General features: G+C 57.8%; 125 protein-coding genes, 1 tRNA gene, 1 pseudogene, 1 riboswitch and 1 other annotated feature. Of the genes and pseudogenes, 25 read left to right on the plus strand and 102 right to left on the minus strand.

What is annotated here, in order from left to right:
• The first annotated feature begins 165 nt into the window (after positions 1-165).
• Entirely contained in the window at positions 166-666 is a 501-nt protein-coding gene (locus D1159_RS06240) for an amidase domain-containing protein (RefSeq protein WP_161844820.1), read from the plus strand.
• A gap of 33 nt (positions 667-699) precedes the next feature.
• On the opposite strand, the gene D1159_RS06245 is transcribed toward D1159_RS06240, so the two are convergent.
• The 3 genes from D1159_RS06245 to D1159_RS06255 all read right to left on the minus strand — a co-directional run bounded on the left by D1159_RS06245 (position 700) and on the right by D1159_RS06255 (position 3949).
• Positions 700-1671 carry a tyrosine recombinase XerC gene (locus D1159_RS06245; RefSeq protein ID WP_161844821.1) on the minus strand — a complete coding sequence of 324 codons (972 nt, stop codon included), beginning with the start codon at positions 1669-1671 and terminating at the stop codon, positions 700-702.
• Positions 1672-1810: 139 nt separating this feature from the next.
• The gene (gene radA / locus D1159_RS06250) at positions 1811-3190 is read right to left on the minus strand and encodes a DNA repair protein RadA (protein WP_161844822.1); all 1380 of its coding nucleotides are present in this window, start codon (positions 3188-3190) and stop codon (positions 1811-1813) included.
• 24 nt (positions 3191-3214) lie between these two features.
• On the minus strand, positions 3215-3949 hold the full coding sequence (locus D1159_RS06255; RefSeq protein WP_161844823.1) for an N-acetylmuramoyl-L-alanine amidase: 735 nt from the start codon (positions 3947-3949) through the stop codon (positions 3215-3217).
• Between the two features lie 161 nt (positions 3950-4110).
• On the opposite strand from D1159_RS06255, the gene D1159_RS06260 reads away from it, so the two are divergent.
• Entirely contained in the window at positions 4111-4566 is a 456-nt protein-coding gene (locus D1159_RS06260; protein WP_161844824.1) for a YhcH/YjgK/YiaL family protein, read from the plus strand.
• A gap of 201 nt (positions 4567-4767) precedes the next feature.
• Here the strand turns inward: D1159_RS06260 and D1159_RS06265 are convergent, their stop codons facing one another.
• From D1159_RS06265 to D1159_RS06430, 34 genes are all read right to left on the minus strand, one after another.
• On the minus strand, positions 4768-5901 hold the full coding sequence (locus D1159_RS06265; RefSeq protein WP_161844825.1) for an aminotransferase class V-fold PLP-dependent enzyme: 1134 nt from the start codon (positions 5899-5901) through the stop codon (positions 4768-4770).
• Positions 5898-6152 (minus strand): DUF3343 domain-containing protein, encoded by a 255-nt coding sequence (locus D1159_RS06270; RefSeq protein WP_161844826.1) that lies wholly within the window; start codon positions 6150-6152, stop codon positions 5898-5900. The genes D1159_RS06265 and D1159_RS06270 overlap by 4 nt, the downstream gene beginning before the upstream one ends.
• A gap of 49 nt (positions 6153-6201) precedes the next feature.
• The gene (gene ispF, locus D1159_RS06275; protein WP_161844827.1) at positions 6202-6672 is read right to left on the minus strand and encodes a 2-C-methyl-D-erythritol 2,4-cyclodiphosphate synthase; all 471 of its coding nucleotides are present in this window, start codon (positions 6670-6672) and stop codon (positions 6202-6204) included.
• A complete protein-coding gene (gene ispD, locus D1159_RS06280) occupies positions 6669-7403 on the minus strand; it encodes a 2-C-methyl-D-erythritol 4-phosphate cytidylyltransferase (protein ID WP_161844828.1) in 735 nt (244 codons plus the stop codon). The genes ispF and ispD overlap by 4 nt, the downstream gene beginning before the upstream one ends.
• An 85-nt stretch (positions 7404-7488) precedes the next feature.
• Positions 7489-7965, minus strand: a complete 477-nt coding sequence (locus D1159_RS06285) for a CarD family transcriptional regulator (RefSeq protein WP_161844829.1) — start codon at positions 7963-7965, stop codon at positions 7489-7491.
• A 174-nt stretch (positions 7966-8139) separates the two neighbouring features.
• Complete coding sequence (locus D1159_RS06290) at positions 8140-10092, minus strand: bifunctional 4-hydroxy-3-methylbut-2-enyl diphosphate reductase/30S ribosomal protein S1 (protein WP_161844830.1); 1953 nt, start codon at positions 10090-10092, stop codon at positions 8140-8142.
• A complete protein-coding gene (locus D1159_RS06295) occupies positions 10089-10688 on the minus strand; it encodes a lysophospholipid acyltransferase family protein (protein WP_161844831.1) in 600 nt (199 codons plus the stop codon). Before D1159_RS06295 ends, D1159_RS06290 begins: the two co-directional genes overlap by 4 nt.
• Positions 10685-11362, minus strand: coding sequence for a (d)CMP kinase (cmk, locus tag D1159_RS06300; RefSeq protein ID WP_161844832.1), 678 nt, complete (start codon positions 11360-11362; stop codon positions 10685-10687). Before cmk ends, D1159_RS06295 begins: the two co-directional genes overlap by 4 nt.
• A 19-nt stretch (positions 11363-11381) precedes the next feature.
• Positions 11382-12623, minus strand: coding sequence for an NAD(P)/FAD-dependent oxidoreductase (locus D1159_RS06305; protein ID WP_161844833.1), 1242 nt, complete (start codon positions 12621-12623; stop codon positions 11382-11384).
• 22 nt (positions 12624-12645) lie between these two features.
• Positions 12646-13518, minus strand: coding sequence for a MurR/RpiR family transcriptional regulator (locus D1159_RS06310; protein ID WP_161844834.1), 873 nt, complete (start codon positions 13516-13518; stop codon positions 12646-12648).
• A 126-nt stretch (positions 13519-13644) separates the two neighbouring features.
• A complete protein-coding gene (locus D1159_RS06315; protein WP_161844835.1) occupies positions 13645-14346 on the minus strand; it encodes a pseudouridine synthase in 702 nt (233 codons plus the stop codon).
• Between the two features lie 84 nt (positions 14347-14430).
• On the minus strand, positions 14431-15576 hold the full coding sequence (locus D1159_RS06320) for a D-alanyl-D-alanine carboxypeptidase family protein (protein WP_161844836.1): 1146 nt from the start codon (positions 15574-15576) through the stop codon (positions 14431-14433).
• A gap of 69 nt (positions 15577-15645) precedes the next feature.
• Positions 15646-16062 (minus strand): GerW family sporulation protein, encoded by a 417-nt coding sequence (gene ytfJ, locus D1159_RS06325; protein WP_161844837.1) that lies wholly within the window; start codon positions 16060-16062, stop codon positions 15646-15648.
• A complete protein-coding gene (locus D1159_RS06330; RefSeq protein ID WP_161844838.1) occupies positions 16052-16726 on the minus strand; it encodes a DUF2953 domain-containing protein in 675 nt (224 codons plus the stop codon). The genes ytfJ and D1159_RS06330 overlap by 11 nt, the downstream gene beginning before the upstream one ends.
• On the minus strand, positions 16723-17328 hold the full coding sequence (gene scpB, locus D1159_RS06335; protein ID WP_161844839.1) for an SMC-Scp complex subunit ScpB: 606 nt from the start codon (positions 17326-17328) through the stop codon (positions 16723-16725). The genes D1159_RS06330 and scpB overlap by 4 nt, the downstream gene beginning before the upstream one ends.
• 56 nt (positions 17329-17384) lie before the next feature.
• Positions 17385-18146, minus strand: a complete 762-nt coding sequence (locus tag D1159_RS06340) for a segregation/condensation protein A (protein ID WP_161844840.1) — start codon at positions 18144-18146, stop codon at positions 17385-17387.
• A gap of 6 nt (positions 18147-18152) precedes the next feature.
• Positions 18153-18851: a site-2 protease family protein gene (locus tag D1159_RS06345; RefSeq protein ID WP_347563645.1), complete on the minus strand. Its 699-nt coding sequence runs from the start codon at positions 18849-18851 to the stop codon at positions 18153-18155.
• Positions 18852-18991: 140 nt separating this feature from the next.
• A complete protein-coding gene (locus tag D1159_RS06350; protein ID WP_161844841.1) occupies positions 18992-19744 on the minus strand; it encodes a fumarylacetoacetate hydrolase family protein in 753 nt (250 codons plus the stop codon).
• Positions 19741-20340, minus strand: a complete 600-nt coding sequence (gene yihA / locus D1159_RS06355; protein ID WP_161844842.1) for a ribosome biogenesis GTP-binding protein YihA/YsxC — start codon at positions 20338-20340, stop codon at positions 19741-19743. Before yihA ends, D1159_RS06350 begins: the two co-directional genes overlap by 4 nt.
• 42 nt (positions 20341-20382) lie before the next feature.
• The gene (gene lon, locus D1159_RS06360) at positions 20383-22797 is read right to left on the minus strand and encodes an endopeptidase La (protein WP_202620960.1); all 2415 of its coding nucleotides are present in this window, start codon (positions 22795-22797) and stop codon (positions 20383-20385) included.
• A gap of 292 nt (positions 22798-23089) precedes the next feature.
• Positions 23090-24409: an ATP-dependent Clp protease ATP-binding subunit ClpX gene (clpX, locus tag D1159_RS06365; protein WP_161844843.1), complete on the minus strand. Its 1320-nt coding sequence runs from the start codon at positions 24407-24409 to the stop codon at positions 23090-23092.
• A gap of 85 nt (positions 24410-24494) precedes the next feature.
• Entirely contained in the window at positions 24495-25100 is a 606-nt protein-coding gene (gene clpP, locus D1159_RS06370; protein ID WP_279280008.1) for an ATP-dependent Clp endopeptidase proteolytic subunit ClpP, read from the minus strand.
• 147 nt (positions 25101-25247) lie between these two features.
• Complete coding sequence (gene tig / locus D1159_RS06375; protein WP_161844845.1) at positions 25248-26648, minus strand: trigger factor; 1401 nt, start codon at positions 26646-26648, stop codon at positions 25248-25250.
• Between the two features lie 132 nt (positions 26649-26780).
• Entirely contained in the window at positions 26781-27467 is a 687-nt protein-coding gene (locus tag D1159_RS06380; protein ID WP_161844846.1) for a metallophosphoesterase, read from the minus strand.
• Between the two features lie 12 nt (positions 27468-27479).
• Entirely contained in the window at positions 27480-28967 is a 1488-nt protein-coding gene (gene thrC / locus D1159_RS06385) for a threonine synthase (RefSeq protein ID WP_161844847.1), read from the minus strand.
• Positions 28955-29893 carry a membrane dipeptidase gene (locus D1159_RS06390; RefSeq protein WP_161844848.1) on the minus strand — a complete coding sequence of 313 codons (939 nt, stop codon included), beginning with the start codon at positions 29891-29893 and terminating at the stop codon, positions 28955-28957. Before D1159_RS06390 ends, thrC begins: the two co-directional genes overlap by 13 nt.
• A 23-nt stretch (positions 29894-29916) precedes the next feature.
• Complete coding sequence (locus D1159_RS06395; protein ID WP_161844849.1) at positions 29917-30285, minus strand: YraN family protein; 369 nt, start codon at positions 30283-30285, stop codon at positions 29917-29919.
• Entirely contained in the window at positions 30282-30905 is a 624-nt protein-coding gene (locus tag D1159_RS06400) for a ribonuclease HII (RefSeq protein ID WP_161844850.1), read from the minus strand. The genes D1159_RS06395 and D1159_RS06400 overlap by 4 nt, the downstream gene beginning before the upstream one ends.
• On the minus strand, positions 30902-31774 hold the full coding sequence (gene ylqF / locus D1159_RS06405; RefSeq protein WP_161844851.1) for a ribosome biogenesis GTPase YlqF: 873 nt from the start codon (positions 31772-31774) through the stop codon (positions 30902-30904). Before ylqF ends, D1159_RS06400 begins: the two co-directional genes overlap by 4 nt.
• 146 nt (positions 31775-31920) lie before the next feature.
• Positions 31921-32262 (minus strand): 50S ribosomal protein L19, encoded by a 342-nt coding sequence (rplS, locus tag D1159_RS06410; RefSeq protein ID WP_161844852.1) that lies wholly within the window; start codon positions 32260-32262, stop codon positions 31921-31923.
• A 77-nt stretch (positions 32263-32339) separates the two neighbouring features.
• Positions 32340-32942, minus strand: a complete 603-nt coding sequence (locus D1159_RS06415; RefSeq protein WP_202620961.1) for a site-2 protease family protein — start codon at positions 32940-32942, stop codon at positions 32340-32342.
• A 16-nt stretch (positions 32943-32958) separates the two neighbouring features.
• Positions 32959-33966, minus strand: a complete 1008-nt coding sequence (locus tag D1159_RS06420; protein WP_161844853.1) for a M23 family metallopeptidase — start codon at positions 33964-33966, stop codon at positions 32959-32961.
• Between the two features lie 154 nt (positions 33967-34120).
• A complete protein-coding gene (locus D1159_RS06425; RefSeq protein ID WP_161844854.1) occupies positions 34121-35563 on the minus strand; it encodes a recombinase family protein in 1443 nt (480 codons plus the stop codon).
• Positions 35560-35901, minus strand: a complete 342-nt coding sequence (locus tag D1159_RS06430) for a helix-turn-helix domain-containing protein (RefSeq protein WP_243152146.1) — start codon at positions 35899-35901, stop codon at positions 35560-35562. The genes D1159_RS06425 and D1159_RS06430 overlap by 4 nt, the downstream gene beginning before the upstream one ends.
• Before the next feature lie 151 nt (positions 35902-36052).
• Here D1159_RS06430 and D1159_RS19145 point away from each other — a divergent pair, with 151 nt between their 5' ends.
• On the plus strand, positions 36053-36220 hold the full coding sequence (locus D1159_RS19145) for a hypothetical protein (RefSeq protein ID WP_202620962.1): 168 nt from the start codon (positions 36053-36055) through the stop codon (positions 36218-36220).
• Between the two features lie 44 nt (positions 36221-36264).
• Here D1159_RS19145 and D1159_RS06435 read toward each other — a convergent pair whose 3' ends face one another.
• The gene (locus D1159_RS06435) at positions 36265-38802 is read right to left on the minus strand and encodes a DUF4268 domain-containing protein (RefSeq protein WP_161844856.1); all 2538 of its coding nucleotides are present in this window, start codon (positions 38800-38802) and stop codon (positions 36265-36267) included.
• Between the two features lie 190 nt (positions 38803-38992).
• A tRNA-Pro gene (locus tag D1159_RS06440) sits at positions 38993-39069 on the minus strand.
• A 155-nt stretch (positions 39070-39224) separates the two neighbouring features.
• Here D1159_RS06440 and D1159_RS06445 point away from each other — a divergent pair.
• From D1159_RS06445 to D1159_RS06455, 3 genes are read left to right on the plus strand one after another with little or no spacing between them, the layout of a single operon-like run.
• The gene (locus tag D1159_RS06445) at positions 39225-39599 is read left to right on the plus strand and encodes a spore cortex-lytic protein (protein WP_243152158.1); all 375 of its coding nucleotides are present in this window, start codon (positions 39225-39227) and stop codon (positions 39597-39599) included.
• A gap of 15 nt (positions 39600-39614) precedes the next feature.
• A complete protein-coding gene (locus D1159_RS06450) occupies positions 39615-40742 on the plus strand; it encodes a peptidoglycan-binding protein (RefSeq protein WP_161844858.1) in 1128 nt (375 codons plus the stop codon).
• 45 nt (positions 40743-40787) lie between these two features.
• Positions 40788-41042, plus strand: coding sequence for a hypothetical protein (locus D1159_RS06455; RefSeq protein WP_161844859.1), 255 nt, complete (start codon positions 40788-40790; stop codon positions 41040-41042).
• 57 nt (positions 41043-41099) lie between these two features.
• Here the strand turns inward: D1159_RS06455 and hisE are convergent, their stop codons facing one another.
• From hisE to pyrH, 20 genes are all read right to left on the minus strand, one after another.
• Positions 41100-41429, minus strand: coding sequence for a phosphoribosyl-ATP diphosphatase (gene hisE, locus D1159_RS06460; protein ID WP_161844860.1), 330 nt, complete (start codon positions 41427-41429; stop codon positions 41100-41102).
• Positions 41426-41758 (minus strand): phosphoribosyl-AMP cyclohydrolase, encoded by a 333-nt coding sequence (gene hisI / locus D1159_RS06465; RefSeq protein ID WP_161844934.1) that lies wholly within the window; start codon positions 41756-41758, stop codon positions 41426-41428. The genes hisE and hisI overlap by 4 nt, the downstream gene beginning before the upstream one ends.
• 261 nt (positions 41759-42019) lie before the next feature.
• Complete coding sequence (locus D1159_RS19150) at positions 42020-42208, minus strand: hypothetical protein (protein WP_202620975.1); 189 nt, start codon at positions 42206-42208, stop codon at positions 42020-42022.
• Positions 42209-42970 carry an imidazole glycerol phosphate synthase subunit HisF gene (gene hisF / locus D1159_RS06475; protein WP_161844862.1) on the minus strand — a complete coding sequence of 254 codons (762 nt, stop codon included), beginning with the start codon at positions 42968-42970 and terminating at the stop codon, positions 42209-42211. It abuts the gene before it with no gap.
• Positions 42964-43686, minus strand: a complete 723-nt coding sequence (gene hisA / locus D1159_RS06480) for a 1-(5-phosphoribosyl)-5-[(5-phosphoribosylamino)methylideneamino]imidazole-4-carboxamide isomerase (RefSeq protein ID WP_161844863.1) — start codon at positions 43684-43686, stop codon at positions 42964-42966. Before hisA ends, hisF begins: the two co-directional genes overlap by 7 nt.
• Positions 43683-44291: an imidazole glycerol phosphate synthase subunit HisH gene (gene hisH, locus D1159_RS06485; RefSeq protein ID WP_161844864.1), complete on the minus strand. Its 609-nt coding sequence runs from the start codon at positions 44289-44291 to the stop codon at positions 43683-43685. Before hisH ends, hisA begins: the two co-directional genes overlap by 4 nt.
• Positions 44288-44869: an imidazoleglycerol-phosphate dehydratase HisB gene (gene hisB, locus D1159_RS06490; protein WP_347563646.1), complete on the minus strand. Its 582-nt coding sequence runs from the start codon at positions 44867-44869 to the stop codon at positions 44288-44290. The genes hisH and hisB overlap by 4 nt, the downstream gene beginning before the upstream one ends.
• 13 nt (positions 44870-44882) lie before the next feature.
• Positions 44883-46157, minus strand: coding sequence for a histidinol dehydrogenase (hisD, locus tag D1159_RS06495; protein WP_161844866.1), 1275 nt, complete (start codon positions 46155-46157; stop codon positions 44883-44885).
• Complete coding sequence (hisG, locus tag D1159_RS06500) at positions 46154-46804, minus strand: ATP phosphoribosyltransferase (RefSeq protein WP_161844867.1); 651 nt, start codon at positions 46802-46804, stop codon at positions 46154-46156. The genes hisD and hisG overlap by 4 nt, the downstream gene beginning before the upstream one ends.
• The gene (gene hisZ / locus D1159_RS06505; RefSeq protein ID WP_161844868.1) at positions 46801-47970 is read right to left on the minus strand and encodes an ATP phosphoribosyltransferase regulatory subunit; all 1170 of its coding nucleotides are present in this window, start codon (positions 47968-47970) and stop codon (positions 46801-46803) included. The genes hisG and hisZ overlap by 4 nt, the downstream gene beginning before the upstream one ends.
• Positions 47971-48156: 186 nt before the next feature.
• Positions 48157-48669: a ferritin gene (locus D1159_RS06510; RefSeq protein ID WP_161844869.1), complete on the minus strand. Its 513-nt coding sequence runs from the start codon at positions 48667-48669 to the stop codon at positions 48157-48159.
• Between the two features lie 135 nt (positions 48670-48804).
• Positions 48805-52950, minus strand: a complete 4146-nt coding sequence (locus D1159_RS06515; RefSeq protein ID WP_243152147.1) for a PolC-type DNA polymerase III — start codon at positions 52948-52950, stop codon at positions 48805-48807.
• On the minus strand, positions 52947-53369 hold the full coding sequence (locus D1159_RS06520; protein ID WP_161844870.1) for a hypothetical protein: 423 nt from the start codon (positions 53367-53369) through the stop codon (positions 52947-52949). Before D1159_RS06520 ends, D1159_RS06515 begins: the two co-directional genes overlap by 4 nt.
• A gap of 113 nt (positions 53370-53482) precedes the next feature.
• Entirely contained in the window at positions 53483-54520 is a 1038-nt protein-coding gene (ispG, locus tag D1159_RS06525) for a flavodoxin-dependent (E)-4-hydroxy-3-methylbut-2-enyl-diphosphate synthase (protein ID WP_161844871.1), read from the minus strand.
• A gap of 17 nt (positions 54521-54537) precedes the next feature.
• Positions 54538-55599, minus strand: coding sequence for a M50 family metallopeptidase (locus D1159_RS06530; protein WP_161844872.1), 1062 nt, complete (start codon positions 55597-55599; stop codon positions 54538-54540).
• Positions 55600-55684: 85 nt separating this feature from the next.
• Positions 55685-56836, minus strand: a complete 1152-nt coding sequence (locus D1159_RS06535; protein ID WP_202620963.1) for a 1-deoxy-D-xylulose-5-phosphate reductoisomerase — start codon at positions 56834-56836, stop codon at positions 55685-55687.
• A gap of 19 nt (positions 56837-56855) precedes the next feature.
• Complete coding sequence (locus D1159_RS06540) at positions 56856-57680, minus strand: phosphatidate cytidylyltransferase (protein ID WP_161844874.1); 825 nt, start codon at positions 57678-57680, stop codon at positions 56856-56858.
• Positions 57681-58430, minus strand: a complete 750-nt coding sequence (locus D1159_RS06545; protein WP_161844875.1) for an isoprenyl transferase — start codon at positions 58428-58430, stop codon at positions 57681-57683. It abuts the gene before it with no gap.
• An 82-nt stretch (positions 58431-58512) separates the two neighbouring features.
• On the minus strand, positions 58513-59067 hold the full coding sequence (frr, locus tag D1159_RS06550) for a ribosome recycling factor (RefSeq protein WP_161844876.1): 555 nt from the start codon (positions 59065-59067) through the stop codon (positions 58513-58515).
• 1 nt (position 59068) lies between these two features.
• Positions 59069-59791, minus strand: coding sequence for a UMP kinase (gene pyrH, locus D1159_RS06555; RefSeq protein WP_161844877.1), 723 nt, complete (start codon positions 59789-59791; stop codon positions 59069-59071).
• Positions 59792-60185: 394 nt separating this feature from the next.
• Here pyrH and D1159_RS06560 point away from each other — a divergent pair, with 394 nt between their 5' ends.
• Positions 60186-61535, plus strand: coding sequence for a uracil-xanthine permease family protein (locus tag D1159_RS06560; protein WP_161844878.1), 1350 nt, complete (start codon positions 60186-60188; stop codon positions 61533-61535).
• Positions 61536-61632: 97 nt separating this feature from the next.
• Here the strand turns inward: D1159_RS06560 and tsf are convergent, their stop codons facing one another.
• The 5 genes from tsf to D1159_RS06585 form a co-directional block, all read right to left on the minus strand.
• A complete protein-coding gene (tsf, locus tag D1159_RS06565) occupies positions 61633-62550 on the minus strand; it encodes a translation elongation factor Ts (RefSeq protein ID WP_161844879.1) in 918 nt (305 codons plus the stop codon).
• 75 nt (positions 62551-62625) lie between these two features.
• Positions 62626-63348, minus strand: coding sequence for a 30S ribosomal protein S2 (gene rpsB / locus D1159_RS06570; protein WP_161844880.1), 723 nt, complete (start codon positions 63346-63348; stop codon positions 62626-62628).
• Positions 63349-63565: 217 nt separating this feature from the next.
• Entirely contained in the window at positions 63566-63820 is a 255-nt protein-coding gene (locus D1159_RS06575) for a spore coat protein (RefSeq protein WP_161844881.1), read from the minus strand.
• Positions 63821-63837: 17 nt separating this feature from the next.
• On the minus strand, positions 63838-64023 hold the full coding sequence (locus tag D1159_RS06580) for a spore coat protein (protein ID WP_161844882.1): 186 nt from the start codon (positions 64021-64023) through the stop codon (positions 63838-63840).
• 70 nt (positions 64024-64093) lie between these two features.
• Positions 64094-64678, minus strand: coding sequence for a hypothetical protein (locus tag D1159_RS06585; RefSeq protein ID WP_161844883.1), 585 nt, complete (start codon positions 64676-64678; stop codon positions 64094-64096).
• Between the two features lie 501 nt (positions 64679-65179).
• On the opposite strand from D1159_RS06585, the gene abc-f reads away from it, so the two are divergent.
• A complete protein-coding gene (gene abc-f / locus D1159_RS06590; protein WP_161844884.1) occupies positions 65180-66670 on the plus strand; it encodes a ribosomal protection-like ABC-F family protein in 1491 nt (496 codons plus the stop codon).
• Positions 66671-66738: 68 nt separating this feature from the next.
• On the opposite strand, the gene D1159_RS06595 is transcribed toward abc-f, so the two are convergent.
• Positions 66739-67260 carry a ferritin family protein gene (locus D1159_RS06595; protein WP_161844885.1) on the minus strand — a complete coding sequence of 174 codons (522 nt, stop codon included), beginning with the start codon at positions 67258-67260 and terminating at the stop codon, positions 66739-66741.
• A gap of 251 nt (positions 67261-67511) precedes the next feature.
• Between D1159_RS06595 and D1159_RS06600 the strand changes: the two genes are divergently transcribed.
• A complete protein-coding gene (locus tag D1159_RS06600; protein ID WP_161844886.1) occupies positions 67512-68273 on the plus strand; it encodes a hemolysin III family protein in 762 nt (253 codons plus the stop codon).
• A gap of 85 nt (positions 68274-68358) precedes the next feature.
• On the opposite strand, the gene D1159_RS06605 is transcribed toward D1159_RS06600, so the two are convergent.
• The 11 genes from D1159_RS06605 to D1159_RS06655 form a co-directional block, all read right to left on the minus strand.
• Positions 68359-68826, minus strand: coding sequence for a hypothetical protein (locus D1159_RS06605; RefSeq protein ID WP_161844887.1), 468 nt, complete (start codon positions 68824-68826; stop codon positions 68359-68361).
• Entirely contained in the window at positions 68795-69673 is an 879-nt protein-coding gene (xerD, locus tag D1159_RS06610) for a site-specific tyrosine recombinase XerD (RefSeq protein WP_161844888.1), read from the minus strand. Before xerD ends, D1159_RS06605 begins: the two co-directional genes overlap by 32 nt.
• A gap of 25 nt (positions 69674-69698) precedes the next feature.
• Positions 69699-70322: a stage II sporulation protein M gene (locus tag D1159_RS06615; protein WP_243152148.1), complete on the minus strand. Its 624-nt coding sequence runs from the start codon at positions 70320-70322 to the stop codon at positions 69699-69701.
• Between the two features lie 321 nt (positions 70323-70643).
• On the minus strand, positions 70644-72005 hold the full coding sequence (scfB, locus tag D1159_RS06620) for a thioether cross-link-forming SCIFF peptide maturase (RefSeq protein WP_161844889.1): 1362 nt from the start codon (positions 72003-72005) through the stop codon (positions 70644-70646).
• Between the two features lie 106 nt (positions 72006-72111).
• Positions 72112-72255: a six-cysteine ranthipeptide SCIFF gene (gene scfA, locus D1159_RS06625; RefSeq protein ID WP_161844890.1), complete on the minus strand. Its 144-nt coding sequence runs from the start codon at positions 72253-72255 to the stop codon at positions 72112-72114.
• A 64-nt stretch (positions 72256-72319) separates the two neighbouring features.
• Entirely contained in the window at positions 72320-72736 is a 417-nt protein-coding gene (locus tag D1159_RS06630) for a TIGR04086 family membrane protein (RefSeq protein ID WP_161844891.1), read from the minus strand.
• A gap of 129 nt (positions 72737-72865) precedes the next feature.
• A complete protein-coding gene (gene yajC / locus D1159_RS06635) occupies positions 72866-73189 on the minus strand; it encodes a preprotein translocase subunit YajC (RefSeq protein WP_243152149.1) in 324 nt (107 codons plus the stop codon).
• Between the two features lie 101 nt (positions 73190-73290).
• Positions 73291-74421 carry a tRNA guanosine(34) transglycosylase Tgt gene (tgt, locus tag D1159_RS06640; RefSeq protein WP_161844892.1) on the minus strand — a complete coding sequence of 377 codons (1131 nt, stop codon included), beginning with the start codon at positions 74419-74421 and terminating at the stop codon, positions 73291-73293.
• Between the two features lie 16 nt (positions 74422-74437).
• Positions 74438-74875, minus strand: a complete 438-nt coding sequence (locus D1159_RS06645; RefSeq protein WP_161844893.1) for a hypothetical protein — start codon at positions 74873-74875, stop codon at positions 74438-74440.
• Positions 74876-75922 (minus strand): tRNA preQ1(34) S-adenosylmethionine ribosyltransferase-isomerase QueA, encoded by a 1047-nt coding sequence (gene queA, locus D1159_RS06650; protein ID WP_161844894.1) that lies wholly within the window; start codon positions 75920-75922, stop codon positions 74876-74878.
• On the minus strand, positions 75919-77568 hold the full coding sequence (locus tag D1159_RS06655) for a SpoIID/LytB domain-containing protein (protein WP_161844895.1): 1650 nt from the start codon (positions 77566-77568) through the stop codon (positions 75919-75921). The genes queA and D1159_RS06655 overlap by 4 nt, the downstream gene beginning before the upstream one ends.
• A 115-nt stretch (positions 77569-77683) precedes the next feature.
• A riboswitch (Lysine riboswitch) is annotated at positions 77684-77866 on the plus strand.
• A 261-nt stretch (positions 77867-78127) separates the two neighbouring features.
• Here D1159_RS06655 and asd point away from each other — a divergent pair.
• Genes asd through dapB form a run of 3 tightly spaced genes read left to right on the plus strand, consistent with a single transcriptional unit; the run spans position 78128 to position 80900 of the window.
• The gene (gene asd, locus D1159_RS06660; protein ID WP_161844896.1) at positions 78128-79216 is read left to right on the plus strand and encodes an aspartate-semialdehyde dehydrogenase; all 1089 of its coding nucleotides are present in this window, start codon (positions 78128-78130) and stop codon (positions 79214-79216) included.
• A 3-nt stretch (positions 79217-79219) separates the two neighbouring features.
• Positions 79220-80113, plus strand: a complete 894-nt coding sequence (gene dapA / locus D1159_RS06665) for a 4-hydroxy-tetrahydrodipicolinate synthase (protein ID WP_161844897.1) — start codon at positions 79220-79222, stop codon at positions 80111-80113.
• A 22-nt stretch (positions 80114-80135) separates the two neighbouring features.
• Positions 80136-80900: a 4-hydroxy-tetrahydrodipicolinate reductase gene (dapB, locus tag D1159_RS06670; RefSeq protein ID WP_161844898.1), complete on the plus strand. Its 765-nt coding sequence runs from the start codon at positions 80136-80138 to the stop codon at positions 80898-80900.
• 60 nt (positions 80901-80960) lie between these two features.
• On the opposite strand, the gene D1159_RS06675 is transcribed toward dapB, so the two are convergent.
• From D1159_RS06675 to nusB, 14 genes are all read right to left on the minus strand, one after another.
• A complete protein-coding gene (locus D1159_RS06675) occupies positions 80961-82151 on the minus strand; it encodes an AI-2E family transporter (RefSeq protein WP_161844899.1) in 1191 nt (396 codons plus the stop codon).
• A gap of 102 nt (positions 82152-82253) precedes the next feature.
• Positions 82254-83477, minus strand: coding sequence for a tyrosine--tRNA ligase (gene tyrS / locus D1159_RS06680; protein WP_161844900.1), 1224 nt, complete (start codon positions 83475-83477; stop codon positions 82254-82256).
• A gap of 50 nt (positions 83478-83527) precedes the next feature.
• Positions 83528-84391, minus strand: a complete 864-nt coding sequence (locus D1159_RS06685) for an EamA family transporter (RefSeq protein WP_161844901.1) — start codon at positions 84389-84391, stop codon at positions 83528-83530.
• 54 nt (positions 84392-84445) lie between these two features.
• Positions 84446-84686 (minus strand) — a binding site (T-box leader).
• A 66-nt stretch (positions 84687-84752) separates the two neighbouring features.
• Positions 84753-86447 carry a DNA repair protein RecN gene (recN, locus tag D1159_RS06690; RefSeq protein ID WP_161844902.1) on the minus strand — a complete coding sequence of 565 codons (1695 nt, stop codon included), beginning with the start codon at positions 86445-86447 and terminating at the stop codon, positions 84753-84755.
• A gap of 24 nt (positions 86448-86471) precedes the next feature.
• The gene (locus D1159_RS06695) at positions 86472-86924 is read right to left on the minus strand and encodes an arginine repressor (protein ID WP_161844903.1); all 453 of its coding nucleotides are present in this window, start codon (positions 86922-86924) and stop codon (positions 86472-86474) included.
• Positions 86925-86955: 31 nt separating this feature from the next.
• On the minus strand, positions 86956-87819 hold the full coding sequence (locus D1159_RS06700; protein ID WP_161844904.1) for an NAD(+)/NADH kinase: 864 nt from the start codon (positions 87817-87819) through the stop codon (positions 86956-86958).
• Positions 87816-88625 carry a TlyA family RNA methyltransferase gene (locus tag D1159_RS06705; RefSeq protein ID WP_161844905.1) on the minus strand — a complete coding sequence of 270 codons (810 nt, stop codon included), beginning with the start codon at positions 88623-88625 and terminating at the stop codon, positions 87816-87818. The genes D1159_RS06700 and D1159_RS06705 overlap by 4 nt, the downstream gene beginning before the upstream one ends.
• Positions 88618-90486 (minus strand): 1-deoxy-D-xylulose-5-phosphate synthase, encoded by a 1869-nt coding sequence (dxs, locus tag D1159_RS06710; protein WP_243152150.1) that lies wholly within the window; start codon positions 90484-90486, stop codon positions 88618-88620. Before dxs ends, D1159_RS06705 begins: the two co-directional genes overlap by 8 nt.
• 42 nt (positions 90487-90528) lie before the next feature.
• The gene (locus tag D1159_RS06715; protein WP_161844906.1) at positions 90529-90990 is read right to left on the minus strand and encodes a divergent PAP2 family protein; all 462 of its coding nucleotides are present in this window, start codon (positions 90988-90990) and stop codon (positions 90529-90531) included.
• Between the two features lie 16 nt (positions 90991-91006).
• A complete protein-coding gene (locus tag D1159_RS06720; protein ID WP_161844907.1) occupies positions 91007-91885 on the minus strand; it encodes a polyprenyl synthetase family protein in 879 nt (292 codons plus the stop codon).
• Positions 91882-92121 (minus strand): exodeoxyribonuclease VII small subunit, encoded by a 240-nt coding sequence (locus D1159_RS06725; protein ID WP_161844908.1) that lies wholly within the window; start codon positions 92119-92121, stop codon positions 91882-91884. Before D1159_RS06725 ends, D1159_RS06720 begins: the two co-directional genes overlap by 4 nt.
• A complete protein-coding gene (gene xseA, locus D1159_RS06730) occupies positions 92121-93350 on the minus strand; it encodes an exodeoxyribonuclease VII large subunit (protein WP_161844909.1) in 1230 nt (409 codons plus the stop codon). Before xseA ends, D1159_RS06725 begins: the two co-directional genes overlap by 1 nt.
• A complete protein-coding gene (locus D1159_RS06735) occupies positions 93347-94297 on the minus strand; it encodes a DNA-binding protein (RefSeq protein WP_161844910.1) in 951 nt (316 codons plus the stop codon). The genes xseA and D1159_RS06735 overlap by 4 nt, the downstream gene beginning before the upstream one ends.
• Positions 94294-94791: a transcription antitermination factor NusB gene (nusB, locus tag D1159_RS06740; RefSeq protein ID WP_161844911.1), complete on the minus strand. Its 498-nt coding sequence runs from the start codon at positions 94789-94791 to the stop codon at positions 94294-94296. The genes D1159_RS06735 and nusB overlap by 4 nt, the downstream gene beginning before the upstream one ends.
• 288 nt (positions 94792-95079) lie before the next feature.
• Between nusB and D1159_RS06745 the strand changes: the two genes are divergently transcribed.
• On the plus strand, positions 95080-95838 hold the full coding sequence (locus tag D1159_RS06745; RefSeq protein WP_161844912.1) for a class I SAM-dependent methyltransferase: 759 nt from the start codon (positions 95080-95082) through the stop codon (positions 95836-95838).
• A 127-nt stretch (positions 95839-95965) separates the two neighbouring features.
• Here the strand turns inward: D1159_RS06745 and D1159_RS06750 are convergent.
• From D1159_RS06750 to D1159_RS06795, 10 genes and pseudogenes are all read right to left on the minus strand, one after another.
• Positions 95966-96594 (minus strand): annotated as a pseudogene (locus D1159_RS06750) (CatB-related O-acetyltransferase).
• A 147-nt stretch (positions 96595-96741) separates the two neighbouring features.
• Positions 96742-97119 carry an Asp23/Gls24 family envelope stress response protein gene (locus D1159_RS06755; protein ID WP_161844913.1) on the minus strand — a complete coding sequence of 126 codons (378 nt, stop codon included), beginning with the start codon at positions 97117-97119 and terminating at the stop codon, positions 96742-96744.
• A gap of 117 nt (positions 97120-97236) precedes the next feature.
• Positions 97237-97881, minus strand: a complete 645-nt coding sequence (locus tag D1159_RS06760) for a SpoIIIAH-like family protein (RefSeq protein WP_243152151.1) — start codon at positions 97879-97881, stop codon at positions 97237-97239.
• Positions 97882-97885: 4 nt separating this feature from the next.
• Positions 97886-98407 carry a stage III sporulation protein AG gene (locus D1159_RS06765; RefSeq protein WP_161844914.1) on the minus strand — a complete coding sequence of 174 codons (522 nt, stop codon included), beginning with the start codon at positions 98405-98407 and terminating at the stop codon, positions 97886-97888.
• A complete protein-coding gene (locus D1159_RS06770) occupies positions 98404-98895 on the minus strand; it encodes a stage III sporulation protein AF (protein ID WP_161844915.1) in 492 nt (163 codons plus the stop codon). Before D1159_RS06770 ends, D1159_RS06765 begins: the two co-directional genes overlap by 4 nt.
• A gap of 5 nt (positions 98896-98900) precedes the next feature.
• Complete coding sequence (locus D1159_RS06775) at positions 98901-99989, minus strand: stage III sporulation protein AE (protein WP_243152152.1); 1089 nt, start codon at positions 99987-99989, stop codon at positions 98901-98903.
• Positions 99990-100006: 17 nt separating this feature from the next.
• Complete coding sequence (locus D1159_RS06780) at positions 100007-100393, minus strand: SpoIIIAC/SpoIIIAD family protein (RefSeq protein ID WP_161844916.1); 387 nt, start codon at positions 100391-100393, stop codon at positions 100007-100009.
• Positions 100394-100399: 6 nt separating this feature from the next.
• Positions 100400-100594: a stage III sporulation protein AC gene (gene spoIIIAC / locus D1159_RS06785; protein WP_161844941.1), complete on the minus strand. Its 195-nt coding sequence runs from the start codon at positions 100592-100594 to the stop codon at positions 100400-100402.
• A 75-nt stretch (positions 100595-100669) separates the two neighbouring features.
• Complete coding sequence (locus tag D1159_RS06790) at positions 100670-101182, minus strand: stage III sporulation protein AB (protein WP_161844917.1); 513 nt, start codon at positions 101180-101182, stop codon at positions 100670-100672.
• Positions 101183-101202: 20 nt separating this feature from the next.
• Positions 101203-102129 carry a stage III sporulation protein AB gene (locus D1159_RS06795; RefSeq protein ID WP_243152153.1) on the minus strand — a complete coding sequence of 309 codons (927 nt, stop codon included), beginning with the start codon at positions 102127-102129 and terminating at the stop codon, positions 101203-101205.
• A 309-nt stretch (positions 102130-102438) separates the two neighbouring features.
• Here D1159_RS06795 and D1159_RS06800 point away from each other — a divergent pair, with 309 nt between their 5' ends.
• The 8 genes from D1159_RS06800 (at position 102439) to D1159_RS06835 (ending at position 108695) form a co-directional block, all read left to right on the plus strand.
• Positions 102439-103719, plus strand: coding sequence for an insulinase family protein (locus D1159_RS06800; RefSeq protein WP_161844918.1), 1281 nt, complete (start codon positions 102439-102441; stop codon positions 103717-103719).
• A 5-nt stretch (positions 103720-103724) separates the two neighbouring features.
• Positions 103725-105002, plus strand: a complete 1278-nt coding sequence (locus tag D1159_RS06805) for a pitrilysin family protein (protein ID WP_161844919.1) — start codon at positions 103725-103727, stop codon at positions 105000-105002.
• Positions 104999-105904 carry a prolipoprotein diacylglyceryl transferase gene (gene lgt, locus D1159_RS06810; RefSeq protein WP_161844920.1) on the plus strand — a complete coding sequence of 302 codons (906 nt, stop codon included), beginning with the start codon at positions 104999-105001 and terminating at the stop codon, positions 105902-105904. Before D1159_RS06805 ends, lgt begins: the two co-directional genes overlap by 4 nt.
• Positions 105894-106217, plus strand: coding sequence for a hypothetical protein (locus tag D1159_RS06815; protein ID WP_161844921.1), 324 nt, complete (start codon positions 105894-105896; stop codon positions 106215-106217). Before lgt ends, D1159_RS06815 begins: the two co-directional genes overlap by 11 nt.
• 183 nt (positions 106218-106400) lie before the next feature.
• Positions 106401-106772: a YlxM family DNA-binding protein gene (gene ylxM, locus D1159_RS06820; protein WP_161844922.1), complete on the plus strand. Its 372-nt coding sequence runs from the start codon at positions 106401-106403 to the stop codon at positions 106770-106772.
• Between the two features lie 3 nt (positions 106773-106775).
• Positions 106776-108128, plus strand: coding sequence for a signal recognition particle protein (gene ffh / locus D1159_RS06825; protein ID WP_161844923.1), 1353 nt, complete (start codon positions 106776-106778; stop codon positions 108126-108128).
• A 79-nt stretch (positions 108129-108207) separates the two neighbouring features.
• Positions 108208-108447, plus strand: a complete 240-nt coding sequence (gene rpsP / locus D1159_RS06830; protein ID WP_161844924.1) for a 30S ribosomal protein S16 — start codon at positions 108208-108210, stop codon at positions 108445-108447.
• Between the two features lie 17 nt (positions 108448-108464).
• A complete protein-coding gene (locus D1159_RS06835) occupies positions 108465-108695 on the plus strand; it encodes a KH domain-containing protein (RefSeq protein WP_161844925.1) in 231 nt (76 codons plus the stop codon).
• A 497-nt stretch (positions 108696-109192) separates the two neighbouring features.
• Here the strand turns inward: D1159_RS06835 and D1159_RS06840 are convergent, their stop codons facing one another.
• A complete protein-coding gene (locus D1159_RS06840) occupies positions 109193-109891 on the minus strand; it encodes a stalk domain-containing protein (protein WP_161844926.1) in 699 nt (232 codons plus the stop codon).
• Between the two features lie 111 nt (positions 109892-110002).
• Here D1159_RS06840 and rimM point away from each other — a divergent pair, with 111 nt between their 5' ends.
• The 3 genes from rimM (at position 110003) to D1159_RS06855 (ending at position 112411) form a co-directional block, all read left to right on the plus strand.
• Complete coding sequence (gene rimM / locus D1159_RS06845) at positions 110003-110500, plus strand: ribosome maturation factor RimM (protein WP_161844927.1); 498 nt, start codon at positions 110003-110005, stop codon at positions 110498-110500.
• Position 110501: 1 nt separating this feature from the next.
• The gene (gene trmD / locus D1159_RS06850; RefSeq protein ID WP_161844928.1) at positions 110502-111254 is read left to right on the plus strand and encodes a tRNA (guanosine(37)-N1)-methyltransferase TrmD; all 753 of its coding nucleotides are present in this window, start codon (positions 110502-110504) and stop codon (positions 111252-111254) included.
• A 320-nt stretch (positions 111255-111574) separates the two neighbouring features.
• Positions 111575-112411 carry a DegV family protein gene (locus D1159_RS06855; RefSeq protein ID WP_161844929.1) on the plus strand — a complete coding sequence of 279 codons (837 nt, stop codon included), beginning with the start codon at positions 111575-111577 and terminating at the stop codon, positions 112409-112411.
• A 170-nt stretch (positions 112412-112581) separates the two neighbouring features.
• Here D1159_RS06855 and D1159_RS06860 read toward each other — a convergent pair whose 3' ends face one another.
• On the minus strand, positions 112582-112965 hold the full coding sequence (locus D1159_RS06860; RefSeq protein WP_161844930.1) for a transcriptional repressor: 384 nt from the start codon (positions 112963-112965) through the stop codon (positions 112582-112584).
• A 167-nt stretch (positions 112966-113132) separates the two neighbouring features.
• Here D1159_RS06860 and D1159_RS06865 point away from each other — a divergent pair, with 167 nt between their 5' ends.
• Complete coding sequence (locus D1159_RS06865) at positions 113133-113447, plus strand: hypothetical protein (RefSeq protein WP_161844931.1); 315 nt, start codon at positions 113133-113135, stop codon at positions 113445-113447.
• The last annotated feature ends 91 nt before the right edge of the window (positions 113448-113538 follow it).

Here is a 113538-nt window from a genome sequence, read left to right on the forward strand (position 1 = left end):
TGCTGCCCTTATGTATCTTTATGCTTTGCGGCCTGCCAGAACTTTTTCCTGGCAGGCCGCTTTTCGACAAGCTGAAAGGAGAGGGGAGACCCTCTCCTTTTTGCCGCTGTGTAACCGGTGCCCTCCCGCCGCATAGACTGGTATATGAGTAGGAGGGAAGGGAATATGACTGTCGTTCCATATAACCGCAGGGCGGCGGTGGCCTACGCCCACCGGTGGGCCTATAGCCGAAATCCGCAGTACTACAATTATGACGGCCTTGGCGGGGACTGTACTAACTATGTGTCTCAGTGTCTATATGCGGGATCAAAAGTGATGAATGATACCCCCACCTTTGGCTGGTATTACTATACGCCGAATCAGAAAGCCCCGGCCTGGACAGGAGTGGAGTATTTCCGAAATTTTCTTCTTCGCAAGGAGGAGAGCGTAGGGCCCTTTGGAGAGGAGACAAAGCTTGCAGCCCTGCGGCCGGGCGACTTTGTCCAGCTTAAACTAGATAAAAACCGGTTCAGCCACACGCCGGTGGTAGTCGCTGTAGGGCGGCGGCCCACGTTGTGGAACACTTTAGTGGCCGCACACTCCGCCGATGCGGACTATCGGGTTCTGGCCAGCTACCCCTTTGAAGAAATTCGCTTTCTGCACATCTTAGGTGTGCGGAAGGAATAGCGGCGGGGAGCAGGGAAGGGGGCGGCATGTTTCTCAGGATCCCTTTTTCTTCCTTATCTTTCCCAGCGGGTTGGCCTGCGCGGCCACCCGTAGGTTTTCGTTGTCTACATGGGTATAAATTTGGGTGGTATTCAGATTGTCGTGGCCCAGCACCTCCTGAAGAGTACGGACATCCACGCCGTTTTGAAGCATCAGCGTGGCGGCTGTGTGGCGGAGCTTGTGGCTGGAGTAAAGTGTGCTGTCCAAACCGGCCTTTTTCAGCCGTTGCTTGACCATGTAGTGGACGGCATCTTTGGTCATGCGCGTATGCCGCCGGGTGATAAAGAGTGCGTTAGGATCTGCGGCGCCAGAGTGACTTCGCTCCTCTAGCCAGTCGTCCAGGGCCTGGCGGCAGGCGTCGTTCAGGAAGAGGACACGCTCTTTATTACCCTTGCCCAGCACTCGCAGCTGATTTTCGTGTATGTCTGAGAGATTGAGGGAAACCAGCTCAGAAATTCGCATACCACAGTTAAGGAAGAGGGTTAGAATACAATAATCCCGGGTGCGGTTAGGCTCGTCAACGCTCTCCAGAAGATGAATACTCTGGTCTAAATCCAAGTAACGGGGCAGCGCCTTTTTCATTCGCGGGGAGTCCAGATCCTGAATGGGATTTTCTGTAAGCAGCTTGGCTTTTGTTGTAAGATATTTGTAGAAGGAGCGGATGGTGGCGACTTTCCGGGCACGAGATCGGGCGTTCAGACTGCGGTCCCGATCCAGGTAGTCCATAAAGGCGTATACATCTGTCAGCGTCACAGATCCGGCCAGCTGGAGATCCACATCGCTGATGGGAATCTCGTCAAATTCCACCGTCCGGGGAACGCAGCCTTTTTCCAGCTTGATGAACCGGAAAAAGGTCCGCAGGTCCAGAAAATATTCGCCTACAGTTTTGATGGAGTGTCCCTGTATGGTACGGTGGTAGGTTAAAAAATCGCGAATTAAAGCAGAAGCTTCCGTCCGATAATCCAATGTTGTTGTCGGGGCTGTCTGAAAGGCCCAAAAATAGCCTGGCGGGCTATTTTACGAAAAAACTGGTTTTTGCCTCCACTCAACTCAACAAAATTTTCATTTTGTTGAGTTGATACAGCGCCCCGATTCACCTCCCTCTCTATAGGATCGCTGCCAGCGCTTCCCGGATATTTTTGACCCGGATGAGCTGCAAACCGTCGGGCTGTGTCAGCTTTCCGCTGCTTCGGGCTGGGATGAGACATTTGCTGAAACCCATCCGCCGTACCTCGCTGAGCCGCTGGCCCAGGGCATTCACCGCCCGCAGTTCGCCGGTGAGCCCAACTTCGCCTACAGCAGCCAGATCGTTTGGGATGGGCCGATCCCGAAAGCTGGACGCCAAAGCCATAATCATAGCCAGATCGGCGGCGGGCTCGTCCAGGTTCAAGCCGCCGATTACGTTGATGTAGGCGTCACAGGTGCCCACCATCAGGCCGCCCCGCTTTTCCAGCACCGCCAACAGCAGCATAGCCCGGTTGAAATCAAAGCCGTTGGAGTTCCTCCGGGGCATATTGAAGCTGGTGGGCGTCAGCAGGGCCTGGACTTCCGCTAGAACGGGCCGCACCCCCTCCATCACGCAGGTGACACAGGTGCCAGGAGTGTCCTGGGGCCGTCCGGCCAGCAGCATTTCGGAGGGATTGGGTACCTCCGCCAGCCCATCGTCCGCCATCTCAAAAACGCCAATCTCATTGGTGGCGCCAAACCGGTTTTTTGCTGCCCGCAATATGCGGAAGGACAGCTGCTGCTCCCCTTCGAAATAGAGCACGCAGTCCACCATATGCTCCAGCACCTTTGGCCCGGCGATAGACCCCTCTTTATTTACATGGCCAATAACAAAAACAGTAATCCCCTGCCCCTTGGCCAGCTGCATCAGAGCCATAGTGCAATCCTTGACCTGCCCCACGCTGCCTGGCGCGGTGGCCAAGTCGCTGTTGTACAGCGTCTGAATGGAGTCCACAATGAGAATGTCCGGCTTCAGCTCATTGACCGACTCCACAATGTCCTCCAGGCTGGTCTCGGAGAGCAGATACAGGCCTTGGCTGCGGATGTGCAGCCGTTCCGCCCGCAGTTTAATCTGCCGCTCTGATTCCTCTCCCGATACATATAAAACAGTAGAAAACCGGCACAGATTGTCACAGATCTGAAGCATTAGGGTGGATTTTCCAATGCCGGGGGCGCCGCCTACCAGAACCAGAGATCCCTTTACCGCTCCCCCGCCCAGAACCCGGTCCAACTCGTTCATTCCGGTGGCGAAGCGGAGCTCGTGGGTGGTCTCTACCTCGTCCATCAGCCGGGGCCGGCGGCAGCCCAGCCCCCGGGAGGGACTCACCACCGCCCCGCTGCCTGATAGGCTCCGCTTTTTAGGGGATTCTGCCGGGCGCTCTACAATGGTATTCCATGCATGACAGGCGGGGCACTGCCCTGCCCATTTTGGCAGCTCATTGCCGCAGTCTGTACAGTAAAACAGTGTTTTTGACTTCATTTACAGCTCCTATGGTCTCTTTTGTTATAGGATGGACGTACTGCCCATGGACGCTTCCGGCGCGGTGAGGATCGCACCGGCCAGCACAGCGGCCAGCTGGGTCTGATATGCCTCTGTGCGCAGCTTGGCCTCCTCTTCCTGGTTGGTCAAAAAACCGCACTCCACCAAAATGGCGGGACAGGAGATGTGGTTCATCAGATAGACATTCTCTCCAATGGGCTTGGCCGTGCGCTGGTTGCCGGGCTCCAGGCAGTCCCGCAGTAATTCCTGGGTGTGCTGTGCTAGGGGCTGGCTCAGGGCGCCGTTGGCATAGAACACTTGGGCGCCGTGATACTTTCCATTGGGGTAGGAATTCTGATGAATGCTGATCAGCACGGCGTGCTCTGTTCCCTCCACAGCCGCCGCCCGGTTGTGGAGATCGGAGACCTTTTTCTCCCGCAGGGTCTGGGCGGACGGATCGTGGAGGGAGATATCCGCCTCCCGCAGCAGCACAGGGCAGGCGCCGCAGAAGCCCAAAAGCTGATCCAGCCGCCGGGCGATGGCCAGGTTAATCTCACTCTCCGGCGCACCGGTGAGGGAGACCGCTCCCCCATCTTCCCCGCCATGTCCAGCGTCAATGATCCAGGTGGCCATACCCCCCCGGACAGGCGCAAACACCGTCTGCACCTGTCCGGGCCAGGCCCAAAACCGGCACAGCAGGACGGTCAGAACCGCCAATCCTCCGCAGGTGAATTTTCCCACTGCCTTTTTCCAGGTCATTCCTCATCCCTCCCTCTCCGCATCCTATGACGGCGGCGAGGGCGCTATGCGGTCTTTTGAAATTATAGCATAGGGAGAAGACCAAAACAACAATTTTTCCCTTGCCTTACAGCTGGATTCAGGGTAGGATAGAGACAGTACTCACAAGGAGGTCGATCACCATGGTATTTGATCGCATTGAAAATGCCCCGCTGTACTACGGTCTGGGGCCGCGCTTTCAAAAGGCGCTGGAGTGGATGGCACAGGCAGATCCGACCCAGATGAAACCGGGAGAAAAGGTGGTGATTGATGGCAATAATGTCTTTGCCACCCTCTTCAAGGTGGACACGCTTCCCCGAGCGGAGAGCCAGCTGGAGGGACACAGGAATTACGCGGACATCCAGTATGTACTCAACGGTCAGGAGTGTGTCGGTTACGCCCTGGAGGGCACTGTCCCCGTGACGGTACCCTTTGACCCGGAAAAGGACATTGGCTTTTGGAACGGGGATTGGGACACCATCACCGTACGGGCGGGGAACTTTTACATTGTTTGGCCCCAGGATCTCCACGCTCCCAGGGTGGCCAGCGGCACACCGGAACCGGTCACCCGGCTGGTGGTAAAGGTCAAATTAAATTAGTGCCTGTCTGAAAGATGAGTTCACCAAAGATTTTCTTCCGGTGGACTCATCTTTTTGTCTTATACTGATTCAAATAAAGAGAGCTATTCGAAATCCCGCGCGCTTTGCGTGCTGACAGTGCATATATATGCGCGTTATTCTATCTTATACTTATAAAAAACCTGATAAAAAGCGTGAAAAGCTTTTTATCAGGTTTTAATCTCAGCTGGCATGGCTACGTGCAAGCTGAGATACAGCTTTTATCAGCTGCATGGCATCAGTCCGGCGGTTAAAGGCGGAAAAGCTGGCGCGGATTGTGCCGGAATCAAAGGTGCCAGCGGTGCGGTGAGCCAGAGGCGCACAGTGCAGACCGGAGCGCACCGCAATCCCCTGGCTGGCCAGGGCCTCCCCTGCCGTCTCGCAGTCCATGTCCGCGATTTGGAAGGAGAGCACTCCGGCCTGGCACTTCCCTGCCGGCTCCCAGAAGGCGGTCACGCCGGGACAGGCGGCCAGTTTCCCTGCGGCGGTGCGGAGCAGCTCCCACTCGTGGCGCCGGATCCGTTCCAGCCCGGTCCTTTGAACAAAGCGCAGGCCCTCTAAAAGCCCGGCAACACCAGGCATGTTGTGGGTACCGGCCTCCAGACGATCCGGCAGAAAATCCGGCATCTCCGTTTTGGCGGAGATACTTCCAGTACCGCCTTCCAGCACAGTACTCACCTCTTCCCTGCCGCACAGCAGCAGCCCAGTCCCCTGAGGGCCGTAGAGGCCCTTGTGGCCAGGCATGGCGATAAAGTCCGCCTCCAGCTCCTGCATAGAGACAGGGAGAATTCCCGCAGATTGAGAGGCGTCCAGCACAAACGGCACCTCTCTCTGGCGGCAGAGCCCGGCGATCTCTCTCACAGGAAGAACATAGCCAAAGACATTGGACACATGGGTACAGATGACCGCCTTTGTGTCTGGTGTAATCGCCCGATCAAACTGGGCCAGCATCGCCTGCGGCTGAAACAAAGGCGCCTGAGCTACCAAAATATTGGCGCCCAGAGTCACCAGCGGACGGGTCACTGCATTGTGCTCATAGCCGGATATGACCACCCGGTCACCGGAGTGAACCAGCGTTTTTATTGCGATATTCAGTCCATGAGTGGCGTTTGAAGTGAAGATCACCTGTTCTGGGTTTTCCACCTTAAAGAGCTCTGCTGCCAGGGAGCGGCACGCAAACGCAGTGTTGGCCGCTCTGGCGGCGGCTGGGTGGCCGCCGCGGCCGGGACTGGCCAAGGTCCGAATGGCGTTGGCCGACGCTTGGGCCACAGCAGGCGGCTTTTGCAGCGTGGTGGCCGCGCTGTCCAGATAGATCATAGCTGCACCTCTTTATAGCTGCCATCACTGGACATGATAAACACCCGTTTGGGGCTCAGCTGGACCCGGGCCAAAACCATGAGGGCGTTGGTCAGGTTTCGTTCGGAGACCTTGACCGAGTATCCGCAGCCCTCTTGCGCGATCTCTTTTGGGGAACGGAGGATATGGGCGGCAATCCCCATACGCTCCAGCGCGGATGCCGTCCGTTGGGCGTAGGTCAGGGAACGGCAGACGATAAGATAATAGACCATGATTGAAACGCTCCTCTCGCATTAGAATATGCGGAAAGGAACGCCGGGGTTACTCCTCTAACAGAGCCACCGCATGAGCGGCTATACCCTCGCCGGAACCGGTAAAGCCAAGGCCCTCCTCCGTAGTGGCCTTTATGTTGACACGATCCAGGGTAACCCCCATTCGTTCCGCCAGATTTTCCCTCATATGGGGGATGTACGGGGCCAGCTTTGGTCTCTGGGCTAAAATAGTGGCGTCAACATTTCCCACATAATACCCCTTCTGATCCAGCATCTTCATTACCTTGTCCAGAAGCACGAGGCTGTCCGCGCCCTCATAGGCTGGGTCTGTATCGGGAAAGGCATGGCCGATGTCCCACAGTCCTGCCCCACCCAACAGCGCGTCCATCACCGCATGGGTGAGCACATCCGCGTCGGAATGGCCCAGCAGCCCCTGTTCATAGGGGATGTGTACGCCTCCTAAGATTAGTTTACGGCCTTGTGTCAGCCGGTGAACATCATATCCGTGGCCAATTCTCATGTACGGTCCCTCCAGTACAACAGCGCTTCCGCGACAGCCAGATCCTCCGGCGTGGTGATTTTCAGGTTGATCGGCGCTCCGGCGGTAAGAGTTACCTTCATGCCCAAGCGCTCCACCGCGGCACAATCGTCAGTCAATGTGACACCATCCTCCAGCGCCTTTACCAGGGCGCCCCGGATCAGCGACGCCTCAAACACCTGGGGGGTCTGCACCGCGAAAAGCTGAGCGCGATCCGGGGTAGCGGTGACAATCCCATTCTCCGCCTGTTTAATGGTGTCCTTAACCGGGACCGCAGGCGCCGCCGCGCCGCACCGCTCTCCCGCATAGATGACTTCGTCCAGTACCGCCTGGCTCACCAGCGGCCGGGCTCCGTCATGGATGGCAATCAAGGCTGCCTCTTCACTGGCGGCGCGGATACCGGCCAGTACGGACTCTGTCCGGCTGGCGCCGCCCACCACAATGCGGGCCACCTTGGAAAGACAGGCCTCCCGGCACAGCTGGCCGATCGGGACAATGAGATCTGCCCGGGTGACCACTACGATCTCATGAATTCTGGGACAGGCGTCCAATGCGCTCAGCGTGTGGAGCAGAATCGGGACGTCCCTCAAAGGATAGGTAATTTTATCTACGCCCTCCATTCGGGCGGCACAGCCAGCCGCAGGGACAACTGCAGTGCAAAAGGGATCCTGTGTCTTCTTGCGGCGGAAGAGCCGCTGGAACCAGTCAGCCATAGAAACCTCCGTATGTCTCTTTTATATGTACATGACAGAAAGGAGCCCGAAGGCTCCCTCTCTCAGCGTGTCTGCTTGAATTCTATTATGTGAGCACACGATTGATGCGGGCCTCCACTGCCTCGTAATCAGAGTCCTGGGAAAGTACGATCTCAGAAATCAGAATCTGCTTGGCGGAGTGGAGCATTTTTCGCTCCCCAGTAGACAGGCCACGCTGTCCGTCCCGGAGGACCAAGCCCTTGACAACCCGGGCGACTTCCAGCAGATCACCGCTTTTCAGCCGCAGCATGTTCTCCCGATAACGGCGGTTCCAGTTGGCGTCCATCTCCACCTCAATACCGGGGATGGCCTCAATAATACGGTCTGCCTCTTCCCCATGGATTACCGGCCGCACTCCGATTTCCTCGCAGTTGTGCGTTGGAATCATCACCAACATTCCGCCGACAGGTAATTTTAGGATATAATATTCCCTCAGTACGCCGTTGACTTTTTTTTGAACGATGCCGTCTACTACACCAGCTCCGTGCATTGGATGGACGATCTTATCCCCGACATGAAACAAGTTTCCCACCTCCTGATGGCCCTTAATCGCATTTCCACTTCTTATTACATTAAGTATTATAGCTGAATTTTCTAGAATTTGCAAGCAAAACTTCAAGTTACGAAGAGAAAATAAGAAAAACAGCTCACTTCTTTACAAAGTGAGCTGTTTGACAGCGGCGGTAAACGCAGGTTCTTACTCGGCGAAGCTGTCCTCATAGTCCTCATCGCTGCCGGACTCCTCCAGCAGAGCGCGGATGGACAGAGAGATTTTCTTATGCTCAAAGTCGATGTCGGTGATCTTCACATCCACCATCTGACCCTCAGACAGGACATCGCCGGGCTTCTCAATGCGGTGATCAGCGATCTGGGAGATATGAATCAGGCCGTCCACACCAGGGACAATCTCGGCAAAGGCACCGAAGGTCATCAGTTTAACCACCTTCACGTTAGCGACGGAACCCACGTCATAGGTAGAGGTAAATTTGGACCAGGGATCTTCGGAGCGATCCTTCATACCCAGGGAGATCTTCTTCTTGTCCTTGTCGGCGGCGATAACATACACCTCCACGGTGTCGCCTACCTTTACCACCTCGGAGGGGTGCTTGATGCGGCTCCAGGACAGCTCGGAGATGTGGACCATGCCGTCCACGCCGCCGATGTCCACGAAAGCGCCGTAGGAGGTCAGGGACTTGACAACGCCGGTATAGCGCTTTCCATCCTCAATCTCCTCCCAGACCTTGGCGGCTTTCTCGGCACGCTCCTCTGCGGCGACAGCGCGGATGGAACCCACCACACGGCGGCGGGCACGGTTGACCTCGGTAATGCGCAGGCGGACATGCTGCTTAACCAACTCGGTCATGGCGGCATCCCGGGGCAGGCCAGTCTGGGAGGCAGGCACGAATACACGCACACCCTTGATGCTGACCACAACGCCGCCCTTGTTCTCCTCGGTGACCACACCCTCTACAATGGTGTGATCCTCCTTGGCCTGCTCGATATCGTCCCAGCTCTTGACGGTATCCAGGCGCTTCTTGGACAGGGTAACAACGCCCTCCTGGTCGTTGACGCGCATGACGTAGGTCTCGATCTCGTCGCCGACCTTCACCAAGTCCTCAACCTTTACAGTGGGATCATCTGTCAGTTCAGACACCGGTATGTAACCGGCGTGCTTTGTACCCAGGTCGACGTAGATCTCAGTCGGTGTGATGCCAGTGACGACGCCGGTAACCTTCTCCCCTGTATTTAAAGTCTTGATCGATTTCTCCAGCATTTCAGCAAAGGATTCCTCGATCTCCATATTTTCTGTGCTCATTTTGTCATAGACCTCCTTTATAATCCACCCAGGTGTAGACGCACCTGCGGTGATTCCTATAGAAGCCTTCCCGTACAGGTTGGAAGGTTCCAGTTCCTCGCCCCGCTCAATCCACACAACGGTGGGGCAGAGGGCTGCGCAAAGCTCTGCAAGGCGCCTAGTATTGGAGCTGCTGCGGCCTCCAATGACAATCATTGCGTCATTTTGGGCCGCCAATTCTTGCGCCTCACTTTGCCGCTTACACGTAGCATTACATATTGTATCAAAAATTTTTAAATTTGTACACTGTTTTTTTGCTTTTTCTACGCACAAATTCCACTTGTCCTGGGTAGATGTGGTTTGCGACACCATTGTAATGGGTAATTGTGCCATATCTGGGCAGCTGTCCAACCAGTCCTCCAGGGCCTCCGGCCCTTCCAGGACAACAGGATGACGGCACCAACCCGCGATGGCGGCCACCTCTGGGTGGTCCGATGCGCCGATGATAACGGGCTGCCGTCCCTCCTCTTCCGCCTGGGCTACAATCCGGTGGATGCGGGAGACATTGGGACAAGTAGCGTCTATCAGCTCCGCGCCGCTGGCCCGCAGGGCATCATAGACCGCCCTGCTCTCCCCATGGGAGCGGATGATGACCCGCGCACCTCTGGGTGCCTGTTCCGGACAGCGGATCGTGTTTACCCCCATGTCCTCCAGGCGGGCAATCACGCTGCTGTTATGGATGATCTGCCCCAGCATGACGCAGGGTACCCCAGAGACCGCAGCCTCCTCCGCCAGACGCACCGCCCGCTCTACCCCATAGCAAAAGCCGGCTGATTTGGCAAGGGTCACTTTCATACAGCCTGCTCCCCAAGATGGCGAATCCGCCCCATAACATCCGCAGTGATGGCCTCATACTCCTCCTGCGAGCCCTTTCTGGTGGCCACTGTGGGGATAAACGGCGTTCCAATTACCACGGTAGTTCTGCGAAACCAGGGCTTGCGCTCCGGCACATAGCAGGGCAGAATGGGTACTCCGGTCCGCACGGCCAGCATAGCAGCACCGGATTTTGGCTGACTGACTTCACCAAACCGCTCCCGTACCCTGGTGCCCTCAGGAAAGAGGAGCACCTTTTCCCCGCTACGCAGGTATTTCATAGCCAGCTTCACCGCGCCGATATCACTCTTCCCCCGCTCTACGGCGAAAACACCAGCTTTGCCCAGAAGCCAGCCGATGAAGGGAACCCGCAGCAACTCCGCCTTAGCCATTGGCCGCAGCTGGTTTTTCAGACGGAAAGCAAAGGCAAGAAACAGGGGATCCGTCAGCGCGGTGTGGTTGCAGCAAATCATTGCCGCACCGTCGGGAATATGTTCCCGTCCGATCACTTTTTGCGGGTGAACCAAATTAAAGAAGGGCCAGGCCACACAGTAGACAAAGGCATACCAGTATTTCACAGACCCACCCCCGTCTTGACCACATCCAACAGGCGTTGAACACTCTCCTCCAATGTATTTTCCGTGGTGTCCACCGCAACCGCGTCTGCCGCTTGACGAAGAGGGGCTGCAGACCGCTCGGTGTCCCGCTTGTCTCTGGCCTGGATGTCCGCCAGAACGGTGTCAAACTCCACTTGCTCTCCCCGCTCCAGCAGCTCCCGATGCCGGCGCTGGGCCCGGGCCTGGGCGCTTGCGGTGAGGAATATTTTTACGTCGGCGTCAGGGAGGACCACAGTACCGATGTCCCTGCCATCCATAATCACATTGTGGCGGCAGGCCAGATCTCGCTGCATATCCATCAAAAAGGCCCGCACATCCGCAATGGCTGACACAGCGGAGGCAGCCTGGGATACTTGGGGCCGTCGGATCTCTTGGGTGACATCCTCTCCGTCCAGGTACATATGCTGAAGACCATCTTCCCCATAGCGCAAATCGATATCAATTTGCTTCAGCAGCCCAACGACGGCGTCCTTTTCTTCAGGAGAAATACCGCGCCGTAGGGCGGCCAGCCCTAATGTCCGGTAAATTGCCCCTGTATCTACGTACAGATACCCCATATGTGCGGCCAGCCGCCGGGCCAGGGTACTCTTCCCGGCTCCAGAAGGTCCGTCAATGGCAATACTTTTAAATCCCACGTCAAATTGCTCCTTCCCCTTATTCCAGAACGGATTGGGCCGCGCCCTCCCCAGCGGCCCGTCCGGTTGACCAGGCGATCTGGAGGTTAAAACCGCCAGTGTAGGCGTCTAAGTCTAACAGCTCCCCCGCCAGATAGAGCCCTGGACAGCATTTCGACATCATCGTATGGGGATCCACCTCTGATACCTTTACGCCGCCGGCGGTGATAATGGCCTCCTCTATGGGCCGGGGGCCGGCAATATCCACCCGGAATCCCTTCAGCAGCTCCAGCAGACGGCGGCGCTGTCCCTTTGTAATGGAATTGCCCGGCGTGTCTTTTGGAATATCTGACAGCTCCGCCGCAACAGGGACCATAAGCCTAGGGAGCAGGCGCTCTAATATATTATGAAACGCCTGATTAGGATAGGCAGCAAACTCCCGCAGCAGCCGCTGCTCCAGCGTCTCCTCGTCCAGAGCGGGTTTCAAGTCAATCAAAATATAGTAATGGTCCCACTCAAAGTTCCGCATATGGGCGCTGGCGCTTAAAATCAGCGGGCCGGACAGGCCAAAGTGGGTAAATAGAAGCTCCCCCTGCTGGGCGTAGATCTCCTTTTTCTTCTGGTTGCGCACCTTGACCGCCACATTCCGCAGGGATAGTCCCTGCATCCGGCGACACAGGGTCCCCTCCTCCACCAAAGGGACTAAGGAGGGGCTCGGAGGCAGAATAGTATGCCCTTTCCCGGCGGCCAAGGTGTATCCGTCTCCTGTAGATCCGGTAAGAGGGTAGGACGCCCCGCCGGTGGCCAAAATAACGGCACGGCTTTGGTAGACACCCCGTTCTCCGCGGATTCCCACCATGTGCCCGTCCTCTGTCAGCAGCTCCACCGCCCGATCCTGTACAATAGGCACCTGACGCCTGCGCAGTGCCAGATAGAGTGCGTCAATCACATCGGCGGCGCGGTCGGACTGGGGAAAGACACGTCCCCCCCGCTCTGTCTTTAACGGGACGCCAAGCCCCTCAAAAAATTCTTTTACCCACTCCGGCGGAAAACGCGTTACCGCACTGGTGAGAAATTTCGGGTTGCGGGGAATGTTTTGCAGCACCTCCGCCGGAGTGCAGTCGTTAGTCACGTTACACCGGCCCTTTCCGGTGATATACAGCTTCCGGCCCATCTTCTGGTTCCGTTCCACCAGAAGGACGGAGCAACCCCGCTCCGTAGCGGTGAGAGCGGCCATCATTCCCGCCGCGCCGCCGCCCACTACAATGATATCCGTTGCCAACTATCTCTCTTCTTTCCCGGCGTCATTCATGTTCCGATGCCGCCTTTTCATACACCTCGTACTCATCCCAGATCTGCTCCAGGGCGCCGAAGGTGGCGGATAAATCGTTGTTCTTCCGGCGGCCCAGGGCCACAATCAAGGCGTTCACCAGGCTGAGCGGGGCCACCAGGGAGTCCACAAAGGAGGCCATATCGCTTTTTGCCATCAGAGTATGGGTGGCAATCAGCGCCAGGGGCGATGTTTCGCAGTCTGTAATCGCCACCACCTGGGCCCCCCGGTCCCGGGCGAACTGCATCGCCTTCACTGTACGGCGGGAGTATCTGGGAAAGCTGATTCCGATGATTACATCCTCTGGACCGATACGAAGCATCTGCTCAAAAACTTCGCTGACGGAGGTGCTGTGGATGAGCACCACATTTTCAAAAATCAGGTTAAAATAGAAGCCCAGAAAGCTGGCAATGGCAGTAGCGGAGCGCACCCCTAAAATATAGATCCGCCGGGCCAGTACAATGGCGTTTACCGCTTGGTTAAAAGCCTTCCGGTCTACCTCATCCAGCGTTAAGCGGATTTTATCCATATCCGACTGCATGACCATAGACAAAATATCCTGATTGCCGATGCGGTCATTAGAGACCTCGATGCGCTGGATAGAGGTGAGCTTATTCCGGATCATTTCTTGCAGGGCCTTCTGCATGGCGGGATATCCGTCATATCCCAGCTCAGCAGCAAACCGGACGACTGTTGATTCGCTCACATTGACGGTCCGGCCCAGACGGCTGGCTGTCATAAAAGCCGCTTTGTCATAGGATTCCAAAATAAAATGGGCGATTAACCGCTGACCCTTGGAAAAAGTGCCCATATTAGCCTGTATTACAGAGAGAATATCTTTGGACATAAGGGAATTCCTCCTGAAATCCAGCGTAATAATTACTCCCTATCATACCGGGAATCGAGCCGAATTGCAAGTAGTATCTGCAAGGTTGGGCGGAATTCCTGCAAAAATAGAAAATTTGCACCAGCGCTACCGGAGCAGGGCCACTTCCTGCTCCGTCAGCCGCCGCCAATGGCCAGGACGCAGGTCTCCCAGGCAGAGTTCCCCCTCCCGCACCCGCTGGAGGCGGGTCACCGTAAGCCCGGCCAGAGCACACATACGGCGAACCTGCCGGTTGCGTCCCTCGTGGATGGTAATGGAGAGCCTGCCTCCCTCCCCCTGCCAGTCCAGCCGGACCACATGGGCTGGATGGAGCGCCCGGCCATCCAGAGAGAGGGGGCCTTTCAAGATGGGAATCCCCTGCTGTACATTTCCCCGCACCCAGACATGGTACTCCTTTTCCACCTCGTGGCTGGGGTGAATCAGGCGCTGGGTCAGTTCCCCGTCGTCGGTAAGCAGGAGGAGCCCCTCTGAGTCTATGTCCAGGCGGCCCACCGGCCACACCCGGACGCCGCACCTCTCCACCAGCTTTGACACAGTGGGGCGGCCCCGCTCATCCGAGAGCGTAGAGACATAGCCCCGGGGCTTGTTCAGCATTAAATAAGTCTTCTGCTCCGGGGCAGACAAGGGCCGGCCGTCCACGCAGATGATATCCCGCGTTGGATCCGCCCGCTCCCCGAGCTGGGCCGGAATGCCGTTTACCGTCACCCGCCCAGCCGTAATGTATCCCTCCGCAGTCCGGCGGGAGGCCACTCCTGCGGCGGAGAGCAATTTTTGCAGCCGCTCTTCCAAAGTGTTCTCTCCTTCGTCTGGCAGCAAATATGTATCGGGCCGGAATTGCGGCCCACCGGCAGAAAAACTGTCTTGTGCAGTGTACTACGGAATCAAAAACTGCTCTATAGACCAGGAGAGCGCCGGTGTCTCTCCCCGGTGAAGCAGGCCCAGCACCTTCTCCAACAGGCTGACCGATTTTAGGCGGTTATCCGCCGCAGAGCCGCCGTAGAGCAGATAGGTCTGTCCAATCTCCCGTCCATCCACAGAGAATACCAGCTCCCCTGCCACATCTCCCTGCTGTACTGGGGCCTGGACACAGTCAGGCAGGGTAACTTTTACCTTCACCCGCTCCTCCTGGGTCAAGGGATAAAAGACGTCAGTGTGGATCTCCACCGGGACAAAGCGGATCAGGCTGTTTTGAACGGGAAGCGAGCCGTATACCTTTCCCGCCCGGGCCAGCTGCCGGCTTGGGTAGGTATCAAACCCATAGTCAAAGAGGGCGGCGTGATCCCGCCAGTCGTCCGGGTCGGACAGGGTGACTGCAATCAGGCGCTGACCGTCCCGCTGGGCACAGGAGACCAAAGTGCGGCCTGCTGCGTCGGTATAGCCGGTCTTCATGCCGATACAGCCCTCATAGCGCCAGAGCAGCTTGTTGTGGTTGACCAGGCTTCGCCCGGCAACTGCGATATTTTTTGTGGCGATAATGCCCCGTAAATCCTCCCGCTGGAGCACTGCCTGGGCCAGCTTCGCCATGTCTCGGGCGGTGGAGTAATTTCCCTCGTCCTGGAGTCCGCTGGGATTGGAGAAATGGGTGTGCTCCATCCCCAGTGCCTCCGCCCACTGGTTCATCCACTCCACAAAGGTGTCCACGTCGCCGGCGCAGCCGCCGGCAATAGCCAGGGCAGCGTCATTTCCGGAAGAGAGCAGCAGGCCGTAGAGCAATTCCTCCAAAGTGAGCTTCTCCCCCGGCTTCAGATACATGGAGGAGCCCTCAATTCCCGTCCACTCCCGCTGGATGGTAAATACCCTGTCCAAGCTGGTGGATTCCGCCGCCACCAGGGCGGTCATAAGCTTGGTGGTGCTGGCAATGGGCCGCTCCTCGCCGGCATTGTAGGTATACAGAACCCGGCCGGAATCTGCATCAATCAAAATCGCGGTCTTGGCCGACACTGAGGGACCCGCCGCCTGGGCCGGGACCAACCAGAGAAAGCAGAGCAGGATCGCACACGTCCGAAAGGCAGGCTTCATGCTGCGTCACCTCAAAAGCAAAGATGATAGCAGTATGCCCTTCCCTTGGGAACACTATACGAAGGAGGGTTAGAAAGCAATTCCCTCTTCCTTGGCCTTGTCTTCCTTCTGCTTTTCAATAAAGCCGGTGACCTTGTCCACCACCTCGGGGACCATCTCTACCACCCGATCTACAGTTGTGGCGGCGGGGGGATCTACGTAGAGCATTTTTACGTTGTCCCCTTTGACAATGAGGAAGGACACCGGGGTGATCTTCAGACTGGCTCCCCCGCCGCCGCCAAAGGAGTTGTTGCTGTCCCCCCTTTGAACCTTGGCGGCAAAGTCACTGCCGCCGGAGGCAAACCCAACGCTTACCTTGGACACAGGGATAATGGTAACGCCGTCCGCTTGGATGGGTGTGCCCACCACAGTGTCGCTGTCCACCATTTCCTTGAGCTTCTCCATGGTGCTGGTCATCAAATTGCCAATGGTATTTTTATGTTCCATGTTCTACCGCCTCTTTCTGGTCAGATGATTTTTGAGCATGTATGGTACGGGACAGCTTTCGGGTGGCGTGCAGGGCGCACAGCAACTCCTTCAGCAGCCAGAAGGCGAGGCAGAGCAGCTGCCCCAGCGTCATAGACAGGGCCAGCTCCGCCTCCGCGGTCAGGGGGGGACCATCAAAGTCTACCTGGGTATGGATGCGGCAGTCGCCCCACCGAAAGCTCTGGACCAGCTTGGGCCAGAGGGCGCCCAGTGCGCCGTTGGCGCAGCCGTAGTGCTCCACAGCGTCCGCCGGATCGGGGCCGCCAAAGCGGAGGTTTAGAACAAGCCGGTCGATGCGAATCTTCCGGCGGAGGCGGCCGGCAGCCCGCCCCACCAGCGGGAGATAGATTTTAGCCAGCTGGATCAGCTTTTTTGGGGGAAAGCGAGAGAAAAAGCCCTCCTTTTCCTTGGACTCTCCGCTGTCTTCCCTCCCTTTTTTCTTCTCTTCGATCGGTTCGATCGGTTTTTCTTTCTTCTTTTTCTTGGGCAGAATGGAGAGACGGAAAAAACCAATGCGGATCCAGGCGGAAAGGATCCGCTCCCGATAGCTTATGCCGCCGCCCAGGCGCACTCTGGACAGCAGAAAGAGAATCGTCATCACCGCCGCCAGAATAAACCAATTCACGGCTCCACCGCCTCTCTCTCCTGCTCTTGCTGGGCCCGCAGCTGGGCCAGACGGTGTTCCAGCTCCAGCCCCGCCTCTTGCTCACCGGATGGGACGCCAGGCAGCTGGGGGAGATCCCCCAAATCGTTCAAACCAAAGGTGCGCAGAAAGCTTTGGGTGGTCCGGTACTGGATGGGCCGGCCAGGTACAGCCAGACGGCCGCTCTCCTCAATCAGGCCCCGATCCGCCAGCAAACCCACAGTATAGGCGCTGTCCACCCCACGGATTTGGTCAATATAGGCCCGGGTGATGGGTTGAAAGTAGGCCACCAGAGCCAGTACCTCCAACGCGCTCTGAGACAGTTTGGCAGGGCGGCGGGCTCCAAGGGCTGTCCGAATTGCGGAGGCGTGCTCCGGCGCGGAGCACAACTGGTAGGCACAGCCCATCTGGACCAGACGCATCCCCCGGCGCTCATAGCGGTAACTGTCTGACAGCCGGATACAGGCGGCCTCCACATGCTCCCGGTCCAAATCCAAGGCCAGACAGAGCCGGGACAGGTCCACCGGCTCGCCGGCGGCGAAAAGAATTCCCTCAATGGCGGCTTCCATTTCGTTCAGCTCCATAGATCCCTACCCTCTCCTGCCCCAATTCCTCCGAAGCCGTCAGCCCTGACGGCGCATCATCTGTAAAAGGGCGTAACTGTACATCCCTCCTGAGTGCCGCTGAGCAGCAGCTTATGGGCTTTGCACAGCTCTAAAACAGCTAAAAAGGTGGCCACTACTTCCGAGCGGCTTTGATTGCTCTGAAAGAGTACATAAAACTGAGTGGCCCCCATCCGCAGCAAAAGCTGGAGAATCTCCGCCGCCTTCTCCGTCACGGGGTAGGGCTCCCTGCCCACAATTTTTTGAAACACCGCCATAGAAGGCGGCAGTTTCCGGCTGTTCGCGGCCAGCACCCGCATCAGCGCCCGGTACAGCTCACTGGACTGATGGGCATAGCAAATTTCTGCGGCCTGATCCGGCAGCTCCGGCGGCTTGACCAGATAATCTTGTCCTATGGAATATCCCTGCTCCAGATCTGGCAGAACGGCCTTAATCTGGGTGTAGCTCTCATGGCGCTGGTGGGCTTCCAGCAGGGCCATGAGCTCCTCCATCTCGGACAGGGCCTGTTCATCCCGAATAGATAGCAACATCTGGGTTTTGATAAAGACAAGCTGGGCGGCCATGGTGACAAACTCACTGGCAACCTCCAGATCCATCTCTTTTCGGGCCTCCATCCAAGCCAGGTACTGCTCCAAAATCAGTGAAATCTGAATGTCCCGGATCTCCATCTTATTTTTGCCCAATAGATGTAAAATCAAATCCAGGGGACCGGTAAAATCTTCTCTGGCCTCTGCTTTGGCTTTCACAACCTTTTCCAGGTGATAAATAGGTCCATCCATATCAGACTACCCCAGAAACACCGCGGCCAGATCAAAGCCGATGCCGGCAGCCTGATAAAAAGCCTCAAAGACGGCTGTGCTGGCAGTGGAGAGGGGCTGGTTCAAAAGGTCGGTGGCCAATACCGCCACCAGAAGCAGCATTCCGAACCGCTCATACCGCATAAGTTTGTAGTAGGCCTGATCCGGCAGAAAGGCTCCCAGTACCTTGGACCCGTCCAGAGGCGGAAAGGGAATCAGGTTGAACAGGCCTAGGCTGATGCTCAGTACCCCTGTTACCAGGAAAAAATCCATCATCCAGAAGAAAAATGGGTTTCCTGCATAGGAAAAGACAAGAATGGCGAAGAAAATATGGTAGAGAAACAGGGACAGAAAGGCCAGCAGAAAGTTGGACACCGGCCCCGCCAGGGCGGTGACGGCCATACCGCTCTTGGGGTACTTGAAGTACCGCATGTCCACTGGCACGGGCTTGGCCCAGCCAAAGCCGGCCACCAGCATCATCAGCGCACCGATGGGGTCCAGGTGCCGCAGGGGATTCAAAGACAGGCGGTGCTGCCGTTTGGCAGTGGGATCTCCCAGGGCAAAGGCAGCCAAACCGTGGCAGGTCTCGTGTACGGTGAGACAGAACAATACCGCCAGCGCCTGGGTCAGCAGCCAGCTCAGACCGTCCCAGTCTAGATGTTGAAAAAAGTCCGCAAACGCTCCCACAGCCAGCTCCCCTTCCATCAAGGCGCAGCGAAAATTTCATATTATTCATAGATTATAGCAAATTCTTCCGGAAAAAACAAGACAATGGGACAATGAAAACCGGAGCCGCCAGATGTTCCCTGCGACTCCGGTTTCTCCGCTTAAACGATATAATTGCGCAGGATGCCAATGCCCTCGATTTCCACCTCTACGGTATCCCCTGGCGCCATGGGGCCGATGCCGGAAGGAGTGCCGGTGGTGACCAGATCGCCGGGCTCCAGGGTTATGGATTGGGTGATAAAGGCCAGAAGCTGTGGGATCTTGTGCATGAAGCGTGAGGTGCGGGAGGACTGCACTACAGTGCCGTTGAGCCGGGTCTGAATGGCCAGATCTCCCCCATCCACCTCATCAGTGACGATGGGACCCACCGGCGCAAAGCCGTCCATCCCCTTTCCGCGGCTCCACTGTCCGTCGGATTTCTGGACATCCCGGGCGGTGACATCATTGAGGCAGGTATACCCCAAAATGTAGTCCATAAATTTCTCCGGCTGGATCTCCTTGGCCCGGCGTTTGATGACAAAAGCCAACTCCCCCTCGTAGTCCAGACGCTGGACAAAGTTTGGGGCGTGGATCTGCCCTTCTGGATGATTGATGGTATTGGGTCCCTTGAGGAAGAGAATGGGTCGATCTGGTACCCCCTCTCCCATCTCAACCGCATGGTCATAGTAGTTCTTCCCCACACAGAGAATCTTGCTGGGCTCACAGGGGGCCAGCAAGGTACATCCCTCAAAGGGGGCAGTTTTGCCATCGTAACAGATGCGCTCATAGGGGGCGCCTGCCAATGTATGAACGATATCCCCCTGGACCACGCCCCACACAGGCTCCCCTTCCCGCTGAATTCTAACATATTTCACTGTATTCCCTCCTGATGAGCCAGGATGCTGTCAAGCAGTGCCTGCCGTCCGTCTCCCTTTTCCGCGGAAAAGGGGATGATACTGCTCTCCTCCTCCAGTACAAGGGTATCGCGGATGCGGGCCAAATTAGGCTCTGTTTCGCTTTTTTTCAGCTTATCCAGCTTGTTGGCCACCACAAGAAAGGGGCGGCCGCTGTGTTTAAACCAATCAGCCATCGTACAGTCGTCGGCAGTGGGCTTGTGCCGGGCGTCCACAATCAGAATACCCAGGGTCATCAGAGAGGAATCGGCGAACCAGCTCTCAATCAGACGGCCCCAGCGGGCCTTCTCCGCATGGGAGACCTTAGCATAGCCGTATCCGGGCAGATCCACCAGATAGAGCTTTTTGTCGATGAGAAAGTAATTGATATGGGTGGTCTTCCCTGGCGCGGAGCCCACCCGGGCAAAATTTTTCCGGTTGAGCAGTTTATTGATTACAGAGGACTTTCCCACGTTGGATCGGCCGGCAAAAACCACCTGGGGCAGGTGGTCTCTGGGGAAATCGGCCGCTTTGGCGGCAGAGCGGATGAACTCCGCATTATTCAGGTTCAGCGGCATAGAGATGTCGCCCCTTTCCGTATGTGGTTCGTCTCTGAGCCGCTACTGCTGCAATGGGACTGCGGCGGCGGAGACGGCGGGATTGGCCGGAACAGTCTGCCCCTCCCCGGCCTGTGTCAGCTCCAGCCCCATCGCATGGGCCAGAACGGTGTCCACCTGCTCCACGGTAATAAAGTGGAGGGCGCCGCGGACCGTCTGGTCAATCTCTGCCAGATCCTTTTCGTTGCTGGCCGGCAGAATTACAGTTCGGATGCCGTTTCTCAGGGCGGCCATAGTCTTCTCCTTCAGACCGCCGATGGGCAGCACCCGGCCCCGCAGGGTCACTTCTCCGGTCATAGCTAGTTCCCGCCGGACCGGGGTGTTGGTCAAAGCAGAGACCATGGCGGTGGTAATGGCAATGCCGGCAGAGGGGCCGTCTTTGGGTACCGCTCCCTCGGGAAAATGGACATGGATATCCTTTTTCTGATAAAAATCTCCCTCAATCCCCAGTCGATCCGCCCGACTGCGGATGTATGAAAAGGCGGCGTGAGCGGACTCCTTCATCACATCGCCCAGATTTCCAGTTAGCTCCAGCTTGCCAGTGCCGGGGACGACGTTGACTTCAACCTCCAGCAGCTCGCCGCCTACGCTGGTCCAAGCCAAACCGTTCACCACACCCACCTGCTCGGTCAGGGGCAGACGCTCTGGATGGTAGCGGCGCACCCCCAGAAAGTCTTTCAAGTTATCTCCTGTAATGGTTATTGACTTTACATTATCTGAGACAACTCGCATTGCCGCCTTCCGGCAGACGGCTGCCAGCCTGCGCTCCAGCACACGAACACCGGATTCCTTAGTATAGCCGGTTATTGTCTCCCGAATAGCGCCGTCAGTCAGCTTCAGCTGACTCTTTTTCAGGCCGTGGCGCTTCAGCTCCTTGGGAAGCAGATGCCGCTTGGCGATTTGCAGCTTCTCCTCATCGGTATAGCTGGACAGATCGATCATCTCCATCCGATCCAGCAGAGGCCGGGGGATGGTATCGGTGGTGTTCGCGGTGGTAATGAACAAAACATCGGACAGATCGTAGGGCAGTTCCAGAAAATGATCCCGGAAGGTGCTGTTCTGCTCTCCGTCCAGTACTTCCAGCAGTGCCGAAGCGGGGTCGCCCCGGTGGTCGGTGCCCAGCTTATCGATCTCATCCAGCAGTAGCAGCGGATTGGAGGAGCCCGCCTGCCGCACTCCGGCAATGATGCGGCCAGGCATGGAGCCAATATAGGTCTTCCGGTGCCCCCGGATATCGGCCTCGTCATGGACGCCACCCAAGGAGATCCGGGCCAGTTTCCGGTTCAGAGCCTTGGCCACGGACATGGCGATGGAGGTCTTTCCCACGCCGGGCGGGCCCACAAGGCACAGCACCTGACCCCGCAGCTCCGGCGCCAGCTGCTTGACAGCCAAAAACTCCAGAATGCGCTCTTTTACCTTGTCCAGGCCGAAATGGTCGCTGTCCAATACCTTTTTGGCAGTGGCCACATCCACCCGTTCCTTGGTTTTTTTATTCCAGGGCAGCTCCAGACACACATCCAGATAGTTTCGAATCACGGTGGCTTCCGCAGAGCCAAAGGACTGCTTCTCCAGCCGGGAGACCTCCTTGAGCAGCTTTTTGGTTACCTCCTCCGGCAGCTTGGCCTTTTCGATGGACTGCCGGTACTCGGCGATCTCACTTTGAGCGCTCTCTTCCCCCTCACCCAGCTCCTGCTGGAGGACTTTCAGCTGCTCCCGGAGATAGTAATCCCGCTGGTTACGATTCAGGCCGTCCCGGACCCGGTTTTGCAGGTCCAGCTCCAGCTCCAAAACCTCAATTTCCCGCCGGAGCTGCTGGTATAGCCGCTCCAGGCGGCGGACAGGGCGCAGCTCCTCCAAAATCGCCTGCTTATCCCCTGCCCGCATGACGATATTTTGAGCGATATAGTCGGCGATATAGCCTGGATCCTCGCTGGAGAGCAGGTTGAGCAGAATGTCCGGCGTCATCTTGGGCGCCAGCTCAATATAGCGCTCAAAGAGCTCATAAGTCTGTCGGATCAGCGCCTCTGTCTTGGCGGAGCGGCGGACGGACTCCTCTGGGGAGATCTCCTCCACCTCCGCCGCCAGATAGGGCGTCAGCTGGGTGAGCTGGCGCAGGCGGCCCCGGGAGACTCCTTCCACCATAACCCGCACATTGTCCCCTGGCAGACGGAGGATCTGCCGTACATTACAGATCGTGCCGATTTGGCACAGATCTTTCGCTTTCGGAGCCTCCACAGACAGATCCTTTTGAGCCACCAAAAAGATGGGCTGGCCGCTGGTCATGGAGTAATCCAGGGCCTGAATGGAGATCTCCCGGCTTACATCAAAGTGGAGCAGCATATTGGGGAAGATGCTCATTCCCCGCAGCGCCAAAGCCGGAAGTGTAGTTGTCATATGTTCTTGTTCATGCTCTGTCATTGTGATTCACTTCCCCTCCAAAAGGGTGAGAACCTGTATTCATAACTGGGAAATGGCTGTTCTTTGAGTGTTTTGCAGGTTTTCAAACAGATTTTAGGGGAATGCCATAGTCCCAAGTGGAAAAACTGTTAAGAATCCCGCACACATATTCCAGGATTTTTGCCGCGGTGAGGCGGCAAAAAATTTGGCAGGACGGCATACAACGGTTGTGAATCCAGGTTCTAAGATTTGAATATGGAACGGGGCGAGGTTTCTGTCCTCGCCCCGAATGTTATCTAGTGCAGAGGCACTGTTAGGATACATTTCCCCGAGCGGGAATGCCGCCCTGTTCAGACCGGAGAGCCGCGCCGCCCAGGCGGGGCCGCTCCCGGCGTTCCAGGTCGTGGTCGATAGTGGGTGCAATATGCTCCCGGACACTTTCGCCGGTAATGGTTACTTTGGCAATAGTGGGATCCGAGGGAACATCATACATGACCTGGGTCATAACTTCCTCCAAGACCGCCCGCAGGCCGCGGGCACCGATGCCCCGCTCAATGGCCTTGTCTGCGGCGGCCTCCAGAGCTTCTGGCTGGAACGCCAAGTCTACCATATCATACTCCAGCAGCTTCTGATACTGTTTTACCAGAGCGTTTTTTGGCTTGGTCAAAATTTGAACCAGCTGGTCTTTGTCCAGCGCCTGAAGGGCAGTAATAACAGGAAGACGGCCCACCAATTCTGGAATAATGCCGAATTTCAGCAGGTCGTGCGGCTGTATCTCCCGGAACAGAGCGGAGTTGTCCCGTTCTTTTTTGCTGGCGATCTCCGCGCCAAAACCGATACTCTTTTTATCCAGGCGCTTTTCAATGATTTTTTCAATGCCGTCAAAGGCGCCGCCGCAGATAAAAAGAATATTCTTTGTATTGATTTGGATAAACTCCTGATGGGGGTGCTTACGACCGCCCTGGGGCGGCACATTGGCGACGGTACCCTCTAAAATCTTCAGCAGGGCCTGCTGTACCCCCTCGCCGGAGACATCCCGGGTGATAGACGTATTTTCGCTCTTACGGGCGATTTTGTCAATTTCATCCACGTAGATGATGCCCCGCTCCGCCAGATCGATGTCAAAATCAGCGGCCTGAACCAGACGCAGAAGGATATTCTCTACATCATCGCCCACGTAGCCCGCTTCCGTCAACGTTGTGGCGTCCGCAATCGCGAAGGGCACCTTCAAAATGCGGGCCAAGGTCTGGGCAAAGAGGGTCTTGCCGCTTCCTGTAGGACCAATGAGCAGAATGTTGCTCTTTTGGAGCTCTACATCCTCCCCGCCGCCGAAATAGATGCGCTTATAGTGATTGTACACCGCCACCGAGAGGGATACCTTGGCAGACTCCTGACCGATAATATATTGGTCCAGCACATCACGGATCTCGCGGGGGGTAGGGATAACGTCAGGGATATCCATGTCAGCCTGGGGTTCGTCGGGATCATACGCGTCATCTAAAATGCTCATGCACAGATGGACACACTCATTACAGATGTATGCCCCCGGCCCGGCGATAATACGGTTGACCTGCTCCTGATGCTTCCCGCAAAAGGAGCAGCGGACAGACTTGTGTTCATCATTTTTTGGCATAATAATACCTCGGTCACAGGCGGATTCCGCCAGATTGAGATGCGGAGAGAGGAGCGGGCCCTTGCCCCCGCTCCCCCGCATCGAGTTATCGTTTATAGAAGATGTGGTCAATCAGGCCATATTCTTTGGCCTCTTCTGCGGACATGAAGTTGTCACGCTCACAGTCGGCAGTGACAACCTCCAAAGGCTTGCCGGTATTTTCGGACAAGATCTTGTTCATCCGCTTTTTGATAATCTCCAACCGCTTCAGGTGAATGGCCATATCCGTGATCTGCCCCTGCGTACCGGCGGAGGGCTGGTGAATCATAATCTCCGCATTGGGCAGAGCGATGCGCTTCCCTTTGGCGCCGGAAGAGAGCAGAAACGCCCCCATACTGGCCGCCATACCCACGCAGATGGTAGACACATCACATTTGATATACTGCATGGTATCATAGATGGCCATACCATCTGTCACGGAACCGCCAGGGCTGTTAATGTAAAACTGGATGTCTTTATCCGGGTCTGTGCCCTCCAGATAGAGCATCTGCGCCACCACTAGGCTGGCGGTTGTGGCATTTACCTCTTCTCCCAGGAAAATAATACGGTCGTTCAGCAGGCGGGAGAAAATGTCATAGGAACGCTCTCCGCGGTTGGTCTGCTCTACTACATAGGGGACTAAACTCATAGTCTTGGTACTCCTTCTGTCCATCTTATCGAAGAACCATACAGGTTCAATCTGTGCCAGCCAATCCCGCTGCGGGCGGGAATTGGTCAATTCCCGCCTGGCACCGGCCAGTCTGCCCACACACCAGAGTATACCCGGCGGCAGGTAGATTATACCAATTCAGAGCAAATCTTAATCCTCTCCGCTCGTCTCTGCCGGGGCTTCTTCCTTCTTGGCAGCAGTCTTGCGGGTGCGCTTTGGCTTCTCCGCGGCGCCCTCTCCCTCACTCTTCTTCTTTGTGGTCTTTTTCTTCGGAGCTTTGCCGGCCTTGGCGCTGTCAAAGACCAAATTGGCGGCTTTCTGGCGGGCCAGATCCTTCTTCAGATCCTCTATGATAATCGCCTTGCGCAGCTGCTCATCCGTCATGCCGTATTGCTCGGCCAGACGTTTGATCTCAGCTTCCGCGTCCTCGTCAGAGATCTGGATGTTCTCAGCGGCCACAATCGCGCCCAAGGCCAAATCACTCTGAACCTGCTCCAAGGCGGCTTCTTTGGCCTGCTCCCGCACCTGATCCATGGTCATCCCCGTCATGGCCAGATACTGCTCGAAGGGAATGCCCTGAGAAGTGATGCGCTGGGCATAGTTATTTGCGACCTTATCGGCCTCATACTCAACCATGGCGTCGGGGATTTCTACTTCCATATTGTCCACAACCTGCTGGATCAGGGCGCGCTCAAAGGCGCGCTGCGCATCTCCCTCCCGGCGGGTCTTCAGCTTCTCCCCCAGATCCTTCTTCAGATCTTCCAGGGTGTCAAACTCAGACACATCCTTGGCAAACTCATCGTCCACCACAGGCAGCTGCTTCTCCTTGACCTCGTGGACCTTGACCTTGAACACGGCGGCGGCGCCGGCCAGCTCTTCAGCGTGGTAGTCCTCGGGGAAGGTGACATTCAGTTCCCGCTCATCGCCGGCCTTAACCCCTACCAGCTGATCCTCGAACCCGGGGATAAAGGAACCAGAACCCAGCTCCAGGGTGAAATTCTCCGCCTTTCCGCCGTCAAAGGCGACGTCGTCCTTGAAGCCCTCAAAGTCAATAACCACAGAGTCACCCATCTTGGCCTCTCGCTCCACGGTGACCATGCGGGTGGCCCGGTCGATAAAGGGCTTCAGCTCATTGTTGATGTCCTCATCAGTGACAGCGGCGTCGGCCTTCTCCGCGGTGAGGCCCTTGTACTCCCCCAGCTTCACCTCGGGGCGGACGGTGACGGTGGCCTTGAAGGTGAGGCCGTTCTTGCCGACCTCCTGAATCTCTACGTTGGGCCAGGACACAACGTCCAGATTCTCCTGCTCTACCGCCTTGGTATAGGCGTCGGGATAGACCTCGTTGACGGCGTCTTCATAGAACACGCCGGAGCCGTACATGCCCTCGATGATCTTCCGGGGGGCCTTGCCCTTGCGGAAGCCGGGGACGCTGATTCTGTTGCGCTGCTTTTTATAGACCTTCTCTACGGCAGCCTCAAACTCCTCGCCGCTCACCTCGATGACCAGCTCGACTGTGCTCTTCTCCTGCTTTTCGACGCTCTTGACATTCATGTTGTTTACTTCCTCCTAGCATTCCGCCGGCACCAGACAATAGACGGCGGCGGCTTCATTTACAATATCTGTTTGATTATATCAGGAATTCAGACAGATTTCCATACTTTCGGTAAAAATATTTCCAAGCACCTATTCCGCAATTTGGACGGGGCGGAATTGAAGGTAATCCGCCGCCACGAGATGGTACGCAATGCCGCTCCAGTCCCCCTCTATGGCCAGCCGGTGACTGGCGCCGTGGAGATGGCCGTAATAGCATTTTTTTACGCCGTACTGTCCAAGCAGAGTGATGATCTCCGGGCAGACATATCCCTGATAACGGGGTGGATAGTGGAGAAAGCACAGCTTTTCCCCCTCACCTGCCGCTTTCAGCGACGCCTCCAGCCGGATGAGTTCCCGGTTGAAGACCTTCTCGTTGTGGCCGGCCGCGTCTTCCTCATAAAACCACCCTCTGGTGCCGCACAGGGCATAATTCCCATAAAAGTAGCAGTTGTTGTGGAGAATGTGCAGGCTGTCAAACCCCTTCTCCGCCCAGAATCGCTCCATCTTGGCGGCGGTGTTCCACCAGTAGTCGTGGTTGCCCTTTACAATGAGCTTCCGGCCGGGAAAGGAATCTAAAAAGGCGAAGTCTGCCTCGGCCTGCTCCAGACTCATCCCCCAGGAGATGTCGCCGCACAGGACCAACGTGTCCTCCGGCTGGAGTACGGACAGGCCCTGTCTCAGCTTATCCACGTAACCCTCCCATTTGCCGCCGAATATATCCATAGGCTTGTCCACCGTCAGAGACAGGTGCGTATCCCCTATTGCGTAAAGCGCCACCGGATCACCGCCTTAGGACAGGAAGCCCAGCACCACGTTTACCATTCCCTCCCGGGAGGTGGTCTGGTCAAACCGAACCGCGCGGTCCTTCAGCGCCGCCAGCGAGGCGGGAGCCTGGACGCCGGTATACTGGGTCAGCTGGTCAATCACAGCGGTGCCTTGGGCAATTTTTTTCTCTCCCAAGGCGTCCAGCACATCGGCGCAGAACTTGAACGGGCTGGCGGTGGATACCACAATAGCCGGGATATTGTCCCCGGTCTCTGCCCGGTACTGCTCCAGAACATGGAAAGCCACTGCACTGTGAGGATCGGCCAGATAGCGGCTGTCGCTCCACAGCTTGGCGATCGTGGCCTTGGCCTGTGCGTCATCACAGTACCCGGCGGCAAAGTGCTTTTGGAACTTGGACTTGATGTCCTGGCTCACCTCATACCAGCCCTCTCTCACCAACAAGTCCATGTAGCTTTGGACCTGCTCTCCGTTGTGGCCGGAGAATTCAAAGAGCATCCGCTCCAGGTTGGAAGAGATGAGGATGTCCATAGAGGGCGAGATAGTGTTGTAAAAGGCCCGGTTCTTATCGTATACGCCGGTATTGATAAAGTCAGTGAGTACGTTATTCTTGTTGGAGGCGCAGATCAGCCTGCCCAGAGGCACCCCCATCTCCTTGGCGTAGTAGGCGGCCAGAATATCGCCAAAATTACCGGTGGGGACGCAGACGTTGACAGCCTGCCCCTTGGCAATCCGTCCCTCCCGAAGCAGATCGCAGTAGGCGGAGACATAGTAGACAATCTGCGGCAGCACCCGGCCCCAGTTGATGGAGTTGGCGGAGGAGAAGAAATAGCCCTGTGCCGCCAGAGTATCCCGAAGAATTTCGTCGGAAAACAGCCGCTTTACCCCAGTCTGAGCGTCATCAAAATTACCCTGCACCGCGCAGACACCCACATTGTCCCCCGCCTGAGTCAGCATTTGCAATTCCTGAATCTCAGACACGCCGTCCTTGGGATAGAAGACAAGAATTCGGGTCTGCTCCACATCTCGGAACCCCTCCAACGCCGCCTTTCCTGTATCACCAGAGGTAGCCACCAGGATGCAGGCGGTCTTTTGCTCCGCATTCTTTTGCAGCGACGCGGTCAGCAGGTGGGGCAGCATCTGAAGGGCCATGTCCTTGAACGCGCAGGTGGGGCCGTGCCACAGCTCCAGACTGTAGGTATTGGAATCCACCTTGCGGACAGGGGCCACCTCCTTCACGTCAAACTTCTGGTTTCCGTAGGCGGCCTGGGCAAAGGCGGCTACCTCAGAGGTGGAGAAGCCGTCCAGATATGGCTTCATCACATAGACCGCCCGCTGCTGGTAGGACATATCCAGCATGGTGTCCAGGGCGTTGGGGGAGAGCTTGAACAGGAGCTCCGGCGTAAACAGGCCCCCATCATAGGCCAGGCCCTGGGCAATTGCCTCAGAGACAGGGCGCTTGTGCTTGCTGTTGCGTGTGCTTACATAGTACATACTTCGTTCACAACCCTCATCATATTGTCAAAAAAGATGGCATGGACCAGCTCTTCGCTGTAGTTGCGCTGGAGCAGCCGGTTATAGATTTTCTCAATGTCCTGGATTCCGTCAATCCCGTCAGGCATCTCATCATAGCAGCCGTCCAGATCACCGCCCATGCAGACATGCTTCTCTCCGTCCAGCGCCAAAAAATGCTCCATATGGGCAACAACAGTGTCAACGGTGGTGGGTTCCCCCAGGAAGGTACGGTACATATTGATCCCCGCCGCCCCATTATGGCGTACGATCTCCCGGAACATATCATCAGTCAGGTTGCGTGGGTGATCGCACAGGGCCCTGGAGCAGGAGTGGCTGGCCATAAAGGGTCCTGTAATCAGCTCTGCCACATCCCAGAAGCCGGGATCAGACATGTGGGAGACATCCACCAGCATGTGCAGCGCCTCCATTTTTTTCACAAAGGCTCTGCCCTCGGCAGTAAGTCCCTTGTCCGCCTCATCCTCCGTGGTTCCGCACAGAATGTTGGCGGCGTTCCATACAGGGTTGATGGCCCGCACCCCCATTTCCCACGCCTCCTGAAGCCCATCCAGGGAGCAGTCAATGAGATCGGCACCTTCAATGGACAGGAAAGCGGCCCGCTTCCCTGCGGCAAAGGCGGCGGCAGCCTGGGCACCGGTGCGGCATTGGATAATACGGTCCTGATTTTCCGCCATCTCCCGCTGGAAAATGGCGTATTCCGCCCGGAAGACATCCCGGCGGGTGACCCCGGGCTTGAGTACCTCATCGGCAAAGAGGGCAAAGAACTGCCCCCATGCTCCAATATACTCCCCCCGTTTCAGGTCCTGATTTCCAAAGTTCTCCCGGATACCATAGCCATAGCGGTAACACCGGGTCATGGTATCACAGTGCCCGTCAAACAGGTCCATATCATCAGCCTCCTTGTTATCGCTTAAAACGCGTTTTCTATGTAGGTCAGCTCTGGAGCCTGGGTCTTTATTCTCTGGGGTGCCCACAGCTCAGCCACATCAAACTGGGGCTGCTTTTCCGTGGGGTGCTCCGCCAGATAGAGTTGGGCGGTCATCCGCAGGCGCTGCTGCTTGCGGAGATCCACCGACTCCCGGCCGGAGAGGACGCTCTGTTCGCTGCGGGTTTTTACCTCCACAAACCGCAGGGAGCTGTCGTTCTCCGCAATCAGGTCGATTTCTCCGTAGCGGGTGCGGTACCCTGATGCGGTAATGTGAAACCCCCGGCTCTCCAGATAGCGAGCTACAAATTCCTCGCCCCAGCGGCCCAGACCGCCATCCTTCCCGCCCCTCACCGTGCTTTGAGGAAGGTCCTGCGGTGGACAGGACTGGGGCCGTACTCCTCCAGCAGCGCAAAGTGTTGCTTGGTACCATAGCCCTTGTGGGTGTGAAATTCATACTGCGGATACAGCCGGGACAGCTCCTCCATATGCCGGTCCCGGCTCACCTTGGCCAGAATGGAGGCGGCGGCAATACTGGCGCTCAGACTGTCCCCTTTAATAATGGTCTGGTGAGGGGTAGTGATGGCGGCGGTTCTGCCATGATCCCGGTTTCCGTCAATTAAGGCAAAGTCCGCTGGCAGGGCAAGCTGGTCAATAGCCTTTTGCATGGCCTTCATACGGGCGCTTAGAATGTCGGTACGGTCAATCTCTTGTGCGTCTACCCAGGCCACCGCCCAAGCGGCTGCACACTCTTTAATCTGGTCAAACAGCACATTCCTCCGCTTTGGGCTCAGCTTTTTGGAGTCATTCAGACCCTCCGGCGCCCGCCCAAAGGGGAAGATCACCGCAGCAGCGTAAACCGGGCCGGCCAAGGGACCCGCCCCCGCCTCGTCACAGCCGCACACGGCACAATATCCCTCCTCTGTGGCTTGACGCTCATATTGCCACAGATCTGGGGTCTGCCAATCCATCATGTCTCCTCCTCTGTGGGGCAGATGTCTTCTGGAGCCTCCAGTGTAAAGCGCCCCAGCTTGCCGCCCCGGTATTCATCCAGCAGAATCCTGGCCATACGCTCTGTGTCCGGTTCACCGCCGGAGATGAGGAAGCCCCGCTTCTTCGCGGCCCGCTCCAGCAGCTCCCAGCCCTGGGCGCAGGGATCAGGAGCCAGCTTATACCGCTCCAGTGCCTGTGGATACCGCCGGTTCAGCAGCTCCATAAAGTGACAGGCCAGCGTCTCCACATCCATAACCTCGTCCTTCACCGCGCCCGTAAAGGCCAGGTTCAGCCCGATAGACTGATCCTCAAACTTGGGCCAGAGAATCCCTGGCGTGTCCAGCAGGTCCAGGGAGGCGTCCACCGCCACCCACTGCTTGCCCCGGGTGACGCCGGGCCGGTCTCCTGCCTTGGCGGACTTCCGCCGGGCCACCTGGTTGATAAATGTGGACTTGCCTACATTAGGCACTCCGACAATCATAGCGCGGATGGGACGGCCCACCTGCCCCTTCTCCTTCCACTGCTCCAGCTTTTCCCCAAGGGCGGCTTTGGCGGCGGCGGAGAACTGACCACCCCCCTTTCCGTCTTTGGCGTTGGCCTCTATCACGGTATAGCCCCGGCTCTGAAACCAGCCGGTCCACACTTTCGTCTGGGCGGGATCTGCCTGATCCGCCCGATTCAGAATGATAATGCGGGGTTTGCCCCCTACCAGGTCCTCTACATCCGGATTGCGGCTGGAGACGGGAATGCGGGCGTCTACCACCTCAGCCACCAGATCTACATATTTCAGATTTTCCGCAATCATCCGCCGGGTTTTGGTCATATGGCCAGGGTACCACTGAATATACATCCCGCACCTCCGCTGGATTTGAATACAGGTACACTTTTAATCATAACATTATACACAATCCAGCTTCAGAAAAAAAGCCCTTTCTTCCTAATTTGGTATATAAAGCAAAAAAGAGAGGCGCCCGCCTCTCTTTTTTGTGGATGCAATTAGATGCGCTCCTTGACCTTGGCGCGCTTACCCACCCGGTCGCGCAGGTAGTACAGCTTGGCCCGGCGCACTTTACCGTGGCGGATCACTTCCACCTTCTCAACTGCGGGCGCATGGAGGGGGAACACCTTCTCCACACCTACACCGTAAGAGATGCGGCGGACAGTCATCGTCTCCTCCAGGCCGCCGTGCTTCTTGGCAATCACGGTGCCCTCAAAGACCTGGATACGCTCCCGGCTGCCCTCTTTGACGCGGATGTGGACGCGGACTGTGTCGCCAATCTTGACGACAGGGGGCTCCGCCTTTAAGTGCTTTTCAGTAAAAGCCTTCATGAGATCCATGGATACTTCCTCCTAATTAATAGGCGTTCATGCCGGCATTCTTCCGCCGCAGAGGACCACCCGTTCTTCAGACTTGGTTAGTGTACCACACCCTCTGTCCGATTGCAAGGAAATTTTACGGAAAAACTGCGCTTTTCTCCGGTAATTGCGTGTACAAACAGCCAGGATCCGGTCAAAAGCAGCGTTGGATTTCTAGTTTTTCCCATCAACCAAAGCCCAGAAAATGTTACTCCCAGGGACAGCCCGGTGGACAGAGCCCGGTCCAGGCCCTCCCACCTCCTTCCTGCCAGCAGAACAGCCAGGGCCCGGCCGCCGTCCAGGCCGGAGACAGGAAGAAGATTAAACAGTGCCAGCCCAAGATTCAGTCCAGCGAAGAGATAGGCCTTCTCTCCTGCCTGAACCGCTCCAAACGCCAGCAGCAGGTTAACCCCCGGGCCCGCCAGGGCGACAGCCATCCGCGCCCACCGTCCCTGAGGGCCGCCATGGGCCAGGCGCATCTCCGCTCCTACGCAGGTCAGCCGCAGCAGCGTCACCCGGCCGCCGCACAGCCGGAGCGCACAGTAGTGTCCCAACTCGTGAAGGACACAGGCCGCCCCTACCCAGAGGAGCAGTCCGTCGGTATCCATATAATAGAGGAAGGCGGCCAGGAGAAGAAATCCACCGCTGATCTCCACCTCCATGGGCAGGCGCCGGTGGCTAGATGGTCTCAATATAATAGATGGGGTTGAGCCGCACCCCGTCCCGCTTGAGCTCAAAGTGGAGATGGGGGCCGGTGGCATTGCCGGTCTCCCCCGCCTGGGCCACGATATCGCCGGCGGCAACGCTCTGCCCCTGCTGGACCAGCAGCTTGTCGCAGTGGGCGTAAAAGCTGGTGACGCCGTTGGAATGTCTGATTTGCAGATACAGGCCGTAGACTGGGCTGTCGCCGATATAATCTACAGTTCCGCCGGCAAAGGCGGCCACCGGTGTACCTAAGTTTACCGCCAGATCCACGCCGTTATGAAACTTTTCGCCGCCGTCCACCGGGTGCTCCCGCCAGCCGAAGGCGGAAGAAACCCAGCCCATCACCGGAGACACTGTCTCACCCACATCCAAGCGGTACTGATCCATAGTGGTGTTTTCCGGGAGGTCTGGCCCGGTATAGTCCACCGGGATCACCTCTGGTTCCGCCGCCGGGACAGCGCAGGTGGCTGCAAAGGGGTTGAGAACTGTCTGACGGTCCGGCTCCGGCGCCTGAAGCTGCCCCTCCGTCCAAAGATAAGCGCCCGCATCCAGAGTACGTCCTTGTCCCAAGGATGTCATCTCGTGTTGGAACCGTGCGCCAGGTGTTGTGGCCGGGGCGGGCTGGGAGACTGGGGCTGCGCCGAATACGCTGGTCCACAGCCCGCCCAGGGTCTCAATAACCGGCTCTCCCTCTGAGAGGGAGCGGCCCAGACTGGAAAAGGCGGCGGTGAAATCCATATCGGTGTGGAGCAGCCGGGCAAGGTCATCCCGAAAGACAATCAGTTGGTCTGGAAATACCTGCTTCCCAATAAAGACCGTTAGGAAAATTCCAAAACACACCAGCAGCTGGACAAGCCGCCTCCGTTCCCGGACGCCTAGAGATACCCCACGGACATTACGTTGCCGCTGAGTTCCGCTCCGGGGGTGGTCCACCCTTCCCTGCCGTCTTCTGACCCATTCCTGATATGTCATGCCCTCCATTCCGGCGACCCCCTTCTGTCAAAGCATCTGTTTCTAAACTCTATGATAGAAGGTCAAGCCATATGACAACGACGTGGTAATGTCTTCCGGAAAAACAATAAAAAACACAGCCCATTTCTTGTCATGGACTGCGTTTTTGGTCCCCCGACCGATTTCAAATCCGAACTTTTATGTCCTCAAAAGTAACCCGTTCTGTGCCTTCTTTGTAGTTGAAAGTAATCAAAATATAATCATCAAAGATCGTAACCGAGTTCACAAAGCTGTCGATCAGTCTCCGCCGTTCTTCAAGTTTTGTTACGTCTAAGGTGCGGAACCGGAAAATCCAATAGGTCACATCCTCACGGGAGAGCAGTGGGTGCTTCATTTCCTCCTGAATGATTTGCAATTCAATTTTCTGCCTGGATTCCTCCAACTCGTCTAACCGCTGTTTGGTGGAGGCGTTGATGATACCGGCCTGGATTGCGTTCAGCATATTCGTGATGCCGCGATCCGCATCCTCCAACTGTTTACGCAGGGCCGGGAGTACTCTGCTTTCTCGTCCCTGCAAATCCATTACTGTATCTGTGATATACTCTACAAAATTGTCATCCATGATCCTCGCCATCACAGAATTGACCACAGCATTTTCCAGTGGGAGCTTTTTGACACTTTTATGCTTGGCGTTGCAGACTTTATATTTCTTCGTATTCACACAGCGGTAATAATGATATTTCCGATTGGTGGAGCTTGTGCCGCTCTCTCCCACCATCATAGCCCCGCAAATGCCGCAGAATAATTTCGTCGTCAGCAGATAGTCGTCCTCCGCTTTATGCCGGGCGGGGGCCTTTTTGTTTTTGGCCAGCTTGCTCTGCACACGGTCAAATAATTCTTGAGGAACGATGGCGGGGATGCCGTCAGGAATAACGATCTCCCGATATTTGTACTCGCCCAGGAACTTCCGATTATGCAGGATTGCCGCCACAAAGTTGAGGTCGATTGTCTTGCCCCGCACAGTAGTCACGCCGGTATCATTGAGATAGTCCCGTATACCTTTCATGGTTTCGCCATTGTCATAGCGTGTGAAAATTTCCAGTACGACAGGAGCAGTACGCGGGTCGATTTGATAGTGCCGGTCGTTGTCAATGGTGTAGCCGAATGTCGGTGTGCCGCCATTGTATTTGCATTTCAAAGCGTTCTCTGTGTGGCCTCGGATCACCTTCTCCGACAACTCGGCAGAGTAGTATTCTGCCATGCCTTCCAGCAGTGATTCCAGGATGATACCCTCCGGTCCTTCCGAAATGTTCTCCGTGGCGGACAGAACCCTGACGCCAAACTTTTTGAGCTGCGCTTTGTAGTGTGCGCTGTCATATCGGTTTCGGGCAAAGCGGTCCAGCTTCCAGACGAGGACTACATCAAAGAGTCCCTTGGCGCTGTCTCTTATCATCCGCTGAAAGTCCGGGCGGTTGTCCGTTTTAGCGAATAAGGCCCGGTCAATGTAACTGCGGACAATGGTAATGTCGTTCTTTTGGCAGTAGGCCGTACACTCTCGGAGCTGACCCTCAATGCTTTCCTCCCGCTGATTGTCGCTGGAGTAACGGGCGTAAATCACTGCTTTCATTTTTCTTTCTCCGCCTCCTCCAGTATTTTCGTCAGTACCTCTTTCAGCCGTTCACTTATAGGGGAGGCTGGGTCAAAGCACATATCCACAAACAGTTTCAAATCAGAATTGCCCTGCTCGATACGGGGACGATGTTCATAGAGTTTGCCCTGCGGTTTGTCACAGCGACCGAAAATATAGTCCAAAGACACATCGAAGTAATCTGCGTAAGCGATGAAATTCTCTGCATTGGGGCAGGACAAGTCGCGCTCATAGCGGTCAATGGCGGACTGGCTGACGCCCAGCACTTTTTCTACTCTGCAAGGCTTGACAAGGCCGCAAAAATCCGATACAATCATTTTGTAAATTTCATACATCTACTAACGTGCAGGCGAGGTCGAGAACATCTTGACACCGCCTGCACATTCCGTTTCCGAGAGGGGGATGCCTATCAGATTGTAGTGATGCTGGACATTGCACTCAAATCACATAACGGATGGAGGACAATGCTTGGTAAAAAAGAAACCCAATGACCACGGCACCGGCATCCCACTCCACGAGGTGGAGGCTCTGGCGAGGGTCCTGCTCCCGGAGATACAGAAATTCTTTGAGAGCGAGGAAGGGCAGCGGGAGTTCCGCAAGTGGAAAGAGGAACAGCAGGTCAAAGCAGCACAGTAAAAATATTGGTGAACCGGGATTGCTTCCGGTCCACCAACATTTGATTATTTCAGATAGTCCTGGACAGCTTTCAATAGCTTTGACATCTGTGCGGAATGGAACCGTACCATCTGAGGCCAATCTTCCTCCGAACCAATGCCGACATCTGCCAATTCATCCGAAATCTGTGAGGCGCGGGTCTCATCCGAACGATTCCACGTCAAAGCGCCACCATATGCGGCCTCAATTTCCGCTCTATGGGAGAGAAGCTGGTCAAAGATAGCTTTGTTCTTCTGCTTATCGCCTACGTCAATGTATATCTTCACGAAGGCGGAATTAAAATTCGCTACACAAAGTGCTTGTATTCCTGACACAGAAGTGATTCCGGCCACATTGTTGCTGGTAGTATCGCCGCTGTATGTAAAGGTGCCAGTGGCCTCCCGGATGGCCGGCATAGCATACTGCCAGTACTTCTTGCGGAGGGCATGACGTCTTTCCGCAACATTGTCTGCCTGTTCTGTCTCATCCAAACAGAACATCAACTGCTCCGGTTCCTCACCAAAAAGGGGAAGGAGCTTTTTCAGCATATTGATTTTCGATTGCGTGTCCGTCCCGGTCAAAACATAAATCCCCTCTTCGATCCTCCGGGAGGAGTGAAACTGATCCGGCTGATTGGAAAAATGAGAGGACATATCCTCATTAGGATCACTGCTGTGGGCCAGACGGGTCAACACAGACTTATCCTTTTCATGGAGCTGCATCAAAACCTGCTGATACATCTCAGCCCAGCTGCCTACAGGCTGTTCGATGCCATGGAAGATATAGCGTGAAATCATTTTTCCCGTCAGAGGTGTGTCCTCTTCCAGCGTCACGCGGTCCATTTGGCGCACCGGTGGGCAATAGGCGGTTTCCGGCCTGGGCCAGAGCGTCACGGCCTCATCCTGCAAAATAGCGTCCCGCTGCTCCAGCTCCGCCTCCGTCCATTTTATCTGATTTTTGATCCAGCGGTTGATGTGGAGACCGCCCTCCTCAAATCCGCCAGTCATTGTCTTCTTCTCCGGGAAACGAGCGTTTTGGTACTCGGAGTTGTATCCAGTCAGGGTCAGATTTGCCAGCCGGTGTAACCACAGCTCGTAAACGCGCTCATAATCCTCCCCCAGGTTTTCCGCCCAGCCCCGAGTCAATGTTTGCGGCATGATATGCTCGATGGACAGGTCACCGCTGTCCAGCTTGTTCCAAACGCCAATGGAACCATCCTTCAGACTGCCGTTTTCCAGCCGCTCGAAGAGATACTTTTTATTTTCACCCCGCATCAGATAGACACTTTTCTGGGACAGTGCCATACGAAATTCTTCATCTGCCGGGAACCGTCCCGACTCCCGCTTGCCATTTAGCGTGTAGGTGAACTTTTCGCAATAGTTGTCCGCTGTTCCATCCAAGTTAATAATGTCGCGGTGCAAAAACAGGAAGATTTTGTTCAGCGCGTTGGTAGGAAGGTCGCAGATTGTCCTCCGGAACAGGTAAGCTTCTGTCTGTCGGAATATTTTAAGGATGTCTGCCTGGCTCAGCGTCCCGGCATCCCCCAGCCGCAATATCTCCAGGAAGAACGGTCGGGTAACGGTGGTTTTCAGGCGGTTCAGACGATAAATACACCAGTCCAGCTCTGTGGAGTTGGGGGAAACAACATCCGGCTGGATCAGCTTGCGATACCGTTTGGCATAGGCGAGCATCTCCTTCAGAACATCCTCTGTGGCTTGTCCATTCCGCTCCGCCTCCTGCCGGAAAGTCTTAAAGCCGGGATAGACATTTTTCAAGTTGGGTATCATCTGCTGCTTGATGCTAAGATAGTCTCGGACGAAAGAACTGACATCGTAGCCCGTATTCTTCTCGATTTCGTTCCAATACTTCGTGTAATAGACTTCCTGTTCATGGAGCGAAAGTCCCATCAGAATATAATTGCGAATCTTATCCCCTTCGCTCAGTGCAAGACCGGTGGAGTTCAGACTCTCAAAAATAAGCTGCGGATCATCCTCGTGGTTCAGAGTAATATTGATGATCTGCAATTTGCTGATGGCGCTGTAAAGTGCGTCGATGGAAATTTCCTGCCGCTGGATGCGGTCGCGGAAATAGCGGTAGTTAATGGTGAGGTTAGACTCCACGATTTGTTCGGCGTCAGCGTCAAACAAACTGACAAACGCCTTTTGATCGTCTTTAATTGGCTTGAGTTTGATTTTCTGGCTGTCATTCTCAAATTCATCGATCAGATATTTCTTGAGCAACAGAGAGGACAGATTTTTTTGCTCAGCCTGTACCACACCTTTCTCCAGCAAACGGTGCATCGCAAGCATCAGCAGGGAAACCGTGGTGAGACGCTGTTGGCCGTCGATAATCAGATAATCCATCATTTGCCCGCCTGGGTCGCTGACCGAAACAACGCTTCCGAAAAAGTGGCTGTTCAAGCCTTTCCGCGCAACCGAAACCAAATCGTTGTACAGCTGACGGCACTGTTCAATCTTCCAGTCATAGTTGCGCTGGTAAACAGGAATGATGAGATGGGCGCTGCCGCCCATATACTGAATCAGCCATTGCTCATATCCCTTCATGGAGTGGCCCCCTTTTCTTTATGTGCAAAGTTATTTTACAGGTTTTTCATACACAAGTCAACCGAGGAATAAGCACAGACGCAGGAATATCTACAACTCCTGCGTCTGGTTGTTAAAGAATATTCTCGACAGAAATGATAAATCCGAACCCGTCCCCAACTTGGAGGATAGCGTTCGGATTATCATGAGATGGTCCGAGTGACTGGACTTGAACCAGCGGCCTCTTGAACCCCATTCAAGCGCGATACCAAACTTCGCCACACCCGGATAAAATTATTTCACGGAAACGACTTATTTAATATACCACAGCCTTTCCTATTTTGCAAGAGCGAGACGTAATTTTGTTTTTATTTTTCCATATCCTCACTTTTTTCCGCCGGTGGTCATAGGATAAAAAGAAGGAGGGATATATCTTGGGTTCCATGGGAAGCATTGTCACATATGTATATACATCTTACGCCCGTCTGCCCATCCAGGGGGCGACGGTGGCCTTTACGCAGAACTGTGCAGACGGAAGGCAGACCCTGTTGGCGGTGCGCGTAACGGACGACAGCGGAAAAACCGCGCCAGTCCGGCTGGCCACGCCGGCTCTCTCGCAGAGCACCTCTCCCGGCACACAGACGCCCTATGCCCTATGTAATATCTGGACAGAGGCATCTGGCTACGAGTGCAGTATTATTGGGGATGTTCGTGTCTTTCCAGGCATTGTAAGTACTCAGGACATTGAGCTGGTTCCAGTTCCGCTGGCTGCGGCTGAGGAGGAGCCCTGCGATGATGACGCCCCTCAGCCGCAGTAAAGAGAGGAGTATATTATGCCAGCTACCGTTCTCCCCTACATCCCCCAATATATTACGGTTCATATGGGAACGCCTCAGTCGGACGCGGAAAATGTAACAGTTTCCTTCCCTGACTATGTTAAAAATGTAGCCTCCAGCGAGATTTACCCTACCTGGGAACCAGCCGCCATACGGGCCAACATTCTGGCTATTATCTCGTTTGCTTTGAACCGGGTTTATACAGAGTTTTATCCCAGCCAGGGATATCCGTTCAATATTACGTCGGAGACTGCCAATGACCAAAAGTTCATCAAAGACCGCAGCACCTTTGAAAATGTTGATCGAATGGTAGACGAGATGTTCAACTCCTACTTACGGCGCACCGGTTTTGTAGAGCCCCTGTCCGCCAAGTTCTGCAACGGGACCACCAGCAAGTGTGACGGCCTGTCCCAGTGGGGCAGCCAGGAACTGGCTCTTCAGGGTTATGACACAATGGATATTCTGAATTACTATTACGGAGACAATATTGAAGTAGTTACGAACGCGCCTGTCATGGGCATCCGCTACTCCTATCCCGGCCAGCCCCTGCGGGTGGGCGATTCGGGAGAGAGCGTGGTGCAGCTCCAGGTTATGCTCAACCAGGTGGCCCGGGACTACCCTGCCCTCCCCCGCATTCAACCCGCAAACGGAGTGTTTGATGCCGCTACAGAGCGAGCCGTTTTGGCCTTTCAGCGGATCTTCAATCTAACGCCTGACGGTATTGTGGGCAACGCCACCTGGTATAAGCTGGTCTACCTCTACGTGGGCATCCGGGACCTGGCCGAGCTGGTCAGCGAGGGACAGACATTCTATGGCATCGTCCTTCAGGAGCCCGCCGACGGACAGCTGTCCTTTGGAGATCAGGGGGAGGATATCCGCATCCTGCAATACATGCTGTCTGTTATCGCGGAATTTTACCCAGAGGTGACAACTGCGGCGGCAGATGGTATCTATGGAGAGGACACCCGCCAATCCGTACTGGCGTTTCAGCAGTATGCCGGCCTTCCCGCCACCGGAACAGTAAACGCTACGACCTGGCTGGCGCTCTACCGCGCCTATGAGGGCATTCGCTCCACCGTAAACATCCAGCTTCCAGAGGTAGAGCTCCCTCCGGCCCCCCAATAACCGCTCTGTTTCCTGCTATCCCTGCTATCTATGGAGGTTAACTTTATGACAGAGACTTACCCCACGGCACCCGGTGTTCACAGCGAGCTGTGCCGCCAGACCCAGTATGTCTTTCAGAACCTGTCCCAGTATTTTTCCGAGATTGAGGCAGCCCCTGTAACAGGACTGCATACTGGTCCTTCGGTCCGGAACGTGTACTGGTTTCAGCGCAAGCTGGGCTGTGCGCAGACCGGAATTGTGGACCGCGATTTATACCAAGCTCTGACCGCCTTGCAGCGGATGTGCCAATTAAATCTATAATATGCAGGTCCAGCCTGATGAAACAACCGCTTTATCAGGCTGGACCGATTGCTCTCCTCAGCTCTCCCGATCTACAGTGTGGAACTGCTTCAGATTTCCAATCTTCTGGCTGCGCCGGTCCAGCTCTTCCAGAACGGCGGATAGGGGGATCTCCTGCTGAACCATCATGACCATCAGATGGTAGATGAGATCGGAGATCTCTCCCACCGTCTCTGCGGCCTCCCCATTTTTCGCGGCGATGATGGTTTCAGAGCACTCCTCCCCCACCTTTTTTAAAATCTTGTCCAGTCCCTTTTCAAAGAGATAGCAGGTGTAAGAGCCCTCCTGCGGGCTGTTTTTACGGGTCTGTATGACCTGGTAGAGCTGGTTTAAAGTATCCTGGTTCATTTCACTGACTCCTCCATCGGCAGTTCGTTAAAAAAGCAGCTTCTTGCACCGGTGTGGCAGATGGGGCCGTCTGGCTTGCAGAAATAGAGCAGCGTGTCGGTGTCACAGTCCGTCACCATCCGCCGGACGTGGAGATAGTGGCCGGAACTCTCCCCCTTATTCCACAGCTTTTGGCGGCTGCGGCTCCAAAACCAGGCGGTTTTGGTCTTTCGGGTCAGCTCCACCGCCTCCCGGTTGGTAAAGCCCAGCATCAAAACCTCCAGCGTATCCGCCTCCTGGATGATCACCGGGATGAGATTGGACTTTTGGAACAGTTTATCTAACTCCAGCACAAAAGTGCCTCCTATTCTCTCATTTCATTTGGAGCAGAGCTCCACCCCTTAGCCGGACGGCCGTCCTGATAAAAGGCCCGGCGTTCCGGCTGACGGAGGGTGATTTCCTCGTCTGGATAACACACAAGATCCCGTTGCGGCCGGGTACCCACATCCAAAAGGACCAGCGGCTCCGGACCTGGGTTGAATACGCTGTGGCAGTTGGCGGGCCCCGGTTGCTTGGAGAAAAACGCGCCTGCCGAAATGGTCCGCTCCCCCTCAGGTGTGCGAAGCACTCCAGTCCCCGACAGCACCAGAAAGAACTCTTCCTGCCTGGTGCGGAACAGTATCCACATTGACATAGAAACCCTGGGAACCCGCCGCATCTCCCAGTAAGCGGGTGGTCAGCCCCAGCCTATCTTGCCAGATGTGCCCCTCTAACAAGGAATTCCAGTAAAGCAGCTCCATTCAGCCCCTCCTGACGGGGATTTGCTGTTCCCTCAAATAGTCTTTCACCTGGGGGACCGTCAGCTCTCCGAAGTGGAAAAGGGACGCAGCCAGGGCGGCGTCACAGCTGGTCTCCCGAAAGACCTCCGCAAAGTGGGACAGGGTCCCGCCGCCGCCGGAGGCAATCACCGGGATATGAACCGCCTGGGCCACCGCTTTGGTCATCTCTATATCAAAGCCCGCCTTTGTGCCGTCAGTATTCATAGAGGTGAGCAAAATTTCACCCGCTCCCAGAGCCTCACCCCGGCGAACCCACTCGATCAGGTCCAGACCGGTGGGCTTGCGGCCGCCGGCCACCACTACCTCCCAACTGCCGCCTTCCCTGGCCCGGGCGTCCACTGCCAGCACCACGCACTGGGAGCCAAAGCGCTCTGCCGCCTGGGAGAGAAGCATTGGGTTGGCCACCGCCGCCGAGTTAACCGAGATTTTGTCCGCCCCAGCCCGGAGAAGCTGCTGAAAATCGTCTGCCGTTCGGATGCCGCCCCCTACGGTCAGGGGAACAAACACCTGGCTGGCGGCGCGTTCCACAATGTCCGCCACTGTCTGGCGGGCCTCTACCGTGGCGGTGATGTCCAAAAAGACAATCTCATCCGCCCCCTGGTCGGAGTAATACTTCGCCAGCTCCACGGGATCCCCGGCGTCCCGAATGTTGACGAAATTGACCCCCTTGACCACCCTGCCGTCTCTCACATCCAGGCAGGGAATAATTCGCTTGGCTAACACTGGGAGCCCCCCTCCCGTACTGCGGCGGCCAGATCAATGGTACCGGCGTAATAGGCTTTTCCGATGATCGCCCCATAGAGTCCCATCTGGTGCAGCTTCTGGACATCCGCCAAAACAGATACGCCCCCGGAGGCTACAATCTGGCCGGAGTAGACGGATTGCAGAGCGGACAGACGGGAAAAAGCCGGACCGGAGAGGGTGCCGTCTGTCTCAATATCTGTAAAGATAATTGTCTTTACACCTACTGACTCCATTCTTTTTGCAAACATCAGATAGTCTAACCCAGAGTTCTCCACCCAGCCGGCGGTACGTACCTTTCCGTCCTGTGTGTCAATCCCAACCGCGATGCGGTCCCTGTATCGATCTACAGCGGCCTGGACGAAGTTCGGATCGCTGACCGCCGCCGAGCCAATTACCGCCCGAAACACCCCCAGAGCAAAGACCGCTTCCAGGTCAGCCATAGAGCGAATTCCGCCCCCCAACTCCACCTTGAGGCCGGACTGCTCTGCAACCGCCCGAACAATCGCACTGTTTTTCCGCTGGCCGTCCTTTGCCCCGTCTAGATCCACCATATGGAGAAAACGGGCCCCCGCCTCGTAGAAGGCTCTGGCTGTAGTCAAGGGATCTTCTGCCACCTGATGGACAGTTGCAAAATCTCCTTTGTAAAGCCGAACAACTTTACTATCTTTCAAGTCAATGGCCGGTAAGATAATCATCGGTTCAGCCCCCCGAAATTTCTTAGAATCTGTAATCCTGCCTCGCCGCTCTTCTCCGGGTGAAACTGACAGCCAAAGACGTTCCCATTTTGCACTGCGGCAACCACACTGGTGCCGTAGTCTGTTGCGGCGATTACCTGTTCTGGCCGGCTGGCCAAGGCGCAGAAGGAGTGGACGAAGTAGACATAGTCCCCCTCTTCCAGGCCGGCAAAGAGCGGTGATGGATTGGGAAAACGCAGACGGTTCCAGCCGATATGGGGCAGCTTCAATTCCGTCTGAATTCTCTGAACAGAGCCATTGACAAGCCCTAATCCTTTACACTCTCGAACTTCATTTCCCCAATCGAAGAGGAGCTGCATCCCCAGGCAGATACCCAAAATGGGCTTACGCTCCGCCTGCCTGATGACCAACTGGTCCAGGCCGCTGCCCCGCAGACGCTCTGCTGCGTCGGGGAACGCCCCAACTCCCGGGAGCAGAATGGCGTCCGCCCGCTCCAGTTCATCCCGGTCCTTTGTGATCTTCGAGTTCAGTCCCAAATAGTCCATAGCGTTGGTCACGCTTTTAAGATTGCCCACGCCGTAGTCCACAATGGCGATTTTGCTCACGCCAACACCCCCTTGGTAGAGGTAACGCCGCTTCCCTCCTGGTGTACGGCCTCCTTCATGGCCGTGCCCAGCGACTTGAAAAGTGCCTCCGTAATGTGGTGGGCATTTTTCCCATATTCGCACTTCTGATGCAGTGTCAGTCCTGCATTGACTGCCAGCGCCCGCATAAACTCCTCAGTGAGGCAGGCGTCATAGCCGCCGATGACCCCCTGAGGCATCTCCGCATCAAAGACCAGAAAAGCCCGACCGGAGAAATCCAGCACCGTACGGCATAGCGCCTCGTCCATGGGGATAAAGCTGGTGCCGTACCGGCGGATCCCCCGCTTGTCTCCCAGGGCCTCCCGCAGAGCCTGGCCCAGGACAATACCGGTGTCTTCCACAGTATGGTGGCCGTCCACCTCCAGGTCCCCCTTCACTGCCAGCTCCAGGCCGAAGCCGGCGTAGAAGGCGAAGGCGGTGAGCATATGATCAAAAAATCCAATTCCAGTTTGAACTGACACAGGGCCGCCCTCCAGACAGAGTCTGAGGGTGAGCTGAGTCTCTTTTGTGCTGCGGGTCTGGGACGAAATCCGTTCCACGGCTGCTCCCTCCTTACTCGAACCGGACCGCGATGGAATTTGCATGGGCGGTCAGCTTTTCGCTCTCAGCCAACGTAATAATGTGATCCTTGATGGGGGCCAGCGTGTCCCAGCTGTATTCTACAACGCTCATGGTCTTCAGGAAGCTGTCTACGCTGAGGGGGGAGAAAAAACGGGCCGTACCGCTGGTGGGCAGCACATGGTCAGGTCCGGCCAGGTAGTCCCCCAAGGGCTCCGGGGACCACGCCCCCAAAAAGACCGCCCCGGCATTGCGGATAGCGGGCAGCAGCTGCCTGGGATTCTCCGTCATAATCTCCAGGTGTTCCGGGGCCACCTCATTGGCCAGCTCTGCGGCCTCCTCCAAGCTGCGGCACACAATGGCGCACCCGAAGTCCCGCAGGGAGCACTCCATGATCTCACTGCGGCTGAGATAACCGGTCTGCCGGACAATCTCCCGATCCACCGCCTCCGCCAGGGCGGCGCTGGTGGTGAGCAGCACCGCAGAGGCCAATTTGTCGTGCTCCGCCTGGCTGAGCAGGTCGGCGGCAATGAATTTGGGATCGGCGGATTCGTCGGCGATGACCAGCACCTCAGAGGGACCGGCCACCATGTCGATGTCCACCGCTCCATAGACCTGCCGCTTGGCGGCGGCCACATAGGCGTTCCCCGGCCCCACCAGCTTGTCCACCTTTGGAATGAACCCCGCGCCGTAGGCCAGGGCGGCCACCGCCTGAGCGCCGCCCACGCCAATACACCGGTTCACGCCGGCGATCTTCGCGGCGGCCAGCACTGCGTCATTCAGGTTTTCTGTGGGGGGCGTGACCATAATGATCTCCTCTACGCCAGCCACTTTGGCCGGGATAACGTTCATCAGCACACTGCTGGGATAGGCCGCCGTGCCCCCAGGGACATAGACCCCCACCCGGCTCAGACCCTGGACCACCCGTCCCACTACACCGCCGTCGGGAGAAGTCCACTCCTTGCTCCGGGTCAGGAGCATTTCGTTATAGTCTCGGATGTTGGCGGCCGCGTGCTCCATGGCCGCAATTAAAGGCTTTGGACTGGCGGCGTAGGCGGCATCCAGCCGGTCCAGGCTGATCTCCCGGGGATCCTGATGATCAAACTGCAGGGTGTAGCGCTCTACCGCAGGAAAGCCCTCCTGCCGCACCGCTTCTACAATGGCGCTCACTGTTGTCTCAATCTGTCTGGTTTTCTCGGCGGTCCGTGCGCGCATAGCGGCAATGACGCCGCGCTCCGCCCTCCCGTCCGCTGGGACAATCTGTATCATGCCTGGTTCCTCCGCTTCTCCAGCTCGGCCTCGCACCGGCCGATAAAATCCTCAATCTGGGTCTTGTGCAGCTTCATGCTGGCAGTATTCACAATCAGCCGGGCACTGACCTGGGCCACTTCCTCAATAGGGACAAGGCCGTTCTCACGCAAAGTGGCTCCCGTCTCCACAATGTCTACAATGCCGTCAGCTAAGCCCAGGATAGGGGCCAGCTCCACCGAACCCTCGATCTTGATAATGTCCACGTCCATACCCTTCCGCTCAAAAAAAACTCGGGTCACATTGGGATACTTGGAGGCAATCCGGCGGGTCTTGTAGGTGTCATAGAAGTCGCTTCCTTCCCGGACAGCCAGGGCGAACCGGCACCGGCCGAACCCCAGATCCAGCACCTCATAGAAAGAGCGGCCCTGCTCTAAAATAGTATCTTTTCCCACAATACCCAGATCGCACACCCCATGCTCCACATAGGTAATCACATCCGGGGCCTTAGCCAGCACCGCCTCCAGGGGATAGTTGGGCAGGGTGTGAACCAGACGGCGGCCCGGTTTCTGAATGGGGGAACAGTCCAGTCCCATGGCCTCAAAGAGGGCAACACTCTTGTCTTGGAGACGCCCTTTTGTCAGGGCGATACGCAAATTCTGACTCACAGCTCCACCGTCCTCTCTCTGCCGGGCTCCAGCACCAGCACCCGTTTTGCTCCCTTGGCCCGGGCCAGGGCCAACGTGTCCTCCAGCGCGGCGCAGTGGGACAGCTCACAGGTGCCGGGAGAGCGTCCGTCTACCGCCGCAAGGGCCCGATCCAGCTCACTGTCCTCAAAATGAACCACCATAGTCACCCCAGGCAGTTCCGCGCTGGGGCGGCACCGGGCCACTGCATCTACATCCACCGCAAACCCCGTGGCAGGCGCGGGCCGGCCGAAGGAGGCCACCAGACTGTCATACCGCCCGCCGGACAGGACGGCGTCCCCTGCTCCCTCCACATAGCCCCGGAAAACCACCCCAGTATAATAGTCAATTTGGTGGACCAAGCCCAGGTCGAAGCGGAGGTAGGGACCGTAACCCGCCCCGTTCAGCGTTTCATATAGGGCCTTTAAATAGGACAGGGCCTCGTTTTCTCCCGCCAAGGCCTGGGCCTCCTCCAGCACCTCTGCCCCGCCGAACAGGCGGGAGAGCCGCTTGAGGGCGGCGCAGGCGGGCTGGTCCCGGCAGGGCTCCAGGAAATCCCCCAGGGCTGCGAAATTTTTCCCCTCAATCAGGGTGCGCATCTCCTCTATCTGGGACTGAGCCATATCCATCCTGGCGGCCAGAGAGCGGAAAAATCCTGCGTGGCCCAACTCAATGTGAAACCGGGCTAAGCCGCAGCTGCGCAGGGCGTCCACTGCCATGGCAATCATCTCCAGGTCGGCCCGCTTCCCTGCCCCGCCGATGAGCTCTACTCCGCACTGGGCGATCTCGCTGCTGCCTCCCCGGTGCTCTCCATCAGAGCGGAACACCGTCTCGGTATAGTACAGGCGCTGAGGTAAGGGCAGGCCCTTTAACTTGGTGGCCGCCACCCGGGCGATGGGGGCGGTGCAGTCCGGCCGCATCACCATAATCTTTCCGCTGCGGTCAATAATTTTCAACATGGCCTCCTGGGGCACGGGGTTCCCGGACTGGAGGAACAGGTCGTAAAACTCCACCTCAGGGGTGCTGACCTCCGCATAACCCCGGCGCAGGAACAGATCCGTCAGCGCCGCCTGGGCACTCCGCCGGTCATGGCACTCGGCAAAGAGCCGGTCACGCGTGCCCTCCGGTGTGTTGATGCTGTACTTCATGTGGAATAAGTCTCCTTTGCTTTATCACTTTACCACGCTAATATACTACATTACCAGGGTATTGTCAAGGACAACAGACACCGGAGAAGAAGACGCGCTTTTTCAACTTTGCTTACGATACAGAGAATCCTCTGTCCAGCCGGTAAAAAAGCGCCGGGAGAACGGCTCCCGGCGCTTTTGCGCTCCTTACAGAGTCAGGGAGGGGGCGGAATAGGCCCGGCCAGCCATCTCGCTGTTGAGCATGTACAAACTCTTTGCATCGTCGCCGAAGAGTTCCATCTTCTTGATCATATCCTCGGCGTTCTTCTCCTCCTCACCCTGCTCTTTGACAAACCAGTCCAGGAACTGCATGGTACGGAAGTCCTTCACGCTGTGGGCAGCCTCATAGATGTTGTGGATCAGGCTAGTGACCAGACGCTCATGCTCCAGACCATACTTGAGGACTTGTAGCTTGTCATTCAGGTCCTTGTTGGGCTTGTCAATAGCGCCCAAGGTGACCTTTTCGCCGTTGTTCTGCATGTACTGCAAGAACAGCATAGCGTGATCCCGCTCCTCCTGAGCCTGGATCTTGTACCAGTTGGCGAAGCCATCCAGGCCAATTTCATCATAGTACACAGAGAAATCCAGGTACAGGTAGGCCGAGTAGAACTCCTTGTTGATTTGGTCGTTGAGCAGTTCCGCGACTTTTTTGTCCAGCATGGGAAAAGACCTCTTTTCTTTCTAAAATCATATACAATAGTACCATGGCATTTTAAGTTTGACAACCTAAATTGATACAAAATTCCACCAACTCCGACAAAATTTTCAGGTGTTTTTTGTACAGTCAAACAATCTCTAAAACATAGAAAACAGATCTATCTGACTGGTATCCGGCAGACCATCCAGAGCGCCGGCGGCACGGAGCTGTTCAATATGGGTTTTGGACACCTTGGGACAGGCGGTGGAGAACTCCTCTATGGAGATAAACCGCTTGCCCTTGCGCTGCTCCACAATAGACCAAGCCGCGGTCTCCCCCAGTCCTGGGATGGAGGTAAAGGGGGGAATCAGGGCCTTGTGTGCCTCGTCCACCTGGAACAGCGTGGCGTGGGACTGGTAGAGATCCACATGCTGGAAGGTAAAGCCCCGCAGGTAGAATTCATATACCACCTCCAGCGTTGTCAGCATGTCCTGCTCCACTGCCGCCGTCTTCTCTTTCGTCTCAATTTCCTTCATCTTGCCTCGGGCGGTCTCCATCCCCCAGCACATGCACGTGGCGTCAAAGGCCTTGGCCCGGATAGAAAAATAGGCGGCGTAGAAGGCCAGCGGCCGGTGGACTTTGAACCAGGCAATCCGAAACGCCATCATTACATAGGCCACAGCGTGGGCCTTGGGGAACAGGTACTTGATTTTTTTGCATGAGTCAATGTACCAATCCGGTACGCCGGCGGCGGCCATCTCCTCTTCCGCCCCCTCCGGGAGTCCTCTTCCCTTTCGTACCGCCTCCATAATTTTAAAGGATCGCTTTTCCGGCATACCGCAGGAGATAAGGAAGATCATAATATCGTCCCGGCAGCCGATGGCCTGGTTGACGGGAATCCCCTTTTTCACAATCAAATCCTTGGCGTTGCCCAGCCATACATCCGTGCCGTGGGAAAAGCCGGACAGGCGCACCAGCACGTCAAACTCCGTTGGCTGGGTATCCACCAGCATCCCCCGGACGAAGGAGGTGCCGAACTCAGGAATAGCCACCGCGCCGGTAGGACCTAAAACTGGGTCGTCCATAAATCCCAGCACCTCGCTGGAGGTAAAAATAGACATCGTGTCCTTATCATCCAGGGGGATGGTTTTGGCGTCCACACCGGTGAGATCCTCCAGCATCCGGATCATGGATGGGTCATCATGCCCCAGCATATCCAGCTTGAGGATGTTGGACTCCATGGAATGATATTCAAAATGGGTGGTAATGATGTCAGTGCCGGTATCGTCGGCGGGGTGCTGTACCGGACAAAAGTCAAAGATCTCCCGGTCCTGGGGGATGACTACCATGCCGCCTGGGTGCTGTCCAGTCGTGCGTTTGACGCCGGTACATCCCAGAGCCAGCCGGTTCTCCTCCGCCCGTGAGACGTGGATCGCCCGCTCATCCAGATACTTTTTCACATAGCCGAAGGCGGTCTTCTCCGCCACTGTCCCAATGGTCCCCGCCCGGAATACGTGATTCTCCCCAAATAGCTCGAAGGTATGCCGGTGTGCCTTGGCCTGGTACTCTCCGGAGAAATTCAGGTCGATATCCGGCACCTTGTCCCCCCCGAACCCCAGGAAGGTCTCAAAGGGGATATTAAATCCGTCCTTGACATAGGATGCACCGCAGACTGGACAGATCCCGTCCGGCATATCCGCCCCGCAGCCAAAGCCGTTCTTCACCCCGCTTTCAAAGTCTGAGTGCTTACAGTTGGGGCAGCGATAGTGGGGGGGCAGAGAGTTTACCTCTGTAATACCGGACAAAAAAGCCGCCATAGAGGAACCCACCGAGCCACGGGAGCCTACCAGATAGCCGTGCTCCAGGGAGTCCTGCACCAGCTTCTGGGCCGACATGTAGATCACGTCGTAGTGACGGCCCAGAATGGCGTCCAACTCCACCTGAATACGGTCTGTGACCAGCTGGGGCGGCTCCTCCCCATAGAGCTCCTTGGCTTTGCCCCACACCAGCCGCTTCAGCTCTCCCTCTGAGTCGTCCAAGTCAGGGGCGAAAAGGCCGTTGGGCAGAGGGACTACTTTTTCGCACCAGTCCGCCACCAGATTGGTGTTGCGTACCACCACGTTGTAGGCGTCCTCCTCTCCCAGGTAGGAGAACTCCTCCAGCATCTCCGTGGTGGTTTTAAAATAGATGGGCAGCGGGGCGTCGGCGTCATCAAAGCCTTTGGTAGCCAACAGAATGTGCCGGTAGATCTCATCCTCCGGGTCCAGGAAGTGTACATCTCCTGTGGCGCACACCGGCTTGTCCAGTGCCTTGCCCAGCTCCACAATGGTCCGGTTGAAGTCCTGGATCTCCTCTATGCTTTGAACAATACCCTTCCGAATCATAAAGGCGTTGTTGCACACCGGCTGAATTTCCAGGAAGTCATACCAGGCAGCAATGCGCTTGAGCTCATCCCAGTCCTTCCCTTTGCTCACTGCTTCGTAGAGCTCCCCCGCCTCACAGGCGGAGCCCAGAATCAGCCCCTCCCGATACTGATTGATGAGGCTTTTCGGCATGATGGGATAGCGCTTGAAGTGCTCCAGATGACCCTTTGAGATCAGCTGGTACAGATTGCGCAGTCCCAGCTGGTTCTTAGCCAGAACGATCAGATGTTTGGGCTGCCGCTTGGCCTTCCCCGCTCCCCGCAGCTTGACCATGGCGGGGTTGATGGCCTGAAGACTGCGTACCCCCATGTCCTCCAGCATTTTGAAAAACGGAATGAGCATATAGGCCACGGTGGCTGCGTCGTCACTGGCGCGGTGGTGGTTGAAAGCAGGCAGATTCAGGTGCTCCGCCACAATGTCCAGCTTGTGTTTACCCAGCTGGGGCAGCAGATTCTGGGCCAGGATCAGGCTGTCCAGAGAAGTGTAATCAAAAGGAATCCCCGCCCGGCGGCAGCCCTCCGCCATAAAGCCCATGTCGAATTCCGCATTGTGGGCGGCCAGGGGCCGACCGGCGGCAAAGTCTAGAAAGGACTGGATGGCCTCCGCCTGAGAGGGCGCCCCCTTGAGCATCTCGTCCGTAATACTGGTAAGCTCTACAATATTGCGGTCTAGGGGCCGGCCTGGATCGGCGAAGGTGTTGAAGGTCTCTGCTACCGCGCCGTCTCGCAGCACCACCGCGCCAATCTCCGTGATAGCGTCTTTCCGCCGGCTCAGTCCAGTGGTCTCAATATCGAAGCAGACAATTTCTCCGGTAAAATCCTGTTCTGCGCTGCCGTGGACCACCACCCGGTCATCCACGTCATTGATGTAGTATGCCTCTACTCCATAGAGAATTTTGATATTTTTCGCCGAGTGCCAGGCATCGGGAAATGCCTGAGCCACCCCGTGGTCAGTGATAGCGATGGCCCGGTGTCCCCAGGACTCCGCCCGCTTCACCACATTCTTATCCGGCCCCAGTTTGGGGCCTACCTGAGTGAGGGCGTCCATGGCTGACATAGTGGTGTGGAGATGGAGCTCCACCCGCTTTTCCGGCGCGCCGTCCGTCTTAACGGTCTTTTCCCCCTCCATAATGGCCACGGGCTCCAGTACCATGTCATTGGTGAAGCGGTCGATATTCAGCCGGCCCTGGACCAGCAGGCGCTGGCCCTTCTTCACCTTCTCCACAATGGGCTTTCCCTCCTCGCCGGGGAAAAATTTGTTGATGCGCACCGATCCGCCGTAATCCGTCAAGTCAAAGGACACCACCCAAGCGCCCCGCTTTTTCAGCTCCCGGTGGTCGATGGCGAATACGTCTCCCTCCACAACGACAGCGCCCATGTCCAAATCCAGATTTTTCATAGGCACCGGTACGCCCCGCACCTCGTGTTTGCCGTAGATGAGATTCTTTTTGCCGCCCTCCTGCCGCCGGGGCTTTTCCTTTGCCGGGGGCACTTTGATTTTTTTCAGCGCCTCCTGCCGGATGGCCTCTGTGCGGCGGAAGGCCTCCGCCGCCTGGGCATCAATGGTATCTGTTTGGACGGACGGCACAGGCGGGCTTGGAACAGCAGCCGGGGCCGGTTCGGATTGAGCTGGCGTCTGCCGCAGCTCCACCCGGGTGAGATCGTACGCCTGCCGGATCCGTTCCTCCGCCATACGCAGCGTTTCCGCCGGCAGTCGGTCTGGGTGCTCCAGCTCCGCCTCCAGTGTTCTGGCGCCGCAGGTGATGACGGCGCCCACCACCCAGGCTTTCTCCATGAGTGGAGCAATCTCATCTTCCTTCAGCTCGGAAAACAGCGTCTGGAATGAAATTTTTTTCTCGTCCTCCATAGGCTCCTCTCTCATTTCTCTCCCTGCGGCGCTTCCGCGGGGGTTATCGCTACCTGAACCACATACTTGGCAGGCCTGTGCTTTTCATACCGTTTGGCCACGCCGCAAAAATACTGGAATCCCATCTCCTTAGGCATACTCTTCTTCCCTACCGGCTCATAACCCAAGGGTTCCAGCGCCGCGCGCACCATCCGGCCAATGGATTTGCGCACCAAATTGTCGCTTAAATCCAGTGTACCCGGGTGTCCTGCACAGTACTGCTCAATCTCCCCGGCGCATACCGCCAAAGCAGGCAGCTTCAGCTCGGAGGCAATGGCCATCCACCCCACCACGTCGGACCGGTGAATGATATTTTGATAGATGTACTGTGCCGTTTGATTTCCCGCCAGGGGCGCCAGGGTGTTGGAGGTGTTGATGAACTCCTGATAAGTCATGCTGCTGTTCTCCTTCCTTTTCAAACCACTAAAATCAGCTCTTAGGATAGAGTTAGCATGTCACAGTTCCGGCGTTTTGTAAAGACTCTTTTTAAAAATCTAAAACCAGTTCTTTAAAGGGTCTCAATCAGGGCAAACAGCTCGTCTACCAGTTGGTACTGGGGGACCTTTTTGACAATCTCCCCCCGGCGGAAGAGCAGCCCCTCCCCCCGGCCGCCGGCGATGCCAACATCGGCGGCGCTGGCCTCACCGGGACCGTTCACCACGCAGCCCATTACTGCTACAGTAATGGGCTTGTCTACCGTCTTCAGGCGTGCCTCCACTTGGTTGGCCAGGGAGATGAGGTCAATCTGGGTGCGGCCGCAGGTGGGGCAGGAGATAAGCTCCGCCCCTTCCCGGCGCAGGCCGGCCACCTTTAAAATGTCTCGGGCGGCATAGATCTCCTCCACCGGATCCGCAGACAGGGATACCCGGATGGTATCTCCAATCCCCAGGGCCAGGAGCCCGCCAATCCCCACCGCCGATTTCAGCACCCCCATTCGCGGGGTCCCCGCCTCGGTGAGTCCTACATGGAGGGGATAGCGGCTCTGCTCCGCCATCAGCCGGTAGGCCGCCATGGTCAATGGCACGCTGGAGCACTTGAGGGACACGCAGATGTCGTCAAAGTCATACCTGTTCAGCAGGCGGATGTGGCAGAAGGCGGAGTCCACAAGGGCCTGAGCCGTCACACCGCCATATCGCTCCAGCAGATGCTTTTCCAGAGACCCGCCGTTGACCCCCACCCGGATGGGGATATTCCGGGCGGCGCAGGCCTGGGCCACCGCCTTCACCCGGTCCTCTCCCCCGATGTTGCCGGGATTGATGCGCACCGCGTCCGCCCCGGCGGCTGCCGCCTCCAGAGCCAGCTTGTAGTCAAAGTGGATATCCACTACCAGCGGAATGGAAATCTGCTCCCGAATCCGCCCAATGGCCTTGGCGGCGGCCCTATCGGGAACTGCGCACCGGATGATCTCACAGCCCGCCGCCTCCAGCTTGTGGATCTGGGCCACGGTGGCCGCCACGTCGTGCGTGGGGGTGTTAGTCATAGACTGAATGGTAACTGGCGCACCCCCGCCCACGGGAATTTTTCCCACTTGGATCTGTTTTGTCATCGTCCACTCCTCTTTTGTCAATGGATCAGCTTAAAAATATCGCTCACCGCCACAACGGCCATCAGGGCCAGCAGACAGAAAAAGCCTGCCATATTCACCGCATTTTCGTACTTGGGATCCAGCTTTTTCTTGGTAAAAAAGGTAACCAGCAGGTTAATCGCCAGAAAGAAAATGCGCCCCCCGTCCAAAGCGGGAATGGGCAGCAGGTTCATCACCGCCAGATTAATGGCGATAAAGGCCACAAACTGCATCACGCCCTGCAGAGCCAGTGCCGGCGTCTCCGCGCTGGCGCCCACCTGGCCGATGGTATTGACGATGCCGATGGGGCCGGACAGATCCTTCAGCCCCACCGCGCCCCGGACCAGCATCCCCAGGCTCTCCCACACCAGCTTGGCGAAAATAACCGACTGCCGCCAGGCCAAAATCAGGCAGTCAATGGGGCCGATGGCCTCGGTCTCTCCAAAGGAGAGGCCGTACATCTGGCGCTGTTCCCCTTCGTAATTGAAAGTGCGGCGGACCAGTGGCTGGCCGGCCAGCGTTACCGTCTCTCCCTCCCGACGGACCACCAGATCCACACGGCCATCGGCAGACGCCTGATCCAGAAGGGCATCAATCTCCCCCCGGTAGCGCACCCGGTGCCCCTCAATGGAGACGATCCGGTCCCCCGGCTGGAGCCCCACCTCCTGGACGGGAAAGCCGTCCAAAAATCCAGTGACCACCGGCGAGGCCACCTGGCCTACCGTCATAAACAGCCCCATTAAAATCAGCAGTCCGGTCAGAAAGTTCATAAACGAGCCGGCGGCCAAAATAATCACCTTCCGCCAGGCGGACTTGCGCTCAAAGGAGCGGGGATCGGCGGAGTCCCCCTCCTCCCCCTCCATAGCGCAGAAGCCGCCGATGGGGAACGCCCGCAGAGCATACAGGGTCTCCCCCTTCTGCCGGGAAACCAGCAGCGGCCCCATACCGATGGCAAATTCATTCACCTTGACCCCCAGCAGCTTGGCGGTAATAAAGTGTCCGAATTCATGGACAGCGATAAGAACGCCGAACATCAAAATGGCGATAATAATATAGACCATAAAACCTCCTGAAACGCAGGTATGGGGCGGCGCGGAAAAGCGCCGCCCCATAAAGTGATGGGATAAGATGGAACTGGCGCACCGATCAAGCCAGGACGAGACCATTCACACAGGCGCGGGCCGCTTCGTCCGCCGCGAAGATATCCTCCAGCGTGGGACTGTGCTGGACGGGGATCCGCGCCATGGCTTTCTCCACCAGACGCGGGATCTCCAAAAAGCCAATCTCGCCCTGAAGGAACCGCTCTACCGCAGCCTCGTTGGCCCCATTGAGTACAGCGGTGGCCGTCCCGCCCCGCTTGGCGGCCTGTATTGCCAGGGGCAGACAGGGGAAACGCCCGTCATCCGGCAGAGCAAAGGTCAGCGTACCAATCTGGGCAAGATCCAAGGGCGGGGCCACCGCGGGGCCGCGCCCCGGCCAAGTAAAAGCGTACTCAATGGGCACCCGCATATCAGGCGCCCCCAGTTGGGCCAGTACAGCATGATCCGAGTATTCCACAAGAGAGTGTATGATACTCTCCCGATGGATCAGAACCGCGATTTTTTCCGGCGGCATGTGGTAGAGCCGCATGGCTTCAATAAACTCCAGCCCCTTGTTCATCATGGTAGCGGAGTCTATGGTAATTTTGGCCCCCATGGACCAGTTGGGGTGCTTCAGCGCATCCGCCAATGTGACATGCTCCAGCTCCGCCTGACTTTTCCCCCAGAAGGGACCGCCGGAAGCGGTGAGGATCAGCCGCTTGACCTCCCCCCGGTCCTGGCAGCCCTGGAGACACTGAAAGATGGCGGAGTGCTCGGAATCTACGGGGACAATTTCCGCCCCACAGCGCTGGGCCTCCGCCATGACCAGCTCTCCGGCACACACCAGCGTCTCCTTGTTGGCCAGTCCAATACGCTTTCCCGTCTGAATGGCTGCTAAGGTGGGGCGCAGTCCGGCGATGCCCACCACAGCGGTGACCACGGTGTCTGCCTCCGGCAGGACGGCGGCCTCCAAAAGTCCCTCCTGCCCGCCGGCCACCCGGATACTGGTATCCGCCAGCCGGATCCGCAGATCAGCGGCGGCCTTCTCCTCCGTCAGCACCGCCAGAGCCGGGGAGAACCGGCGGCACTGGGCCTCCAGCTCCGTCACGTCTCGCCGGGCGGTGAGGGCTGCCGCTCGAATGCCGCAGGCGGCAATCACATCCAGAGACTGCCGTCCGATGGATCCGGTGGACCCCAAAATGGAAATTGCCTGTTGCATGAACAACCGCCCTTCTTTCTTAACCTGTTATGGCCGGCAGCCAGCGGATGAGCAGCTCCATGAGGGGCGCACAGAAGATCACGCTGTCGAAGCGGTCCAGCACACCGCCATGGCCGGGGAGAATATTGCCGTAGTCCTTGATGCCATACTCCCGCTTGATGTAGGAGAAAGCCAGATCGCCGAACTGGGAGATCACACTCCCCATCATTCCATAGAGGGTTAACATGGCGTAGTTTTCCACCTGAGCGCCGAACTGATAGACTACAACACCGTAGAGCAACAGCGTAAACGAGCTGCCTACAAAGCCGCCAAAGGCTCCCTCCACCGTCTTTTTGGGGGAGAGCTCCGGCGCCAGCTTGCGCTTTCCAAAGCGCATCCCCGCGAAGAGTGCGAAGGCGTCGCTGGCGAAAGCGGCGGCAAAGGGCAGCACAATCAGATACCGCCACCCCTCCATCAGACGGATACGCACAAAAGAGGAGAGAAAAAACGGGATCATAACCGACAGGAAAAAGGCGCCGCCCATCTTCTCCATGGTCACCGCCTTATGGCTGTGAATGGCCTCGGCAAACAGGAAGCTGACATAGGCCAGCAGTCCCGCCAGCGCCAAGGTCTGATCCTGGCCGAAGTAGACCCAGAAGGGGATCAGTCCCGCCAGTACGATGGAGATGCCGGAAATGCGGAGGTTTTTGACAAAGCCGGTAGACCACAGGGCCTCATGAACCGCCAGCGCGGACAATCCCGCGATGGCGGCGGGGATTACAATGGGGTAGACCGGTGAAACGCCGAAGAGGATGACAAAGATCAGGGGAATGAAAATTACAGCAACTAAGACACGCTTTCCCATTCAGACACCTCCAAACCGGCGGGAGCGGGACTGAAAATCAGCCAGCGCCCGGTTCAGCTCCCTCTTTGAAAAATCGGGCCAGAGCACATCGGTAAAATAAAACTCGGCGTAGGCCGACTGCCAGGGCAGGAAGTTGGACAGGCGGAGCTCCCCGCTGGGCCGGATCACCAGATCCGGGTCTGGGATGCCGGCGGAATAGAGATGGGCGCAGACATCCTCCTCAGTAAGAGAAGCGGCGTTGCGCTGTCCGGCGGCGCACTCTGCCGCCAGGGCCCGGACGGCCTGGACAATCTCATCCCGCCCGCCGTAGTTCAGGCAAATGTTAACCTGACAGCCCTCGTAGTGGGTGGAGATCTCCTCTGTCTTCCGGCACAGGGCGCACAGCTCCTTGCTCAGCGGAGATAGATCCCCCAAAAACTTCATTTTCACCCGGTCCCGCTCCATCTTTCCAATGGCCTCCAGCAGGTACTTTTTCAGCAGATCCATAATGGCGGATACCTCTTCCGCCGGCCGCTTCCAGTTTTCTGTGGAGAAGGCGTATACCGTCAGGTACTCCAGCCCGATATCTTTGCAGTAGGTGGCGATGGTACGAAAGGTCTCTGCCCCGGCGGCGTGTCCCGCCGTGCGGGGCAGTCCCCGCCGCTTGGCCCAGCGGCCGTTTCCATCCATAATGATTGCCACATGCCGGGGCAGACGGCTGAAGTCCACTTCCCCGTCCCGCTTCGTTCCTCTGGATTTAAACAGTGACATAGCATCCAATTCCTATATCCAATCAGAATTTGGTGCGGAGCGTGGAACGCCCCGCACCAGCATAGTCAAGGGGGGAAGACCGTCAGACCGCCATCAGCTCCGCTTCCTTCTTGGCGCTCAGCTCGTCGATCTGCTTGCAGCGTTTTTCTGTGAGATCCTGCATCTCTTTCTCGTATTCCTTCAGGTCGTCCTCGGTAATCTCGCTCTTCTTCTTCATGCTCTTATAGGTCTCCACCGCGTCCCGGCGGATGTTGCGGATGGCCACCTTTCCCGCCTCGGCGTATTTTTTCACCTGCTTGGACAACTCTCTGCGGCGCTCCTCGGTCAGCTGGGGGAAGGCCAGGCGGATGAGACGGCCGTCATTCTGTGGGTTGATGCCCAGATCAGAGGTCTGAATGGCCTTTTCAATGGCCTTCAGAATGCTGGCGTCCCAGGGCTGAATGGTGAGAGTACGGGGGTCCGGAGAGGAAATGGCCGCCACCTGATTGATGGGCGTGGGGGTGCCGTAGTAATCCACCGTGATTTTGTCCAACACAGCGGCGTTTGCCCGGCCCGCCCGGACGCTGGCAAAGTCGCCGGACACCACGTCGATGGTCTTCTGCATCTTTTCATCATAAGGCTTATGGATCTCGTTCATCTCATTTTTCCTCCTTCACAATGGTTCCGATTTTCTCTCCCTGGAGAACCCGGATAATGTTATGGGGATCTTTCAGCGCAAACAGGATCACAGGGATCTTATTGTCCATGGACAGGCTGGTGGCGGTGGAGTCCATCACCTGGAGGTGCTGAGCCAGTATATCGTCGTAGGTAATGGTATCGTATTTCACTGCGTTGGGGTCCTTGCGGGGATCGGCGCTGTATACGCCGTCAATGTTTTTGGCCAACAGAATCACATCGGCGTCAATCTCCGCAGCCCGGAGCACCGCCGCCGTATCCGTGGAGAAGAAGGGGTTGCCGGTGCCGCAGCCGAAGATCACCACTCTCCCCTTCTCCAGATGACGAATGGCCTTGGAACGGATATATGGCTCGGCAAAGGCGCGCATCTCAACGGCGGTCTCTACCCGAACTTCCGCCCCAAGCTGCTCCAGCACGTCCGCCAGGGCAAGGGCATTCAGCGTGGTGGCCAGCATTCCCATGTGGTCGGCGCGGGAGCGGTCCATCCGGCCGCCGCCGTCCTTGACGCCCCGCCAGAAATTGCCCCCGCCTACAACGATTCCCACCTGGACGCCCATCTCAATGCACTCTTTAATCACTTGGCACACCTGCCTGATGACGCCGAAATCCAAGCCGCGGGTGGCCTCGCCCGCCAGTGCCTCACCGCTGATTTTTAAAAGTATGCGCTTATACTGCGGCTTACTCATATCGTCAACCCCCTTCACGTGGTATGTCTCAATGTTTTCCAGTGTATACCAGGCACACTGGTCCAGTCTTTTGTTATTTTAACTTATTTTTTCCGTTTTGCATAGGCCCCCAACTGAAATTTTTACAATTTATTCTCAATGGGAATTATTCAAAACCATCGTGCTGTTCTGCCGTTTTTATTGGCGCCGCTCCATTTCTCCGGTCAAAATCTCCAACCAGGTGGTTTTTAATTTGTATATAAGGACTATTTTTCGTCATTTTCCTCCTTTGTCTTGTATTTTACTGACCAATCAGTATAATATTCTTAGTGGTCATATGATGTATTTGTGATATATCACCCCAACACATCGAACCGTCTCCGCCAGCGGCGGAAGGAAAGGAGATCTTTATTCTATGGCTATGGTTTATCGTATTAATGACAAGCCGCCGATTCAAAAAGCAATTCCTTTGGCGTTACAGCATGTCCTTGTCGCCTTTACCGGCACCTTGGCCGGCAGTCTGCTTCTGGCCAGCGGCGCTAAGCTGGACGCCCAAGATACTGCCCTGCTCATCCAATGCAGTATGTTCATCAGCTGTATCGCCAGCCTGATTCAGTCCTTGGGCCTGTGGAAGCTGCCCATTGGCTCCAAACTGCCTATTGTTACCTCTGGCAGCTACACCCTTATCTCCCCCATGGTCGCCATGGCGTGCAATCCTGACATCGGACTTTCCGGAACCTTTGGCGCCGCACTAGCCGGAAGTGTGGTCCTGTTTATTTTCGGCCCTCTGGCCATCACTTACCTGCACAAATACTTTACCCCCGTGGTCACTGGCAGCGTAGTGCTGGCGGTAGGTATGTGCCTGATGGGCAGCGGCTTTGGAAACGCGGTAAACTACAACCCCAGCGGCCCAGACGTGTTCAAGTTTTTCGCCATCGCCTGCTTCACCTTTATTCTGGCCACCGTTCTGGACAACTTCGCCAAGGGATTCCTTCAATCACTGTCCATTCTCATCTCCATTATTGTGGGCTTCCTTCTGTGTATTGTTCTGGGCATGGTAGACTTTTCCGCGGTGAACGAGGCCCACGTACTCGCCTTCCCCACCCCGGTAAAATTCGGGCTCAGCTTTCAGGCCGGCCCTATTCTCACCATCTGCGCTGTCCACATCGCCACAGTGATGGAGAATGTAGGCGACACCCCAGGAATTGTTAATAATGCCGAGGGGCGTCTGCCCACCAAGGCGGAACTGGTTCGCACCCTGCGGGGCGACGGCTTGGGCAGTATCGTGGCCTCCCTGTTCAACGGCCTGCCTGTGGTCTCTGCCAGTCCGAATGCCGGCGTCATCGCCATGACCGGCGTGGCCAGCCGCTATGTCACCGCGCTGGGTGCGCTGATCCTCGGTCTGCTGTCCTTCTTCCCAAAGTTTTCTCAAGTACTGGCCGCAATTCCCAACCCCGTTTTGGGCGGTATTCTGCTGGTCACCTTTGGCAGCATCGCCTCGACTGGCATCCGCGTTATCAGTATGGGCAGCCTGACGAAGCGTAACATCACTATTCTGGCAGTCTCTTTGGTAGTGGGCATCGGCGGCGGTTATGCGGGGGACTACCTCTCCTTCCTCCCCACTACGATTCTTACCCTGTTCACCGGCATCTCCGGCACGGCGCTCACCGCCCTGCTGCTCAATATTGTCCTTCCCAAAACCGAGGAAGACAGAAAGTACATTGAGGAATTTTCCAAGACGCTTACCTCCGCTGCTCAAAAGTAAATCTACAAAAAGTGTACCGGCTTTTCACAGTGCCGGCACACTTTTTCTTGGCATAACAAAACCCCCGGGTTAAGACTCGGGGGTTTGTACTGCTATTTTACTTGCCCAGCTGCTTGGCAATCTCCTCAGCGAAGTTCTCCTGCTTCTTCTCAATGCCCTCGCCCTTTTCAAAGCGGATGGCATCCTTCAGAACCACAGCACCGCCCAGAGCCTTGGCAGTGTTAGCCATATACTGCTCCACAGAGACACTGCCATCTTTGACAAACTCCTGCTGGAGCAGACAGTTCTCCTTATAGAACTTGCCCAGCTTGCCGGCCACAATACCCTCCTTCACTTTGTCGGGCTTGGCAGCCATTTTGGGGTCGTTCTCCATCTGGGCCAGGAGAATCTTCTTCTCCTCGTCCAGGGTGGCCTGGCTCACCTGGCTCTTATCCAGGAAACGAGGGTTCAGCGCGGCGATCTGCATGGCCACGTCTTTGCCCATCTCATTGACCTGGTCGGCGCTCAGCTCCGTCTCCAGGTTGACCAGCACGCCGATCTTGCCGCCGGCGTGGATATAAGGCACGGAAATACCCTGGTCAAAGAAAGCAAACCGGCGAACCTTGATATTCTCGCCGATAACCAGCACCATCTCCTGCTGCTGCTCGGTGACAGTCCGGTCAGCGCCCTCGTACTTGCACGCCATCAAGGCGTCCAAATCGGCGGGCTTGTTCTTGGCCACGGTGGCGGCCACACCCTTAACAAAATCGGTAAATTTCTCATTTTTGGCCACAAAGTCGGTCTCGGCGTTGACCTCGACCACCACGCCCATGCCGTCAATCACGGCGGCATAAGCCATACCCTCGGCGGCAATGCGGCCGGCTTTCTTCTGAGAGGCGGCCAGACCCTTCTCCCGGAGGATCTCCACAGCTTTATCCATATTGCCCTCGGCCTCGGTGAGGGCCTTCTTGCAGTCCATCATGCCGACGCCGGTCATCTCGCGCAGCTTCTGTACGTCTTTTGCGGTGATTGCCATATCACTCAACCTCCATAAATCATCGGTATAAAAGAAGCGCCCGCCCGCGCGGGCGGGCGCTTCGAAACAGTTTACTTACTCGGCGGCGGGAGCAGCCTCCTCAGCGGGGGCGTCCTGGCCCTGCCGGCCCTCCTGAATGGCGTTGGCCATCACGCCGGAGATCAGCTTGATGGCACGGATGGCGTCATCGTTACCAGGGATGACGTAGTCAATCTCATCGGGGTCGCAGTTGGTATCCACAATAGCCACAATGGGGATATGCAGCTTGCGGGCCTCGTTAATGGCATTGCGCTCCTTGCGGGGGTCAACCACAAACAGGGCGCCGGGGAGCTTCTTCATCTCAGTGACGCCGCCCAGGTACTTCTCCAGCTTGGCAATTTCACCCAGATGCTTCATAACTTCCTTCTTGGGCAGCATATCGAAGGTGCCGTCCTCCTGCATCTTCTTCAGCTGGTTCAGACGATCCACGCGGCCCCGCATGGTCTTGAAGTTGGTGAGCATACCGCCCAGCCAGCGGGCGTTGACATAGTACATGCCGCAGCGGGTTGCCTCTTCCTTGATGGCCTCCTGGGCCTGCTTCTTGGTGCCCACAAAGAGCAATGTCTGGCTATTCTCGCCCAGCTCACGGACGAAATTATAGGCCTCCTCCAGCTTCTTCACGGTCTTCTGAAGGTCGATGATATAGATGCCGTTGCGCTCGGTGTAGATGTAGGTGGCCATTTTGGGGTTCCACCGGCGGGTCTGGTGGCCGAAGTGTACGCCGGCCTCCAAAAGCTGCTTCATAGATACGACTGCCATGTGATCATTTCCTCCTTTTTGTTCTTACCGCCACCGGCCTCATCTCCCCCGCCTACCTCTCAGGGCACCAGGCGGAGTATCCTCCGGTGTGTGTAATTGTGCTTTGGTATTATACAACACTCTTTTCTTTTATGCAAGTATTATTTTCCTCTTTCTTTTTAAACTGGTTTCGGCCCAATCCCCCGCCTGTAGGTGGACAGGGGATCGGGCCGTGCAGTCAGCGGGGACGCTGGTTGCTGAATTTTTGATAGGCGGTATTGATTTTGCTCTCGGGGGCCTGCTCCACCTGGTACCAGCCCTTGGACTGGGCCAGCTGGAAGAGGTCGGCCTGGGCCTGATGGCCCTGGTTGAGCATGCTGAGAAAATCCGCCCGCAGAGCGCCGTTCACACACTCCGACGCGAAAGTGTCATAGTTGGCGGTCATCTTCTTCTCCGCCAGAATAAAGTCCGTAATCTGTTCCTGATTGTCCATGATAGTCGCTCCTTTCCTCAGCTCAGGTGTTTAAGCAGGCAGTCGTAGTTGTCCCTGTGGCGCTGGACACACTGCTGATAGGCACTGCGCAGGTCGCCCTCCTGGCAGTTCTCCAGTGCGGTCTGGTATTTGCAGTACAGGACCTTTTCAAAGTTGAGCTGGTCGGACAGGGCAGTCAGTTCCTTTGTGGTCAAGTGGGCCATAGCCGGATTTCTCCTTTCGTCAAATCAATTGGGAGTACCGCTGGCCCTATTGTACCCGGCTCCATCCAATTTATTCCCACTTGAGATATACCGGCCAGCCGTTCCGGTCCAGGGAGAAGCGAAGATAGCTGTGCCCGTGCATGGGGCGCACCTCGGCCAGACAAAACAGGGCGGGGATGGGGAACTCCTCTCCCACGCAGAAGGGCAGCGCCACCTGCATCCCGCCCTGCCCCCAGCGGATGAGAGCCCCCTGATCCCGGCGGGCCGGGACTTGCAGGACAGGGTCTGTTACATATTTTTGCCATGCAGGACACGCCTCCCATTGCGGGGGGGACGACGTCTGATCTGGATCTGGGTCTGCTTCTTCCCTCCGCGAACCGCCTGCTGGGAACGCCAGCATCGCCTCTCCTCCGACCGGCGGCCACACCCCCTTCCGTCCCAGTTCGTCAATGGAAAAGCGCCGGTTGAGAATCAGCCGCCCATCCTCCGGCAGAAAGGTACCCAACAACAGGCGCGCCCCGCTTCGCCCTGTAAGCCATCCTTTATATAATCCCTTCCCCCTGTCCGGCAGTTCACCCCGCACTGCAGCCCAGGGCCCTTCCTCCCGGACGGTCAGGCTCCCAAGGCCCTCCGCCAGTGAAAACCGTGCCTCCATCCCGCTTCCCCTCCCTGTGCTGGTTCCAAAACAAAAAAGTAACAGGTTGTGTCCTTCGGCAAAGTACGCAGATTTATAAGGATAAGAACCTGTTATTGCAACACCCGCCCCTGATTCCAATCAATCTGTTTTTGTAAAATTGCCGTGGTCCTCCGTCAGCCGCTCTTTTCTAAAAGGGAATTTGAGGAACTTCTCTTGACAACCCAGCCGGTGTTTTGTATACTGAATCTACATTTTATTGAATGGGAGTTGGGAAGATGCGCAAATAACTTCTTGCTTTGGACACTTGTCACATGAAGGACGTTGTCTCCGCTTTGGGATGATTCCTGGGGCGGGTGGAGTTCTGTGTGGTCCATCAGCGGGAAGCTGCGCATTTTTCCTTTTTCTGTGGTGCGGAAAAAGGGGGCCTCGCATAAGCTGCGGGACGCCCTTTTGCTGTGTCTGCGCCCCTTCCCGCGCCATAACAGCAATCACATCATACTTGACGCGACGAGGTGAATTATGTCTCTCATTCAAATCAGCGATCTGACCTTCTGCTATGACGGGAGCCACATCCCTGTGTTCTCCCATCTGGATCTCCGGCTGGACACCAGCTGGAGGCTGGGCCTGGTCGGCCGGAACGGACGGGGCAAGACCACATTGCTCCGGCTCCTGGCCGGCGGATTGACACCGGAGTCCGGCGCGGTCTCCTGTCCTGTGGCAACCTCCTCCTTCCCCTTCCCGCTCCCTGCGGGAGACTGGATGACTCTGGATGCCCTGGAACAGGCCGCGCCTGATTTAGAGGAATGGCGGCTCATCCGAGAGCTCAACCTGCTGGGAGTGGACCTTGACGTGCTGTACCGTCCCCTGCCCACCCTGTCCGGCGGAGAGCGGGTGAAAGTTCAGCTTGCCGCCCTCTTTCAGCAGCCAGACGCCTTTCTGCTTATCGACGAGCCCACAGACCACCTGGATCTGGCGGGCCGGGAGGCGGTAAGCGCCTATCTGGGCCAAAAGTCCGGCTTTCTTCTGGTCTCTCACGACCGCGCCTTTTTGGACCGTTCCACCGACCACACCTTAGCCCTTAACCGGGAGGATATCCAGCTGATCCAGGGTAATTTCTCCGTCTGGTGGATGGAAAAGAGCCGCCTGGACCGGCAGCATCAGGCCCAGCAGGAGACTTTAAAAAAGGATATCCGCCGTCTGGAGGAGGCCGCCCGCCGTACCGCAGACTGGTCCCGCCACACAGAGGCGGGAAAATATAACACCCGTAATTCCGGCCTGCGGCCGGACCGGGGCTTTGTGGGCCACAAGGCCGCCAAGCTTATGAAGCGGTCCAAATCCGTGGAGCGCCGTCAGCAGCAGGCCATTGCGGAAAAAGAGGGGCTGCTCAAAAACATCGAAACCACTCAATCCCTCTTCCTGCGTCCCCTTGCCCACCCTAAAAAGCGGCTGGTAGAGATAGACGGCTTTTCTCTCGATTACCCCCGCCATCCGCCCTGTCCTGTGGTCTCCTTTACCCTGTTCCAGGGGGATCGCATCGCCCTTACCGGGCCCAATGGGTGCGGGAAATCCAGCTTGCTCAACTGTCTGGCCGGGGCGGAGCTCCCCCACCGGGGCACCGCCGTCCTGGCCTCTGGAACGATTTTGTCCTATGTGCCCCAGGATACCGCCTGGATGAGCGGGTCTTTTGCCCAATTCGCCCAGGAGGGCGAGGTGGATCTCACCCGCTTTCTCACCCTGCTGCGGAAGCTGGACTTTGGCAGGGCGGTCTTTGAGCAGGACCTCTCCCAGCTCAGCCAGGGTCAGAAAAAGAAGGTGCTCCTGGCCCGCAGCATCTGTCAGCAGGCCCACCTCTACCTCTGGGACGAGGCGCTGAACTATGTGGATGTGTTCTCCCGCATCCAGATTGAGGAACTGCTTCGGGAGACCAGCGCCTCTCTCCTCCTCGTGGAGCACGACCCCACCTTCTTGGAGGCTGTAGGCGCAGTTCCCGTTGTATTTTCTCACACCTAAGAAAATAAAAAATCGGAGTGCCGGCGCCAGGCGTACCCACAGTGAAAGGGTCCCGCCCGGCGCCGGTTTTAGTCCTGGGCATACTGCTGGCAGAGCTGGGAGAAGAGCTCCAGATGGATCTTTTCGTCCTCAATAATCCGGCGCAGATTGGCCTGGATCCCGGGATCCTGAATCCAGCGGGCCTGGCTCTCGTATTTCTGGATGGCCATGCGTTCCGACCGCATGGCCTCGTGCAATAATGGCCGCAGCTTTCGGGCATACTGGATATAATCCGGGCTCCACCATATCTGCCGCCCACGCTGAACCGCCCACAGCCGGGGATCCGCCCCTAACTGAAGGGCCAGCTCGCCAAAAATCTTCAGATGGTGCATCTCTACAATGCTGACCTCCCGAAATACGGCGGCCACTGTCTCAATCCGCCCGGTGATCAGGTGGTTGTAGAAGTACAAAGACACTGCGGACATCTCCGAGCTGACGCCCCCAATGTTGCTGAGCATCGCCTGGGCATAGCGCGGATTGCGCCCCTCCACCCGCACCTCCGGATAGGGCTCCAGTGAACGGCAGGAATCCCCTGTCTGAACACGCTCCATTTCATACTCCCCTCTCTCCCGCTGAAACATTGAGGCCACATTGTTCGCGGTCCTCGGCTCTACTACTGTATGCCAGGGGCAGACCAGTTATCCTTCCTTCTTCTATTGAATTTTGGTGAGTGAATCTTCTTAATCTAATTTTAAGAATTATATTATATACTTCTATTGACTGTGTTACAGGGTCTGTGCTATACTGTCAATAGAAAAATCATCCATCCTATATTTATATGTAAGGAAATCAGGTGACTGTTATGAGTCAGGAACATATTTTGAACGGAGCGTCTCACCTGCACTGCCGTCGTGCCCACAGGCCACAGCCAGTCCACGCCAGGCTCTCTGGTGAAAAAGGCCGGAATCCCTACGACGGCCTGCGTCCTTGGTCCGCTATTACCCATGGAATCGGGGCTGTTCTGGGGATCGCCGGTACTGCCGCGCTCCTGATGCGGTCTCTTACGCTCGGATTAGACCGCTGGCATGTGATCTCCTTTTTAATCTACGGGCTGTCCATGATCGGCCTCTATACCGCCAGCACCCTGTATCACTGTATTAACACCAGCGCGAGGGGTCGGATTGCCCTCCGGAAATACGATCACTGCTCCATTTATTTCCTGATCGCTGGATCCTATACCCCTATCTGCTTGGTTCCGCTGCGCGCCTACAGCGCCTGGGGCTGGTCCCTTTTTGCCGTTATCTGGTCGCTGGTGATCCTGGGGCTTATCGTCGCCCTGTTATGGATCAACGCTCCCCGGTGGCTCACCGCCGGATTATACCTGTTTATGGGCTGGCTGGCTATTGTGGCTCTTTACCCCCTGATCCAGGTCCTCCCCACCGCCGGTTTCTTCTGGCTGCTGCTGGGCGGCATCCTGTACACTGTGGGCGGTGTGCTCTATGCGGTCAAATGGCCTGGACGGAATAATCCTCGATTCGGCTGCCATGAGATTTTTCACGTCTTCATCCTTCTGGGCAGTGTCTGCCACTTTATCTTGATGTATCAGGTGGTAGCTTTCCTGTAACCCCGTGTTAAAAACAAAAATTTCCCTATCCCGCAATTATCAAAACGGGATAGGGAATTTTTTATGGTCTGATAATGGCGCTCTGTCATTTCCTGTTCCTGGGGCGCTTTTTTTGCCATCCATCAGTAGGCAGCTTTGGAATATTCAAGGCCAGCATGGGCAATATTTTGTCGTTTACTGCCCAGCGAAACTCCTTCGAAATATACTGTCCAAATCGGAGCCAGAGGGCGGGATCGTCTGACAGCCGCTCAATAATGGTCACTTCCACAATATTCTTTGCATCCGTATCTCCCTGAAACCACATCTTCTCAATCAACATACAGTACCACTGGATTGCCCCAATATCTTCCTCCTCTTCCAAAAGGGCAAGCAGCGGTGTATTGATCTCCTCCGCAAAAAACACATGGCCGGCCAGTCTGCGGTACGCCTGAACGTGGTTCAGTAAGGTGCGGCGCTTTTCCGGAAACCGCTCCCCCAGCCGAAGGGCAAATTGTTCCGGGGTCATTGGGCCGCTGTCCTCGTCATGCCCTGGGGTGGGCTTTATGATAGACATCCTTCAGCTTCTGGCTGACAATCTGGGCGTAGATCTGCGTGGAGGAGATATCTGCGTGGCCCAACATCTCCTGAATGGAGCGCAGATCCGCCCCATTCTCCAGCAGGTGCGCGGCAAAGGAGTGGCGCAGGGTGTGGGGCGTGATTTCCTTTTGAATCCCCGCACGCTCCTGATAGTGCTTGATGATCTTCCAAAACCCCTGACGGCTCATCCGTTCCCCGCTCATGTTGACGAAAACCGCCCGCTCATCCGCATGCTCCAGCATGTGAGGGCGCACATGCTCCAGGTAGTCCGACATGGCGCGGATCGCCGCCAGGTACAGGGGGATGATACGCTCTTTGTCCCGCCCGGCGCAGCGGATAAAGCCGGCGCTGAGGTTGATATGCTCCAGATTCAGGCCAATCAGTTCGCTGACCCGAATGCCGGTGGCATAGAGCAGCTCCAGCATGGCTCGATCCCGGCAGCCCTTTGGCTCCGCGGGGTCTGGCTGCTCTAAAAAGAGCTCAACCTCTTTGCTGGTCAAAATCTGAGGAAGTTTTCGCTCTACCCGGACACAGGTCAGCCCGCAGGCAGGATTTTCATCCACCGCCCCCTGCCGCATCAGAAAGGTGTAAAAGGATTTCAGAGAGGCCAGACAGCGGGTAGACGTGGCAGCTGACTTCCCCTGGAGGGAGAGGGCATGGAGGTACTGTTCAACCTGGGCCCGGCACACCTGATCGGCCCAAAACCCTTCCCGCTCCAGCCAGCGCAGAAACTGACGTACATCCCGCAGATAGGAGCTGGCCGTGTTGGCCGCCACCTTCCGCTCCTTGGTCAGATATTGCTCATATGCCTGGTAATACTCCATAGTCCGACTTCCTTTTTCTCTGGAATCACGCGGATAGCTGGATCGTCTGCGCCGCCTGCCGCACCAGGGCGGGAATCAGCGCATATTCCAAAAAAATACACACACACAGCACTGCGGCGCACAGCCCGCAGCGGAAAAAATAGCCCCTGTCGTAAGGGCGGATCCACCGGCCATCCCCCAGTACTCTTGAGGCCAGACAGCGGGAGGCGGTCAATCCTTGGACACCGAGCACAAACAAAACCGGCGTAGCCAATATGCCAGACACACCAAACAGCAGCGCCGCAAGAATCTCTCCCCGCTCCCCAAAGCTCCGCACAAAGGACGCAATGGAGAAAGAGAGTAAAAACCCCCGCACCGCAAACGCCAGCGGGATGCCCAGCAGACCCAGCGTGGTAAATCCAAGACTGAACACCAACAGCGGCCAGCGCACACTATCCCACACCACACCCGCCAGAGGCGGCGCCTGCTCTCCTGCCAAAGATAAAAACTGCCGTAAGTAATCCGCCAAGCTGTCGCCGCCGCTGTCCATCCCCGCAGCCAAGACACATCCCAGCAATCCGCCCCCAAAGAAAGCGGCGGACAATACCGCCAGCGCGGTGGCGGCGCTGCGATCCATCCCCTTGAGGACCCGTTTGATGGGTTTGCGCATTCCGTCTCACCTCAGTCCATTTTATGTCGCCGGACAGGCGTTTAGAATGGACAGGCAAAACAAATTGTAGTTATTCTTATAATATAATCCATACAGCGGTGAATCGCAAGAGCGAACCATGAAAACCAGGAATATTTGTGCATTACGCCAACTTATTATGTAAACAATATTATGTAAATTAAGTGATTGCGACGCCTGGCGGCCAGTTTTTTATTGCTGAAATTAAAAAGATATAGCGGTATACAAACTGTACACCGCTATATCTAGTGTATTGAGTAGGCGCGTTCTTTGATAGCTATTTGTATAACAACAGCGTGTATTCTACTCTGCCATGCCGGCGGCGATGGCCCGCAGGGCGATAGCACACTCCAGGCGCTTGCGCTCCAGCTCACAGCCCACCCGGTGGGGCTGGCGGATATCGTCATTAACCAGCAGATTGGAGGCGCTGCACCCACCGCTGCAATAGAACCGGGCCCAGCAGGTCCGGCATTCCTCTCGGGTATAGATATTCAGTGCGGCAAACTTGCCGGACAGCTCCATATCAAAGGAACCGTCGTCCAGGCTGCCCAGCTTGTACGCATCGTTGCCCACAAACTGGTGGCAGGGGTAGATATCCCCTTCCGGCGTGATGGCCACGTATTCACAGCCGGCCCCACATCCCCGCAGCCGTTTGATCACACAGGGCCCCTGGGCCAGATCCACATTGAAGTGGAAGAAATTGATCTCCAGGTGGTTTCGCAGATACTGAGCCAGGCGCTCATACTCCGCCTCCAGCGCCGGCAGGTCCTCCTCCTGAAGGGCATAGGGGTCCTCCCGCTTCCCCACCACTGGCTCCACGGAGATATTTTTTCCCACCTCCGCCAGCGCCTTCACATCCTCGGCAAAATCGGGGTGGAACCGGGTAAAGGTGCCTCGAAGGTAGTAGTCTTTGGTGCCCCGGCCCTCGATGAGCTTTTTGAATTTGGGCACGATAACGTCGTAGCTCCCCTTCCCGTTTACTGTAGGGCGCAGATCGTCGTTGACTTCCTTCCGGCCGTCCAGAGAGAGAACCGCGTTGGACATCTCCCGGTTGATGTATTCGATGTTCTCATCGTTGAGCAAGATGCCATTAGTGGTAATGGTGAAGCGGAAAGACTTCCCCTTCTCTTTTTCAATGGAGCGGGCGTAGGCCACCGTCTCCTTCACTGTCTCCATAGCCATCAGAGGCTCGCCCCCAAAGAAATCTACCTCAATGTTGCGGCGATGGCCGGACTTTTCCACCACAAAGTCAATGGCCTTCCTTGCCATCTCCACATCCATAGTCATCCGGCGGCCGGTTCCGAAGTCGCCGGTGGAGGCAAAGCAGTACTTGCAGCGTAGGTTGCAGTCGTGGGAGACGTGGAGGCACAGCGCCTTCACCAGCGCAGACTGCTGCATAGAGGCCGCCTTCTCCCGGTCGATGTAGTCGTCCTCTGTAAAGAGCAGGCCCTCATCTGCCAGCCCCCGCAGCTCCTGCCAAGCCTCTTCCAGCGCCCCAGCATTATACTCCCGCAGCTTGTCCCCGATTTCTTTGGGACAGTGTTCCCCCATCGGCGGAACAATATGTTCCAGTAGTCTGCGCGTCATCTTGTCAATCACATGAACGGCGCCGCTGTTTACATCTACGGCGATATGGACCCCCAGGGCCTCAAAGGTATGTACCATGGTTCTCTCATCCTCCAAAAACAGTGTGCTCTTTCCGCTTGCGGGCGGTCAAAGGAAAAAGGGTGGGAAGCCCCACCCTTTCAGTCCATTCCATTGGTTTGCCTCTTTACTTGCAGTTCTCGCACTTCTGATTCGCCACGGTGCAAGAGGTCTTACAGGCGGACTGGCAAGAGGTCTGGCACTCGCCGCAGCCGCCGTGAGCGGCGCTGTTCTTCAACGTCGCGCCGTTGAGCGTCTTGACATGCTTCATTCTTCTGTTCCCTCCCATGTAAGAATAGTGGTAAGAGTATACCACAGCGCCGGAAAAATTTCAATTACTTTCGACGCTTTTTCTTTGGCTTTGCCATCCGGCACAGCAGCCCCGCCGCCGCGCCGCCGCACAGGCATCCCAGAAGCAGTACAAATCCGTTCTCCTGGGGTACCGCCTGAAAGGCCACAACCCCAATGGTGAGCAGCAGCAGGAAGAACACGCCTCCTGTGGCCAATCCCACCGCCAAGGCCCGCACTTGACACTGGCGAACCGCGAATATACCGCCGCAAAAGGCGCCGATGACGCAGGCCGCCACCGTCACCTGTCCCATCCGCTCCTCCGCGATTCGGCCACTGGACACCAGCAGCGACGCGCCGAACAGCAGTACCAGGCTGACTGCAAAGGCCACCATGCCCCCCAGCAGAATTCCGGTGAGATAGCGTACCACCTTTGCGCCCTGCTCCTCTTCCTTTTTCGGCATAAGAAATGCCCTCCCTTCACAAGTTCCTGTTGGAATCTTATGTGGGGAGGGTGTTGGTCATGCCCCGGACGGGGAAAACCCGTCCGGGGCATGACTGTACCAGTCATTGGAATCGCCGGATTTGGGTCCCTATTTCGTGGTCTCACCCGCCTGCTTGCCCTTGCTGGACACGGCCCACTTGGTAAACTCCACCCGCACCCGGTCCGCGCCGGTCTCCAGGACGATGGTCTCCTCCTTGACGGCGCAGATGGTGCCCACAATGCCGCCGATGGTGGTAATCACGTCCCCCACCGCCAACTCGCTGCGCATCTTGTCCATGGCCTTCTTCTTTTTGTTCTCCGGCCGGATCATCAGGAAATAGAATATTGCAATCAGGATGATAAAAGGCACCAACATGCTTATCAGGTCCATGCTCCCGGCTTCCGCGGTCAGCACCAGATTGCCCATACCCATCAAAATAATCTCCTCCAAACCATAAAGTCGTAAGAAGTATTATAAATCACCCCAGCGGGTTTGACAAGCCTTTTTGGCAATTTTTATGCAAGGTGTGCCTACTACAGCCTCCGGTCCAGCGTTTCGCTGTATTCCGCTCGGAACTGGGCGAAGCGTCCCTCCTCCAGAGCGGCGCGGATGCGCGCCATCAAAGTGTTGTAGAAATACAGGTTGTGCAGCACCGCCAAGCGCATGGCCAGCATCTCCCCCGCGGCGAACAGGTGGCGCAGGTACCCCCGGGAGGCCAGCCGGCAGGCGGGACAGCCGCAGGCGGAGTCAATGGGTCCCCCGTCCGTCTTGTACTTCTCGTTTTTGATGTTGATGGACCCCTGCCAGGTGTAGAGCTTCCCGTGGCGGGCGTTGCGGGCGGGCATGACGCAGTCGAAGAAGTCCACCCCCCGGGCCACCGCCTCGATGATGTTGGAGGGGGTGCCCACCCCCATCAGGTAGCGGGGCTTCTCCTTGGGCATATGGGGCTCTACCGCGTCGATGATATCGTACATCACCTGGGTGGGCTCCCCCACCGCCAGACCGCCGATAGCGTACCCGTCGCAGTCAATCTTGGCGGTCTCCCTCATGTGCCAGATCCGCAGATCCTCGTAGGTGGCCCCCTGGTTGATGCCAAAGAGGAGCTGATGGGGATTTATGGTGTCCGGCAGGGCGTTGAGCCGGTCGTGCTCCGCCTTGCACCGCTCCAGCCAGCGCAGGGTGCGCTCGCAGGACTGCTTGGCGTAGTCATACTCCGCCGGATTTTCCACGCACTCGTCAAAGGCCATGGCAATGTCGCTGCCCAGGTTGGACTGGATGCGCATGGACTCCTCCGGCCCCATAAAAATGCGCCGGCCATCGATATGAGAGGCGAAGGTAACCCCATCCTCTTTGATCTTCCGCAGGCCGGACAGGGAAAAGACCTGAAAGCCACCGGAATCGGTCAAAATGGGGCCGTCCCAGCCCATAAACTCGTGCAGCCCCCCCATGGCCCGCACCACATCGTCGCCAGGCCGCAGATGGAGGTGATAGGTGTTGCTCAGCTCCACCTGACAGCCGATCTCCTTCAGGTCCAGGGCGGATACCGCCCCCTTGATGGCTCCCTGAGTGCCCACATTCATAAATACCGGCGTCTGCACTGTGCCGTGGGAGCACTGAAACACACCTCGCCTGGCTTTCCCTTCGATTTTGATTACTTCAAACACGCAAAAACTCCTTCTGTCACTGGTTGGTCTGTTTTCTCCCAAACGGGACAAACAGAAAGGGCACAAAACTGGCCGCTGTTATAGAAATAAGAGGCGAATTTATCAAATTAGCCAGCGCAGCAGCCACAATCGACGTCCAATTCCGAAATCTGGCCAACGTGACGCTGAGTGATACCGGAAAACCCGGCACATACAGCTGCGCCAGGGCCACTGCCAGGTAAATGGAGGAGATGATCCCGGCGGAGACGGCAATTTCCGCCCTGGTCATGGAACGGAAGCACAGCAGCCCCCCTATCAGCAGAATGATCAGAAACACCGCCCCATCGAAAATGGCGCTGCGAACGGGATCAGCATAGAAAAAACCGCCCATATAAACCATGATCATAAAGCTGACCCAGCTTGCGATCACGCAGAAGACCGGCACCCGCCACAGGGTATTCCATCGGATGTTCATTCAGACGGTTCCCTCCTCAAAATCGGCGATCATCATGGCGTCTCCAAAGGAGAAAAACCGGTAGTTCTCACGCACCGCCTCCTCATAGGCGGACAGAACGTGCTCCCGCCCCGCCAGGGCGGACACCAGCATGATCAATGTGGACTGAGGGAGGTGGAAATTGGTGATCAGCCCGTCCAGCACCTTGAAGCGGTAGCCGGGATAGATAAAGATATTGGTCCAGCCGGAGGTCTCCCTCATGGTGCCGTCCTCCGCCGCCCAGCTCTCAATGGTGCGGCAGGAGGTGGTGCCCACGCAGATGACCCTCCCCCCCTCCGCCTTGGTGCGGTTGATGGTGTCTGCGGTCTCCGCCGGGATGGAGCAGAACTCCGAGTGCATCTCGTGGTCGGTGATCTCCTCCTCCTTCACCGGGCGGAAGGTGCCCAAGCCCACGTGGAGGGTGACATAGCACACCCGCACCCCCATGGCCTGGATCTCCGCCAGCAGGTCTTTGGTAAAGTGGAGCCCGGCGGTGGGGGCCGCGGCGGATCCCACCTCTCTGGAGTACACCGTCTGATACCGCTCAGGATCGCGCAGCTCCGCCTTGATATAGGGGGGCAGGGGCATCTTGCCCAGCCGCTCCAGCAGCTCTAAAAAGATCCCCTCATAGCGGAAGCGGACCAGCCGGTTGCCGTTGTCCAGCACCTGCTCCACCTGGGCGGTAAGCAGGCCGTCCCCAAAGGAGAGCGCTGTCCCCGTGCGGATTCTGCGCCCCGGCCGCACCAGGCACTCCCATACCTTCTCCCCCCGATCCGCCAGAAGGAGGACCTCCGCCGCCCCGCCCCCAGGCGTCCGACGACCCAGCAGCCGGGCAGGCAGCACCCGAGAGTCGTTGAGTACCAGGCAGTCCCCCGGCTTTAGCAGCTTGGGCAGATCATAGAAATGCAGGTGCTTCCTGCATCCGGTGTTCTTATCCAGCACCAGCATCCGTGAGGTATCCCGCTGCTCCAATGGGGTCTGGGCAATCAGCTCCTCCGGCAGTTCAAAATCAAAGTCGGCTGTCTTCATCGTCTCTCTATCTCCACTCCTGTAAAGTAAAATTTCAGGATCTGATCATAAGTATAACCGGCCTCCGCCATGGCCATTGCGCCGTACTGGCTCATACCCACATTGTGCCCCCAGCCGCTGCCGCTGACCACATAAGATCCACTTCCGCCAGTAACCGGCGCGGTGGACGGGCTAAGCTGGCTGACGCCGCCGCTGGTGATGACATAGGGAGCGCTGACGCCGCTGAGGGGGTCCACATTCCCATCCCCGTCGATGGCGTACAGGCCGCTGACGCTGTCCATTCTGTCCCCGCCGTTGACATACACGCCGCTGGACACACCGCCTTCGTTGATGGTGAATCGGTTGGAGCGCGTCCCCAGGAGCAGGCGCACATTCTCTTTATAATAGGTCCAGCTCTTCCCTGCCGAATCTGTAAAAGTAACTGCCTTTACATTTCCTGTGGGCGTAGTCTCGCTGATGCGGAAATCCACAATCTCCCCGCACATGACTCCCTTGGCACGCAGCTTGGACGCCAGCTCCTGGGCGGTAAAGGTGACGTTCCAATTATAGTTGGGCACCCTGGACGCCACCACCGCCTCGTAGGGATCGATCTTGCCGATAAGGTAAGGAATGGCGCTGGTCCAGACGTTCTCCGCACTCTCTGAGGCGCCGCCGTTGTGGGAGGAGTATACCGCCTCGACAAGGGCGCCGTTGTAAGTGATATACATTCCCTCACACTCCGCCGCCGCCGCGATGCTATTGCTGGTCAATCTTTCGGTTCCGTGGTAGGCCTGGCAGTGAACCTCGCTGCACACATCAAAATGGCTGGATTTATGCCTGTTATAATTACGGGCCGCATAGGTCCGGGCACAGCAGGCCTGGGCCTTCAGGGCCTCTTTGGGCCAATCGGCTGACATTTCCCAGGTAACAACACAGCGGATATAGTCCTCCATCTCTACGACGTTTACCACCGTAAGATCCCCGCCGCTGATGCGCTCATACCGAAAGCCGCCATAGTATTTGCGGTTCTTGAACCAGGTAACGGGGTCACTGTGCCCTGTCACGTCCGGCATAACCCCCAGATACCCGCTGCTGCCATCAAACTGAAACAGAACATGGGTGCTTCCGGTTTCCACCACGCTGATGCCCCCGGTGCTGGTCCCCACAATCTTGCTTCCTCCCAGCCCCAGACTGGACTGCGCGGCCTGGGCCTCTCCCTGGGTGGCGTAAGCCCCTACCCGCGCCTCAAACTGTCCGTCAATCCACGCCGGGAAGCCTCCGGAATAGGCTGCCGCTGCCCTCTGTGCAGAGGCCATATCCCCAAAGATCCCCAGCTGGATATGATAGCACCCCACAACACCGCTCCCCCCTGGGGAGGCGCTGTAGCTCCCGTTGGAGAGATAGAGGTTTTGGGTTTTGAGCATAGTGATTGCGGTGGACTGGGTCCGCATCAACTCGGTGAACTGGTGGTTGCTGTCAAAATACCCCAGGCGATATCCGCTCCCCTCGCTGTTAAGCAGATTGGCCGCTGGGAGGGCGGAACTGCCGTAGGCCAGTCCCACTTTTACCGCCGGCTCCCCCGGACTGGCGGCGGCCGTATCGCCCATAGGCAGGACAAGCGCCCCCGCCAAACATAGCGCTGTCAGTTTAATCCATCGTCTTTTCATATCTGACTCCTTTGTGCTGCATTCCATGTCGCAATTAGCATCGTCGTCAGTGTCACAATTTACTTTGGAAAAGCGTATTGACACCGTTGGCTTCGTGTGATACTATTTCAATCAATTACAGGATAGAGGTTGCGGTTTTCAAAAGTAGCACGGTGAGGGCTCCGCGGGCCCCAAGATCCGTTTGCAAAAGGGAACGCCGCCGAAGTGGACCCTCCCCCGGAGGTCGGTCCCCTGGGCGCATGGGCGAACAGCCCTGCGACTGTCACCGGCTGCGGGCTGGTGGGGCGCTGTCTGTGTTTGGAATATGGTGGACAGGGGCGTATACCTGCGTCTTTGACATTATAGTACAAAATCAGCCGGTGTGTAAACCCGCTGATTTCTTTTTTTCCTCTCTTTGGACAAACTCTTTTCCTGTAAAAGCGGCATAGAATCCGTATAGCAGAAGTCTAACCCAGGGCCGCTGTGCGGCTGTCTGCGGCGAAACACACCGCACACATGTGAAAAAAATTAAATTTGATTCTTTTCATATGGGTTGACTATAACACAGGAGGTCATTGAAATGGAAAAGTATCGGGTAGGCGTGATTGGCGGCACAGGCATGGTGGGCCAGCGGTTTGTCACATTGATGGAGAACCATCCCTGGTTCCAGCTCACCGCCATCGCGGCCAGCCCCCGCTCTGCGGGAAAGACGTATGAAGAGGCCATCGGCTCCCGCTGGGCCATGGGCACCCCCATGCCGGAGGAGGCTAAGAAGCTGGTGGTCCTCAACGCGGAGACCGACGTGGAGCAGATCGCCTCCATGGTAGACTTTGTCTTTTCCGCTGTGGATATGAAAAAAGAGGAGATCCAGGCCCTGGAGGAGGCGTACGCCAAGCATGAGTGCCCCGTGGTCTCCAATAACTCCGCCCACCGCTGGACGGACGACGTACCCATGGTAGTACCGGAGATCAATCCGGAGCACATCCAGGTCATCCCCGCTCAGCGCAAGCGCCTGGGTACCAGCCGGGGCTTTATTGCCGTCAAGTCCAACTGCTCCCTCCAGAGCTATGTCCCCGCCCTGCACCCCCTGCGGGAGAAATTTGGCCTGAGCAAGGCCTTGGTGTGTACTTATCAGGCCATCTCCGGCGCCGGCAAGACCTTTGACACCTGGCCGGAGATGGTGGACAACGTCATCCCCTACATCGGCGGCGAGGAGGAGAAGAGCGAGCGGGAGCCCCTCAAGCTGTGGGGCAAGGTGGAGAACGGCGTTATCGTCAACGCCTCCTCTCCCGCTATCACCGCCCAGTGCTTCCGGGTAGCCGCCTCCGACGGCCACATGGCTGCCGTCTTTGCCAGCTTTGACAACCGCCCCAGCGAGGAGGCGATCAAAGAGTGCTGGTCCTCCTTCCGCGGCCGCGCTCAAGAGTTGGAGCTTCCCTCCGCTCCCAAGCAGTTCCTCCACTACTTTGACGATCCCGCCCGGCCCCAGACCAAGCCAGACCGGATGACGGAGAACGGCATGGCGGTGTGCCTGGGCCGGCTCCGTCCCGATACCCAGTACGATTATAAGTTTGTCTGCCTGTCCCACAACACCCTCCGCGGCGCGGCGGGCGGCGCGGTCCTTCTGGCCGAGCTGCTGTGCGCTGAGGGCTATATTACAAGGAGGTAGTCCATGTCTAGACAGCCTATTTTTACCGGCGCCTGCACTGCCATTGTCACCCCCTTCAGCGACAGCGGCGCCATCAACTACGATGCTTTCGGCCGGCTGATTGACGAGCAGATTCAGCGGGGCATTGATGCCATCTGTGTCTGCGGCACCACCGGCGAGAGCGCTACCATGTCCATTCGGGAGCACGTGGCCGCTGTAGAGTTCTGCGTCAAGCGCGTGAACCACCGGGTCAAGGTCATCGCCGGCGCTGGCAGCAACGACACCTCTGCCGCAGTGTACCTCTCCCAGCACGCCCAGGATTCCGGCGCCGACGCCCTGCTCCACGTAACGCCCTATTACAACAAGGCCACCCAGGCCGGCCTCATCAAGCACTATGAGTACATCGCCGACCGTGTGGAGCTGCCCATTATCCTGTACAATGTCCCCAGCCGCACCGGCGTCTCCTTTACCGCTGAGACCTATAAAGTTCTGTCCCAGAACCCCAAAATCAACGGCGTGAAAGAGGCCAGCGGAAATTTCTCCCTTCTGGCTCATACCCGCTATCTGTGCAGTGACGATTTCTACGTCTGGTCCGGCAACGACGACCAAGTGGTTCCCATGATGGCCCTGGGCGCCAAGGGGGTTATCTCGGTGGCCTCCAACTTGGTACCGGAGGTCATGGTAAAGATGAGCCACCTGTGCCTGGAAAATAATTTTGAAGCCGCTTCCAAGATCCAGATTGACTATATGGACCTCATTGACGCCCTCTTCATTGAGGTCAACCCCATTCCCATCAAAGCAGCCATGAATCTGGCCGGTTACCAGGCAGGTGGCCTTCGTCTGCCTCTGTGCGATATCTCTGACAGCCATCTGGATACCCTCAAGGCCGCTATGGCACGGATGAAGCTGCTCCCCTGACCGGCAGAGGAGGACGTTGAATATGGTTAAGATTCTGATTTCCGGCTGCAACGGCCATATGGGCCGGGTGGTGGCCGACATCTGCGCCGCAGAGGCGGACATTGAGGTGGTTGGCGGGTTTGACCTTCTGGGGCAGAGCGGCCAGGACTTCCCCGTCTGGTCCGCCCCTAACGCCTGCACCGTTGCGGCAGATGCCGTGATTGATTTCTCCTCCCCCGCCGCCTTGGATGGCCTTCTGGAGTTTGGAAAGAGCCGTCCCATCCCTCTGGTCTTGGCCACCACCGGCTATACCCAGGAGCAGCTGGACCAGATAGACGCTGCCGCCCAAAGCATCCCTATTTTCCGCTCCGCCAACATGTCTCTGGGCATCAATGTCCTGTTGGATCTGGTGCGCCGGGCTGCCGCTGTCCTGGGGGAGCGATTTGACATTGAAATTGTGGAGCGCCACCACAACCGCAAGGTAGACGCTCCCAGCGGCACCGCCCTGATGATTGCCGGCGCCGCAGCCTCCGCCCTTCCCTATCAGGCGGAATACGTTTATGACCGGCACACCGTCCGCCAGCGGCGGGGCTCTCGGGAGATCGGCATCTCTGCCGTCCGAGGCGGCAATATTGTGGGCGACCACGAGATTATCTTCGCCGGACGGGATGAGGTCATCGAGCTGCGTCACTCCGCCATGGGCCGGGAGGTTTTTGCTTCCGGCGCGGTGCGGGCCGCCCGCTTTCTTACCACTGTCTCCAAGCCGGGACTCTACTCCATGTCCGACCTGGTAGCTGAGATCAAATAGCGCTAATCAGCCCCCAGCCCTGCGCAAATGTGCAGGGCTGGGGGCTGTTCTACTCCTCTTTTATCCCCCTGGATACTGCTCTGTCTCCGTTTTATGCTCTGCGGCTCCCTCTATGCCACGGCTGGTCAGCCGGTTGTGGACCCACTCCCCGACCAGAGAGTAGATCACGGCGAAGGTAGGCACACCCAGCAGCATCCCGGGAAAACCAAATAGTCCGCCTCCCACTACAATGGACACCAGCACCCAGAAAGCAGAAATCCCAGTGCTGTTGCCCAAAATCTTGGGGCCAAGAATGTTGCCGTCAAACTGCTGAAGAGCCAGCACCAACGCGGCGAAACGCAGTGCCTGCCAGGGGTCTACAATCAGCAGAATCAAGATGCAGGGCACCGCCCCCACGATGGGGCCGAAGAAGGGGATAATATTGGTCACACCGATGACCACGCCGATAAGTACCGGAAATTCAATGCGCAGCACACTGGTCAGGACGAAACACAGCACACCCATAATGGCGCTGTCCAGAATTTTGCCATTGATGAAGCCGGAGAAAATGTCGTTGGCCCGGCTGCACACACTAATAAACCGGTTGGCCTTTCCCGTGGGAAGTATGGAGTAAACAAGCTCCTTGCACTGCCGGCTCAGGCTGTTCTTGTCCAGGAGCATGTAGATGGAGGAGATAACAACCGTAATGGCAGAAATCACCGCGGACACCACCCCGCTGCCCAGCGCCACCCCCATGCTGAGGATGTGTGGGATAGCCTTGGAGGCCAAATCGGATACTTTGCTCATGATATCCGAGTAGGAAGCCATAAACTGGTCCAGAAAGCTGTTGATCATCGCCTGATCAATGTTAAACTCTCTGGAGACCTGCTGCAGCAGGCTGTTCAGATTTAGGAAAAAGCCCTGGATGATCCAGTATAGAGACACTACGCTTTTGGCCACTTGGGGCAGGATCAGCATCACCAGGATGGCCAGCAGCGCGATGAACAGTACATAGACCACCAGCACTGCCAGCCCCCGGCGGCATTTGAGCTTGGTGAAAACCTTATGCTCAAAGAAATTTGTGGGCCCGTTGAGTAGGTAGGCAATGGCAAACCCAACAATAAATGGCATGAGCACCTTTAAAATCGTAGATACAACTCTGCGCACAATACCGAAGTGGGTGAACACCAGGTAGAATGTGATCGCAATCAGCAGCACCAGCAGGCTGGAGACCGAACGCTCATCCAGGATAAACCACTTTTTTTTCTTCACGTAATTCCCTGCCTTTCCATCGCGCTATGGCCGTATGGTAATTTTATTGTAGCACGGCAAATTGCGCGGCACAAGTGCCCTTTGGAAAAAACAGCCCGGCGGTTACAGAGAGACTCTGTGGTATACCTTTTTTCCCTTCTTGATCTCAATGCCTTCTCCCTGGAGCTGCTGAGCAGTGAAGGCGGTGTCTACGCTGGAAATTTTTTCGCCGTTGACACTTACGCCCCCCTGCTCAATCAAACGGCGGGCCTCCTTTTTGGAGGGTACCAGACCGCATTTGAGCATCAAGTCCAGGATACCAATGCTCCCATCGGTGAGCTCCTCCCCAGTCAGCGTGGTGGAGGGCATGTTGCTCTTGTCGCTGCCCCCGGCGAAGAGGGCCTGGGCCGCGCTCTGGGCCTTGGCGGCCTCCTCCTCCCCGTGGATCAGCTTGGTCAACTCAAACGCCAGAATTTCTTTGGCGGTATTGAGCTGGGCGCCCTCCCACCGGTCCATCTCGTCAATCTGCTCCAGAGGCAGGAAGGTAAGCATCCGCAGACACTTGAGCACGTCCGCATCATCCACGTTGCGCCAGTACTGGTAGAAATCGTAGGGGGAGGTCTTTTCCGGATCCAGCCACACTGCTCCAGCCTGGGTCTTACCCATCTTCTTCCCCTCGGAGGTGAGGAGCAGGGTAATGGTCATGGCGTAGGCATCCTTACCCAGCTTGCGGCGGATGAGTTCGGTGCCTCCCAGCATATTGGACCACTGGTCGTCGCCGCCGCACTGCATATTGCAGCCTACGGTCTGGAACATATGGTAGAAGTCGTAGGACTGCATAATCATATAGTTGAACTCCAGGAAGGACAGCCCCTTCTCCATACGCTGCTTGTAACACTCCGCCCGCAGCATATTGTTCACGGAGAAGCAGGCCCCCACTTCCCGCAGCAGCTCAATATAGTTCAGCTGGGTCAGCCAGTCAGCATTGTTGAGCATCAGGGCCTTCCCCTCGGAGAAGTCGATGAACCTGCTCATCTGCTCTTTGAAGCGCTCACAGTTGTGCTGGATGGTCTCTACTGTCATCATGGAGCGCATATCGGTGCGTCCGGAGGGGTCGCCCACCATACTGGTGCCGCCGCCGATAAGGGCGATGGGCCGGTTGCCTGCCATCTGGAGGCGCTTCATCAAACACAGTGCCATAAAGTGGCCCACGTGCAGGGAGTCCGCTGTGGGATCAAAGCCAATATAAAAGGTGGCCTTGCCGTTGTTGATGAGCTCCTTGATCTCCTCCTCATCGGTGACCTGGGCAATCAGGCCGCGGGCTTTCAGTTCGTCATAGATCGTCATTGAATCGTCTCCTTATCTCTTCATTTTCTCTATGCCTCGTTCAATTTTCATCAGGAAACCGTTTCTCTTTCCTGACCAGTCCTGGCACGGATCACATTATAGCCCACCACGCCGCCGATGACAATCACCGCTCCTACCATGGCCAGGGGATCCACCGCCTCATGGTAGAATACCGCCACCAGAATAGGGTTGAGCACTGGTTCAATCCCGGACACCAGACTGGCGGTCACTGGCGGAGTGGTCTTCAGTCCGATGGTCAGCAGAACATAGGCCAGCCCCACCTGGAAAGCGCCCAAAACCACCAGACTGGTGAGGGCGGTGGGGGTGAATTCCGTCTCAAACAGCAGAAATGGCGCCCCGGTAACCGCGCTGATCACGTCCCCCCAGAACACCGACGAAATGGGGTCGCACCCCGGCATGTCCTGAAGCAGAAATACCCCCGCGTAGCTCAGTCCGGACAGCAGGGCAAGACAGTTGCCCGCCATGTCCCCGGTCTCCAGACTCTCCACAAAAAAGCACAGCACCCCCAGAAATACCACGGCGCACGCCCCGATATCCAGCTTTCCCGGCCGCTTTTTCCAAAACAGGACAGAGAGCAGAATCACAAAAATAGGGGCGGTGAACTGGAGTACAATGACGTTAGCCGCCGTGGTCAGTTTGTTGGCAATGGTAAAGAGAATATTGGTGCCGTAGATACAGATTGCCCCCAACAGCACTCCACGGTTCATCTGGGGCCGGTGGCGGGTGGCGATGAGATAGCCCCCCACTACCATCAGCGCCACCACATTCCGTCCGCCGTTGATGGCCATGCCGCTCCATGGGATCAGCTTGATGCACAGGCCGCCGATGCTGTACAGGGCCGCAGCCAGAAAGACACATAAAGTTCCCCGCTGCCGCTCCCACTTTTCTGTCAATCAAACTACCTCCTCCAGGCGACACCTATAAAAAAACGTCCTCTGTCCATTTGGACAGAGGACGTAAAACTACGTGGTACCACCTCTGGTTCATCCCCGTCTTACGGCGGGAACCTCAGGCCGTGCCGGCACACGGCGGCGCGATAACGGGCGCACCCGGCCCACCCTACTGCAACTCGGTTCAGGCGGCCGCTCCAAGGGGTATTCGCACTTCGCCGCCTCTCCCCCTTTCACCAGGCTGGGGGCTCTCTGAGCAGGCGGACAGAAAGCTACTTTTCCTTCTCTCAGCGTTGTTCGTAAGAGGGATTCTAGCACATGCAGGCAATCTTGTCAACCAAAAAATCCGCCCGCTTCTTTTTCACTAAAGGGAACTGTGCCGGTAGCGCTCTCCGCCGGAGAGCAGCTCGTCCGCGCCGGCCAGGATGGCGGGCGTGATATGTTCCCCGCCGGTCAGGCGGGCCAGCTCCTCCACCCGGCGCTGACGGCTAAGCCGTTCAACGTCTGTAAAGGTTCTTCCCTTTCGCTCCCCCTTAACCACAGAAAAATGGATATCCGCCATAGCGGCGATCTGGGGCAGATGGGTGACGCACAGCACCTGCCTGCCGTGAGCCACGTCCGCCATCTTCTCCGCCACCTTCTGGGCGGCGCGGCCGGACACACCGGTGTCCACCTCGTCGAAGATCAAGGTGCTCACCTGATCGTTCTCCGCCAGCACGTTTTTCAGCGCCAGCATAATCCGGGCCAGCTCACCGCCAGAGGCAATGCGCTGAATGGGCTTCAAGTCCTCCCCCACGTTGGCGGACATAAGGAACTGCACCTCGTCCATGCCGGTCTCGTCCATGGCCAGCTCACCGCCCTTGGGCTTAAACTCTGCCTGGAAGCGGACCTTGGGCATATCAAGCTGCTTCAGCTCCGACTGAATCCGCTTTTGCAGGGCTTCCCCCGCCTGCCGCCGGGCCGCGGAGAGCCGCTCCCCCTGGGCTCTGGCCTCCTCCAATGCGGCTGCACACTGCTTTTCCAGCTTGGCGATAGTATCGCTGGAGTAGGCAATCTCGTCCAGCTCCCCCCGGCACTTGTCCAAGTAATCCAGCATCTCCTCCACAGTGGAGCCGTACTTTTTTTTCAGCCGGTAGAGCACGTCCAGCCGGCTCTCGATCTCATCCAGCTCCCCGGGCTCGAAGTCAAACTGCTCTCGCAGATCCCGCACCGCCTCCGCCGCGTCATCCGCTAGGGCGGACAGCTCCGCCAAGCGGTCGGACACGGTAGAGATGGCGTCGCTCATCCCCGCCACGGCGGACAGAGCCCCCTGAGCGTCTGCGGCTAGGGCGGCGGCGCCCGCCCGATCCTCGTCCCCAGACAGAGCGAAATGGGCCTCCTCCACCGCCCGAATCAGCTTTTCCCCATTGCGCAGCAGGGTACGGCGCTGAGTGAGGCTCTCTTCCTCCCCCGGCTCCAGCTTGGCCCGCTCCAGCTCCTCAATTTGGAATTGGAGGCTGTCAATCCGGCGGGATTTCTCCGCGTCGTCCATCTGAAGGGCGCTGATCTGCCGCTTCAGGTCGCTGAGCTTTTGATACGCGGCCTGAAACTTCTCCCGCAGGGGACCGGTCTCCCCAAAGCTGTCCAGATAGTCCAGATGACAGCTCTCGTCCAGCAGCTGCTGGCCGTCGTGCTGGCCGTGGATATTCACCAGCTGACGGCCCAGCGCCCGGAGCTGGCCCACATTGACCAGGCGGCCGTTGACGCGGCAGATGTTTTTTCCGTCCGCCTGGATCTCCCGGCGGATGAGGAGAACCCCGTCCTCCCCCTGCTCTACCCCGTTGTCCTGAAACCAGTCCAAGGAGGGCACGTCAATAAACTGCGCCTCTACCTGGGCGGACTTCGCCCCGGTGCGGATCAAATCCCGGCTGGTCCGTCCGCCGATGATGGCGCCTATGGCGTCAATCACAATGGACTTGCCGGCGCCGGTCTCGCCGGTCAACACGTTGAACCCGGCGTCAAATTGGATATCCGCCGACTCAATGACGGCGATCTGCTCAATATGGAGAAATGAGAGCATAATTACCTCCCAGAAACGAAGGGATTACTTTAACATTTTATGGATTTCCTCACAGAAATCTACAGCGGCCTCGTTGGAGCGCATAATGAGAATGGCGGTATCATCTCCTGCCAGACTGCCCACCAGATCGGAAATCTCCATTCCGTCAATGGCCGCGCCCGCCGCGGGGGCCAGCCCCGGCATGGTGCGCAGCACCACAATATTTTGGGCCCAGTCAAAAGAGGTGACGCTCTCTTTGAAAATAGTACGCAGCCGGCCGGCCAGATTCATGGACACCTTGTGCTCCGACACCGCATAGCGGTAGTAGCCGTACCCCGTCAGCTCCTTGACCAGGTGCAGCTCTTTGATATCCCGGGAAATGGTGGCCTGGGTGGACTGGACCCCCCGCCGGCTCAGCTCAGCAAGCAGCTGATCCTGGGTCTCCACATCCTGCTCCTTGATGATGCGCAGGATTTCCTGCTGTCGTTTGGCTTTCATACAAACCTCCCATGCCTGATCCCGGGCTGCCCTACATCCGCCCCAGCTTCTGTGTCATAATCTCATAAAAGCTCCGGCCCGTCAGACGGACCAGGTGTGTCTTTGTCTCAGACTGCCGTATGTTCATCGCATCCCCGCCGCACAGCCGGAACGCCTTGCCGCCATCTACCGAGAGATACGCGGTTTTGCGGCTCATGGAGCGCATCCGCACCGACACCGTCCTGCGGTGATCCAGCACAAAAGCCCTAGCGTTGACTACATGGGGACAGATGGGGGTGACGATGATATTCTCCGCTGTAGGCTCCACAATGGGCCCCCCCGCCGACATGGAGTAGGCAGTGGATCCGGTGGGGGTACTGATGATAACGCCGTCGCCAGAGAAAGCGGTAATGGGCACCTTGTCGCTCTTTACCTCAATTTCCACCACCCGGGCCACCGCCCCTTTGGTGATCACCGCATCGTTAAGGGCCAGATCCGAGTAGACCGTCCGGCCCTCCCGGCGCACCTCTACCGACAGCATCATACGGGACTCCACCGTATACTTCCCCACTGCCAGCTTGGACAGCAGGGGCAGCTCACTCTGCTCCACCTCAGCCATAAAGCCCACACTGCCCAGATTCACACCCAAAATGGGGATTCCATAGGAGTTGGCGTCCTTAGCGGCGTGGAGGATGGTGCCGTCCCCGCCAAAGCAGACGAGAATATCCGCATCCCGCAGTTCCTCGTGCATATCGCAGCAGGAGACCTGCTTGGGAAATTTGAGATCGCTTCCCTCTACGGAGAAGGGCAGACAGATCTTGGTCTCTACCCCCGCATTGTTCAGGATCCGCGCCGCCGCCTGGGCCACCTTCAGGCCCTTATCCCGAAACGGATTGGGGCTCAATACGATTTTCACCCTCCGCTCGCCTCCAACGTCTGATGAGATTCGGCCACCAAAGTCTTTAAGTCACCGGTCCACGCCGCCGCCTTGTCTGCCCATAGGTAACCCAAGTATTCAATGTTTCCCTCTGGCCCCTTGATGGGGGAAAAGGTCATATCCCTCACGGTAAATCCAGCCTGGGTGGCGTGATCCAGAAAATGCTCCAGCACCTCTAGGTGGACCTTTGGGTCCCGGACCACCCCGTTTTTCCCAACCTTCTCCCGGCCGGCCTCAAACTGGGGTTTCACCAAGCAGACCACCTGGCCGTCCCCCCGCATCACCCCCCGCAGCGCAGGGAGAATCAGCCGCAGAGAGATGAAGGACACATCCACCGACGCAAAATTCAGCTCATCCGGGATCTGTTCATGGGTGAGATAGCGGGCATTGGTCCGCTCCAGGGGCACCACCCGGGGGTCGCTGCGGATTTTCCAGTCCAGCTTGCCGTAACCAGTGTCCACCGCATACACCTTAGCCGCCCCGTTTTGGAGCATACAGTCGGAAAATCCCCCTGTGGATGCCCCGATATCCCCGCAGATCTTGCCCTCCAGACAGACCAGGAAGACCTTCATGGCCTTTTCCAGCTTCAAGCCTCCCCGGCTCACATAGGGGATGGCCTTGCCACGCACCTCAATAGCAGCGTCCTCCGCCACCGCGGCGCCCGATTTGTCCACCCGCTGGCCGTTGACAAAGACCAGACCACTCATAATGGTGGCCTGGGCCTTCTGGCGGCTTTCAAAATATCCCTGCTCAGTGAGCAGGACATCCAACCGTTTTTTAGCCACGTCTTACCATCTCCTCCGCCCGGCTGGCCAGCTGCTCTGGGCTCAGGCCGCACAGCGCATAGAGCTGCAGGGCCGTCCCATGGGGAATAAACCGATTCCCCATGTTCTGTAAAGTAATTTCCCTTACCGGTATCCTCTGGCAGAGCAAATCTGCGGCCAAGCGCTGCCCCACACTGTTAGATGCCACAGTCTCTTCCGCCACCAGAAGGCGACCGGTCCGTTTTACAGACTCCGCCACCGCCGTACTGTCCAAAGGTGTAATGTATCCTAACTTTACAACCTCTGCGGAGATACCTTTTTCCGCCAACCGGTCCGCCGTTTCCAGCAGATAGTTCAGAAAAATACCGTACCCAGTCAATGTGATATCCTCTCCTGGGCGTATTACCAAGTTTTTCACACCGGCGTCCCCCTGATATCTGCCCTCTCCCCCCCTGGGGTAGCGAATGGCCACCGGGCCGTCACAGGCAAACAGGGCGTGGCGCAGCATGGTCCCCACCTCCGCAAAGCTGGCGGGACAGAATACCTTCATCCCCGGGATCGTATCCAGAAAGGCGGCGTCGAAGGCCCCATGGTGCGTCTCTCCGTCCGCCCCTACCAACCCGGCCCGGTCCACGCCGAATACCACATGGAGATCCTGTATCCCCACATCGTGGACCAACATATCGTAAGTCCGCTGCAAAAAGGAGGCGTACACCGCAAAGACCGGAAGCATCCCCTGCTTGGCCAGCCCCGCCGCCATGGCCGTGGCGTGGCCCTCGGCAATGCCCACATCAAAGGACCGGTCGGGGTAACGCTGAAAAAACTCCGACAGCCCAGTCCCCGGCACCATGGCCGCGCTGATGGCGCACACCCGCCGGTCCTCCGCCGCCAGGGTACACATGGCCGCCCCGAATGCGTCGGAGAAGTCCGCCCCGGCGGGCTGGAGAGGCGCTCCAGTGTCAATACAAAACCGGCTCACCCCGTGGAACTGGTCGGGATTGCGCTCCGCTGGGGGATATCCCTTCCCCTTCACCGTTCGAATGTGAAGCAGTACCGGCCCGCTGAGATTCTTGGCATACTGAAGCATCCGGGTCAGCCGCTTTACATCGTGTCCATCCACCGGACCCAGATAGGTAAAACCCATGTCCTCAAACATGCTGCACGGCAGCAGCGTACCCTTGATGGCGTTTTTCAGCTTGTGGGTCACCCGGTAGACATGCCGCCCCCCAGGCAGGACGGCCATAGCCTTCTGATAGCTCTTTTTGAAGTGTAGGTACTGGGGCTTCAGCCGCTGGCGGGCCAGATGCTCCGCCACGCCCCCGACGTTTTTGGTAATGGACATGCCGTTGTCATTGAGAATGACAATCATAGGCTCCTTGCTGTTTCCCGCGTCGGACAGGCCCTCGTAGGCCAGTCCGCCGGTGAGTGCGCCGTCGCCGATGAGGGCCAGGATGTGGTAGTCCTCCCCCATCCGGGTTCGGGCCCGGGCCATTCCCACTGCCACAGACACGGAGTTGGAGGCGTGGCCCGCTACAAAAGCATCGTGGACACTCTCTGACGGCTTGGGAAAGCCTGCCAGACCGCCGAACTGCCGCAGCGTCTCCATCTGCTCCCGACGGCCAGTGAGCATTTTATGGATATAGCACTGGTGTCCCACGTCGAAGACCACCCGGTCCCGGCTGGTATCGAACACCCGGTGAATGGCCACGGTAATCTCCACCGCCCCCAGATTGGAGCCCAAATGCCCCCCGGTGCGGGACACTGTGTGGAGCAGCTCGGAACGCAGGCGGCCGCACAGCAGCTCCGCCTCGCGGTCTGTCATTGTATGCAGATCGGGAAAAGTTTCCTCCATGGTAATGATATCAACGCCTCCATCTCCCAAAAGCTTCTTCTGCGAAACAGCCGGGCAGTTCCGCCCACGCCCTCAGCGCTTGAGCAGATACATGCCGCCCACGCCCACGACTACCCCCAGAAGACCGCCCATCAGCACCTGAAACGGGGTATGCCCCAGCAGCTCCTTCAGCTCTTTGCCGAAAAACTCCGGGCGCATTTCCTTCCAGTGGTCCATGATATAGTTGAGTATCTTCGCCTGCTCTCCCGCCGCCCGTCGGACATTGGAGGCGTCATACATCACCACAATGGCCACTACCGCCGCAATGGCAAAGCTCACAGAGCCAAATCCCTGCATCATCCCAACCGCGCCGGCGCAGGCGCTGACAAAGGCGGAGTGGGAGCTGGGCATCCCGCCGCTGGACAAAATGTGCCGCCAATCCCAGCGGTGCTTGGTAATGAGCACCAGCATCACCTTTAAAATCTGAGCCAGAGCCCAGGCCAAGATGGACAGATTCAAAATAATATTGCCTGTGAGTACGTCTGTTACGTTCATAGCCGCCTCCCGCCCGTCAGTTTTTCCGCGCCTCCAGGGCGTCGGCCAGCCAACATAAAAATCCCGGGTCCTCAAAGCCGCTCAGGGCTTCCTTCGCGCCGCGGGTGAGCTCTGCCACCCGCTCCCGGCAGTCGTCCAGGCCCTTGAGGGTGACGAAAGTGGTCTTTTCGTTCTCCGCGTCAGAACCGATGGGTTTTCCCAGCACCGTCTCCTCTCCCTCCACGTCCAGCATGTCATCCCTGATCTGGAAGGCTAGGCCTAGGCACTGGGCGTACTGGCGCACCGCGGCCCGCTCCTCCGCGCCGCCGCCGGCCAGGATGCAGCCCATCTCCGCCGCCGCGCAGATCAGCGCCCCGGTCTTCAGCGCCTGGAGCTCCTCTACCTCGGCAAGGGAGAGGGCGTACCCTTCCCCCGCGATATCCAGCGCCTGACCGCCCGCCATTCCAGCCGCCCCAGCGGCCTTGGCCAGGCAGGACGCCGCAGACAGTGCCTGCGCTGGGGATACTCCCTCCACCGGCTCCAGCACCGTCTCAAAGGCCGCTGTCAGCAGGGCGTCTCCCGCCAGCACCGCCGTGGCCTCGCCAAAGACCTTATGGTTTGTGGGCCGGCCCCGGCGGAGATCATCGTCATCCATACAGGGCAGATCGTCGTGAATCAGAGAGTAGGTGTGGAGCATCTCCACCCCGCAGGCGAAGGGCAGGGCCCGCAGAACATCACCCCCGCACATGCGGCAGCTCTCCAGCAGCAGGATAGGCCGCAGGCGCTTCCCACCGGCCACCAGGCTGTACCTCATGGCGTCGTACAGATCCGCCCGGGAGGCGCGGCCGTCAAAGCAGTGCCGGAGCCAGTCCTCCACCGCCTGCCGGTCTTCTTCCATCCGTTCCTCAAAAGTCATACCGTCTGCTCCTTCTCCATGGGCGTCTCCACCGGTTTTCCGTCGGGACCGGCGGTCAGCTTGCACACCTTCTGCTCCGCCTTGTCCAGCAGGGCAGTACATTTTTTCATCAAAGCCGCCCCCTCTTCAAACAGCGCCATAGACTCCTCCAGAGAGGTCTCCCCCTGCTCCATCTGCCGGACGACCTCTTCCAGCCGGCTGGCGGCCTGTTCAAAGCTCATCTTCTTTTCTGCCATTACTGCGCTCCTTCTGCGTTATGAGACGCCTGACTGCCAGACTCCGCCCGGCAGGATATGGCGCCGTCTGTCAGCCGGAGCCGGATCTCCTCCCCCGGCAACACGTCTGTCTTGGATTTTATCACACCCCGGCGGGTGCTGGCAATGGCGTAGCCCCGGCCCAGCACCTTCAAGGGGCTCATCGCGTCCAGCCCGGCGGCGAGGCGGGCCAGCCGCTCCCGCTGGGCGCTCAGCCCGCCAGCCAGTCCTCTTTGCAGCTTCTCCCCCTGAAGGGCCAGCCACATCCGCCGATCCTCAATGGGCGCCATGGGGATTTGCAGCACCCGCCGCTCCCCCAGCGCGGTCAGCCGGCCCCTGGCCCGCTCCAGCCGCTGAAGCATACTGTGCTCCATGCGCCGCTCCAGCTGGAAGAGCGCGGCACAGACCTCCTCCTGATGAGGAACGGCCAGCTCCGCCCCGTTGGACGGAGTGGAGGCCCGGAGATCCGCCACATAGTCGGCGATGGTCACATCCGGCTCGTGGCCCACGGCAGAGATCACCGGAATTTGGGAGGCGTAGATGCTCCGGGCCACTTCCTCGTCGTTAAAGGCCCACAGATCCTCCATAGAGCCGCCCCCCCGGCCGGTGATGATAAGGTCGGCCAGGGCATACCGGTTCACCCAATCCAGGGCGGCGCACAGCTCCCCCGGCGCCTCCACGCCCTGGACCCGCACCGGCACCACCGAAATCTGGGCCATGGGCCACCGGGCCCCTAAAATGCGGATCATATCCCACACCGCCGCTCCGGCAGAGGAGGTAATCAACGCAATCCGCTGGGGGAACTTGGGAATTGGTTTTTTGTGGGCGGGGTCAAACAGTCCCTCCCGGTACAGCTTGTCCCGGCACTGCTCAAAAGCCAAGTGGAGCTCTCCCATCCCGTCTGGGGTCAGGTTGGAGCAGTAGAGCTGATACTGCCCGTCCCGAGGGAACACTGTGATCCGGCCAAAGGCAATCACACGCATCCCGTTCTGGGGGCGGAAGCGGATCTTCCCCGCCTCCCGGCGGAAAAGGACACACCGCAGGCTTCCCTCCTCGTCCTTCAGGGAGAAATAGTGGTGCCCAGAGGGATACGCCTTATAGTTGGAGATCTCCCCCCGGATCAATACGTTGGCGAGAATCCTGTCCCCATCCAGAAGGCTTTTGATATACTGGTTCACCTGGGTGACGGAATAGACGGAATGCTCGTTCATCTCTGTCCCCCTCCGTCCGCCAGGCGGCTGGCCAGAATGGCCACGCCCATAGCGTTGTCCGACGCGTATTGGGGCTGCGCAAACACCGCCTGGCAGGACTGAGTCAGTACCTGCCGCAGGCGGCGGTTGGAGGCTACTCCGCCGGAACAGAGCACCGGCAGACCGGGATATTCCCGCTGGGCCGCAGCCGTGGCCCGGCGCACCACGTCGGATATGGTATTGAGCACAAAGGCGGCGACGTCTGCCCCCTCCCGCCCCTTGGCCGCCATGGCGGCGCTTTTGTTCTCCATGCCAGACAGAGAAAAGGTAAACCGATCCGTCAGCTTCACCGGAAAGCACTCCTCGCTCCTACTACAGCCCGCCAGCTCATCCACCGCCTTTCCCGCAGGAAAGCTCAGGCCGAGGGCCGCACCGGTGCGGTCAATCAGCTGCCCGGCAGAGATATCACTGGTTCCGCCGATTTTGCGCGCGGCGACATTAACGCCCTCCGGCTCCACATAGAGCAGCTCGGTGGTGCCGCCGGACAGGTGCCAGGCCAGAAAGGGCCGGTCCAGCAGGTCCATCCGCTCCCCAGACCAAGCCGCAGCGGCGATATGCCCTTGCTGGTGACTGACGGAGAAAAAGGGGACGCCCAGGGTGTCCGCCACACTGCGCCCCTGGCTCTCCCCCACCAGAAAACAGGGCATGTAGGAGCCCTCTACAGCCCTGGGCCGGGTGCTGGCCGCCACCGCCCGGATCTCACCCAGCTCTCCCGCTTCCCGCAGCTTGGCAAAGAGCTCCGGCAGGCGCTTTACATGCTGAAAGAGGGCCTCGCTCTGGCGCAGGCCCAGGGCCCCCGCCGGTACGTCTAGAAGCCGGCCCGCATTCCTCCCCCGGCTCCCGTCAAACACGGCCACCGAAGTGTTATAGTTGCTGGTATCCAGACCTAGGCACACCCCGGCGCTCATGGTTCCTCCTGCTCCGGCGCAGCCGCTTCCGGCTGGCCTACCGGGTCGGGGGGGCACTCGCTGCGCACAAAGGAACCCAGAATGCCATTGACGAAGGACACCACCTCCGGCGCCTCATACCGCTTCGTCAGCTCTACCGCCTCATTGATGGCCGCAGCGTTGGGAATATCCTGCATATACAGGATCTCATACATGGCCACCCGCATAATGGACACCGCTACCTTAGGAATGCGGCTGAACTTCCAGCCGATGGCGTAACGGGAGATGTACTCATCCAGCTCCGGACAGTGGGCGTAGACCCCCCGGACCAATGTACAGATATATGTGCGCTGCTTTTCGTTGGGAAATTCGGCGTAAAGTGGCTCTTCTTCTCCAATCAGCTCAAAGATAGGCCGGGTGAGCATGTGCTCCAGCAGCTCCTCCGCTGTCTCATTGGCGAAGCCCAGCTCAAAGGAAAAATGGACCGCGATCTCCCGGGCATTGGTACGTGTCATTTTCGTTCCTCCCATCCGGACCGGGGGACCCGGTCGTTCTCTTTCTCTCGGGGGCCGGACCATGCCCGGAGCTGCTCCCCTTTTCTTTCCATTCCACAGATATCACTCATTATACACAGGAATATACAAAAAGAAAACCCCCAGTTTTCTTTCCATTTTTTCAAAATAAGGGGCGCTGGCTAAAACTCCGTCGATTTCACCAAAAGAGATTGAATTGGCTGAATCACTGTGGTAAAATTCAAAAAACAATCTACAAAAAGGTTTGCGGGAGAGGGGGGGCTCTCTAATATGGATGCAGAGCATTTAAGGGCCATCTGGCAGCAGGAGGAGGACACGGCGCACATTCACGGCTGGGATTTTTCCCATATTTACGGCCGGTACGAGGAGGAGGCCGACCTGCCGTGGTGCTATAAGGAGGTGGTCCGGCAGTACCGACGCAGCGTCCAGGAGCTCCTGGACTACGACACCGGCGGCGGAGAATTTTTGCTGTCCCTGGGCCACCCCTATGATAAGACCTCCGCCACAGAGGGATATCCCCCCAACGTCAAATTGTGCCAGAAGACTCTTTTGCCTCTGGGTATCCGGTTCAGAGCGTGCAGCGATCCCAGCCATATTCCCTTTGAAGACCAGTCCTTCGACCTGATTTTAAACCGGCACGGCAGCTTTGACCCGGCGGAGATCTTCCGGCTGCTTCGCCCCAACGGCATCTTTCTCACAGAGCAGGTGGGCGGGGAGAACGACAGAGACCTAGTGGAACTGGTACTGCCTGGAACAGACAAGCCATTTCCCTACCTGAATCTCAAACAGCAACGCAGGGCGTTTGAAGAGACAGGATTCCAAATTCTCCAGGCGGAGGAGGCATACCGCCCAATCCTGTTCTATGATGTAGGGGCCTTCGTCTGGTTTGCCCGCATTATCGAGTGGGAGTTTCCCGGCTTTTCCGTGGACTACTGTTTCCAGCGGCTGCTGCACCTGCAGGAGCTTGTGGAGCGCGAGGGCAAGATCCAGGGTACTATTCACCGGTATCTGATTGCGGCGAAAAAATAAGCGCCACCGCGGGACGGCAAAAGATCCCGCTGAACCGCATGATACAGGTTCTTAAACGGACAGCTGGCCATTTTGGCCGGCTGTCCGCTTCTAGGCGCTTGTGGGGCAATTCATCTGCCGCGGTTTTCTACTTCAGACACTCCAGCTCTCCCGCCTGGATGGCCGCAATATTTTGTCTGATCTTTTCCGTCGGCCAATCCCACCACTTCAGCGCCAGCAGCACGGAGATAACCTCCTGGGAAAAGCGCCGGCGGATCGTCCGCGCCGGAACGCCGCCCACAATTGTGTACGGCGGCATGTCTTTGGCGACCACCGCCCGGGCACCGATGACAGCCCCGTCGCCAATGGAAACACCCGCCAGAACGACTGCCTCATAGCCGATCCAGACATCGTTTCCTATGACAATGTCTCCCTTGTTGTCCCAGGCCGATGCCATATCTCCCGCATCCAGGCCCCATTCCTCAAAAAAATGGGAAACGGGTAGGTGGAAAGCGATCCAAGGGCGTGGTTAGCGCTGTTAAACAGAAACTTCGCCCCGCAGGCAATGGAGCAAAACTTCCCAATGATCAGTCTGTCGCCGTTGACAGCATAGTGGTAGAGTATATTGTTGCGTTCAAACTGCCGGGGGTCATGGACGAAGTCGTGATACACCGTGAACTCCCCGACCACAATGCTGGGATCTGTTACCACATATTTCAGATAGACCGTCTCCCGATCTCCGGTACGGGGGTATTCTTTTTTGGCCGGTACAGCCATTCTAATCTCCTCCTAATTCTTTTGATTGGGCGGCTATACCGGCAATTACAATGCAGCGCCTCACCCGCTCTCCTCCCTTCCAATACACCGCAAAAAGAGCATGGGAGAAGTACGCTTCTCTCCCATGCTCCTGGCTTTTATTCCGGCCTACTTGGCCTCCCGCTCGAAGACAACGCCGCCCACGTGGACATTAACGCACTCCACGCTCAGGCCGCTGGTGTTGCCGATCGCGCTGAGGACTGCCTTCTGTACGGCGTTGGCCACCTCGGGAATGGTGTAGCCGTATTTGATGAAGATGGACACCTCTACACTGACGCTGCCCTCGTTCACCGCGATGCGCACACCCTTGGACAAGCTCTTCTTGCCCAGCAGCTCCGCCAGATCGGTACCCAGATTGGGGGACAGGCTGCCCACCCCCTCCACCTCCAATGTGGCGGCGGCGGCGATGACGGCCAGAACCTCCTCTGATATATGGATATTCCCCAGTTCATCCGGGCGGGAAACATATTCTCTCGCATCGGCCATTGCAGGTCACGCTCCTTATTCTGTATCAAGATGGATCCCCTGTTTCACATTGTACCACAGAACTGGAAAAATACCAACAAATTTTTTGTCCACCGCCGGAGTATGTTCCGAACGCGCCTACGGCTCCGCCTCGATGATCTTGATCTGACTGGCGGACAAGCCGGTCTCGCCGGTGACAATCTCTGTAATACGGGCGATATCTGCGTCGGACAGGCCCTCCCCACTGGCGGCCACCACCACGCTGGCACTGTTTTCACTGATGAAGGCCACACAGTCGGTATATCCCTTGGCCGTAACCAGATTCTCAATCTGTGCCTCCGACACGGTAGTGCTGGCCATCGTCTCAATAGCGGCAGTCATCTGCTCTTTCATCGCCGCGTCCGCTGTCTCGCTGCCGGCGGAGTCCTGGAGCATGGTCAGGGCGCTGTCCCGGGCCTGCTGCCGGTTGAGCCGGGCAGAGGCAAAATAGCCCGTTCCGGTATTTGGCTCACTGGCGCTGGGCGCCCCGCTGGCCTGAGGCTGCGCCGTGCTGTTGGGGGTCTCCCCAGTTTGCTCTTTGGCTCCGGAGGTGTCCTTGTCCTGTGTCTTGCCCCCCAGCAGGAGGGGATCGTCCGTCTTCCCCCCCACCAGCGCCGCCTGGCCCAGAACCTTGCCGGTCCCCGCCGTCTCCTGGCCATAGGACCAGTTGAGATACACCGCCGCGCACACAAAGAGGACGATTGCCGCCACCACCGCATTTCGTTTCCAGAGTTTCATTGCCATTTCCTCACTTTCCTTTACAGATTGAAATCTTGTCAGAACCCAGCCCCGTCAGCGCCGACACCGCCTCCACCAAAGACAGGCGCACGGCAGGGTCGTCTCCCCCTGAGCATACCACCAGCGCCCCCCGGAATTGGGGCGAAATCTGCTGGACCGGTATGGTCTCCTCCTGACCGGACCCCCGGGAGACCACCACCAGCGTCTCCTCCTGCCTGTATGTATCCTCTCCCTCCTCCTGACTGGTATCTCTGGCCCAGATCTGCCGGGGGCCGGCCTGTAGGGTGAGCACAACCTGCACCCTTCCCGCCCCCTCTATCTGGGAAAGGACCTCCTCCAGCCGGTCCTCCATGGCGGACACCTCCGCTGTCCTGTCCTGGCTGGGCGCGGCACTCTGCGCCGGCATCCTCCCCTCCCCGGAGGGCAGCAGCAGAAGGATAACTCCCGCCGCAATGACCAGCAGGACATAGCGGTATTTCCCCAGCAGACCTTGCAGCCTCTCCCCCAGCTTGGTCAAGTCCATTCCTTTCATTGCGTCTCCTCCACCTTGTAGGTCTGACGCGCCGCCGGAATGGCAAAATCGGCTTCGATCCGGCGCTCCAGCGCCGCCCGCTGGGCAGCGTCCACGTTGCCGTAAATGGTTACCGCCCACGGGATGGGATAGCCGTCCTCTCCCGCCTGCGTCTCCACCACAACCCGGCATTGGATGCCCAAGCCCTCCGCCTTGTCCGATATATATGCGTCAGAGCGTTCCTCTATGAGTTCTTTCAGCAGGGCGGCGTCCACCGCCTCCAGCTCAGCCAGCTCCGGCTGGGACAGCTGATACTGTGTCAGCGCCCTGGACAGGGCCGTCCCGTCCAGCCGCAGCAGGGGCGAGAGCACCGCCAGCAGCAGCACCAGCCCACCGGTAAGCCGACCCAGCCGATGCACCGTCCCCGGCGGCATCACCGCATCTGCCGCAGCCACCAGCAGGGCCGCCGCTGTGACGCCCATAAGCCAGTCCTTCAAAAAGTCCAGCATCCCTGTCACCCCCCTACCGCCATGGTGACGGCGGACACCAGCGACACTAGCAGCAGCAACGCCCCCGCCCCCGTCATCCCTAATACCAGTCCAAACGCGCCGCCAATACGGTCGATGAGCTTGGACAGCACCCCGTCTGACACCGTAGCGGCCAGCGCGGCGGTAAGCTTATAGGCCAGGTAGTGGATCCCCAGCTGCAAAAAGGGAAGCAAGCAGATGGCCAGCACCCCCAGCATTCCAAACACCCCCACCGCGTTGCGCAGGATGCCTGCCCCGGCCAGGATAGTCTCCGCCGCGTCGGAGAGAATCCCCCCCACCACAGGCACCGCGCCGGAGATGGTCATCTTGGCCGTCTTCAGTGTCAGGGCGTCTGTACTTCCCGCAATCACCCCGCTGACGGTCAAATAACCCACAAATACAAGCAAAATCACGGTCAGCACCGAAGTAATGGTCCATTTCAGCACATCGCTCACCCGTTTTAAGCCCTCGTTCCCCAAAGCGGCGTGGGCGGTACAGGCCGCCATATAGCAGTACACCAGAGGAATCAGTATCTGGTCGATTACTGTCAGCAGCACATCGGAGAAGAGCATGGTGGCCATCTGCCGTGCAGCGGCGCCCCCCGGCGTACCGCAGGCCGCTGAGGCGGCGGCCATGGTGGGCAGCAGCACTTTGGAAAAGGCGCTCATCTCGCTCAGCGCCGCCCGGCCCAGCCCCACCATAGCGTGGACATCGGCGGCGGCCACTGACATCACCGCCAAGGCTCCCGCCACTGCCGCCGCATCCGGCCCCACCGCCTTTCCCAGGCTTTTGGACAGTTCCTCCGCCAAGCCGCACAGCAGCACCACCGCCAGCAGCAGAATGCCGCTGCGTACCGCCTTTCGCACCACTCCGGGGACCTGCTCGCTGCCGGTGTCCAAAATCTGCCCCAGCCCCTGGTCCAGATCCAAATTCAGACCGATGTCCAGGCCGGACAGCTCGTCCCGGGCGGCATCCTTCAGGCCGTCCAGATCCAACGCCTCTGCCTGGGCGGCCTGAATGTCCGGCTCCGACGCCGTGGCGGAGCCCCACAGCGAGAGGAGCAGCAACAGCAGCAAAATCAGCGCCGCCCCCTTCAAAACAGGCTGTTGAGGGTGGACAGCACCGCCTGGAGCAGCGGTACGGATACGCACAGGGCCAGCGCCGCGCCGGCGGTCTCCACAAAGGCGGCGATCCCGCCCTCCCCCGCGTCCCGGCACAGCTCCGCGGTGATGCGGGTGATGATGGAAATGCCCACGGTTTTCAGCACCGGGGCCAGCACCGCCGGTGAGATTTGAGCCATATCCGCCAGGGTGTCCAGAAAAGACCGTACCTGCTCCACGCTCCGCAGCGCCCCGCCCAGAATCAGGGCGCCGGCAGCCAGCGCCAGCACCAGGCCCAGCTCCCGGGCCTGTTTTTTCACCACCACAGCACACAGCGCCGCCGTAATGCCCAGGGCCGCCACCTTTAAAATATCTATCATCCCTCATCACAGCCCGAACAGGTTCTTGACCAGATTGAACAGGTCGCTGATCTCCTGTACCACCAGCATCAACACCACCACCAGCCCAGCCAGAGTGACCATCGTCGCCTGCTCATCCCGGCCCGAGCGGGTCAGAACCTGATTGAGCACCGACACCAAAATACCAATGGCTGCAATCTTGAAAATCAAATCCACATCCATTATATTATACATCCTTCCCACGCTCATAGGCCCCGCCGGACCGCCTCACAGCCGCACCCGGCGGCGGGGATCCGGTCAAAGCAGCAAAATGGCAAAAAAGCTCCCGGCGGTGAGGCCCAAGGCGCCGTAGAGCCTGCCCCGGCTGTCCCGGTCCGCCTCAGCGGCGGCCAGATTGTGCTCCAGCCGCACCCGGGCCAGGGCAACCGCCTCCTGCTGGCCACCGCCGTCGTACCGGCCCAGCACCCGGCCCAGCCGGGAGAGGATCTCTCGGTCCTCCGCCGCCAGCCCCATGGGCTGTTCCTCTATGGCCTCGTCCCACAGCTCTCCCAGGCTCCGCTCTCCCAGACGGTCCAGCCGGGCCAGGCAGCCAGCGAAAAAGGCCCCGGCCGGCGCAGGCGCCCGGCGGGACAGCTCGTCCAGCAGCTCTGGGATGGGAGTCAGCCGGAAGGAGAGCTCCCGCTCGGCCAGCTCCAGCGCGGCTATCACGGCCCCCAGGCCGGATACCCGCTGGGCCAGCCCCCGTGCCGCAGAAAATCCCATCGCTGCGGTTCCTCCAATGATCAGCGCCGCGCCCAGCAGTTTTCGCATCCCTATCCCCCATTCCCGGTTTACGTCTCCAGTGTCAGTACGGCGCAGCTGCGCCGGTCCCCATCCCGGCTGAGACGAATGACCTGGTGAAACACCCCCAACTCCAGTAAATTCCGGTAAAGGGGACGCCGGCGCAGATCATCCAGATCCAGCCCGTGGGCAGTGGCCAGCAGAGATACGCCGCAGTTGGCGGCACACTCCAGCGCCCGTACATCCTCCGGCGCGGTGATCTCGTCTGCGGCCAGCACCTGGGGATTCATCCCCCTCAGCAGCATCATCAGTCCCATAGCCTTGGGACAGCCCTCCAGCACGTCGGTGCGGGGCCCCACATCCAGTTGGGGACACCCTTCCCACAGGGCGGCCACCTCACTGCGCTCATCCGCCACCCCCACCCGCAGGGCGGGGCCCCCCTCCCCACTGGAGAGGCTCCGGATCAGATCCCGCAGCAGCGTCGTCTTGCCGCACCCCGGCGGAGAGAGAATCAAGGTGCTCCAGACGCCCTCCTCCCGCCGGACCTGTCCCAAAACGGGCCGCGCCGCCCCCGGTACCTGCCGGGCCACTCGGACGGCAATGGAGGACAGCCGGCGCAGATTGTGAATTCCTCCATCCCGCATCACCGCCGTGCCGCACAGGCCGACGCGGTGCCCCCCCTGGACCGTGACGAAGCCGCTCTGCACCCGGTCCAGGGCGGTGTGGGCGGAGGCCCGGGTGGCCACCTCCAGAACCAACGACAGATCCTGGGGGGTCAGCGCCGCCCCGCATCCGGCCACCGGCCGCTCCCCTGCCGGGGTGACCACCGTCATACGCTGACCCGCCCGGAGGCGGATTTCCTCCACCACGGCCTGCGTCTCTTCCGGCAGGTGTTCCAAGTGCTCCCGAAGCCGGCCAGGCAGCAGCGCCGCCGCCTGCCGCAGGCGCTCTGCCCCCATTTGATTTTGTGCTGACATCCTGCTATGCCCCCTGTCTTTTGCATACTGCCGCCCCAGCCTGCGCGGCGCCCAAAACACCGGAGCCCGGGCCGGGAATCATTACTGGCACATCCTATGACAGCCCGTCCCACTTTATGCCGGTCTTGTCCTATTTTTTAAAAATCTGCCAGGATGGAAAATTTTTCTCGTCTCGGGCTGGCAAAGAGAAAATTTTGTGGTATGATAATATACTGTATTTGAGGAGAACCTAAGAACTACATGGACTACATTCAGGAGCGGGAATCCTTGCCGGCTTTTCCCGCCCTGCTACGAAAGGAAGGATGGCCTATGGCCGAACTGACACGAACCGAACTGTTTCCCGGCGTCCATCTGACGGCGGTCCATACCGGAAAATTCAAGTCCTGCGTGCTGGGAGTCAATTTTCTTACCCCCCTGGACCGAGAGACCGCCTCCGTCAACGCACTGATCCCCTCCGTCCTCCGGCGGGGCAGCCGGAACTATCCCACCATGCAGGCCATCTCCGCCGCCCTGGACGAGCTGTACGGAGGCTCCATTGAACCCATGGTCCGGACCAGGGGCGAGGTACAGTGTGTGGGCTTTCTGGGCAGCTTTTTGGACGACGCCTATACCCTGGATGGCTCCACCCTGCTGGGGCGGGCCGCCGGGCTGATGGGGGAGCTCTTCCTCCAGCCCGTCATAGAGGACGGGTGCTTCTCTCAGGAGTACACCAAGGGGGAGCGCGACAATCTGGCAGACCGCATCCGGGCCCAGATCAACGACAAGCGCTCCTATGCCCTCACCCGGCTGAAGCAGGAGATGTGCAAAGACGAGCCCTTCGGCGTGGACCGTCTGGGAGACGAGGCCCACGCCGCCGCGATTACGCCCCAATCTCTCTGGGCGCAGTACCAGCATCTGCTCCATACCGCCCCGGTGGAGATCTACTACTGCGGCTCCGCCCAGCCCGGGCGGGTGGTTCAGGCCCTGAAAAACGCCTTTTCCGCTCTCCCCTGCTGTGAAGAGCGCCCCCCCCTCCCCCGGCCGGCGTCAAAGAGCGCCCCCGAGCAGGAGAAGAACGTAGAAGAGCGGATGGATGTAACCCAAGGCAAGCTCTCTCTGGGTTTCCGGGCTGGAGCCGACGTGTGGAGCAAGCAGTACCCCGCCCTTATGCTGGCCAACGCCGTCTATGGCGGCACCACCACCTCAAAGCTCTTCCTCAATGTACGGGAAAAGCTGTCTCTGTGCTACTACGCCAGCTCCATGCTGGAAAAGCACAAGGGGGTTATGATGGTCTCTTCCGGCGTGGAGTTTGAGCAGTTCCAGGCTGCCAGAGCCGAGATCCTGGCCCAGCTGGAGGCCTGCAAGGCCGGACAGTTTGAGAATTGGGAGCTGGAGGGGGCCCGCCGCTCTGTGGTGAGCACCCTGCGCAGTGCCATGGACGCCCAGGGCCGGCTGGAGGACTTCTGGCTGGGTCAGGCCGTGGCCGGCATCGCCGAGGGGCCGGACGCCCTGGCGGAGCGGGTGGAACAGGTCACCCTGGAAGAGGTTGCCGCCGCCTTCCAAACTTTGGCCCTGGATACCGTCTATTTCCTCACCGGTAAGGAGGTCTGATGCACATGGACAAGAAAACCTATTCCCGGGTGGGCGAGGCGCTCTGGCACACCCGGCTGGACAACGGACTGCACATCTACGTGGACGTAAAACCCGATTTTCAGAAGAGCTATGCCTTTTTCGCCACCAATTACGGTGGGATGGACACCCGCTTCCAGCTAGGGGGACAGTGGCAGGACACGCCCGCCGGCGTGGCCCACTTCCTGGAGCACAAGATGTTTGACACTCAGGACGGCAACGCCCTCCAGGATCTGGCCGCCAACGGGGCCAGCCCCAACGCTTTCACCAGTTCCGCCATTACAGGCTACTATTTTGAGAGCACGGAGAAATTTGAGGAGAATCTGAAAATCCTTCTCTCCTTCGTCTCCATACCCTGGTTCACCCAGGAGAGCGTGGACAAGGAGCAGGGGATCATCGGCCAGGAAATTCAGATGATTGAAGACGACCCCATGTGGCAGGCCTTTATGAACCTGCTGGCTGGGCTCTATGCGTCCAACCCCATCCGGATCTCCGTTGCGGGGAGCCGGGAGTCCATCTCCCACATCACCGCCGACACCCTCTACGCCTGCCATAAGGCTTTCTACCACCCGGCCAACATGGTCTTATGTGTGGCGGGGAACGTGAACCCCCAGCGGGTGGCAGAGCTGGCCCGGGAGATCCTTCCAGCCCAAGGTGGGGAAGAGATTGTGCGGGACTACGGCGCCCCGGAGCCCGAGCACGCCGCCCAGCCCCTGCGGGAGCTGAACATGGAGGTCTCCGCCCCCATTTTCCAGCTGGGCTTCAAGGCGGATCCCGCCCCCATGGGACAGGAGCGCCTGCGCCAGCAGCTTATTGGCGAGCTGGTGGGCGAGGTACTGGCGGGCGCATCCAGTCCCCTCTATGCTGATCTCTACGACAGGGGTCTCATCAACAAAAATTTCGGCGTAGGCTATGAGGCCTATCCCGGCTGCGCCTTTTTGGCCGCCGGCGGGGAGAGCCGGGATCCGGAGGCCGTCCGGGACGCCGTTCTGGCCGAGGCAGAACGCCTTGGACGCAGCGGCATTGACGCCTCCCTCTTCGCCCGGCTGAAAAAGGCAGCTTACGGCAGCCGTGTCCGCGCCCTGAACTCTTTTGAGCACATCTGTGTCCAGCAGGCCCAGGCCCACTTTGACGGAGCAGACTATCTGGACTTCCCCGCCGTCTTCGATACCATCTCCCAGCAGGATGTGGAGGGCGCCCTGCGCCGCTGGTGTACTTCCGAACGGGCCTGTTTGGCTGTCGTCCGGCCCAAGGGGGCGCTATGATCCGTACTGTCACCTTCCCCGGCCTGGGGCTCTCCTTCCAGCTCAATTCCATCGCTTTCTCCCTGTTTGGGTGGCCCATCCACTGGTATGGCATCATCATCGCCACGGGCTTTCTGCTGGCAGTGGCCTACTGCACCCGTATATCCAGCCGGTTCGGCATCAAAGAGGATGACATTATCGACATGCTCTTCTTTGCCGTGCCCCTGTCCATTCTTGGGGCCCGGCTGTACTACGTAATCTTTTACCTGGATCTGTACCGCACCCCGGAGGGGGGGCTGGATTTCGCCGCGATGGTGCGCATCTGGGACGGCGGGCTGGCGATTTATGGCGCGGTCATCGCCTCCGGCCTGACTTTGCTGGTCTTCTGCAAGGTCCGCAAGCTCCCCTTCCTGGCCTTCGCCGACGCGGGGGTGTATGGACTGCTCATCGGACAGCTGGTGGGCCGGTGGGGCAATTTTGTCAATGTGGAGGCCTACGGCGGGGAGACCACGCTCCCCTGGCGGATGGGGATCACCGAATACCTGGACGGTGTGGCCGTGGTCAAGGAGGTCCACCCCACCTTTCTCTACGAATCCCTGTGGAATTTAGCCGGCCTGCTGCTGCTCATCTTCGTGGGAAAGAGGCTGCGCAAATTTGACGGACAGATCTTCTTCGGCTATCTGGCGTGGTACGGCATCGGCCGGGGCATGATTGAGGGTCTGCGCACCGACAGCCTCTATTTCTTCCGCACCGGCCTGCGGGTATCCCAGGTGTTGGGCTTTGCCTCCGGTCTGGCCGGCATCGCGCTGCTGATCTACTTTTTCAAGTTTCGCCCCCATCCACCGGAGCAGCTGTGGGTCAACCGGGCTCCCGCCAAGGCGGACAAGCCCCCGTCCGGATCGGAGGAGCGCCATGACGCCTGACCGGCCCGGACTGGCCCTTCTCTTGGAGGACAGCCCTCACAACCGGGCCGCCTGCGCCCTGTTGGAGGGGGACTGCCAGGCACGGGGGATCTACTGCGAGATCTACACCCTCTCCGCCGCCCTGGCGGAGGGGGCGGACGGGCTCCTCGCCGCCCTCACCCCCCGGGAGGCGCTCCACGCAATCCTCTGCACCCTCCCCCACAGCCACCCGATCCCGCCGGAAAAGGACATGGGGGCTCACCCCATTGACACGCCGGAGGGCCGGACCGCTCTGCTGGAAGCAGTCTGCGCCGCAGCCCGGTGGGAAAATTAAAAAACCGCGGCCTCTTTTCGTTGAAAATGACGAAAAGAGGCCGCAGTTTATCCAAAAATTATATGACGGCTGCCGGAAATACTCTTGACAAATGGTGTAAAACCGTGTATCATCTTTATTTGTAAAGCGGCTGAGCTTTACAGAGTGAAACCCCTTTACAAAATTTCCACGGGAGGCGGCGGGATGAAGAGTCAGGCATACCGCATGGCTATGCTCTTTGATTTCTATGGCGACATGCTCACCGACCGCCAGCGGGAATTTTACGACCTCTACTATAACGAGGACCTGTCCCTGGCGGAAATCGCGGAAAACTACGGCATCACCCGGCAGGGCGTCCGGGATGTCATCGTCCGGGCGGAGGGCATTCTCACCGAGCTGGAGGATAAAACCGGCATTATCAAGCGGTTTTACCGGATGCAGGATCAATTTGCCGCCATCCAGAGCGCGGTGGACGCCATCCGCCGGATCAACGAGGACCGCCGCTACTATGACAACGGCATCGAGGCCGGCTGCAACGACATTCAGCATGCCCTCGACCGGCTGAAGCAGGAGTGACCCATGGCTTTTGAAGGACTAACCGAAAAACTCTCCGCCGCGTTCAAAAAGCTGCGGGGCAAGGGCCGTCTCACCGAGGCCGACGTAAAGGAGGCCATGAAGGAGATCCGCATGGCCCTGCTGGAGGCCGACGTCAACTTCAAGATCGTCAAGCAGTTTGTGGCCGGCGTTACCGAGCGGGCCATTGGCTCCGACGTACTGGAAAGTCTGACCCCGGCCCAGATGATCATCAAAATCGTCAATGAGGAGCTCATCGCGCTTATGGGCGGCGAGAGCACCAAGCTCACCATCTCCCCCAAGCCCCCCACCGTGGTGATGCTGGTGGGCCTCAACGGCGCAGGCAAGACCACAAACGGCGCCAAGCTGGCCGGCTTTATGAAGAAGCACAACGGCAAGCGGCCCCTGTTGGTGGCCTGTGATACGTTCCGCCCCGCCGCCATTACCCAGCTGGAGGTGGTGGGCAGCCAGGTGGATGTCCCCGTCTTCCAGATGGGCCTGGGGGATCCTGTTGAGATCGCCAAAGCCGGCATTGAACACGCCCGCAGGCACGGCAACGACATGGTCTTTGTGGACACCGCCGGGCGGCTCCATGTAGATGAGGAGCTGATGGATCAGCTTAAGGAGATGAAGGCCGCCATTCAGCCGGACGAAATTCTCCTTATTGTGGACGCTATGATCGGCCAGGACGCGGTCAACGCCGCTAAAGCCTTTGACGAGGCACTGGACATCACCGGCGTGATGCTTACCAAGCTGGACGGCGACGCCAGGGGCGGCGCGGCCCTGTCCATCAAGGCGGTCACGGGAAAACCCATCAAATTTGCCGGCGTGGGGGAAAAGCTGGACCAGATCGAGGTCTTCCACCCCGACCGGATGGCCTCCCGCATTCTGGGCATGGGGGACATGCTCTCCCTCATCGAGAAAGCCCAGCAGAGCTTTGATATGCAGAAGGCCGCGGAGCTGGAGCAGAAGCTGCGCAAAAATAAATTCACCCTCAGCGACTTCTATGAACAGCTGTGTCAGGTGAGGCAGATGGGTTCCCTGACCGACTTGGCCGGGATGCTCCCAGGCATGAATCCCAAGGCACTGGAGGGCGCCAGCGTAGACGAGAAGGCCCTGTCCCGTACCGAGGCCATCATTTTGTCCATGACCCCCCAGGAGCGGGAGAACCCCTCCCTGCTGAACAACAGCCGGAAAAAGCGCATTGCTGCCGGCTCCGGCACTCAGGTGGTGGATATCAACCGCCTGCTCAAGCAGTTCGACCTAATGCAGCAGATGACCAAACACTTTACCGGCGGCAAGATGAAGCGCAAGGCCGGCATGTTTGGCCGCATGAAGGGGATGAAGTTCCCTTTCTGACCCTTTGTTGGTACACGCTCCGGTTCTCCGGCGCGCTGACCATAGAGAGATGAACAATTATTATGGAGGTGAATCTGCCATGGTTAAAATCCGTCTGCGTCGTATGGGCGCCAAAAAGGCTCCCTTCTACCGCATTGTGGTTGCCGACTCCCGCTATCCCCGGGACGGCCGTTTTATCGAGGAGATCGGCACTTACAATCCCCTGACCACTCCCGCCGAGATCAAGGTGGACGCTGACCGCGCCCAGGCCTGGATCAAAACCGGCGCCCAGCCCACTGAAACTGTAAAGGCCCTGCTGAAAAAAGCCGGCGCTCTTTAATGGAGGTCCTTGACCGCATGAAGGAACTGCTCACTTACATCGCCCGGAATCTGGTGGACTGCCCCGACGCGGTGGAGGTCACCGAGCATCCCAGCAATGGCGAGACCGTCCTAGAGCTCCGGGTGGCTCCTGAGGATATGGGTAAGGTAATCGGCCGCCAGGGCCGCATCGCCAAGGAAATCCGTACCTTGATGCGCTCTGTGGCGCAGCGGCAGGGTACGCGGGTTTCTGTGGAAATCGTGGACTGACGAAAAAAGGGTGCGCCGTACTATGACGGCGCACCCTTTTGCGCTGGGATTGAGGATTATTGCTCCGCGCCCAGATAGGCGTTGAACACATAGGCGTTATTCCTCCATGCGCCCGTCGCCATCTGGCCGGATGGGCAGATAAGGTGGTGCCCTGGTAGGAGATGGGGCACACCCAGTTGCCGTTGGCGCTCAGGAGGGGCTGGATCTCATTGTCGTACTTGATGCTGGCCGTTGGGCCCAGGGTAGCGGTGGTAATCGCGCCGGGCCCCAATGGAGCTGCACAGAAGCCCCACCGCCAGCAGTGCAGGGAACGAAAATCGCTTTTTTCTTATTGGAAAAAACCTCCTCCTCTGTTTTAGACGATTCTATTTTACAATACCCCCGACTGTCAAGTATTTCTAATTTTTAATTTTGCAGACGGCGCTTTCGAAGCACAGAAAGAGGGCGCACCATCCTAGGACGGCGCGCCCCGCTTTCTCTCCCCGTTGATCCCGGCGTTACTTCAAAACCGTGTCAAAGATATAGCACATGCTATACTCCTTACCGTCGCGGACAAAGGAAAGCTGCGTGGTGTTCAGCAGGTTGACGGTAATGGTCTGCGGCACCTGACCGCCCACCAGGTTATACTCGCCAAGCACATGGTCGTTGTCTCCCTTGAGCGTAAGCGTCGTGTCCACATCTGCGTACACCCGGAAGGTCAGGCTGGTGTATTTGCCGCCCAGGTTGAAGGACGTGGTGCGCTGACGGTCTGTCCACCCATGATACTTAAAACCAATCCAGTGGCTGATCTCTACGCCGCCAGCATTCGCGCTCATCTTGTCGCTGTTCTGGACAAACTGATCGTTGCCATCGGTATTATATTTTGTATAGGGCTTAAATGCCTCGATCAGGTCCACACCCTCCTCCGGGTCGCCCAGCAGGACAGAGCGGGTGGCCTGGTCCCAGCTCACCCCCAGGTCCAGCAGATTGCTGATGGCCCGGATGGGGAGATAGGTGGTCCCCTGGTAGGAGATGGGGTACACCCGGTTGCCGTTGGCGTCCAGCAGGTTCTGTACCTCATTGTTGTACTTGACGCTGACGGTGGGATCCAGGGTGGCGGTGATGGTCTGGACGGTGGTGGCCGCGCCGGCCCCGATGGTGATGCCGCACAGGAGCACCACAGCCAGGATGAGTACCGAGAATCTCTTTTGTCTCATTGGAAAAACCTCCTCTTCTATCTTTAGACAATTCTATTTTACAATACCCCTTCCCCAGCTGTCAAGCATTTCTAAATTTCGCGCAAAACATTTTGATTAGGAAGTGAGCCAATGAAAAACCAATTTTTAGAGGCCGGGCAGATTGCCAACACCCATGGCATCCAGGGCGAAGTAAAGATCGTCCCCTGGTGCGACAGCCCGGAGTTTCTGTGCAGCTTTGCTGCCCTCTATATTGACCAAAAGCCAGTCAAAATCCGCAGCGCCCGGGTCCATAAGGGCAATGTGCTGGCCTTTCTGGAAGGAGTAGAGGACGTAAACGCCGCCATGCGCCTCAAGGGCAAGACTGTGTGGATCGACCGTACCGGAGTGGAGCTTCCCGACGGGCGGCATTTTATCGCCGATCTCATCGGTTTGACGGTGATAGACGACGCCACCGGGGAGAGCTTGGGAACCCTGGACGATGTGCTTACCTCCCCCGCCCACGAGGTATATGTGGTCCACGGAGGCGGCAAGGAGTATCTCATCCCTGCCGTAGACGCCTTTCTTCGAGGTACCAATGTAGAGGAGGGCTGGATCCGGGTCCACCTTATTGAAGGGATGGACGGCTGATATGTATCACATTGACATCCTCACGCTTTTCGACGAAACTGTCGGCGATATGATGAACGAATCCATCCTTGGCCGGGCCCAGGAGCGGGATATTCTCCGCATTGAGGCCCACCAGATCCGGGACTACACCTTGGACAAGCAGAAACAGGTGGACCACTATCCCTATGGCGGGGGCCGGGGGGCGGTGATGCAGGCCGATCCCCTCTGCCGCTGCTGGGAGCACGCCAAGTCTTTGGGCAGCGGGCCGGTGCGCACCATCTACCTCTCCCCCTGCGGCAAGACCTTTACCGAGGCGGACGCCCGGCGGCTGCGGGATGACTATAACCACCTGATTCTGGTCTGCGGCCACTACGAAGGCATTGACCAGCGCTTTATTGACGAGTGCGTGGACGAGGAGATCAGTTTGGGGGATTTTGTCCTCACCGGCGGCGAAATTCCCGCCATGGCGGTGGCTGACGCGGTGGCCCGGCTGGTGCCAGGCGTTCTGTCCTCTCCCGAGTGCTTTGAGGAGGAGAGTCATTGGAGCGGTATGCTGGAGTACCCCCAGTACTCCCGGCCCGAGGAGTGGCACGGCCGCAGGGTCCCCCCCATTCTTCTCTCCGGCCACCACGCCAATATCGCCAAGTGGCGGCGCAAGCAGTCCATCCGCCGCACCCGGGACCGGCGGCCGGATCTCTATGCCAAACTGGATCTCTCTTCCAAAGAAGACCAGAAGCTTTTGCGGGAAATCGCGCAGGAGGACGGCGCGCTGTAAGAAGCTGTACGATTCTTCGAAATATACAAATTCGCAAGACGAAATTACCGGAGGCAAAAAACTCTCAAGTATTTCAAGACTTTTTAAGGCGGCCAACGGTGGTTTTGAACGCAAAGATTTATGTTCAGGCGATTGGTACAGCTTCGCAGTCTGTTCTACTGAACAAAATCCTGCCGGCTGACCCATATTTCTCTTTACTTTTTAGAAAAACTCTGGTACAATCATCAGTAAGCAAGATCTAATTTTTAATATCATGTAAAGAAATGGCCAGTATTACTCCCGCGCCGGCCAGCCGAATACCTTCTTATGGAGGGTTTTTTATGCCTTTTAAAATCATTGTGGACAGCTGCTGCGACCTGACTCCCGCCATGCTCCAGGATCCCTGCTTTGCCAAAGTTCCTCTGACCATTCAATCTGACGGCCTGACATTTATAGACGATGAACAGTTTGACCAAGCCAGTCTGCTCTGGCACATGAAGCAGAGTGAGGATGCTCCTCAGACTGCCTGCCCCTCCCTGTCCGCCTATCTGGACGCCTTTGACTGCGGCGCGGAGGAGATCTATGTGGTCACTCTCTCCGCCCTTCTGTCCGGGTCCCACAACAGCGCCGCCCAGGCCCGGCTTCTCTATCTGGAGGAGCATCCCAAAACCCGCATCCACATTTTTAATTCCTGCTCCGCCTCTTCTGGTCAGGTGTTGGCCGCCCTGAAAATCCGGGAGCTGGCCCGGCAGGGCCTGGACTTTACCGAGGTGGTCAGCGGCGTCTCCCAGTTTATTCAGAAAATGGAGACCCTCTTTGTGCTGGAGACCTTGGACAACTTGCGGAAAAACGGTCGCCTCACCCGGCTGCAGGCCATTGTCACCGGCACTCTGAAAATCAAACTCCTGATGGGCGCCACACCGGAGGGCGAGATCTGCAAGCGGGGCCAGGCCTTGTCCATGAAGCAGGCGCTGAGTAAAATGGTGGAGTTTATGGCAAACGATCTGGCTCATATCGGCCGTATCCTCTGTATTACCCACTGCAACTGCCTGGAACGGGCCTTCTTCCTCAAGGAGCTGGCCCTCAAACGCTGTAACTTCCAGGATATCCTCATCTGCGAGACCGGGGGCATTTCTACCGTCTACGCCAATGACGGCGGCATTGTGGCCGCATATTAAGTTCTGTTTGAAAATCCGCAAAAAGACTGCATATACAAAAAGCGCCTGAGCTTGGCTGATCAGCCAGACTCAGGCGTTTTTGACCCTGTACACAGGATATCACCGCTCTATCACAATGGTTAGCATGATTAAATCCTCTGCCCCTGTGTTAATAATACTGTAAAGCAAGTTCAGCGGCTGGCCTTGCAGGCGGCGCACACCCCCCGAAATAATACCTCATGCCGGTCAATCTGGTGTTCACTGCGCTTCAGCGCCTCTTGATCCAGGGATTCAGAATAGGGGACTGCAATATCGTACACCCTGCCGCACCGGTCGCAGCAGAAATGGCTGTGAGGCGCGGTATTCCCGTCATAGCGCTCCACTGGGAAGGCCATGCGGGTAATTACCCCCTCGTCTGCCAGCAAATTCAAATTTCGGTACACGGTCCCCAGGCTCAGGCTGGGATTATCCGGCTTGAGCCAGGAGTAGAGCATTTCCGCCGTAGGGTGCTCTTCTGTGTGCATGAGCGCTTCATAAATGAGTTCGCGCTGTCTGGAGTAGCGTTTGCCGTTCACGTCACACGGTTCCTCTCTTAAAATCAGTAATTATTACTTTTATTAAGGATATCAGTTTTCCTGTTTTTTTGCAACCCTTATTCAAAAATTTTCTCAGGGTTATTTTCTTCCGCCAGGCCATACTAATGATGTTTTCCCATAAAACTGATTTTTAAGGAGGCTTTGAAATGAAACGTATGCTTGCTGTCTCTTCCCTGGCCATCGCCATAGCCCTGTCCGCCACGGCCTGCTCCACTGGAAGCGCCCCCCAGGTGGCGCCCTCCCCCACCGCGATGCCCAGCGTCTCCGCCGCACCTACCCATTCCCCGGCGGGAGACGCTGTAGATCAGGTGGGCCAGGCGGCCCGAGACATGGCGGACAGCGCCGGCAACGCCGCAAAGCGGGTAACGGACGGCGTTAGCGACGTGGCCCGTGGTGCGGCCAACGGCGTGAAGGATGCCGCCCGCGATGTAAAAAATGGGGTAAAAAACGCCATATCGTAACAAAAAAACGCCCTAGCTTGTCGAAAAGCGGCCTGCCAGGAAAAAGTTCTGGCAGGCCGCAAAGCATAAAGATACATAAGGGCAGCAAACA

The organism is Pseudoflavonifractor sp. 524-17, from assembly GCF_009935845.1.
Classification (GTDB): domain Bacteria; phylum Bacillota; class Clostridia; order Oscillospirales; family Oscillospiraceae; genus Pseudoflavonifractor_A.

Bases quoted from the DNA above. Each gene is read 5' to 3' on its own strand.
- D1159_RS06240 (WP_161844820.1), top strand. From the start codon at position 166: ATGACTGTCGTTCCATATAACCGCAGGGCGGCGGTGGCCTACGCCCAC.
- radA (WP_161844822.1), bottom strand. From the start codon at position 3,190: ATGAAGTCAAAAACACTGTTTTACTGTACAGACTGCGGCAATGAGCTG.
- D1159_RS06255 (WP_161844823.1), bottom strand. From the start codon at position 3,949: ATGACCTGGAAAAAGGCAGTGGGAAAATTCACCTGCGGAGGATTGGCG.
- D1159_RS06260 (WP_161844824.1), top strand. From the start codon at position 4,111: ATGGTATTTGATCGCATTGAAAATGCCCCGCTGTACTACGGTCTGGGG.
- D1159_RS06265 (WP_161844825.1), bottom strand. From the start codon at position 5,901: ATGATCTATCTGGACAGCGCGGCCACCACGCTGCAAAAGCCGCCTGCT.
- D1159_RS06270 (WP_161844826.1), bottom strand. From the start codon at position 6,152: ATGGTCTATTATCTTATCGTCTGCCGTTCCCTGACCTACGCCCAACGG.
- ispF (WP_161844827.1), bottom strand. From the start codon at position 6,672: ATGAGAATTGGCCACGGATATGATGTTCACCGGCTGACACAAGGCCGT.
- ispD (WP_161844828.1), bottom strand. From the start codon at position 7,403: ATGGCTGACTGGTTCCAGCGGCTCTTCCGCCGCAAGAAGACACAGGAT.
- D1159_RS06290 (WP_161844830.1), bottom strand. From the start codon at position 10,092: ATGAAAGTGACCCTTGCCAAATCAGCCGGCTTTTGCTATGGGGTAGAG.
- D1159_RS06310 (WP_161844834.1), bottom strand. From the start codon at position 13,518: ATGTCCAAAGATATTCTCTCTGTAATACAGGCTAATATGGGCACTTTT.
- D1159_RS06320 (WP_161844836.1), bottom strand. From the start codon at position 15,576: ATGAAGCCTGCCTTTCGGACGTGTGCGATCCTGCTCTGCTTTCTCTGG.
- ytfJ (WP_161844837.1), bottom strand. From the start codon at position 16,062: ATGGAACATAAAAATACCATTGGCAATTTGATGACCAGCACCATGGAG.
- scpB (WP_161844839.1), bottom strand. From the start codon at position 17,328: ATGGAGCTGAACGAAATGGAAGCCGCCATTGAGGGAATTCTTTTCGCC.
- D1159_RS06340 (WP_161844840.1), bottom strand. From the start codon at position 18,146: ATGGATGGACCTATTTATCACCTGGAAAAGGTTGTGAAAGCCAAAGCA.
- yihA (WP_161844842.1), bottom strand. From the start codon at position 20,340: ATGCCGCTGAACCTGAATAATGCGGAGTTCATCCGCTCTGCCGCCAAA.
- lon (WP_202620960.1), bottom strand. From the start codon at position 22,797: ATGACAGAGCATGAACAAGAACATATGACAACTACACTTCCGGCTTTG.
- clpX (WP_161844843.1), bottom strand. From the start codon at position 24,409: ATGCCAAAAAATGATGAACACAAGTCTGTCCGCTGCTCCTTTTGCGGG.
- clpP (WP_279280008.1), bottom strand. From the start codon at position 25,100: ATGGACAGAAGGAGTACCAAGACTATGAGTTTAGTCCCCTATGTAGTA.
- tig (WP_161844845.1), bottom strand. From the start codon at position 26,648: ATGAATGTCAAGAGCGTCGAAAAGCAGGAGAAGAGCACAGTCGAGCTG.
- thrC (WP_161844847.1), bottom strand. From the start codon at position 28,967: ATGTACTATGTAAGCACACGCAACAGCAAGCACAAGCGCCCTGTCTCT.
- D1159_RS06390 (WP_161844848.1), bottom strand. From the start codon at position 29,893: ATGGACCTGTTTGACGGGCACTGTGATACCATGACCCGGTGTTACCGC.
- D1159_RS06400 (WP_161844850.1), bottom strand. From the start codon at position 30,905: ATGATGGATTGGCAGACCCCAGATCTGTGGCAATATGAGCGTCAAGCC.
- ylqF (WP_161844851.1), bottom strand. From the start codon at position 31,774: ATGTATATTCAGTGGTACCCTGGCCATATGACCAAAACCCGGCGGATG.
- rplS (WP_161844852.1), bottom strand. From the start codon at position 32,262: ATGGATCTCATGAAGGCTTTTACTGAAAAGCACTTAAAGGCGGAGCCC.
- D1159_RS06415 (WP_202620961.1), bottom strand. From the start codon at position 32,942: ATGGAGGTGGAGATCAGCGGTGGATTTCTTCTCCTGGCCGCCTTCCTC.
- D1159_RS06420 (WP_161844853.1), bottom strand. From the start codon at position 33,966: ATGGAGGGCATGACATATCAGGAATGGGTCAGAAGACGGCAGGGAAGG.
- D1159_RS06425 (WP_161844854.1), bottom strand. From the start codon at position 35,563: ATGAAAGCAGTGATTTACGCCCGTTACTCCAGCGACAATCAGCGGGAG.
- D1159_RS06430 (WP_243152146.1), bottom strand. From the start codon at position 35,901: ATGATTGTATCGGATTTTTGCGGCCTTGTCAAGCCTTGCAGAGTAGAA.
- D1159_RS06435 (WP_161844856.1), bottom strand. From the start codon at position 38,802: ATGAAGGGATATGAGCAATGGCTGATTCAGTATATGGGCGGCAGCGCC.
- D1159_RS06445 (WP_243152158.1), top strand. From the start codon at position 39,225: ATGGGAAGCATTGTCACATATGTATATACATCTTACGCCCGTCTGCCC.
- D1159_RS06450 (WP_161844858.1), top strand. From the start codon at position 39,615: ATGCCAGCTACCGTTCTCCCCTACATCCCCCAATATATTACGGTTCAT.
- D1159_RS06455 (WP_161844859.1), top strand. From the start codon at position 40,788: ATGACAGAGACTTACCCCACGGCACCCGGTGTTCACAGCGAGCTGTGC.
- hisE (WP_161844860.1), bottom strand. From the start codon at position 41,429: ATGAACCAGGATACTTTAAACCAGCTCTACCAGGTCATACAGACCCGT.
- D1159_RS19150 (WP_202620975.1), bottom strand. From the start codon at position 42,208: ATGGAGCTGCTTTACTGGAATTCCTTGTTAGAGGGGCACATCTGGCAA.
- hisA (WP_161844863.1), bottom strand. From the start codon at position 43,686: ATGATTATCTTACCGGCCATTGACTTGAAAGATAGTAAAGTTGTTCGG.
- hisD (WP_161844866.1), bottom strand. From the start codon at position 46,157: ATGATACAGATTGTCCCAGCGGACGGGAGGGCGGAGCGCGGCGTCATT.
- hisZ (WP_161844868.1), bottom strand. From the start codon at position 47,970: ATGAAGTACAGCATCAACACACCGGAGGGCACGCGTGACCGGCTCTTT.
- D1159_RS06510 (WP_161844869.1), bottom strand. From the start codon at position 48,669: ATGCTGGACAAAAAAGTCGCGGAACTGCTCAACGACCAAATCAACAAG.
- D1159_RS06515 (WP_243152147.1), bottom strand. From the start codon at position 52,950: ATGAGAGAGGAGCCTATGGAGGACGAGAAAAAAATTTCATTCCAGACG.
- D1159_RS06520 (WP_161844870.1), bottom strand. From the start codon at position 53,369: ATGACTTATCAGGAGTTCATCAACACCTCCAACACCCTGGCGCCCCTG.
- ispG (WP_161844871.1), bottom strand. From the start codon at position 54,520: ATGACAAAACAGATCCAAGTGGGAAAAATTCCCGTGGGCGGGGGTGCG.
- D1159_RS06530 (WP_161844872.1), bottom strand. From the start codon at position 55,599: ATGGTCTATATTATTATCGCCATTTTGATGTTCGGCGTTCTTATCGCT.
- D1159_RS06535 (WP_202620963.1), bottom strand. From the start codon at position 56,836: ATGCAACAGGCAATTTCCATTTTGGGGTCCACCGGATCCATCGGACGG.
- D1159_RS06540 (WP_161844874.1), bottom strand. From the start codon at position 57,680: ATGGGAAAGCGTGTCTTAGTTGCTGTAATTTTCATTCCCCTGATCTTT.
- D1159_RS06545 (WP_161844875.1), bottom strand. From the start codon at position 58,430: ATGTCACTGTTTAAATCCAGAGGAACGAAGCGGGACGGGGAAGTGGAC.
- frr (WP_161844876.1), bottom strand. From the start codon at position 59,067: ATGAACGAGATCCATAAGCCTTATGATGAAAAGATGCAGAAGACCATC.
- pyrH (WP_161844877.1), bottom strand. From the start codon at position 59,791: ATGAGTAAGCCGCAGTATAAGCGCATACTTTTAAAAATCAGCGGTGAG.
- D1159_RS06560 (WP_161844878.1), top strand. From the start codon at position 60,186: ATGGCTATGGTTTATCGTATTAATGACAAGCCGCCGATTCAAAAAGCA.
- tsf (WP_161844879.1), bottom strand. From the start codon at position 62,550: ATGGCAATCACCGCAAAAGACGTACAGAAGCTGCGCGAGATGACCGGC.
- rpsB (WP_161844880.1), bottom strand. From the start codon at position 63,348: ATGGCAGTCGTATCTATGAAGCAGCTTTTGGAGGCCGGCGTACACTTC.
- D1159_RS06575 (WP_161844881.1), bottom strand. From the start codon at position 63,820: ATGGACAATCAGGAACAGATTACGGACTTTATTCTGGCGGAGAAGAAG.
- D1159_RS06580 (WP_161844882.1), bottom strand. From the start codon at position 64,023: ATGGCCCACTTGACCACAAAGGAACTGACTGCCCTGTCCGACCAGCTC.
- D1159_RS06585 (WP_161844883.1), bottom strand. From the start codon at position 64,678: ATGGAGGCACGGTTTTCACTGGCGGAGGGCCTTGGGAGCCTGACCGTC.
- abc-f (WP_161844884.1), top strand. From the start codon at position 65,180: ATGTCTCTCATTCAAATCAGCGATCTGACCTTCTGCTATGACGGGAGC.
- D1159_RS06595 (WP_161844885.1), bottom strand. From the start codon at position 67,260: ATGGAGCGTGTTCAGACAGGGGATTCCTGCCGTTCACTGGAGCCCTAT.
- D1159_RS06600 (WP_161844886.1), top strand. From the start codon at position 67,512: ATGAGTCAGGAACATATTTTGAACGGAGCGTCTCACCTGCACTGCCGT.
- D1159_RS06605 (WP_161844887.1), bottom strand. From the start codon at position 68,826: ATGTCTATCATAAAGCCCACCCCAGGGCATGACGAGGACAGCGGCCCA.
- xerD (WP_161844888.1), bottom strand. From the start codon at position 69,673: ATGGAGTATTACCAGGCATATGAGCAATATCTGACCAAGGAGCGGAAG.
- D1159_RS06615 (WP_243152148.1), bottom strand. From the start codon at position 70,322: ATGCGCAAACCCATCAAACGGGTCCTCAAGGGGATGGATCGCAGCGCC.
- scfB (WP_161844889.1), bottom strand. From the start codon at position 72,005: ATGGTACATACCTTTGAGGCCCTGGGGGTCCATATCGCCGTAGATGTA.
- scfA (WP_161844890.1), bottom strand. From the start codon at position 72,255: ATGAAGCATGTCAAGACGCTCAACGGCGCGACGTTGAAGAACAGCGCC.
- D1159_RS06630 (WP_161844891.1), bottom strand. From the start codon at position 72,736: ATGCCGAAAAAGGAAGAGGAGCAGGGCGCAAAGGTGGTACGCTATCTC.
- yajC (WP_243152149.1), bottom strand. From the start codon at position 73,189: ATGGGTATGGGCAATCTGGTGCTGACCGCGGAAGCCGGGAGCATGGAC.
- D1159_RS06645 (WP_161844893.1), bottom strand. From the start codon at position 74,875: ATGAACATCCGATGGAATACCCTGTGGCGGGTGCCGGTCTTCTGCGTG.
- queA (WP_161844894.1), bottom strand. From the start codon at position 75,922: ATGAAGACAGCCGACTTTGATTTTGAACTGCCGGAGGAGCTGATTGCC.
- D1159_RS06655 (WP_161844895.1), bottom strand. From the start codon at position 77,568: ATGAAAAGACGATGGATTAAACTGACAGCGCTATGTTTGGCGGGGGCG.
- asd (WP_161844896.1), top strand. From the start codon at position 78,128: ATGGAAAAGTATCGGGTAGGCGTGATTGGCGGCACAGGCATGGTGGGC.
- dapA (WP_161844897.1), top strand. From the start codon at position 79,220: ATGTCTAGACAGCCTATTTTTACCGGCGCCTGCACTGCCATTGTCACC.
- dapB (WP_161844898.1), top strand. From the start codon at position 80,136: ATGGTTAAGATTCTGATTTCCGGCTGCAACGGCCATATGGGCCGGGTG.
- tyrS (WP_161844900.1), bottom strand. From the start codon at position 83,477: ATGACGATCTATGACGAACTGAAAGCCCGCGGCCTGATTGCCCAGGTC.
- recN (WP_161844902.1), bottom strand. From the start codon at position 86,447: ATGCTCTCATTTCTCCATATTGAGCAGATCGCCGTCATTGAGTCGGCG.
- D1159_RS06695 (WP_161844903.1), bottom strand. From the start codon at position 86,924: ATGAAAGCCAAACGACAGCAGGAAATCCTGCGCATCATCAAGGAGCAG.
- D1159_RS06715 (WP_161844906.1), bottom strand. From the start codon at position 90,990: ATGAACGTAACAGACGTACTCACAGGCAATATTATTTTGAATCTGTCC.
- D1159_RS06720 (WP_161844907.1), bottom strand. From the start codon at position 91,885: ATGACTTTTGAGGAACGGATGGAAGAAGACCGGCAGGCGGTGGAGGAC.
- D1159_RS06725 (WP_161844908.1), bottom strand. From the start codon at position 92,121: ATGGCAGAAAAGAAGATGAGCTTTGAACAGGCCGCCAGCCGGCTGGAA.
- xseA (WP_161844909.1), bottom strand. From the start codon at position 93,350: ATGAACGAGCATTCCGTCTATTCCGTCACCCAGGTGAACCAGTATATC.
- D1159_RS06735 (WP_161844910.1), bottom strand. From the start codon at position 94,297: ATGAGCGCCGGGGTGTGCCTAGGTCTGGATACCAGCAACTATAACACT.
- nusB (WP_161844911.1), bottom strand. From the start codon at position 94,791: ATGACACGTACCAATGCCCGGGAGATCGCGGTCCATTTTTCCTTTGAG.
- D1159_RS06745 (WP_161844912.1), top strand. From the start codon at position 95,080: ATGGATGCAGAGCATTTAAGGGCCATCTGGCAGCAGGAGGAGGACACG.
- D1159_RS06755 (WP_161844913.1), bottom strand. From the start codon at position 97,119: ATGGCCGATGCGAGAGAATATGTTTCCCGCCCGGATGAACTGGGGAAT.
- D1159_RS06760 (WP_243152151.1), bottom strand. From the start codon at position 97,881: ATGGCAATGAAACTCTGGAAACGAAATGCGGTGGTGGCGGCAATCGTC.
- D1159_RS06765 (WP_161844914.1), bottom strand. From the start codon at position 98,407: ATGAAAGGAATGGACTTGACCAAGCTGGGGGAGAGGCTGCAAGGTCTG.
- D1159_RS06770 (WP_161844915.1), bottom strand. From the start codon at position 98,895: ATGCTGGACTTTTTGAAGGACTGGCTTATGGGCGTCACAGCGGCGGCC.
- D1159_RS06780 (WP_161844916.1), bottom strand. From the start codon at position 100,393: ATGATAGATATTTTAAAGGTGGCGGCCCTGGGCATTACGGCGGCGCTG.
- spoIIIAC (WP_161844941.1), bottom strand. From the start codon at position 100,594: ATGGATGTGGATTTGATTTTCAAGATTGCAGCCATTGGTATTTTGGTG.
- D1159_RS06790 (WP_161844917.1), bottom strand. From the start codon at position 101,182: ATGCGAAAACTGCTGGGCGCGGCGCTGATCATTGGAGGAACCGCAGCG.
- D1159_RS06795 (WP_243152153.1), bottom strand. From the start codon at position 102,129: ATGTCAGCACAAAATCAAATGGGGGCAGAGCGCCTGCGGCAGGCGGCG.
- D1159_RS06800 (WP_161844918.1), top strand. From the start codon at position 102,439: ATGGCCGAACTGACACGAACCGAACTGTTTCCCGGCGTCCATCTGACG.
- D1159_RS06805 (WP_161844919.1), top strand. From the start codon at position 103,725: ATGGACAAGAAAACCTATTCCCGGGTGGGCGAGGCGCTCTGGCACACC.
- lgt (WP_161844920.1), top strand. From the start codon at position 104,999: ATGATCCGTACTGTCACCTTCCCCGGCCTGGGGCTCTCCTTCCAGCTC.
- D1159_RS06815 (WP_161844921.1), top strand. From the start codon at position 105,894: ATGACGCCTGACCGGCCCGGACTGGCCCTTCTCTTGGAGGACAGCCCT.
- ylxM (WP_161844922.1), top strand. From the start codon at position 106,401: ATGAAGAGTCAGGCATACCGCATGGCTATGCTCTTTGATTTCTATGGC.
- ffh (WP_161844923.1), top strand. From the start codon at position 106,776: ATGGCTTTTGAAGGACTAACCGAAAAACTCTCCGCCGCGTTCAAAAAG.
- rpsP (WP_161844924.1), top strand. From the start codon at position 108,208: ATGGTTAAAATCCGTCTGCGTCGTATGGGCGCCAAAAAGGCTCCCTTC.
- D1159_RS06835 (WP_161844925.1), top strand. From the start codon at position 108,465: ATGAAGGAACTGCTCACTTACATCGCCCGGAATCTGGTGGACTGCCCC.
- D1159_RS06840 (WP_161844926.1), bottom strand. From the start codon at position 109,891: ATGAGACAAAAGAGATTCTCGGTACTCATCCTGGCTGTGGTGCTCCTG.
- rimM (WP_161844927.1), top strand. From the start codon at position 110,003: ATGAAAAACCAATTTTTAGAGGCCGGGCAGATTGCCAACACCCATGGC.
- trmD (WP_161844928.1), top strand. From the start codon at position 110,502: ATGTATCACATTGACATCCTCACGCTTTTCGACGAAACTGTCGGCGAT.
- D1159_RS06855 (WP_161844929.1), top strand. From the start codon at position 111,575: ATGCCTTTTAAAATCATTGTGGACAGCTGCTGCGACCTGACTCCCGCC.
- D1159_RS06865 (WP_161844931.1), top strand. From the start codon at position 113,133: ATGAAACGTATGCTTGCTGTCTCTTCCCTGGCCATCGCCATAGCCCTG.